Raw genomic sequence first — 115,343 nt, forward strand, 5'->3', positions numbered from 1 at the left:
CGGCCAAAACATTCACATCAGGACGGTGTTTTGATACCATGCGGGCAGTGTAACCTGAGTTTGTTGAAACAACAACTGCCTTGGCATTAACACTGCGTGCAATACGTGTGACAGCTGAAGCAACAGCTTCAGTTGAATCAGATTCATCGAAGACGATTTCTTCATGACGACCATTTTCACGTAATGATGTTTCAGCCTTTTCATCAATAGCAGCCATTGTGGCAACAGATTCAACTGGATAATCACCATTAGCTGATTCACCTGACAACATTGTTGCATCTGTACCATCAAAGACGGCATTGGCAACATCGGAAGCTTCGGCACGTGTTGGACGTGGGTTCTCTTCCATTGAGTCAAGCATCTGTGTTGCTGTAATAACTGGCAAACCAATCTTGTTCATCTTGCGAATCATGTCCTTTTGAACCAAAGGCACATTTTCAGCAGGAATTTCAACACCCATGTCACCACGTGGTACCATCAAGGCGTCTGAAACTTCAAGAATAGCATCTAAGTTGTCGATACCTTCTTGTGATTCAATCTTAGGAATAATTTGAACGTGTTCCATGTTCTTTTCTTTCAAAAGTTCACGAATTTCTAACACGTCTTCTGGCTTACGAACAAATGATGCTGCAATATAATTGATTTCGTGGTCTAAACCAAAACGAATATCATCAGCGTCTTTTTCTGTAATACCTGGTAAGTTAATTGATACACCTGGTGCGTTAACACCCTTACGTGATCCCAAGATACCATCGTTGTCAATGCGAACAACAAGTTCACGGTTGGCATCATCTTTTTCAAGAACAGTCGTACCAAGCAAACCATCGTCAAACAAAACTTGTCCATTGACATTAACGTCATCAAACAATCCGGCGTAAGTCACAGCAATCTTTTCTTTAGTACCCTCAATGTTATCATCCATTGAGATACGAAGTGTGTCACCTGTATGGAATTCAATCTTACCGTCGACTTGCTTTGTTGTACGGATTTCAGCACCCTTTGTGTCCAACAAAATACCTACTGTCTTACCAGTAATCTTTTCTGCCTCATGAACTGCGTTCATGCGACCCAAATGTTCCTCGTGATCTCCGTGTGAGAAGTTGAAACGGAATACGTTTGCGCCCGCCTCGATCAACTTAACGATTGTTTCGACATCAGATGATGACGGACCAAGTGTTGAGACGATTTTCGTCTTTTTCATGGTTAAATAGCTCCTTAGTTATCTTGGTTGTTGCTTGTGCAACTCTACCCAAACTCTATTTTATACATTATTATTTATTTATACAAGCCATAATCTTAACGACTTCTTCTGAATACAATATTGTCGTAGCCTAGTAATGGCGCTAGTTCACGAATGATAGCGGTTTCACTATTCATCCAAAACTTCGCGTCAATTTGCTGATTTTGATCACTTTTTTGCCAGTGAATGATGATAGGATTATCACCATGATGTTTTTTAAAAATCTCTATCACAGCGTGTCGGTTAGCCTCGTTATCGTGTTCTTCATCAAACCGCAAAAACCAGGTACCACTTTCAGCAGTCGGTATTTGCGGTGGTGCCGTTATCTGACGTGCAATAACTGACATTTTGCCGTTATAACTATCAGATTGACCAGTTATTTGAATCATGTTGCCTGTCTTCAACATGTCACTAATTTTGACAAATAGTTGATGAAAAATAGTCAGACTAATTGTTCCAGTAGTATCTGAGACAGTGACAAAGGCCATTGTTTCACCTTTTTTTGTACGTGTTTGTCTAACACTATCAATCATGACAATCATTTTCACTGGTTCTTTAGCCAGCGACACATCTGCAATTTGTTGAAAATCATTTTGTTTTATAATACTGGCAAAAGTGTCTAATGGATGACCTGATAAATTAACGCCGATAGTCTCTTTTTCATGCACTAATTTTTCAGTGAGCGTTATGTCGGCCATTTTCTTGATTTTAGTCTCACTCAAAATTAACTCACCGAAACTGGTAGCCTCAATTAAATCATCTAATGCAGTGACTAACTCAACACGATTATAACCAAAACTGTCAAGTGCACCAGCATAGACCATTTGCGTTAAAATATCCCGCTTTCGAAATTTTTCTGGGAGACGGCGAACGAGTGACTGTATCGACTCAAACGGACCATTATTTTTTCTTTCGTCAATGAGTGCTGCTACAAAATCTGTGCGTACACCCTTGATGCTGTGCAAACCCATTTGTAGAAAATCTTTATTGATAGTCCAAAAACGGTCTGATTGGTTGACATTAGGGGCCTTCACAACAATGCCACGTGCTTTTGCTTCTGTGACGTAAAGTCGAATTTTGTCAGGTGACCCTAGATTAGCGTTAAGTAATGCTGTAAAAAAAGCAATGGGATAATGTACTTTCATATACGCCAATTGAAATGACAATTTGCTATACGCTACAGCATGAGACCGATTAAAACCATAATTGGCAAATTCATCAATATATGCAAAAATCTGCTCCGCTTGTGATTGGTCATGGCCTTGACTAACCGCCCCGGAAATAAACTTACCGTGCATATCGGCCATTTGTGCTAATTTTTTCTTAGACATAGCACTACGCAAGACATCGGCTTCACCTAAAGTGAATCCGGCATATTTTTCTGCTACCAACATAACCTGTTCCTGATAAACAATAATACCAAAAGTAGGGGCTAAAATAGTTTTTAAGCTCGGGTCTAAGACGGTAACAGTTTCTTGACCGTGACGACGCTTAATAAAAGATTCAATATTACGACTTGGTCCTGGACGATAAAGCGCATTTACGGCAACAATATGTTCAAATGTAGCAGGTTGCAGTTGCTTCAAAACATGCTTAATACCTGATGATTCAAATTGAAAGACACCATTAGTATCACCTTTGGCATATAATGCCAACGTTGCTTTATCATCTAAAGGCACGTGGCCAATATCAAAGCGATCAGGTAAATATTGTTTTGCATAATACAAGGTCTGTGCCAAAATCGTTAAGTTTGACAAGCCCAAAATATCAATTTTTAGTAGTCCTAATGCCTCAACTGGGTTTTTCTCAAATTGTGTTAACAATCGTGATTCCGAGCCTGATTGTACGGGCAATGTATTCACAAGTGGCGAATCACTCAAAACCACACCTGCAGCATGTGTTGAATAATTTCGTGGTAAACCTTCTATCTTTTGTGCCGTTTTCAGCAATAAATCACCATTATCAATATCACCTAAAACGCGAGATAACGCATCAGAGTCTTTTAAAGCCTCCCCAATTGTTACCCTTCTTCCTTGCTTACCCTGTGGTACGGCATTACTAATGCGACTCATCATCGTTTGTGATACGCCAAAAACACGTGCGGTATCACGCAAAGCCTGTTTAGCAGCCAGTGTACCAAAAGTAATAATTTGCGCAAAATTACGCTGGCCGTATTTTTGATGAAGATATGCTAGAACATCTTCTCGCCGATTATCTGGCCAATCAATGTCAATATCCGGCATTTGCACACGCTCTGCATTCAAAAAGCGCTCAAACAAAAGACCAAATTTAACAGGATCAATATCGGTAATTCCTAATGAAAACGCTACAAGTGACCCAGCAGCAGAACCTCTGCCAGCACCCAATTGAATGTGATTTTGTTTTGCAAAATTAACAATATCCCACACAATCAAAAAGTAATCATTAAAACCTAGTTTATTAATAATTGCTAATTCGTTGTGTAAACGCTCTAAATACTGGCCGTGTTGCTGGCTTGTAATATGCATTTTAGCATTCAAGCCTGTCATAGCTAGATTTTTGAGATATTCAGCCGCATTGGCTGTTTCAGGTGGGAGCTGAAATGGTGGTAAAGCTGTTGTTTGCTTAAATGTTAATGACACATGGCTACGTGCAACAAGCTGTTCATTGTTTTTAAAAGCTAGCTTAAGCGCCTCATCATCTTGATAGCTTTGTCTTAATTGCTCAAAGTCTACTAAAACATGTGAGCCCGATTGTTGTGCTAAAGCCTTGATACCATCTAACTTAACATTAGCATCAATTGCTTTCAAAACTTGTGTTGTGAAGGCATCGTCAGCGTTTAAATAATCAACATCGTCTAAAGCTACCAATGACGCTTGATGTATTTGACTAAACTGTGCCAGTCGCGCCCGTATTTGTGGCGCAAGTTGCGGATGAATGCCAATATATAAATGTTGATCATCAATCTTATTCGATAGCTGATGCCAATAATTATCAACCTCTTGATACTCAGAGGCAATTAATTGTGATAACTCACTATCATGCGGTAAAATGACATGAATACCTTGCAAATGATCCACCAACAGGTCAAAAGTCATCGTCGTGTCCTGAGCTGTCATTTTGGCGGATGATAACCACATCAGATTTTGATAGCCAGTTTGGTTTTCTGCAATCAGTACCAGTGGAAATGTCGTTGATGTATTAACTAAGCCATTCACTTGAAGCGTGACACCAAAGAGTGGCTTAATCCCCATGTCTTTTGCTTTTTGATAAAACTCAACCGCCCCATACATGACATTAATGTCCGTTAAAGCAATAGCCCCATAATGGCGGTCTTTCGCAGTTCTAATAATTTGCGTTATTGTATTAGGATTTTTCAATAAGCTATATGCGCTTAAAATTTGTAAAGGTGCGTACATTAGGCCTCCGTTACTTGCCGTATTCTAATACGAAACTTTGTTCCCTTTAATTATACACGAAAACCTCTTAAAAAGGTTGCGCTTTTCACAAAAAGGCGTATGATAGTTTTGTAAAGAGGTGGAACACATGAAATTTATTACAGTTGCTGTCTGGTCAGCTATTTTCGGCGAAATTTTAGGCTACATCGTTTCCCAATTAACAGCAGGCACTTATTCATTTACAACCGTTGCCATTATCGCCATTGTTGTTGGCGAAATTGCACTTGTTGCGATACCTGCTATTTCTGGTTCAGCTGCCTCAAAAGAAACGTTAGCTGAAAAATAAAAAAGACGTGCGAGTTTGCACGTCTTTTTTATTTTTGCCAAGCTTGTAATAATTCATCTATTGTTAATTGACCGGGTGCGCTTGTTTGTTGATTATCTAATGTGGCAAATGTCATTTCTGAGCCATAGCGATAACCAACTACACGTGACTGCTGTCCAATCAGTCCCATGCTTATCGTAATTAATGGTTGTTGGACTGACGCCTCTTGCGTTGCATCAAGTAATAGTTGCACATCTGCTACCGTTTTTGGCATGACAGCCAACTTGATAATATCAGCGCCTGTACGACTCATATCGGTTATGAACTGATCAACTGCCCGTGTTTCATTGAAATCGTGATACGACAAGATAACGGGTGTGTTTGTTTCATGGGCAGCAGCAATAATTTTATCTCGCAACTCACTCGCAAGTGTATACTCAACATCAACAGCAGCAAAATGGTAACCTGAGTGCAATGCTGAAACCATGAAAGTAGTGTATTCAATCGGTGAAAGTTCGCCTTGTCCACCTTGCGCCTTTGTGCGATAAGTCAATATAATTGGAAAACTACCAATGGTGTTAAAGACGGACCCAGCCAATTCTTTAATAATTTGACTGTTCATGATTGGCCAGTTTGCGTTAAACTCTTCCTGAGCACGGTCCATCTCAGCCAGCTTTTTAGCTTCTGTCATTGCCGATACATTTTTCTGTGATAACTCTGCTTGTGCGCCCGCTTTGACTTGTTGCCACACCATGACTTGACTAAATTCATCAGCAATATAGTCAGCGCGCCATTCAACAATATCTGGATTTTTTTCTTGTAGCGCCCGAGCAAAGGGCGTTAACTTATCAGTTGGTCCCAATGTCAATGGTACGGCAATAATTGGCTTATCATCTAAGCTAGCTGGTAACTTCAATAATTCTCTTAATGTCATTTAATTTGATAAACGACCCATACCATCTGCGGCTGCAAACTTTGGCGTACTTGGTACTTAGGGTCTTCACTTTCTGGTAATTTTAGAAACTGTTCTTCCGATACTATTGTAAACCGATTCTGATCATTTATAAAGCCCGCCAAGGCAACTGGCTTACTTGGTGAAAAAACGACAGAAGGCCCCCAAGCATTATCTAAATCTTGCTCACGTAAGTAGCGCAAAAGCAAGCCTTCTGTGGCAGCATGGATAATTGCCACATTTCGCTTAAACTTTGTATTTTCAACCAAACTAAGTGTCAGTAATGGTAAAGCAAAAGTTGTCACTATAGCAAGGCGTTGCCATTCTGAATAATTAATATCAGCCCAATTGAGTTCCGGTAAACGATTAGATTTAAATGCCACAGGCACAATTAATTGATCACCGACATAATCGTCTAAATGTAAAAAAATTTCTTCAAAACTGTCATGGAGTATTATTTTTTGCGTCGTTACGAAATGCATTGCAGCACGTTGTGAATCAGTTCCTGTAGGGCCTAATGTGTGTAATTTCATCGTTTCAACTGCTTATTTTCCTTTGCAATAGCTGATGACGTCAAAATTGTCATTATCTGATCAATCATTTCATCTGTAATATCTTCAGATTGTTCAAAATCATATTTTAGTAACGTACGCATGTTACGCATTCTTTCCTTCTGTATGGTTGCCATACCAAATTGCGCTTTATAGTGAGCGACAGCTGTGACCACTTGCATCCGCCGCTCAATAATCTGAAAAATTTGACGATCGAACGCATCTATTTCTGAGCGTAATTGCAGTAGTGCCAACTCATCTTCATTAGTACTAAATAGCGCAATAATCTCTGCGGCAATTCTTTCCGGTGTTTTGCCAACAGTTTCAACTGTAAAATTAGCAATCATTTTGTATTTAGGATCACGTAACTGCCATAAATTAAAAAAATCAGCTGTTGATTTTTCTTGTAATAACGGCCGCTGGCCCTCTATTAATAATCGATTAATGGTACTCTCTAAATTACCGTGCAAGTAAATAACTGTTGCAGCAGATTGCTTCAGTATCTCTAAATTTTCCATGCGTTCAACCACACCGCCACCTGTTGCTACGATACCTTTAAATGTTTGTAAACTAGCTAATACCTCTGATTCAATCTGGCGGAAACCTGCTTCACCCCGTGACCGAAAGAGTTCAGGAATAGACTGTTGCACTATACGTTCAATTTCAGAATCAATATCTACAAACTGTGAGTGGTGTTGACGGGCAATCTCTTGGCCAACGGTTGTTTTTCCTGCTCCCATAAAGCCAACTAAAATGAGTGTTTCTGGTTCTTTAATCATCATTATTACCTCATAATTGTTGTCGTGCGTGTTGCGCTTGTGTGATGAGCTTTTCTAAACCAAGACTGTCATTTTGACGTAAAACTTGATTAAAGCGATGCAATTCATCAATCAAGTCCTGATTACTCGATAAAATAGCAGCTTTATTACTGAGTAATATATCACGCCAAACTTCTGGATTACTTGCTGCAATACGTGTTGTGTCTTTGAAACCACCGGCCACATAGGGACCAAAATCAGAAACTGAATGGAAATGTTGCATAACTGCATTCATTAAGGCAAATGAGACAATATGTGGCACATCACTAATCCATGACACCAATTCATCATGTTGCTGCGCATCTATTTCAATGAAGCGTGCCGCTATCGGTGCCAGAATACTCTGTAATTTGATAACCGTCTCTTTTGGCGCATGTTTTGTCACTAGAAAATATGGTACTTCACGATATAAATCACTATTTGCGGCGCTAACACCGCTATTCTGTGTCCCAGCCATTGCATGGCCACCAATGAAAGTCGCTGTTTTAGGGACAAACGCTTCAGCCAGTGACATAATTTCTGACTTAGTCGACCCCGTATCTGTAATAATAACATTGGGTTTAAGTGGTAACACTGCTAATTGTTTTAGTGTTTGCTTAATGACAGCAATCGGTGTCGCTAAAATAATAACTTCGGCGCGACTGACGACATCAGCTAAACTAGTGGCCGTCTCATCTACAATGTTGTTTGCCATCGCATATTGGCGTGATAACAGCTGATTATCAATCCCTATCACGTGATTATCAACACGCTGACTTAAAGCACTTGCTAATGACGCCCCCATCTCCCCGAGACCTTGAATCACAATAATCATAGCATAACCTCAGATAAATCTTCTAAAAAGCCAGGATAAGATACACTCATCGCATCTTCGCCAGTCAATATCACATCGCCTGTTGTAATCAGTGCAGCGATGGCATTCATCATTGCAATACGATGATCCCCACAGGAGTCGAGCAGCACAGCATCATTATCTGCAGTCAATGACTGACCACCATGAATAATCATACCGTCGGGTTTTTCTTCAATATTGGCTCCAAGCTTACTTAACTCTGAGATAACAGTCGCAATACGATCTGTCTCTTTGACACGTAACTCTTCTGCGCCAGAAATTATCGTATCGCCATCGGCTTGTGTCGCTGCTAGAGCAATAATTGGTAGTTCATCTACTGCACTGGGAATATCAGCAGCCGTAATATCAATACCATGCAAAGTTTGTGTTCTAACTGTCAAATCAGCTAAGGGTTCACCTTGCGTGTCTATCGGCGTCACTTCAATACTAGCGCCCATGCGCGTTAATATTTTTAAGATACCATCACGCGTCGGGTTAATACCAACACGATTAATGGTTAATTCAGAGTTTGGTGTAATTAAGGCAGCCACTAAGAAAAAGGCTGCACTGGAGATATCTGCCGGTACGTCAACCTGTTGGCCTTGAAGTTGTTGCTGTTTTTTTAGCGTGATAACACCGTTTTTAGATTCAAGTTGACCACCAAATTGTCGCAACATACGCTCAGTATGATCTCGTGATGCTATTTTTTCAATCACACGCGTTTCACCTTCAGCCTGAATACCCGCTAATAAAATAGCACTTTTAACTTGTGCTGAGGCTACTGGCATATCGTAAGTGATGCCACGCAGTGTTGCATTAGCCTGAATGACACCTGGTAAAGTCCCGTTGGCAGTTAAATCAATTTTGGCGCCCATCTCTGTTAAGGGTTTCATCACACGTGTCATTGGTCGCTGGCTTAATGATTCATCGCCAATGATTGACATATCAAAATTTTGTTTGCTCAGTAACCCCATGAGCAGCCGTGTGGATGTACCAGAGTTACCCATGTCAAGTGGCTTTTTAGGTGGTGTTAAACCGTCAAACCCTTGCCCTTGAATACGCACACTATTTTCATTTTGTTGAATAGTCACACCTAAATTACGAAAAACTGTCATCGTGTGTAACACATCATCTGAAGCTAAAAAATTAGTAATTACCGTTTGCCCTTTGGCAATAGCGCCAAACATTAACGCACGATGTGATATTGATTTGTCACCAGGCACAGTGACATGTCCATGTAACCCATGTGCTGAGGCAGGCGTGAGTCTAATCATGCTATTCCTCCTGAAATGATATCATTATTGTCTATTAAAATGCTTTGACCTCTTGACGGTAGGCAGCAACTTGCTCTTTCATACGATCGATGTTATCGGCATCAAATTTATCTAAAACCGCTTTGGCCAACTCAATAGCTACCATCGCTTCAGCAATAACAGCCGCAGCAGTCACAGCCGTTGTATCAGAACGTTCAATTGATGCCCGATGATCTTGATGTGTATCAATATCAACAGATTGCATTGGACGGTAGAGTGTCGGAATGGGCTTAACAACACCTCGTACAACGATGGCTTCACCTGTGGTCATCCCCCCTTCAAACCCACCTAAATTATCAGAGCCACGATAAAATCCCTTCTCAGGTCGCCAAAAAATTTCATCCATGACTTGGTCGCCATACTTTTCTGCATTATCAAAACCACCACCAAATTGCACCCCTTTAAAAGCATTAATGCCAACAATAGCCCGTGCAATTTTAGCGTCTAATTTATCGTCAGCTGAAATATAGGAACCTAAGCCTACAGGCACCCCTGTTGCCATTACTTGAACCTGACCGCCCACGGTATTGGCATCACGTTTAGTGCTATCAATTACATCTCGAATCGCTTTATCAGCAGCAGCATCTAATGCACGCGTCTCAAAGCTCTCAGTCACCTGACGTAATGCTTCTAAATCTTGATATTGTGTTAACGTTGATAAATCCGATTTAGCTGGGCCAACATTAACAACAAAGCCATGTACATCAACACCAATTTCGGCTAATAATTTTTTAGCCACAGCCCCAACTGCTACTCGCATTGTTGTTTCACGTGCAGATGATCTTTCTAAAACATTACGCAAATCATCATGGTGACGATATTTAATTCCACCAACTAAATCAGCGTGACCTGGACGGGGCCGTAAGACCTTACGAAGACTATTTTCTGATGTTTGTGGCTCGTTTGGTGCCATAATCTTTGACCAATTATTGTGGTCATCATTATGTACATTTAGGGTAATTGGCGAACCTAAAGTCTTTTGATGACGTATGCCAGTCAGAAAAGTGACTGTATCCGTTTCGATTTTTTGTCGTTCTCCTCGGCCATATCCTTTTTGTCGTCTAGCCAATTGCGCATTAACATCTTCCTGTGTGATGTGTAATCCGGCAGGAATACCTTCAATAACCGCAATTTCTTCTGGTCCGTGGCTTTCACCAGCAGTTGTATATCTCATGATGTTTTATCTAACAAATAAATATTGCTATCTGTTATTCCCTTCATTTTCATTAATAAAATCTGGCATGTCGACAATCGCTTTTTGCACAATCATCGGCTGACCTATATCTTTAAGTACAACTAAATTTAATCGCCCACCGCGATTTTTTTTATCGTTAACCATGTGTTTGAAAAAAGCTGGCGTGCCAATCAAATCAGATGTTGTTGGTAAATCAACTGTTTCAAGTCTGACACGCAAAGCCGCGGTTAATGAAGCCGGTGTCAGACCGTCACGTGTCATACGTGATGACATAGCAATCATACCAATAGCAACAGCTTCACCATGGCGTAATTCACCATGAGCCAATAATTCAATGGCATGACCAATAGTATGACCAAAGTTCAAAAATTGCCTTTGTCCTGCTTCTTTTTCATCAGCCATTACCACTTGTGCTTTATATGCAACCGCACGGGTCGATAATTCTTCCGCATTGTCACGTATGTCAGTCACACCATAAATACGGCCTGTTAAATCAAAGAAACTACCACCGGCTAACACCGATGTCTTGACAACTTCTGCATAACCTTCAACCAAATCGCGATCTGCTAGTGTATCAAGGTAGGTCGGATCGACAAGGACTAAATCAGGTTGATAAAAAGTACCTGCAATATTTTTCGTGTGCGACAAATTAATAGCCGTTTTGCCGCCGACAGATGAATCGACCTGTGCAGTAAGTGATGTCGCAATTTGTATCAAAGCAATACCGCGCATGTAAAGCGATGCCACAACACCACCTAAGTCACCAATGACACCACCACCTAAGGCAATTAAACCGTCATCACGCGTAAAACCTTTTTCGGCCATCTTGCCAATCAATTCACCTACTGTCTTCAAGGATTTAGAACTTTCCCCAGCTGGTACTTGTAATGGTAAAACCTCAAATCCAGACATCTCAAGTTGTTGTTGCACCACTGTTAAATAAAGTGGCCCAACATGACTATCTGTCAGTAACGCTATTCGTCTTGGTGTCCAGACAAGGCTAACTGCTTGCCCAATTTCTTGATGTAGACGGCGGTCTATTTTCACTTGATACTGTTTTTTTTCTAAGGACACTGTGATGACTGTCATGCGTCAAAATTCCCTTCGTTTTTTGTCTTTTATTCTTCTATCACCGCACGAATGCCATTAACTTTCTGACTCAGTTTGGCAAATTGATCAGGTGTTAACGCCTGTGCGCCATCAACGAATGCATGCACTGGATCATCGTGTATTTCTGTCATGAGTCCTTGCGCACCAGCAGCCACAGCGGCCAATGCTAGTGGTGTGACAAACTTTGCAACGCCAGCAGCATGTGATGCATCAGCAATAACCGGAAAATGAGTTAAACTTTGCAACACTGGTATGGCTGACACGTCGATAGTATTTCTAGTGTACTTGTTGTCATAAGTACGAATACCGCGCTCCATTAAAATAATTTGATTATTACCACCTGCTACAATGTATTCAGCAGCATTTAATAGGTCGTCTATTGTTGCTGACATGCCTCGTTTTAAGACCACTGGTTTGCGTTTTTGTCCAAGTGCTTTTAGTAAAGCAAAGTTTTGCATATTACGTGTGCCAACTTGGAAAATATCTGTGTATTCGGCAACTAAATCAACATCTTTGGTATCTAGTATTTCTGTTACCATATCCATTTCTAAAGCATCAGCTGCCGCACGATGAGCCTTTAATCCCGCTTCACCATTCCCCTGGAATGAATAAGGCGACGTTCTTGGCTTAAAAGCACCACCACGTAAAACAGTTGCACCGGCTGCTTTCACAGCTCTTCCCATCTCAAGCACGTGTGCTGCACTTTCAATGGCATCTGGTCCTGCCATGAATACAAAATGTTTACCACCAATCATACTGTGCTTCGTTTTAATGATGGTGTCTTCTGGATGAAAATCTCGTGATGATGCGATAGCTGTATGGTGATTGGTAATCACTTCTAAAATATCATTTTTTAAATCGTCTAACGTTGCTTCAGGTAAAATCTTAACACCAGCCAACGCCACCCGATTATGATGTACAAAAACAGGTTTGATGGGATTATTTGTGTCAAGTTTCTGTGCGATTCTATGAGCTGTATCATTGTCTTTAGTTACTAATATCATTATCTTTTCCTCTTACTGCATTTGCCATTAATTGACGGTCTGCCGGTTGATTAAACCAAAATTCGAAGCTTAGTGCGCCTTGGTTAATTAACATCGACAGGCCATTTTGTATTAAAAGTTGTTGTTTTTGTGCGGTCTTAAGCAGACCAGTTTGCTGATTGCGATAAATCATATCCACAACCAATGCATGTTGTGGTAATAGACTAATTTGATAGTCTGTAAGTAGTGTTCTGGCATCATTCATCCCAACGGTTGTGGCATTGATTAGCATGTCGGCATTGACTAACGCGTCAGTCAACGCCTGATTGTCAGCTAAATCTGATAACTGACCAATACCTTGGCTTAGGTAAGCAACTTGTGTCTCTCGTTGCGACCAATCAGTGTGTGAACGATTAAAAACTGCCAAATGACGTACACCATAATGCTGTGCTGTAGCAATAACCGATTTAGCAGCCCCACCGTTACCAAGTATGACAACATGTTCATGTGGTTGATGCGGATTAATACTTTGCCAAAAACCATCACCGTCTGTTGATGTACCTACCAAACGGCCATTAATGTTTTTAACTGTGTTAACAGCCTGTAATCGTTGCGCTAAAGGCGTCAATTCATCTAAAAATGGTACAATAGCTGATTTAAATGGCGTCGATACGTTAAAGCCACCCACATGCAAGGCACGCAAACCCAAAACTGCTGATTCTAAATCGCTGGGTATAATATCAAAACTATGATAATGACCGTTAATTTGTCGTGCTATCATCATCTCATTCTGCATGGTAGGTGATAACGAGTGTGCTGCTGGGTGAGCAATTAAGCCATATAAAGTCATGCGTTATTTCTCCAAATGTTGATTAATTTTAGCAACAATACAACTGGTGGTCATGCCGAATGTATCTAATAGTGTCTGTGGCTTGGCACTTAAGCCAAACTCATCAATACCGATGACTAGACCATTATCACCTGCTACGGCTTGCCATCCCAGCGTTGTGCCTGCCTCTATTATCACATTTTTCACACCATCTTTGGGTATGATTTCTGCTTTACTATCTGAACTTTGAGCTAAAAATCGAGTCATATTAGGCATAGAAATGACACGATTAGTTTGCTGTAGTTGTTGACTAACTGCCAAAGCTAATTGTACTTCAGACCCAGAAGCGATGATATTGACCTCAGGACTTTCATGTGCCACTATTTGTGTCGCTCCATGTTGAATGGCTAATTGTCCCGATAATTTATCGCCTTGTGTGCCAATCACACCGCGACTCAGAATCAATACTGTTGGTCGCTTTTTCGATGATAGAGCAAATTGCCAGGCGGAAGCAATTTCTTCTGCTGTACCAGGCCGCAAGACATCAACGCCTGGTATTAATCGCAACCCCATTAACTGTTCTATTGGTTGGTGTGTCGGGCCATCCTCACCTACGGTAAGACTATCATGCGTAAAAACGTAAATCACTGGTAACTTCTGTAAAGCACTTAAACGAATAGCTGCTTTCATATAATCCGAAAAAGCTAAGAATGTTGCTCCAAATATTTTTGTGTCACCGTGTAGTGCAATACCATTCATAATACTGCCCATACCAAATTCTCGGACACCAAAAGCAATGTTACGTTCCGTGCGATTATCAGGTGAAAATAAACCAGAACCAACTATCTCGGCTTGCGTGGAAGCGACTAAATCAGCCGATCCACCCCATATCTGGGGCATTTGTTTTGCAAACTGTTGTAAAACGCGACCCGCTATTTGTCGTCCAGGGCGTGACTTGATATGTTCTGATAGATTTGGTAATTCTAACGGAATCTCGGCCATCTGCTGCTTATAAGCTATCAACTCAGCTTTCCTAGGGACAGGCATCGTAGACAAGCGGTGTTTAATACGTGTACGTATTGAAGACAAGATCTCTTCATCTAATGTAAATCGTGTCATTTGCACATCAAGTACAGTTGATAAATCCTCTAACTGTTTGGCTGTTAAAGGTGTGCCATGTGCTCTGTGACTATTTTCAAATGGTCCATGAATGCCAATAATATTCTTAACAGCAATCAACGTTGGTTCGGGTGATAACTTGGCATTTTCAATCGCATCGTGAATCATGCTAATATCATTACCATCAGCAACATGGTGTATATCCCAGCCGTAACTTTCAAAACGTTGTAGTTGATTTGATGTATCCGAACGTGATTTCGAACCATCTAACGTGACGTCATTATCATCGTATAACACAATCAGTTTAGATAATTGTTGTTGACCTGCGAGACTAGCTACTTCATGACTAACCCCCTCCATTAAATCACCATCACCGACTAATGCGAATGTTAAATGATTAATAACGCTAGGAAATAATGCATGCTGTCGTGCCTCTGCCATGGCCATGCCAACAGCCATGCCTAACCCCTGCCCCAACGGCCCTGTCGTCGCTTCAACGCCAGGTGTTACCCCTTTTTCTGGATGACCGGGTGTTTTCGAATGCAAGGTACGAAATTGTGATAAATCAGATGGCTTAATATCAAAACCAGCAGCATATAGCGTAGCGTATAATAAAGCCGCGCCATGACCAGCAGACAAAACAAAGCGGTCGCGGTTGAGCATTCCCGGATCTTGCGGATTAATACGCATTTGATTAGCATATAATTCATATAATATGGGTGCAGCACCTAATGCAATACCAGGATGACCAGATCCAGCTTCGGTAATCATTTGATTTGCTAAAACACGTAAATGATTCACATGTTTCAAGTCAATCTCAGTCGTAGTTAATAATTCGCTCATACTATTCCTCCAAAAAAATCGTACTAGGTGCAGTTCACCTAGTACGATTTTCTAAATAGTCATCAATTGACAAATAAAAAGCCACTAAGTGATGCTCACCTAGTGACTCAGCCTCGAAAAGCTTCTGGTCGCTAAGTGCGTCGTATACCGACGCACTTAGCATGCGACGGTTCTACATAAACCAGAAGTAATAATAACGATTGCTTTTCAAGATTGATGTGTTCATAATTTTTCTCATTTCTATTAATGCTTATATCATATAATGATTAATTAGAATTGTCAACTAATATGTTAAAATAAAATGTGATTAAATCTCATTTAATATAATGCGTTATGGTCTTATAAACAGCTGCAACAACATAGACCCCGATTAAGCGATCAAGAAAGTCCGTCCCAACTTGAATAATAAAGACGGATAAGGCTTGATTGAAACCGAGACCATACAGTATTTGAACCAGTAAACTCGAACCTGAAGAAGTAATCCCATGAAATAGAATCACTGTAATAATTGTACTCACGATTGTCGCCGGTACAGAGATAATCAAGGCTAGCCACCAAATATTTTTTACATCCGTTGCCCGTACACGACGATAAATAAAACCAGAGACTAGCGCTGTTGTCATTTGACTTGGCATAAAATATATTGAAAATAAATCACCGGTTGTGCCGTTAATTAAAGCCGTTAACACACCAGTGATTAAGCCACCAACCGGACCAAAAAATGCACTGCCTAGTAAAGTGCCAATAGTGTCAAGATAAATTGGCAATTTTGTATATAAAGCCAAATGGCCTCCAACAATATTGATGACAATAAAAAGTGCGATTAAAGCTATTTTCTGTGCTGAAATATGCCTAGTCATGATAAGCACTCCAAATCAGTCGCAATGTTGTCTAACTCTTCCATAGCTCTTTCTAAGGAAACATTCAGTAAGCGAGCTATTATAAAGGCCATCGCTGCTCGCGCATCAATTGCTTGTAGAAGTATGGCATTTGGCTTTTTATGCCAAAAGTCAGCGATATCAACAATACTCTGACCCAATGCAATGCCACTCGTGACGACTGTCATGAAGGTTGTAAGCTGTCTTGATAATTTTGGATTTAGCGCATAAAAAACAACTAATGGGTCATTAATGACTGCGCCTAAAACATGTTCCTGCTGCCAATGAAAATCAAAATAAAATTGAATAATCTTTGTTACAAATTCTGATTTTTCTGGGTTAATGTATTGCATCATTTGCAATATATTAGGCGTCATCACTATTTTTCTTGTGACATCTAATGGCACTAATTCAATCATGATAGGACTGTTTTGTAAGACATAATCGGCTGCATCAGGATCGACCCAAAAATTATATTCTGCTACAGGCGATGTATTCCCATTTGTTTTATACGCCCCACCCATGATAATTAAACGTGACACATGTTGCCACAATGCCGGTTGTCGCTGTATAGATGCTGCAACATTTGTTAGCGGACCAAGTGCCATAAACCAAACATCTTGCGCCGATGCCAGCAATTGACTGTAGCCATCGACCTCGTTCAAATTATAGGTCGTAACGCCTTCAACTGACGATAAATCGCTTTCACCCAAACCATCCATACCGTGTGTGTCTTGCGCACTGACATACTCATGATGTTGTGGGTGTGTTGCCCCCGCAAATACTGGTATATCTAAACGCTTTGCTTCTTGTAACACTTTTAAAGCGTTTTGTACGCCAATTGTTACTGGCACATTACCCGCGACAATAGATATACCGATGACATCCAACTCTGGTGAATTGAGTGCCATAAGTAGTGCTAGGCTATCATCGATCCCTGGGTCGACATCAATGATTACTTTTTGTTTTTGCATTATCTCTCCTACCTTTCAAGGTTACTTGGTTTTTTATCCTAGGAAGTTTCCGAACTAGTCCAACACATTGTGTTGCTTTTGATAAATGCTTATTAAGCATAGCAGAAAAATGAGCAAAATAAAACCCAAAACGATTTTTCACCGTTTTGGGTTTTATTTAACGTGCACGATATAATATCGCTAAAGCACCGATACCAGTATGCGTTGAGATAATTGGACCAGTCGTCATCACTTCAATTTTTATTTCTGGCCAGATAGCATTTAAACGCTGCGCCATTTTTTCGGCGACTTCCGGTACACCCGCATGCGACACACCAATAGCTAACATTTCTGAGTAGTCCTGCATCTTAGCAATCACGCCGTCATTAAACTTAGCAATGGCTTTCATACCACGGCCCTTGGCTAAGACTTCTACAGAACCAGTAGTATCCACACCGGCACCAACTTTAATATTCAATAGATTACCAATGATACCAGATGCTTTGCTAAGGCGCCCACCGGCGACCATGTTATCTAACGAGGTGAAACTCAAGAAAGTATGTGACTCTTGACGGACTTGTTCTAGTTCAGTCAAAATATCAGACATTTTTGCCCCCGATTGCGCCATTTTAGCTGCTACAAGCACTTGAAAGGCTTGAGAACGATCCGCGTTTAACGTATCAAACGTAGTAATTTCAGCTGAAGTTAAAGCAGCCGCTTGCTCAGCAGCATGAACTGTCCCTGACAGACCAGAAGATAAATGAATACTTAAAATTTCTGCATCGGGATAATGTGTACGAATATCTTCGTATGCTGCTTGAAATTTACCAATAGATGGTTGCGATGTCTGCGGTAAATTTTGACTAACTGCCATTTGCTCCAAAAAAGCTTCACGCTGTAGTGTCACACCGTCCTCATAGACTACGCCATCAATTTGTACTGTCAATGGTACCACAGTAATTTCATACTTTTGAATTTCTTCTGGTGTTAAAGCAACGGCTGAATCCGTTACAATTCTAATATTAGACATAAGGCTCCTCAGTTCTGACGTTCATAGCGTTCAACAACGAAACTATAATCGTGTTTATCATCTTTGTCATGTGCTGTTGCACTGACTAGCTTAAATTGCGATAAGTCAATCGCATCAACAAAAGTATCACCGGCAATTGTCACGTCAATGCGCGTCACAATCAAATCAGTTGCGTAGGGCATGAACTCATGATATATTGCAGCGCCACCAGCAATGGAAATATCTCTAGTTTCTTTTTCAATATAATCTAGGACTTCATCAACAGAGTGCGCAATGATAACATCATCATACGGTGTTTTAAAATCTTTTTGATGTGTTAAAACTAAACTCGTCCGTCCTGGTAATGGGCGACCAATTGTATCCCAAGTCGTTCGCCCCATCACCATTAATGTATTCATAGTTTCTGCTTTAAACAACTTTAAATCATCAGGCAAATGCCAAGCGAGTTGACCGTTTTTACCGATTGCATGCGTGCTATCTTCTGCCCAGACCATTCTAATTTTTTTCATTATCTACCAATTCCTTTGCATATTCTAACAAACTATCTGGTCGATTACTGATGATACGCTGAATAACGGCATGCTCTAATTGTGTCAAAATGCGTCCCATTTGTGGTCCGGGAGTAACAATGTTGTTAGCCAGGAGGTCGCCCCCACTAATACACATATCGCGATTGTGTGTTATAGGTAGCGCATCAAATATTTGTTTGACACGCTGTTGTGTCGCCAACGGTGTACCAACAAGGGTTAACACTTCAAACAATAATGCCTGATAATCATAAATTGCGTACAGTTCAAAAACACTAACAGTTTGCACATGTTTAACAATAGGGACGATACTTAATACCGCACGCATATCTTCCCGACTAGTCTTCCAACTTCGCATAAATAACTGTAATTCATTTAGTCGAAGCGACAGCCGTGATAAAAAGTAAGGCCAGATGACTGTTCTTGCCTGTGGCTGATTGCGCTTGAGATCAGCTGTGATGGTCAACCAATCTTCTCTTTTAATGTGTCCGGGTAAATACCGGATTAAGTCAGCTTCAATAGCGACAGACAAACTATTTGAAGCATATTGCCCCATTAACAATTTTTCAAACTCGACGCGAATACGCTCAACCGCAATCTTTTCAAGATTGGGGCCTATTTGCTTCAAGGCTGCCTTAGTATGTGGCGCAATATCAAAACCAAGTTGTGCACTGAATCGCAACGCACGCATAATTCGCAGGGCATCCTCGTTAAAGCGCACCTCAGCATCTCCAACAGCTCGAATACGTTTTTGTGCCATATCAGTTAACCCATCAAATAAATCGATGATGTCACCATCTTTAGTCATTGCAATGGCATTGATTGTAAAATCACGTCTTTTTAAGTCTTCCGCTAAACTACGTACAAAAGTAACTTTGTCTGGTCGGCGAAAATCTGTATAAGTTGACTCCGTCCTAAAGGTCGTGATTTCGTAGCCATCACCATGATCCAAAATCATAACCGTGCCATGCTGAATACCCGTGTCAACTGTTTTAGTAAATAGGGCTTTTATTTCTTCGGGAAAAGCAGAAGTAGCAATATCCACATCATGAATTGGCTTATTTAATAACATATCACGCACAGCGCCACCCACAAAGTAAGCTTCAAATCCAGCTGATTCGATATGTTCCAAAATGGGTTGTGCTTGCATAAATTCTTGTGGCAACGTACTGATTTTCATGTTAAAGTCCTTGAATTTATTATACCAAAAATTACTGTATACAAAACAATAATCATTTATATCATGCGATATCTACTTAATTAATAAGCCAAATCTTCTAAACGCATTTGCATATCTAAATCATCAGGTACGAGGAATAGATAGCGCTGAAGTGCTTCAATCTCAGCTTCAGGTTGTCCTTGCTCATGATACCAATTAATTAAGTCCAACATGAAATCTGAATTTTCTTGAAATAACGGTGTAGCTTCTTGCCAATATTGCTTTGCCTTGCCATCATCGCCAATAGCCTGATAGATACGCGCCAAATACCAATTGAAACGCTCATCCTCTATTTCTTTATTCTCTTTTTCTAATAGTGATAACGCTTGCGCATACTGATGATGTTGTAAGTATAAGTCAGCCAACATAAACAGCGCCGTGGTATCACTCTCGTCAATTGACAATGCCTTTTGGTAATAAGCCTCCGCTGCGGTATCATCCCCACTTTTTTCTGCTGCATGACCAGCCAAATGGTAAAGTTTCGTGTTCGTTTCATCTTGAATTAAGCCAGCTTGATAAACGCGAAAAGCTTCCTCAGGTTGTTGTAATCGTTCATAACTCTGGCCCAATAATGGATATATTGACGTATATTTAGGGTCGCTATCCAAAATCGCATTAAATAACTTAATCGCTTCTTCTTCCCGATTTGTTTCTTGATACAGCACAGCAAGTTGAAATTGTGTATCCAAAGTCATTTGCTGTGGTTTAATCTGTTCCAAGTAACCAATCGCATTATCGTAATTACCAACAGCAGCATAGGCAACGCCTAAACGTGCAACAATATCTACCCGGCTAATTTCTCTCTCGCCTTGGAGTAGTAGCTTACGATATCTGGGGATGGCTTTTTGGTAAGCAAGGTTAGCATAATAAAATTCTGCCAAAGCAAATTGGATGATTATTTCTTCTGGTGCCAAATCTTCTGCTTGCAATAAGCTATATTCAGCCGATTCTGTCAGCCCTTCGGCTTGGTAAATGTCTGCCTTGACAAGCAAGGCTTGCAAATAAGCTGGCGAGTCTGGTTTGATTTGCGCTAAATAATTCTGTGCCTCATCCACTTCACCATCTTCAATAGCAATATCGGCTAGCGCCGTACGAATGTCATCTTCATCGGGATATTTTGCCAATAATTTTTTATATGCTCGCCTCGACTGGTTTAAAAAGCCAAGTGCATACAGTTCCTCAGCTAAACTGTAGATTAATTCATCACTATCCTGTCGCAACGATTTGGCAAACGCAGATTGCGCAGCATCCATTTGTCCTTGTGATAAGGCGTCCAACATTTCTTGGGCGTAATTGACTTCCATGACATACTCCTTGCTTGGTGACTCATTTTTTATGATTGATTTCTCGACATTCAGTCATCGCATACTTTTAATAACATTTAATTTTATCATATAAAGCGTCTAAACAACTAAAAAAGGCCATCTCTTAAGAGATGGCCTTGACGTCACTGCTTACTTTTTTAAATTATCAACGCTATCCTTAACGGCATCAACCGCCTCTTCTGCCTTATCTTTAACTGTTTCAGCAGCATCTGATAGCTTATCTTTGGCTTTGCCAAAAAATCCTTGCGCTTTACCTTCGGCTTCACGCGCCTTATCCCCGGTAACCTTGCCTTCTACTTCTTTTGCCTTACCAGCAACCTTGTCCTTAGCATTATCAAACTTTTCTTCGACTGACATATTGATGTTCTCCTTGAAATTTATTTGATGTTACATTTGTATTATATCATATTGTTGATGAGAAATGCTACAGAAAGGCATTATACAAATCTCATGAATGATAGAGAACTAAAAGTTATGCTTAAAATTCCTGGTAAACAGCAGGATCTTGGTTGTTCGTACGCCCATCTTTTTTAGTAAGACGATCAATTGCTAACATTTCTGCCGATTCAAGCTCAAAGTCAAATACATTTAAATTGCCAACTTGTCGAGTATAACTGACTGCTTTAGGAATCGGAATGACACCCTGTTGTGTTTCCCAGCGTAAAATAATTTGACCAACATTTTTATGATATTTTTCAGCAAGCTCTAACAATAGATTATCCTTTAAAAGTCGACTTGCTCGTCCCAAAGGACTCCAAGCTTGTGTCAGAATATTTTTTTCTGTATTGTACTGAATCATTTCTTTTTGATTGAAATACGGATGCAGCTCAATTTGATTAACTACTGGTAAAACGCCAGTCTCTCTCTGAAGGCGTTCAATATGTTCTGGCAAAAAATTACTAACACCAATGGATTTTACCAACCCAAATTTTTGCAGCTGGATGAGTGTTTGCCAAGCCGTTAAATAGTGGTCGTCGATTGGATTTGGCCAATGCAACAAATATAGATCAAAATAATCTAACCCCGTACGATATAGTGATTCTTGAACCAATGCTATAGTGGCCTGCTCATCTGCATAATACTTACCCGGTAACTTAGATTGAATAAATAGTTCATTTCTAGGCACCATTGACGCCTTAATACCACGACCAACTGTCCCTTCGTTTTGATAATTATAGGCCGTGTCGATTAGCCGATAACCCACTGTTAAAGCTGAGCTAATCGCCTGTGCCCCTGAAAAACCATTTAATTTATAGGTACCAAAACCAATACGTGGTATCTTAAAACCGTCGCTTAATGATACAACTGACATTATGTCGTCCTCCTATAATAATAATTTTTAACTTAAGACAATTCTAGACTTTTCTTTCTGAAATCGCAATGTCGAATAATTTCAGCGCATCAAAAAAGCCTAATCAGATCTGATTAGGCTTTTTATAATAATTAGTTTGTTTGACGTAGAAATGAAAAATATTCATAAACTGCCAAAATAACAAACAACGCTATGCCGAGGTAAACTGAACTTGAGATACTAATGACAGCAATAACCGTCAATCCAATCGCTGAAGTGGTAAAAATCAAAGAAAATTTTTGTAACTTTGTTAACTTCTGTGTGTCCCCTTGGAAAGAAATGCCAGTCAAAATTGTACCAACTAAAATCATTAAACCAAATAAAACATGTAATACAATCATAGTGTATCTCCCTTTAAATACATGATTAATCTTGAACGTGTGAAAAAATCAAGGCCTAGTCTATGTAAAATAAAAGAGCAAACCCATTAAGAGCTTACTCCAAGTATGCTTATTAGTTAAACACATAAAAATGTCTACTAATAAGAACATCTATAAACCGCTAGACGTGGAATAGTTTACTTAACAGCTTCCTTCAAAGCTTTACCAGGCTTGAATGCTGGTACCTTTGATGCAGGAATTTCGATTTCTGCGCCAGTTTGTGGGTTGCGACCCTTACGAGCAGCACGATCACGAACTTCGAAGTTACCAAAACCAATCAATTGTACTTTTTCGCCGTTCTTCAAAGCTTCTTCGATTGATGCAAATACTGCATCAACTGATGCCGTAGCATCTTTCTTTGTCAAACCTGTTGCCTTTGCAACTGAATCTACTAATTCTTGCTTGTTAGCCATGTTGTTTCTCCTAAGAGTATTTATTAACCGCTATACGGTTTTGAAGTGTTTTGAAATGTGCCGAAACATTATTTCATGTAATTAGAATAACATAAGAAACGCCCAATGTGTAGTGTTTACGCGGGTTTTCAGCGTTTCGTAATCTTTTTGTCACATAAAAAACATAGGTTCGAAAAGATGATGGGCACAACGTTTTTTAATTGCAACAATGCTGCTTACTTACGTGCACGTACAATCAGCTTTATTGGTGTGCCAGTAAAATCAAATGCTTCACGAATTTTGTTTTCTAAGAAGCGCTCGTATGAGAAGTGCATCAATTCAACATCATTAACAAATATAACAAATGTTGGTGGCTGAATGGCAACTTGCGTCGCGTAATACACTCGTAAACGGCGCCCATTGTCTGTAGGTGTTGGATTAACAGCAATGGCATCCATAATCACATCATTTAATGTTGACGACGAGATACGCTTACGATGATTATCGTCGACATCTTTAACCAACTGTGGAATACGATCTAAGCGCTGACCTGTTTTTGCTGAGACAAACATAATTGGCGCATAGTCCAAAAACTTAAACTCTGAACGAATCAAATTTTCGAATTCTTTCATCGTGTGACCGTCTTTTTCAATCGCATCCCACTTATTAACAATAATAATCATCGCACGACCTGCATCATGAGCAAAACCTGCCACGTGCTTGTCTTGTTCTCTGATGCCAGCTTCAGCATCTAGCACCATTAAAATCACATTACTATTGTCAATTGCTTTTAACGCGCGCATGACTGAATACTTTTCTGTATTCTCGTAAACTTTACCACGTTTACGCATACCGGCAGTGTCAACCATGATAAACTCATCGCCTTCTGCCGTCACAAAGCGCGAATCAATGGCATCACGTGTTGTCCCTTCAATATCAGAAACAATCACACGATCTTCACCAAGCATCGCATTAACAATAGATGATTTCCCGACATTCGGGCGACCAATAATACTAAAACGGATGGCTCCGTCATCTTCTTGTTCGGCTGCCTCATCAGGAAAATGCTTAACAACAGCATCAAGTAAATCTCCTAGACCCAGGCCATGTGATCCAGAAACAGGAAATAGATCACCCAAACCAAGTGAATAAAAATCATAAATATCCTGACGCATCTCAGGGTTATCTACTTTATTGACAGCTAAAATCACTGGTTTATCTGTCTTGTATAACATTTTTGCGACAACTTCGTCAGCTGCGGTTACACCTTCTCGACCAGATGCTACCATGACAATGACGTCAGCCTCATCAATGGCTAATTCAACTTGTGCTCTAATCTCAGCTAGAAATGGTTCATCTCCAAGCTCAATACCACCTGTATCAATCATTCTGAACTCATAGTTCAACCATTCTGCTGGCGCGTACAAGCGGTCTCGCGTTACGCCAGGTTTATCTTCAACAATCGCAATACGTTCACCGGCCATACGATTAAAAATCGTTGACTTGCCGACGTTTGGTCGACCAACAATAGCTACTACTGGTGCTGCCATGCTGACACCTCCTTTTTTCTTACCGTGGACTACCAAAAACTATCCACTCAACTTTTTTCAAAATAAAAGAACTGGCGAACCAGCTCTCTTACCTAGTCATATCTTACAACTTATCGCCGAAGATGTCACCCAATGTTGCAGCTGAATCATCTTGTTGCTTGTATGCAGCGATATCCGCACGTGATGCTGAACCATCATTGTTACGACGGTCTTCACGTTGTGGCTTTTCTTCCAAAGCTTTCATTGACAATGAAATACGTTCTTCGGCTGGCTTAATATCCAATACCTTAACTTGTACTTTGTCACCTGACTTCAAAACTTCTGAAGGGTTTTCAATACGCTTGTTTGAAATTTGTGATACATGGACAAGTCCTTCGATACCAGGCAAAATTTCAACAAAGGCACCAAAGTCTTTCACGCGCTTAACTGTACCTTCAAGAACTGATCCAGCAGCAATCTTATCAGCTGCTTCGTCCCAAGGTCCACGCTGTGTTGCCTTGATTGACAATGAAATACGACCCTTTTCAGTGTCCAAAGCCAAAATCTTGACGTTAACCTTGTCACCCTTTGTCAAAACATCGGCTGGGTTCTTGACACGATCATGTGAGATTTCTGATACGTGAACCAAACCATCTACACCACCCAAGTCAACGAAAGCACCGAAGTCTGTCAAGCGAGCAACAGTTCCTTCAACCACTTCACCAACTGACAACTTACTAAATACTTCAGCCAACTGAGCAGCACGTTCTTGCGCAGCAACAGCCTTACGTGACAAAATCAAACGTGCATTAGCAGCGTCAATTTCAATAACTTGTGCTTTAATATCTTTGTTCTTAAATTGGTTCAAATCAGAAACGAAGCGTTCTGCAACCATTGATGCTGGCACGAAACCGCGTACGCCGTTAACCATGACAATCAAGCCACCGCGAACTGCATTAACAACCTTTGCATCGACAGTGTCGCCTTCAGCAAAGTCCAAGTTTTCCCATGCTTTGCGTGCATCTAAACGCTTCTTTGACAACAAGTAAGCTACGCCTTCCTTGTCGCTAGTAACATTAGAAATAACAACAGCTTCAATGCTGTCTCCAATTTTCAATTCGTCTGCCAGGTTGATGTTACGATCGTCTGAGTACTCACGTGCTGGCACAACTCCTTCTTCACCGGTAGACAAACCAACAACCGCTTGGTTATCATTATCAATGGCTAAAAGTTCACCAGTGACAACATCTCCCACCTTAATTTGATCTGCTGCGCTTTCGAGAGCTGCTAAGAACTCGTTGTTTGTTTCACTCATGACGTCTAACGTCCTCCTACAATTTACACTATGGGTATAGTTTACCAGAATAATTGCCACTTGTATAGTAAAAAACAGCGTTTTCACGCTGTAACTTAGGGTTTCTGTTTTTTTTCAATAATCTTTGTAATCTCTGATACTACAGCTTGGATACTTTGTCCGGTAGTATCTACCAAAATCGCGTCTTTTGCCTGTATCAAAGGACTGATCGCTCGATGAGAGTCTTTGTAGTCTCGTGTTTCAATATCACTTTTTAGTGTTTCTAAATCAACTGTCATGCCCTTGGCTTTATTTTCTTTGTAACGTCGCTCTGCTCTTTCTAACACACTAGCTACCAAGAAAATTTTAACTTGAGCATTTGGTAACACCGTTGTCCCAATATCACGTCCATCCATAATGACATTTTGACTATTGGCTATGTCACGTTGGCGACGAACCAAGTCTGCTCGGACAGCTTTATAAGAAGCAATCAACGACACATTATTAGTGACTTCAGTCGAACGAATCGCCTCTGTCACTTCACTATCGTTCAGAAAAACACGCTGCGTTGGCACTCCGGGCTCAAAACGAATCACTGTTTTTGCAAGTAAATCAACAACACCTTGTTCATCTTCATAAGCCAGACCTGCCTGTTTAGCGGCTAAAGTCATGGTGCGGTACATGGCTCCGGTATCGACATAAACATACTTTAAATTTGTTGCTAATATTTTAGCAATTGTTGATTTTCCAGCCGACGCTGGCCCATCAATTGCAATCTGAAAATTGTGACTCATATCAACCTCTAAAATTAGTTATTTAACATTTAGTGTTCTGCCAGCATATTGTGTATAATTATTCACTGACAAACCAGGATTAAGCGCAATGACTTGATCCGTTGTCATGCCATGTGTCACGGCAAAATTATATAGTGTTTGGCTAGCGCCCAACACTGCTGAATTAGTTGTTGGCGTACTTGGTGCCGTCGGTGCACTGCTGGCAGCTACTTCACTTGAAGCCGCAGCTGGCGCTTCTGTGCTACTAGCCACTGTTTCCGATGAACTTGCTTGTTCTGAGGAACTTTGTGCTGATGTCTCAGATGATTGTTCAGATGAAGCTTTTTGAGACTGTGATGTCGACTTTTTACTAGTTGCTGTCGCTATCTGCTGTGGCGTTTTCTGGTGATCAAGTGCACCATAAATGGGCACACTTGATAAAATAGCAAATCCCAAAACAATCAAAAATATTTTAAAGCCCTTATGCTTATGGCTGCTTCTATCTGATTGGCGCGCAAATTCAGGCTCAACTTTTTGTTTTTTTGAACGTGCCATACGGCTCATGTTATTTGGGTCAAAATCGCTCATAATAAAACGACCTCCATTATAATAGGTTCACTTAAAAGTTTACCACATTGAGGTCGTCTCTGTTTATAACGTTTCATTAAGATATCACTTTACGTTGCATCGGTTTCAGAACCGAAAGCACAATAATACTTGTTAGCCCCCAAATAATGCCTTGTGCAATATTGAATGGTATCACCATGGCTATAAAATAACGTCCCAGGCCAATAATTCGCGCAATGTCAAAATGTGCAAACTGCGAATAAAGTGGCACAGCAACGAACCAATTCATCAACACAGCAGCAACAGTTAACCCAACTGTTGCTATGATTATTGCTAATAATTGGCGTGGGAATTGACGCGTTTCAAACATTGGCATGACCCAAAACATTAACAAGGTAAATACCATTACTGCTACTAAATTGACAGGCAACCCCAGATAGGTATTAATTCCCTCATTTGCCAAAATGAGCTTTAAGACTGTTCGCAGTATGACAACCCACATAGCGGCCGTGACATTAAGCCAATAACCAGCTAGTAAGACAGGCACAATGGAAAAATCAAGCTTTAAGAAATCCGCTCCCGGAATCAAGGGTACCTGCGGAAAAAGCATTAGACCAAATGAGATTGCGCTTAAAATAGCAATCAAGGTCAGATGCTGTGTACGTGTAAATGAAATAGACATATTCTTTGCCTCAAAAAAACTGCACAATTTGTCAGGGTATCACAAAAAGGCAGTCTTAACTTTCTTTTTTAACTTCTTTATACCCGACTTTACGGTCGGCTCTGGAATTTGACCAGATCAGCTGTTTGCACAGGTCGCGGGCTTACCATGTTCAACATGTCTCACCGCCGGTTGGGAATTACACCCGACCCTGAAGTAATATTTAATTTTACAACTGATATCATAACAAAATTACTGATTAAAAGCAATCTATTTATTTTCTACGATAATTTTTATAATCCTGTGCTTTGAGTCGTTTAACCTCAACACCAGTTAATTTACGATATTCACCGGACTGTAAGCCAATTAAATCAAAGAAAGCATATTGTTCACGCGTTAATTTATCCACTGGTAAGCCCACTTTTTGCAGCATATCTTTGACTTGATGATTACGTCCTTCATGAATAATAATACGTACCATACTAGTTTTTTTATCTTTGTCGACACGTTCAATCGTGACACGAGCTGGCGCTGTTTTTCGGCCTTTGATGATAACGCCTTGCTTCAAAGGCGCTAATTTTTCAACAGTCGCAATCCCAGACACCTTAGCAAGATAAATTTTGTCGACACGTGACTTTGGATGCATTAATTGGTTAGCAATAGTGCCATCGTTAGTCAGTAACAAGGCGCCAGTCGTATCATAGTCTAGTCGTCCAACAGGGTAAACACGTTGATCAATATCTTCTAGTAAGTCCAGAACTGTCTTACGACCCTTCTCGTCGCTAGTTGTGGTAACGACACCACGGGGTTTATTCAATAGGTAATAAACTAGCTTTTCACGTCCTTCAATCGGCGCACCATCTACTTCCACAGTGTCATGTATGCCAACTTTGACACCAAGTGTTGTGACAGTCTCACCATTGACTTTGACACGCCCCTCAGTAATCATTGTTTCAGCTCCTCTTCGTGAAGCTAGCCCCGCTTGGGCAACAACTTTTTGTAAACGCATTTCTTCTTCAGACATTTTTTTGCCCTTCTTTCATTTCTAAATTTTCTGATTCCAGTACGTTTGCAAATAATGTCCCACCATCATCAACATCTAACGTTTCAAAATCAGGTAACGGTGGCAACTCAGTTAACGACTTGAGACCAAAATAATCTAAAAACATCGCTGAAGTACCATACATAATTGGCCGTCCCGGTTCATCTTTTCGCCCAGTTTCAACAAGCAACTGGCGTAACATCAATTTTTGAAGCGTGCCCGCCGACTGTACACCACGAATTTGGTCAATTTCCACACGTGTCACAGGTTGTTTATAAGCTACGATAACTAATGTTTCAAGTTGTGCTTGGGAAAGTGTGGCATTGTCAGGTGCATCAAAAAAGTTTTTAACTATGCCCCCTAAGCTAGGCTTGGTGACCAATCGGTAAGCGCCATCAGTTTCTCTTACTTCTAGAGCGCTCATCGTGTCATTAGCATATTTATTAGCTAATTGTTCAATTAATGCAATCACTGCCGGCTTATCAAATTGTGTTATTTGGCATAACGCTTGACTAGTAATCCCTTCATCGCCAGCCACAAATAACAAGGCCTCTATTTGCGCTAAATTATTCATCATCACTTAATGTCTCAATTTCTAAAAAAATATCAGCTGATGCATCAGCTTGGTGAAACGAAATTTTAGTTTCCTTAGCCATTTCAAGTAAAGCCAAAAAAATCATAACCATTGCTTCCTTATCAGCCATATTCTCAAACAAGTCATCAAAGGCTATAATTGCGCCTCTGGGTTGTCCTTGTAGCTGTTGGGCAATATAATCAAATGCCATCGTTAACGTAAATTTTTCACTGACAACACGTCTACTAATTGGTTGTTGCTGCCTTTTTTTACGTAAAAGATGTTCAAAAGCAACTTGTAAATCTATCAGTTCAAGCCCTGGTGCGAGCGGCTTTATTGCCATTTGATTGAATTCCGGTGACAAGGCTGGTAAACGCGAAAATGATTGTTGGTTGGTATTTTCGCGTTCTCGCAAGGATTCACTTGCCACTTGAAATTGCTTGTACGTTAACAATTGCAACATTAGTGTCTCTTTAGGATCAAGAAAATCCATTTCAATATCGTCAACTTCAATTGTGTCATTTGGCAGTAAATCAGATGATTTAATTTGAACAAGCGTTGCTGCCATGACCAAATACTCACTAGCAACATCTAATTGCATGCTCTGTTGTTTTTGAATGAATGATAAATATTGTTCAGTTATCACAGCAATAGGCAGATCAAAAATATCTAATTCCGCTTTCTTAATAAGATGTAGCAGCAGATCTAATGGCCCCTCAAATTCACTTAATTTGATTGTTAAACGCTGAGTCACAATGTTCTTCTCCATTTATTAATCAACTTTTGATTATCCAAAGTACCCATTAAGAAAACATCTGGATTTTGTTTCTGAAACTCAGTGAGCATAGCAAAATAATGGCTCGCTGAACGTGCCTCCGGTGTCAATGCTAGATGACGAATGAGTACAATGTCTTTTTTTAAGAATTCTACACCCAAAACGCCTTGCGCTTGTTCTTCACCACGCCAAATATATAATCGTCTTGTATCACGGTCATTATACCAAGCGATTTCAGCGTTAAGATGTTGTAATTCTCTTAGACCTGGTAGTAATGATAAAATACCCATCACTGTTTTTTCATTGTCATTTCTTGCCTGCGTTAACATATATTCTCCTGTATCACTACTAGATGACCCTGTTTATGCGCGTGGGTGGTACTCATCGTATACTTCACTTAATCGCTTTTTTGAAATGTGAGTATATATTTGAGTTGTCGAAATGTCGGCATGGCCTAATAACTCTTGCACAATACGTAAATCAGCACCATTTTCAAGAATATGCGTTGCAAAAGAATGACGCAATGTATGCGGTGAAACATCTTTTGTAATGCCAGCTTCCAGTACCAATTTTTTAATAATCTTCCAAACACCTTGCCTTGTTAACTGACCACCACGATCATTAACAAATACGTAAGGTGACTCTTGTGCTTTTAACAGCGTTAAACGAGCACCAGCAAAGTATCGTTCTAACCAATCAACTGCCACTTCACCGATTGGTATAATCCGCTCTTTATCGCCCTTACCAAGCGTCTGAATGAGGCCTAATTGTATATGTAAATCACTCATTTTCAGATTAACTAGCTCACTCACACGCAAGCCTGTAGCGTACATCACCTCTAATAAGGTCCGATTTCGCATCCCCAAAGGTGTACTAGGTACTGGCACGCCTAAAAGTGTATCAATTTCTTCAAAACTTAAAACTGCGGGTAAATGTGCGGCTTTCTTAGGCGGCTTTACATGACTCATTGGATTATGCGTAATCATATTTTCCTGGGTGAGATAGCCAAAAAAACGACGTAAAGATGTGACCATTCGGATGACTGAACTGTTGGATTTACCGTTTGTTCGTAAGCGATTTAACCACGACAAAACAACGATATGATCAACTTCTCCCAATAGTAAATGCTCTTGAGATAAATACATACCGAATTGATTCAAATCCTGACGATAACTTGTAATGGTATTTTCGGATAGCCCACGTTCGATTCGAATGTAGTGTATATAATCCGAAATTGCATCTTCAATTTGTTGTGTCATCACTTTCAACTAACTGAATACCTTGATCCACTTGCGTAATTAAACGTGCTTTATATAAATGACCCAGTGCCCGTTTAAATTGACTTTTACTAAAGCCAAACTGCTTTTTAATCGCTTCAGGGGCACTTTTATCATTAAAAGGTAGAAAATGATCAGCACGACGTTGTAACTGTAGCAGTAAGAATTGCGCATCTTCATCCATTGTCTTATACGCTAATGGCTTAACAGATAGATTCAAGCTGCCATCTTCTCGAACGCCAATTACTCGCGCGTCAACAACTTGACCTAAGCGGGGTTCATCGTATCGTTGCGAAGGATGAATGAAGCCAAGATAGTACTCTTCTGTCACAATGAGTGTTCCCGCAATTTTGTTACGATAAACGGTTGCTTTCACCTTTTTAGATTTCATTTCTTCTGGTGCGCGTCGTGAAACGGCATCAAAAATCGATTGCTGTGCAATCTCGCCCCACAAACGTCCCTTACTATCAGATTTCATTGCCACCATCAGGCGGTCACCTTTTTGTGGCCACAATGTGGTTATCGTTGGTAAATCATCTAATGAAACAACCAAATCTTTATTAGGTAAACCGATAGCTACAAACACACCTAAGTCATGGCGCGTAGCGACAACTGTGCCCCAGCCATAACTGTCTTTTTGCACTGTGGGTATTTTTTTTGTAATCTGCAACTTATGATTTTCGTTTTCGTAAGCAAAACCCGTCACAAAACCACCTAATTTTAGCGGCTTTTCTAGTTCGAGTTTATCCACTTCGTATGTGTAACCGTCTACTTGGGCAAAAAAATAGGCGTCATTTTCATCTGTTACTTGGGCTTTGATTATTTCGCCAACTGTTGGGTTCGTCATTATTTTTTCCTCTGACGCGCAACTTCACGCGTTTTTCTTTAATACTTTAGTTTAACATGTATTGTTGACATTATGCTAAAAAATCGGCTGAGCCGATTTTACCTACATACTTATAAACGCTTATGCCAATGCCGCTTTGACCAAGTTAGCAACTAACTTGCCATCTGCCTTCCCCTTAACTTGGGGTGTAACAATCCCCATAACTTTTCCCATATCTTTGGGTGTTGTAGCACCTGTCTGCGTAATCGCTTCTTGAATAATGGCTTTCACTTCATCATCAGATAGCTGCTTTGGCAAGTACTTAGATAATACATCAAGTTCGCTACGAATACCTGCCGCTAAATCTTCACGATTACCTTTTTCAAATTCAGAAAGGGAGTCATGACGTTGCTTAACCTCACGTGACAAAACAGTTAATTCTTCATCCGTTGTCAAAGTGTGCCCTAAATTAATTTCCTCATTCATCACCGTTGATTTAACCATTCGAATGACAGATAAAGCCTCCTTGTCCTTATTCTTCATTGCTTGCTTCATATCAGCGTTTAGTGTTTCTAATAAGCTCATTATATTTCTTCTTTCTAGTTTGTATGCCTTTATTTTAACATAGAATACAAAAGAAAAACGCCACCTAAGTGACGTTTAGAACCAATTAACGGCCCTTCTTCTTGTTACGCTTTTGTGCTGCTTCAGACTTCAATTTACGAGCAACTGAAGGCTTAACATAGAATTCGCGCTTACGGTATTCTTGGAGAGTACCGTCCTTTGAAACACCGCGCTTAAAGCGACGCAATGCATCATCCAAAGATTCGTTCTTACGTACGATGACCTTTGCCATGTGATAACCCTCCTTTCTCGCATTTTATTTCGTTTTAACGACATGCTGTAAATACTTATTAATTTTATCAAAAATATCTTCTGGTGTCAATGACATTTTCAATCGATTGCGTTAGCCTTGGTGCCCCTTCAATCTATCGTGCATCTAAGGTAGATGTATGCTTTGTGTCAGACATTCGCCAATAAACAATTAAACTAATCGCAATAACCACTGTTACGTAAACAAAAAACAAAGATTCATGCTGAATTTTCTTTAAATATAAAGCAAGATATTCAACAGTTCCGCCAAATATGGCAACTGTTAATCCATAAGGTAAGCCAACACCCAATGCCCTAATTTCTGTTGGAAACATCTCTGCTTTGACAATAGCATTAATTGATGTGTAACCACTAACAATCACAAGCCCAGCTAACATCAAGCCAAAAGCAACCCAGCCATTTTTTGTGTGTGATAATGCAGTAAAAATAGGAATCGTGAAGAGCGTGCCGAGACCACCAAACCAGAATAATAAAGGTTTACGACCAATTTTATCTGATAACGCTCCGGCAATAGGCTGTATCATCATAAAGATAAATAATGCTGCAAAGTTAATCCAAGTGACCTCTTTTTTAGGCAATCCCACAGTGTTAATCATAAATTTTTGAAGATAAGTTGTATACGTATAAAACGCAATGGTTCCCCCCAATGTTAGACCAACAACTGTCAGCACAGCTTTAGGGTAGCGTAACAATGCCCGCAACTGCCCTTTATCATGGTTTTCTTGTGCGGTAAATTGATCTGATTCTTCCATACTAAGACGAAGAAATAACACAATAATAGCACCCAACGCACCAATTACAAAAGGTATACGCCAGCCCCACTGCAGCAAAGTGCTTTCAGATAAGGTCATTTGCAACACAATCTGAACCCCTAAGGCAATTAACTGTCCACTAATCAGAGTGACATATTGAAACGACGCATAAAAGCCGCGATGTCCTGGGCTAGCCATTTCTGACAAATAAGTCGCTGAGGTGCCATACTCACCACCCAAGGATAAACCTTGGAATAATCGCGCTAACACCAAAATAATTGGTGCGAGAATACCGATTCTGGCATAGCTAGGCGTAATAGCAATCACAAATGACCCAGCAGCCATAATCAAAACTGATAAGGTTAAAGCCGCTCGACGGCCATGTTGATCAGCATATTTACCTAGAATTAAACTGCCTAAAGGTCGCATCAAAAAACCAATGGCAAAGACTGCTGCCGTGCTCAATAGCTCTGCCGTTTTATCATGTGCTGGGAAAAACGATGGTGCAAAATAAACGGCAAATGAGGCATAAACATACCAATCAAACCATTCAATGAGATTACCCAAAGAACCCTTTAATACATTACTTATAATCTTCTTTTCAGTTCGCATAAGGCACACTCCTTTTAATCATTATAGCGCAATTTATTCGCTTATGAAAAGCAGAGTGTCATGCAAAGTGCAGCATAAACTGATTAAATTTGTGCACATTGGATAATAAGAGTAGAATAAGAAAAAACTAATGTGAGGTGAGAATATGAAATTAAATGAGATGCTCAATCACAAGGTCTTAGCCAATATCAGAGTTGTTGCTGGCTTTGACGGACTAACACGAGATGTTTCTCAGGTCGGCATGATTGATGCCCCAGACATTACGGACTTCTTATTTGACGGTCAATTATTGGTAACTTCTGGTTACCATTTTCAACAGCAACCATCGCTTTTACGAGACCTCATAATTGGTATGGCCAAAAATAACGCGAGTGGTATTGCGATTAAAAAAGGCCGTTATATGACAACGATACCACCCAATATTCTGAAGTTAGCTGATGAACTCAATATACCAATATTGTGGACACCTGCAAGTGATTTTTTGTCGCTTACTGTAAAACGTCTTACCGCCGTTATATTGGCAACACAAAACACCGAGCTCAAACAAATTATCTCAATTAATCAACAATTATCTGATCTAAACGCACAAAACATTACGTACCAACATTTACTAGACCAAAGTGCACATATTTTAGATACATCATTGGCCCTACTTAATGCTCACTTTACCGCACTGTACGCCAGCAGTGAATGGGTTGCGCAACGTGAATTTTTAACACACTTTTTACGCCATGACTCTAAAATTGATTATCTTAACTTAACTACACCTACACGTGTCACTTTTAACCACCACGCGATTGATATCTTACCCATTTTTTCAGCATTGAATGAAAATAAAGCTTTTGCTGCCTTTGTAGTGAACGAGGATGAACCTTCTAGCTTTCAAATTCTTAAACGACAACAAGTCATGAACACACTTGGCTTAGCTAATTCACGGACAGACTTATTAAACGAAACTGCATTTCGTAATCGTTCTGGGTTCTTTTTAAATGTGATGCAGGGTGGTCTTAACACTGAAGCCATTGACAATTATTTGTATGAAGCAAAAATCGATAGTAAACAGCATTTTCGTGTCGCAATTGTCGACTTTGCGGAAAAAGAAAAAATTATTGAATCTCATCAACTCGATATTCGTCAACAATTAACACGTTGGTTTATACAAGAATTTCATTGGCACGTTTTAACTTTCTCACATCGTCAACAACTTGTTTTACTCATGCATGAAACCATTGCACCGCAAGAATTTTTGACAGCTTTACGTCATTTTTTGTCTGCGCAGCAAACTTTGCATCACCCGCTACGAATAGGCTTTTCTAGAATATCTGAATCAATTCATAATTTAGCCGAGTTATACAGTCAAGCCAATCATGCATTAAAATTAACTTCTATACAACAGCCAATCATGCGCTTCCGTCCAAAAAGTGCCGAAGAATTGTTACATCTCCTCCCAGAGCAAGAATCGCAAACATTTATCGAGCAAACACTAGGCCCTATTCTTAGTAATTCTGAATTGCTTGATACCTTGAAGACATATATTTTTTTACACCAAAATGTCACTGCGGTTGCCAAAACCTTATTTGTGCACCGCAATACAATAACTTATCGACTTAAACGTGTTAGTGATATACTCGGGGTCGATTTAGAAATGCCCGATGTGCTGCTAGATATTAGATTGGCTTTGATGCTATTGTGATTGTGCAGATTAAACAAAAACAAATTAATAAATTGTTAACTTTAGACACTTCAAGAGACTATGTCATGTTAATATTGTTAAACAACACGATATCATATGCTTTATAACGGAGGGCTTTTTATGATTGAATATTCAGATTTAGCAATCAACGCAGACGGCACAAAACGTGGATTAAAAAAGAAACACGTGCAAATGATTGCCATAGGTGGCACAATTGGCACTGGCTTATTTCTTGGTGCAGGTAACTCAATCGCCAAGACAGGACCTTCAATTTTAATTGTTTATGCTATTTTAGGTCTATTTTTCTTTCTGATGATGCGTGGTATTGGCGAAATGTTGTATGCTGATCCTTCTCAACACACTTTCGTTGCCTTCATCAGTAAATACGTCAGTCCAGGTGCTGGCTACTTTGCGGGCTGGTCTTATTGGATTGGTCTGACATTCGTTGCCATGGCCGAGCTTACAGCTGTTTCAACTTATGTTAAATTCTGGTTTCCGACATGGCAAACATGGTTAATCCAAATTTTCTTTTTAGCTATTCTGACACTGGTGAATTTGGTTGCTGTTAAAGTTTTTGGAGAAACCGAATATTGGTTTGCCATGATTAAAATTATTGCTATTATCGCTATGATTGTTACTGGTCTCTTCCTAATTTTTACTGGATTTAAAGCCCCTGCGTCGGGTGGTAATACGGTCGCATCATTTAGCAATATTACGCATCATTTTTCATTATTTCCAAATGGCCCTGCTATGTTTTTCGCTGCTTTCCCAATGGTATTCTTTGCCTTTCAAGGAATGGAATTCGTTGGTATTACAACCGCAGAAACAGAAAACCCTCGCGGCGTGTTACCGCGTGCAATCAATACAATTATTTTACGTATTTTAATCTTCTATCTTGGTGCTATGACAATTATTATGTCCATTATTGACTGGCATGTTATTGCCAAAACACCTGAACAAAGTCCCTTTGTTATGGTCTTTCAATTGGCTGGTTTCAAGGCCGCCGCCGCTGTAATTAACTTTGTCGTATTGACCTCAGCTGCTTCTGCTTTAAATTCTGCTATCTATTCTGCGGGACGACACTTCTATCAATTAGCACAAGAATCGCATATTCCTGTGATGTCAAGATTTGAAAAAATTTCTAAACACGGTGTGCCTGCAAATGCAATTTTGCTGACTGCCACTTTAGTTTTATTGTCTCCAGTCATCAACGCCATTCCCCAAATCACATCATCATTTAGCTTCATTACCGCCGTCTCTTCAAACATGTATATTATTGTCTACGCAATGACGATGTATGCACACCGAAAATTCCGCGCATCATCTGACTACCTACCTAATGGTTTTACCATGCCCGCTTATTCATTAACGAGCCCGCTCACTTTATTATTCTTCGCTGCTATTTATGTGAGCCTCTTTTTCCAATCCGACTCACGAATGCCAGCCATCGGCGCAATTATTTTCACCTTGATTTTTGGTACATTAGCGCATAGAAAATTTGCTGGAAAATCGTAAGTAATCAAAAAGCAGAATCATCAGATTCTGCTTTTTTATAGCTCTGGCTCATAAAATCGACCAACTGTGTGTTCAATTTTCCATGTCGAAGAAAATGCTTTTTCATCAACAGATTTAATCGCCTCACGTAGTTCATAACGTTCTTGCTGGGTAATAACAGTAAGCAAAACATAACGCCCTTCACCCGTATAACCACCGCGCGCGTCGTTAATGATTGTGACACCACGCCGCATTTTATCGTAGATACCTTGGACCATTTGATCAGGTTTTGTTGTGATAATCATAACCTGCATTTGCTGTTGTCTAGTATAAAAAGCATCAATCATACGTGAACTGATAATCACACCAACAATGGAATACAAAGCGTACTTCCAACCATAAGTCAAACCAGCACCTATCATGATTAGCGCGTTCACACCAAGATTAACAGGTCCCATCTTGAAGCCAAACTTTTTCTTAACCAAAATGCCAATCACATCTAGTCCGCCAGTTCCCACACCATAACGTAATGCGGTACCAACGGCCATACCGTTTAAGGCGCCACCAAACATCGCGTTAATTAACGGGTCAGGCGTTAGTATACGCGTTGTATCAAATACTGGCATCAACGCCGCACTAAGCAACACGGCTAACGTTGTAAATGTCGCAAATCGCCAAGAAAGCTTCACCCATGCAATGACCAACATCGGTAGATTGACAAGTGCCAGTGCTAACGCAACAGGTACTCTGCCCCCTGATAAGGTCGACACTAACTGGGCAAATCCTGTAAATCCAGATGAATAAATATGACCCGGTCGCCAAAAATAATTCATAGCGAAGGCGACAATCACGCCATAAAAGATTGCACCGCCAAGTCGACCCGCATATTGGTTCTTCATAAAGTTGTGAAAAAATTTTTGCATTATTTTCGTACGTTCACGTACATCCCTCTTGTCTATATACTCACTATATCACAGGCAGAACTAAAGTCCTACCACAATTATTAGAAACTATTCAACGTCTGATACAAACAATCCCAAATCATTTAATTGTTTGTGGTCAACACGGGTTGGTGCTTGCGTCATGGGTTCTGTGGCACGAGAATTCTTTGGGAAGGCAATCACTTCACGAATATTTTCTTGGCCTGCCAATAACATGGCTAATCGGTCCAAACCAAGTGCAATACCGCCCATTGGTGGGAACCCAAACGTCATACCTTCAAGCAAAAACCCAAATGCTTCATGAGCAGCTTCCGGTGTAAATCCAAGTGCTTTGAGCATTTTTTCTTGTATATCCATGCGATGAATACGGATTGAACCAGAACCAAGTTCGTAACCATTTAATACTAAATCATAACTTTGTGCATGAGCTTGATGTGGATCCTCACCATCGTCAAGATAATGCAAATCTTCTTCATTTGGCATTGTAAATGGATGATGCGCAGCAATCCAACGATCAAAATCTTCAGAATATTCAAATAATGGCCAGTCTACAATCCAAGCAAATGCCCATGGATTTGTCATATCAATCAAATTCAAATCTTTAGCGGTTTGACGACGTAAGTAATCTAAGGTTGCCGCAACAATATCGTTTCGACCAGCACCAAATAGCAGTAAGTCGCCTGGCTTTGCACCGGTAACCTGTAATAATGCTGCATGATTAGGGAAAAACTTTGCAATAGGTCCTGAAATACCTTCATCGGTTACTTTAAGCCAGGCCAGGCCTTTAGCGCCAAAGCGTTCAATGTATTGCGCCATTTTGTCGATGTCTTTGCGAGAATAGTTTTCTGCGCCACCCGGTACAGCAATCGCTTTCACAACACCACCGGCTTCGACAGCTTTAGCAAACACACCAAATTCAGATGATTTGACAGTTTCTGAAACGTCTTTTAATTCATAAGCAATACGCAAATCTGGTTTATCTGTTCCAAAACGATCCATTGATTCTTGCCAAGTTAATGTTGGAATCTTTGTTGTATCTAAATCAAAATTAACGACATCAGACATCATAGCCTTAACCCATGCATTGACTAATTCACGAATTTCATCGGCTGACATAAATGATGTCTCGACATCCATTTGCGTAAATTCTGGTTGACGATCGCCACGTAAATCTTCATCACGGAAAGCACGGGCAATTTGGAAGTAACGATCGAAGCCAGAACCCATCAACAATTGTTTGAACAGCTGTGGTGATTGTGGCAAAGCGTAAAATGAACCAGGGAAAATACGTGATGGCACTAAATAATCACGTGCCCCTTCCGGGGTTGATTTGGCTAAAATAGGCGTTTCAATATTAATGAAGTCATTTTGATCCATGAAGTGCATGGCACTAGACATGATTTTTGAACGAATACGCAAATTCTTTTGCATTTCCGGACGACGTAAATCTAAATAACGATACTGTAACTTCAGCTCTTCATTAGCATTGACATTATCTTCAATATAAAATGGTGGTGTTTTTGACGTTGCTAAAATTTCTGCCTCAATGACATCAATTTCAATTTGACCTGAATGAATTTTGTTATTAATTTGACTTGCTTCACGCCGCACCACTTGACCTTTAACCGATATAACATACTCATTGCGCATATTCTCAGCGACTGCAAGCGCCTCAGCATGTGTCGCATTAAACGTCAATTGTACAATACCTTCACGATCACGTAAGTCAACGAAAATCAAATCGCCAAAATCACGACGTTTCTGAACCCAACCCGACAGGGTAACCGTTTGGTTAAGATATTTTTCGTCAACTAATCCAGCATATGTTGTTCTTTTCATTGTGCTTCATCTCCTTGTGAATCAATAATTGTTGGTAAATCGGTATATAAATCGGCTAATTTCACAGTCTGCTGCATGCCTGTTGCCATATTTTTAATATTAGCAACGTGATTTGCTAACTCAGTCTCTCCTACAGTCACCACATAACGACTATGGTGGCGATCGGCCGATTTGAATTGTGACTTGGCAGATCGTCCGAGATAATCACGTTCAGCAACATAGCCAAATGAACGAATGGCTTGTACAATCTGCGTTGCAACGACATTTGTTGATGTCCCAATATTGACAACATAAAAATCTAAACCATCATCTTTTACAGGTGCAACGCCCTGTGCTGCAAGCAAACTAATTAAGCGCTCAACGCCAATACCAAAGCCAACACCAGGTGTTTCTGGCCCACCAAATTCAGCTACCAAACCTGAATAACGACCACCGCCAGCAATTGTGGCTGCGCCTTTCAAGCTATCATCAACTGTCATAATCTCAAAAATCGTATCATTATAGTAATCTAGCCCGCGCACCATAGTCGAGTCAACTTCAAAAGTAATATCAAGTGCTGTCAGTAGTTCTTGAACCGTTTGCCAATGTTGACTCGAATCATCAGAAAGAAAATCTAGAATAGAAGGCGCATCTTCAACAAATACTTGATCACGCGGGTCTTTTGAGTCCAAAACACGTAATGGATTCTTTTCTAATCGTGCTTGTGAGTCTGGCGATAATTCATCAAAGTGTGGTTTCAAGTAAGCAATAAGTGCTTTTCGGTAAGCTTCTCGAGAAGCTTGGTCACCTAGTGTGTTAATTGCTACCTTTAAATTTTTTAAGCCTAATGTTTGAAAGAAGTCGACCGCCATGGCAATAATTTCAACATCTAGAGCAGGTGCCGTCGCACCAAATGCCTCGACACCAATTTGATGGAATTGACGAAAACGACCGGCTTGTGGTCGTTCATAACGAAACATTGGCCCAATGTAAAAGGCCTTGTAGGGCTTATCAAACTCTGGACCATACAGTTTATTTTCAACATAGGCGCGCACTACCCCTGCCGTGCCTTCAGGGCGTAAAGCGATGTGGCGATTGCCTTTATCATGAAAATCATACATTTCTTTAGTCACAACATCGGATGTATCTCCGGCTGACCGGGAAAAGACGTCAAAATTTTCAAATAATGGCGTTCTAATTTCTCTAAAGTTATAATCACCAAATAACAACCGCGCGATGCTTTCAATATGTTGCCATTGTGCCGTTTGTTCGGGTAACAAATCAGCCGTTCCTTTTGGTTTTTGAAAAGTTGGTTTTGCCATTTTTATTTAACTACTGTCATTGAAACACCTGTTTCAATGACAACAGATTCTCCTTTATTATCATTACAAGCCTAAAAAGCGCCCTTAGTAACATCTGTTACTAAGGGCGCTTTTGCACGGTACCACCTTGTATGTTAATGCTTACGCATTACTTAGACTGCTTATCGCGCAACCACGCACTGTCTTATACAACAGCGACCTCCAAGGTGTCACAAATCAAGTTGTTGTTTTGCTTCCATCGTCCGCAAAATTTCTATCTGTCCAAACTATGATTTTTCCAATTCATCGGCTTTAATATATGTTTCAATCATATATGTTCCCTATTAGAAAGTCAAGATTTTATCACAAATTATGCTTAGAATTGGTATACCTTTGCTTCATAAGGTCGTAACGTTTGACCTTCATCGTCATCATAGTTACCAATTAACAACCTAGCATCATCAGGCACACTATAGTTTCTTGTCAATACTTGATCAGTAAAATTGTTAATCACTAATAATTGCTCACCCTGACCAATCCGACGATAAGCATAAACGTCGTTGTCTTCAGGATCTAATAACTGGTATTTGCCTGTTGTCATGATTGGTAAATCATGCCGTAACTGAATTAATTTCTGATAATAGTAAAAGACTGATTTCGGATCTGCGAGCGCATCTGCCACATTAATTGTTTGATAATTATCGTTCAATTTAAGCCAAGGTTGTCCCGTTGTAAAGCCCGCATTATCGCTATTATTCCATTGCATTGGTGTACGAGCATTGTCGCGACCTTTAGCATGAACATAACGTAGCATCGTTTCTTCGTCTAACAAATTGTCTTTGTCAATCAAATATTTAAAGGCATTTTTAATTTCAATATCATCAAAATCTTCCCGTTTTAAGTTATAGGCATTCGTCATCCCAATTTCTTCACCTTGGTAAATGTACGGTGTGCCTTGCATGAAGTGCAATAGTGTCGCAACCATTTTAGCTGAAATGACACGATAAGCTGGTGTGTCATTTCCATAGCGACTAACAGCACGTGGTTGGTCATGGTTATCCCAGTAAAGTGAATTCCATGCTTTACCAGCAAGTTTATTTTGCCATTTAGAGAGATTTTCTTTCAATGCCGTTAGTGACACTTTTTGATCATACCACTTTCCTAAAGCAGGGTTAGGATTGTTATCAAGTCCCATATGTTCAAACTGAAAGACCATATTTAATTCTGATGTATCTTGGTTGGCATATTGAATAGCATTTTGTATGTCAACACCAGACGCTTCACCCACCGTCATCATGTCTGCACGGTTTAACACCTTGTCACGCATCTCTTTCAAATAGTCATGAACATGTGGCCCATTAGCAACAGCCTTATCGGCATTACCATACACCCCACCTGTCGGCACTTGACCATCCGGTAAACCGTCTGGCTTTGAAATCAATGAAATAACATCCATTCTGAAGCCATCAATACCCTTATCAACCCAAAAATTCATCATATCAAATACCGCTTGTCGTACTTCCGGATTAACCCAATTCAAATCGGGTTGTCCTTCCGCAAATAAGTGTAAGTAGTATTGACCAGTTGCGTCATCGTATTGCCAAGCTGGCCCTGAGAAAAATGATCCCCAGTTATTTGGTTCATGCCCCGCAACCGAGTCGCGCCAGATGTAAAAGTCACGTTTAGGGTTATCCTTCGACTTGCGACTTTCGATGAACCATTGATGCTGATTAGAAGTGTGATTAACAACTAGATCCATCAATATTTTAATATGCTTATCGTGTGCTTTTTGCAGTAGACGGTCAAAATCTGCCATATTGCCAAATTTTGCATTAATATCTTCATAATCTGAAATATCATAACCGTTATCCTCATCAGGTGAAGCATAAACCGGATTCAGCCAGATAACATCTGCACCAAGTTTTGCGATGTAATCCAGATGTTGCTCAACCCCTTTCAAATCACCAATACCATCCCCGTTTGCATCCTGAAAAGAGCGTGGATAAACTTGGTAAACAACGGCTTTTTGCCACCACTTAATATTTTCTGTCATTTTATTTCTCCTTTTTTGTCGTATACACTTGTGTTTTTTCTTCTTTCACAATCCAAATCAAACAACCACCAATAATCAGAAAGATGCCAGCAATCGCTAACATATGAGCCATAGATTTTCCAACTGCTGGGAAAATAACAAAACTAGCCACAGAGGCAACAATTTGCGGAATACAAATAAAGCAGTTAAACAAACCGAGATATACGCCATCATGCTTGCCATCTAAAGCATTGGTTAAGATTGTGAACGGAATTGAAATTAGAGCAATCCAGCCAATACCAATTAATACGAAACCGATAAGTGATGACGCATGTGTATGACCATAAGCCACCACCATGAAGCCAATACCACCAGCAATGAGGCTCAAAAAGTATGCCATCTTTCGCGTACGATTGTTCAACCTTTGGAATGCAATACCAACGATAATGGCAACAATTGAATAAACTGCCTGCAGTATACCAAACCAATTACCAGCGGCCTGATAACCTGCTGATGCTGGATCGCTAACCCCCCAGATATTCTCTGACAAGGCACCCGTTGAGTAAGTCCACATATAAGGAATACCGAACCAAACGAAAAATTCAACCAATCCTAACGTCCAAAAAACTTTTGGTGCATGTCTTAAAATATCCCCGAATGATTCTCGTACTTTATCGTTGGCTTGATAGCCATGACAATAAGCTAATGTTTCTGGATCATACTCTTTAACATTCATAATTGTAAAAATAGTTGATAATAGCAATATCGCTGCAGCAACATAAAATGATATTTTAACTGAATCAGGCACAACACCTCGTGCTGCCGTGTTAGCAACACCCATCGAAGTTAGAATAAAGGGAAATACAAACGCAATGACGCCGCCTAAACTTCCCCAAATATTTTGTAAGCTCCAAGCGCGATCTGTCTGCGCAGCGTTAACCATATCCGGAATAATCATTTTAAAAGGTTGCATTGATACATTAGCTGATAAGTCCATGAACAATACTGTCACTGCCCCAAACCACAAGGCGGTCATTGACCCATAACCAAAACCAAAGGACCCCGTATTTGGTAACAACAATAACACAATCAACGAAACTAAGCATCCCCCAATCAAATAGGGCATTCGTCTTCCTAGCTTTGGAATCCATGTTTTATCGGACAACAAACCAATCACTGGTTGAGTAATCATTCCTGCTAATGGCGGCAATATAAAGAAAAAACCTAGCTTTGTCGGGTCAGAACCCAACGTTTGGAAAATACGTCCCATGTTTCCTGTTTGAACTGAGAAAGCAACTTGCACACCCGCATACCCAAATGTCATCAAAAACAGCTGCATGCTGCTCAACATGGGTAGTTGGCCTCTTTTTTGAACCGTACTACGCAACATATTCTCTTCTCCTTCTTGAAGTGACTTTATTCGCTTGAATCAATTATTCAGGCCACTACTTCAGATTTTAAAATAAATATACCTTGGCTTCGTAAGGGCGCAAAGTATCGCCCAAATCATCATCATAATTACTTATCAACACAGTTGCAGAATCAGGTCGCTCATAGTGACGCTTTTGCATCTTTTCTGTAAAATTACTAATAACTAAGAGCTGTGCATCGTCGCTTATTCGACGGTAAGCATAAACTGAGTCATCCGCTATATCTAACACAACATATTTGCCAGTTGTTATAAGTGGCATTGTTTGCCTTAAGTGAATTAATTTTTGGTAATAATAGAAAAGTGATTGTTTATCTGACAATGCAGCTGACACATTGATTTCTGAATAATTGTTATTTACTGGTAACCAGGGCTTATCGTCGGTAAAACCAGCGTTTAACGTCTTATCCCATTGCATCGGTGTTCGCGCATTGTCACGTGATGAATGGTAAATATAGGACATCATTTTGTCAGGTGTCATGCGCTTTTGTTTTAACACCAAATCATCGTAAGCATTTCGCGTATCAATATCTTTGTATTGCGTAATACTTGGCCATTTGACATTCGTCATACCAATTTCTTCACCTTGGTAAATATAAGGGGTTCCTTGCATAAAATGTAGCGTTGTCGCTAACATTTTGGCTGATATCACACGATATTGGTCAGAGTCATTGCCAAATCGCGAAACAACTCTAGGGCGATCATGATTGTTCCAGTACAGACTATTCCAAGCTTTGCCATATAAATCATTTTGCCATTTTGACAAAATGCGCTTAAGCATCACTAAATTAAATCGCTCATCACTCCACTTCCCAAAACCTTCACGACTATTATCGACTTCGGTATGCTCAAATTGAAAAATCATCTGTAATTGATTAGCAGTCGTACCAGCATATTTAATTGCATCTTCTGTTGTGACACCGGGTGTTTCACCAACTGTTATAATGTCATATTTTGATAAAACTTCATGATTCATTTCCTGCAAATACGCATGAATTTTTGGCCCATTAGCTATAAAATTCATCGATGAGCTATGATTTTCTGTTGTAACATTTGGATCATCAACGAAATGCACTGGCTTCGATAGCAAGTTAATGACATCCATCCTAAAACCATCAACCCCCTGATTTAACCACCATGTCATCATGCTATAAATTTCGTGACGTAATGTTGGGTTTTCCCAGTTTAGGTCGGGCTGCTTTTTTGAAAATAGGTGAAGATAGTACTGTTGCGTCGTGTCATCAAATGCCCACGCTGAACCACCAAAATCTGATTGCCAATTGTTTGGTTCGTGACCATCGACCGGATCACGCCATATATAATATTGTCGATAAGGATTATCTTTACTTTGGCGACTAGCCTTAAACCAAGCATGTTCATCAGATGTATGATTAACAACTAGGTCCATCATGATTTTTAAACCTAGACGATGTGCAACTGAAAACATTTCTTGGACGTCTGCCATGGTGCCAAATTCTGGTAAAATACGACAGTAGTCGCTAATATCATAGCCATTATCGTCATTAGGGGATTCATAGATTGGACTTAACCAAATCACCTGAACGCCTAATGACTTCAGATAAGGTAGACGTGCGATAATGCCTGGTATATCACCGATACCGTCATGATTACTATCTTGAAAACTTCTTGGATAAATCTGGTAGACAACTGCTTGTTGCCACCACTGTTCACCTGTCATATTAATTTCCTTTAGCCTTGTATCGAACACTAACAATAATTTGCGTAAACGTTTACGCATTAAATTGTAACCGCTTTCATTATTCCTGTCAACCTTTTTAGTTTATAATATAAAATATGAAAGTAACCATAAAAGACATTGCTAATAAAGCTGGTATTTCGCCTGCTTCTGTCTCGCGTATTTTAACTAATCGCGGGCGTTTTAATGCTGATACGGCAGTGCGCGTTCGTGCCATTGCAACAGCTATGGGATATTTAAAAAATCAGTCTGCTGCTGATTTAGCACAAAAGCAGAGCCACGTGGTTGGTGTCTTAGTACCAACCGAACATACGAACTTTGCCGATGAAATTATTAAGGGTATGCAAGCCAAAGCGCATGAGTTAAATTATGAACTATTGGTCACCTTTATTGAAAGTGATGAAGTACGTCAACTACAGACAGTTCAGTCATTGCTATCCCGACAAGTGTTGGCAATTTTTATGTTAGCTATTGATCCTTCAAATGCCTTGCTGGAGATGTTAACGCGTAGCGATGTGCAGTTAATCAGTATTTCTAACCAATTAAATACAAAAATCCCATCAATCTCATCGGATAACTATGCTATGATGCATCAAGTTGTCGATTTTCTATATCAGAAGGGTCACCGTGACATCGCTCTTATTGGTTCTTCCGAGCCGGATCCTATCGTAGCGCGCTTGCGTCGGCAAGGTTTCATTGAAGCTTTGGCCAAACATAACCTGCCGTATCATCCCGAATTTATTTGGGGTGATAAAAACAACTACGAGACTGGTTTAGCAGCAATCAAACATTTTAAAACACCACTACCATTTACTGCTGCTATCGGTTCTGCAGATATTATCAGTGTCGGCTTACTGAACGGTGCCAAAGATGCTGGGATTGTTGTCCCAACTGATTTTTCTATTATTAGCGTTGATGGAACTGAATTAACCCAGCTGACACGACCACCACTTAATACTGTGCAACAAAATTTTCATTTAATGGGTAGTCTAGCAATTACCGCACTTGTCGAACAAACTTTATCGCCAAGCGCTGTCCTTTTTACTGAAACCAAATTAATAGCTGGTGGCACGGTTGAAAAAATCATAGCATCATAAAAAGCACAGAATTAACAAATATTACTGTACTTTTTATTTGATATCATATATTTTTCATATCATGTGCAATATTGGCAAGTGTCACACTTTCCGTCGACGGATAAATTAAATTTGCTGCCGATAAAACTGTTGCGTTACCAATACCAAGTGAGGTTTGTCCAGCAGCGTTAATCGCTGTAATACCAGCAGTGGCATCTTCTAAACCTATGACTTGTGTATTATCTAATGACATGATGTCTGCTGAACGTAAAAATATTTCTGGGTTTGGTTTACCATTTTTTAGGGCCGTTGGATCAACAATCCCATCAAAATAATCAGTTAGCTGTAGTTGTGACAAAATGAGTGGTGCATTTTTCGATGCCGAAGCAATAGCCATTTTATAGCCATTGTCATAGGCAGAATCAATAAATTTCAACATACCAGGCAAAATATCTTTTGGTGTTAGTGTCACAATTAGTTGCTGGTAATGTTGATTTTTTTTGTCAGCGAGCTCTTTTTTGGCGGCCATTGATAACGCTAGTAAACGATTACTAGCATCAAGAATTATCTGCAACGATGCCATGCGACTAACCCCTTTTAATGACTCTGCCAAAGATGTTGTCCAAGTTGTTCCGACTTCCTCAGCTATTTTTTGCCAAGCCAATGCATGAAATTTAGCAGTGTCAGCAATGACCCCATCTAAATCAAATGCGAAACCCTTAATATTTTCAAACTTCATATACGCTCTCCTTTAATTGCATATGTCACGTGATAAGCCTTTGTGACGTTAGCAAGTCATGTTTGCATTTCAATTGCTATGGCTACATGGTAGGGCCTATTTAGATGTCAAAAAAACATCCGCCCCTAATAAATTAATTGTTAAATTTTTGCCTGATATTAATGCCACTGTTGTTTCTTTTTGATTAACAGTGACTTCTAGTACGCGACCTCTAAATACTAGACGAAAACTATACTGTTGCCATTTTTCTGGTAAAAATGGTTTCAAATATAATTTATTTTCTCGCACTCTCATACCCGCAAAACCTTGCACAATAGCTAACCAAGAGCCTGTCATTGAGGTAATATGTAGACCATCAGCTGTGTCATTATTATAATTATCTAAATCAAGTCTAGCTGCACGTTCGTACATTTCAACAGCTTTCTCAGCCATTTGTAAGTCAGCCGCAAGAACTGAGTGAACCGAAGGCGACAATGACGATTCATGTACAGTCAAAGGTTCATAAAAATCAAAATTCTGCTGTTTTTCTTCAGTCGTAAAAGCATCAGGAAAATAAAACATCGCGTGCAATGTATCTGACTGTTTGATGTACGGTGATCGTAAAATACGATCCCAAGACCAATGTTGATTAATCGGGCGAATAGTTTGTGGCATGTCGGCAATAGGCGTTAAATCTTTGTCTAGGAAGGTATCATGTTGGACAAAAATATGCGTCTTCTTACCATGTAAATCAATATCTGCTTCAGGTAAATACATTTTATCGACAATGTCTTGCCAGTGCGCAAGCTCTTTTGATTCAATGTTTAATACTGCCTGTTGTGCTTTATCAATCTCATCATAGTGTGATACTGCATAGCTCAAAACCCATTTTGCCATCCAGTTTGTATAAAAATTATTATTGACATTATTTTCATATTCATTAGGCCCAGTTACACCATGAATCATATAGCAATCTCGACGTGTTACGTAATGTACACGGTCAGCCCAAAATCGCGCAATATTATAAAAGACTTGTGCGCCATAACCGTTAAACCACGAGTGGTCTCCAGTAATATTAGTATAATTGTAAATGCCATAAGCAATCGTTGCGTTACGGTGAATTTCTTCAAAAGTAATTTCCCATTCGTTATGTGATTCAATCCCATCAAACGTCACCATTGGATACAAAGCGCCCTTAAGTCCCTGCATCTTTGCGTTATGGAACGCCCCTTCTAATTGATTGAATCGATATTGCAATAGCGCCCGCGTTACAGCAGGATCAGCAACACCTAAATAAACCGGAATAGCAAAGGCTTCCGTATCCCAATAAGTTGCCCCACCATATTTTTCACCAGTAAAACCTTTGGGCCCAATGTTAAGACGTGGGTCATTACCATAATAAGTTGAGAATAGCTGGAACAAGTTAAAACGAATGCCTTGTTGAGCCGCATCGTCACCAACAATTTGAATATCAGCTTTAGCCCACCTTTGAGCCCATTCATCTTGGTGTGCTTGATACAATTCTTGATAAGTGGTGGACTGAATAGTTTCAGTTAAGTGCTGGCTTGCTGCAATCGTGGCTGTTAAATCATCATAATCGCGTGAAGTGGTCACAATCACGCGTTTTTCAAAGCTTGCTTGTCCTTTAGCTGGCACCTCAATATTGAAAGTATCTGTGACTGCTTTTTCTGTTTCGTGTGCTGCTTGTTGTGTGCCACCTTGAAAACTTTGACGTGCCACCACCGTAAATTGCGGCACCTTGAAAGGATTGGGCATTGTTTGTGTTGCCATAAATGCTGTCTGCTGTTCATGACCAGCAGCTAAAACTTGCCAAAACTGCTCATCATAATTGGCATCTTCGTTAGTAACATCCGCATCAATTGTTGCATCAAACCTCACACGATGCGCTACACCGTCTAGCGACATAAATTCATAATGACTGACCATGAGTTCCTTCATCGCAGCTGAAACCAATCGTGTAATTTTCACTTGGACGCCAAATACGGCAAATGTGCGATTCAAGACCCCTGTTTTCATATCGAGAGAAAGCTCAAAATCAGAAAAAGGATTACGCGCTAAATCAATTTGCTGGTCGTCAATATAAATATCAGCCTTAACAAAATTCAAAGCGTTGATGGCTTTACCAAAATATTCTGGATAACCATTTTTCCACCAGCCAACGCGTGTCTTATCCGGAAACCAAACACCACCAATATAAATGCCTTGATGCGTGTCGCCCGAGTAGGTTTCTTCAAACATACCGCGCATACCCATATATTCATTTCCTAAACTCGTCATTGATTCTTGTAACCGTTTATTTTCCGAGTTAAGCTCATGCGTTGTAATTAACCAAGGATCAATATCAAATATACGTTTCATTATTTCTACCCCTTTTATTTCTTACTAATAAATATCAAACTAATTAATGTTGTGCTGGGCTTCTTTAATAAAGCCAACACTTAGTGCGCCAAGTAGCATTAAACAACCTGACACCAAAATCATGGTTGGAAAATGTGACCCTAATGCTGGGAAAATTGCGAAACTGGCAACTGAGGCAACGATTTGTGGTAAACAAATCGATCCATTAAACAGACCCAAATAAGTGCCCATATGGTCTCCAGGTAATGCATTAGTGACCATAATGAATGGATACGCCATCATACCCGCCCATGATACACCAATTAATACAAACGAACCAATGAGGGCGTACTGCGAGTGAATAAAGAAAACCGAAACAAAGCCGATAGCACCTAAAAATAATGATAGTGCGTAGCCCAATTTATTTTTACCTGCAGGTATCTTAGACAACACTAATGACCACAATACCGCTGAGATAGCATAGACAGCCGATAAAATACCGAACCAGTTACCCCCATTTTGATAGCCGGAACTTGTTGGATTAATAGCGTTAAACACATTGTCAGCGACAGCTCCTGTGCCATAAGTCCATAAATATTGAAAAGCCATCCAACTAAAAAATTGTGTCACAGTGACCAGCCAGAATGTTTTGGGTGCACGTTTTAACAAAGTCAAGAAGTCAGATTGCCCGTCTTCTGGTTTATTTAATGCATAACCATGATACAATTCATAAGTTTTGTCATCGTACTCTTTCACATTAAACACTGCAATTAACGAAAAGATAACTAAGACAACCGCCCCAGCATAAAATGAAATCACCACAGACGGTGGTACTTCACCTTTTGGTGCCGTGTTAGCAACACCGATTATCGTGAGTAAAAAAGGGAAAATTGTAGCCAATACAGACCCCGTATTAGATAAAAAGCTTTGTATTGCATAAGCATATGATTTTTGTTCTTCATTGACCATATCTCCAACAACCATTTTAAATGGTTGCATGGCAACATTCGAACTCAAGTCCATAAACAAAATTGTAATGGCACCAAACCAGAGACCTGCAGTAGTTGAAAAACCAAAACTACCTGAGTTGGGCAATAAAAACATGACAATGACTGACACCAATGCGCCCACCAATAAATAAGGCATTCGTCGGCCAAAACGTTTGGTCCAAGTTCTATCTGAAAAATAACCCACAATAGGTTGGACAAAAAGACCAGCTAAAGGTGGCAAAATAAAGAAAAATCCAAGTTTTGTTGGATCTGCACCGAGTGTCTGAAAAATACGACCCATCTGCGAACTTTGCAGTGAAAAGGCCATTTGGACGCCAAGAAAACCAAAACTCAACATCCAAATTGTACGCAGTGGCAAATTTGGTAAACCCTTGCCGCGTTGTTGATTACGCATGATAAACTCCTTTATACTAAATTTTGTAAACGCTTACAAAATTTAGTATAAAGTCGTCTTGCAAAAAATGATATAGTGTTTTACATGTTAACGATAACATGTTTTTATACTTGACGCGTTGAATCTCTTTTTACTAACCGTGGCTGAATTAACTCCGTTTTTAATTCACTATGATGCAACTGGTTCAGCAAATTAGACACTAAAGTATTAGCCAACTGCCGAAATGGTTGCTTAATCGTGGTTAACTTAGGTGATGTGATTTGATCAATAAAGACACCATCAAATCCGACAACACCATAGTTTTCAGGTATCTGGCTTTGTGCTTTCAATGCTCTGACAACTCCTAACGCAATGCGGTCCGTAGCGCAAACAATGCCTGTATTTTTTGGTAGGTGCGCTATAATATTCTGGATTAACTTTTCTGCATCGTGCGAATGATTAGACACGTCATAAGTTCTGGAGACAAGATGATGTTTAGCCATTGTTTCCAAATACCCTTGTTCTCGCTCCCGTACAAAAGGGAGTGCCATTGTCATACCAATATAAATCACCTTTTTGTATCCTGCTTCAATGAGATGTGTTGTAGCTAAGCTTGTTCCCATACGATTATTCACATCAACGTAAGGTAAATCATACCATGTAGGCGCTTGCCCATAGAGCACCATTGGCACATTAATTGCTGATAGACGTTCAAGATCTGAATCACGCCAGCCACTAACAATCAGTCCATCAACGTGACTATTTGGTTCCAGTATGGTACTAATTTCTAGAGTATAGCCTTTTTGATTCAACACTTCAGCAATTTCTAATAATAATATGGCATAATTCGGTTCAACGGTAGCAATATCTTCTAATACAATAAATTGGATAACATAGTTTTGCTGATTAACTAATGCTTTAGCTATTCGATTTGGTTGATAGCCTACCGCCTTAATGGCTTGGTTAACCAAGTCACGTACTTCGTCAGACACGAGATTTGGGTGATTAATGACGCGACTGACTGTCATTTGGGAAACATGCGCTTGTCGCGCAACATCAGCTAAATTAACCATTTTATACTCCTACTGATTCATTGTTATTAGTGTTATTTTATCATGTTCACATCAATTTAATGGCAGTAACTCAGCAAATAACGTATACTAGATAAAGTAAATAAACAGGAGGATTGACAATGGGCCGTTATCAAATTGATTTTAAACAAAAACAAGCTAACGCTAAATACAAATCAACACAACAAACACAACTGACAAAAGCTGAAAAACTAGCTGAGATGAAAGAAAAATTTTTGAAAACAAAAAGCAAGTAACCCGTTAATACGGATTACTTGCTTTTTAATTAAAATCCTTGTGACTTAAGATAACTAATAAAGTCTTGCTTGGCGGCATTTGACTTGATGATATAGCCATTAATATCGTTATTAGAAAATGCACCATCGTCAATCCCTGCTTGCCTCATAGCCTGTCTTGCAGCCGCAACTGTCATGATTTGGCCAGCTTGACTTGATTGTTGCGCAATTTGCTTTTCTTCCGACTCATGTCCGGCACCATTAGGAACAACACTACTGCTTGCACTAGGTTGTGCATCAGTTGTCGTTGCTTGTGACGTTTGTTCCGTCTGAGACGTTGCGATACTTTTATCTGACGGTTCACTCGACATGGTGGTTTTAGATTGCGATTGTGATGTCGCCTTCTCTGTGACAGTTGTCGGCGTTTTTTTGTTACTATGTCCCCACACGACTAATCCACCAACGATAACAATCAAAACAATCACACCACTAATTATTTTTTTTAACATTCTTTGCCCCCTAATATTAATTATTAATCAAACGCATTGAGTACATACCTTGCTATACGCGTAATCATACTACTTGCATAATTCGGATCAGTTGCATAACCTGCTTGTTGCAAATGTGTTGCGGCATCACGATAATTTGTTGAATTTGATCTTAATGCTTGACGATAATTGGTAGCCATTTTATCGACATAATCATTTAAACCATCCGCTTGTGTCGTATATTTTTTAAATGCTGCCATCACATAATAGCTATCACCTTTTTTAACATGTATGGTTTTATTGGTAAAATCGACAACCGACATCTCCTGATGAGCGACTTCGCGTGTCTTCACATTATATACAGCACCATGCCAATCTGATGTGGCTTTGACACCAAACAAATTATTCGCCTGCGTTGCAAGTTCACTTTGGCCCCAAGCACTTTCAGTAATTGCTTGTGACAACACAACTGATGGCCACAAATTATTATTCCTTGCAACCGTTACAGCATCTGGCAACAAGTTGCTGAGCCATTGTTTCTGTGTTGCAGAAACCCCTGTTAATGATAACTGATTAATATTGATATCTTTTTGTCCAGTAGGTGTTTGACTAGCTGATAACGCCCGCAAATCAATCCAATACTTTTGACCGCTCCGCATTGTAATCTCGGCCCAACTACCATTCTTTGTATCGGCCGTTTGTGTGACAGTAACGGTCTGTTGATCATACTGTGGTGCCATACCAGCCGCATGCATGCTATTTAATGTCGCACGCCATGGTCCACCGATAAACAAACCATCATTACGGCCATTCTCATTAATGCGTGCCTGATAATTAACAGCCTTTTGATTACTCATAGCATCAAATGATTCTAGTGTCTTCAGTGCCCTGATATCAATCCAATACCTTTGGCCGCTTGTTAAGGTAATTTCAGCCCAACGACCATTCTTTGTGTCAGCTGTTTGTGTGACAGTGACACGTTGTTGATGGTATTGTGGTGCCATACCTGCTGCACGCATGCTACTAACAGTTGCACGCCATGGTCCGCCGATGAACAAACCATCATTTCGACCGTTTTCATTGATTTGTGCTGAATAGTTAACTGTTTTTTGGTTACTCATGGCATCAAAAGCATTTATGGACTTTAGCGCTTTAATGTCAATCCAATATTTCTGACCACTTGTTAATAGAATTTCAGCCCAACTACCGTTCTTTGTATCAGCAGTCTGAGTCACTGTCACTGTCTGATGATCATATTGCGGTGCCATACTTGCTGCACGCAAACTACTAATTGTTGCGCGCCATGGCCCGCCGACAAACAAGCCATCATTACGCCCATTTTCATTAATTTCCGCTGCGTAATTGACTACTTTCTGATTGCTCATGGCGTCCACAGCTTGTAACGCTCTACTGTCAATCCAGTACTTTTGACCAGTTGATAACATAATTTCAGACCAGCTACCATTCTTTGTGTCAGCAGTCTGAGTCACTGTCACATGCTGCTGATCGTATTGTGGCGCCATACCTGCTGCACGCATACTGTTGATAGTTGCACGCCATGGCCCGTCAATAAACAAGCCATCGTTACGACCGTTCTCGTTAACTTGTGCTGTGTAGTTCACTATTTTTTGATTACTTATCGTGTCGACAGCTTGCAATGCTTTTATGTCAACCCAGTACTTTTGACCATTGGTTAATACGATTTCAGCCCAGCTGCCATTCGTTGTATCAGCAGTTTGTGTAACTGTCACCCGTTGTTGATCATACTGTGGTGCCATACCTGCTGCACGCATACTGCTGTTTGTAGCACGCCATGGCCCACCAATAAACAAGCCGTCATTACGACCATTTTCATTAATTTGTGCTGAATAGTTCACTGTTTTTTGATTGCTCATCGTGTCAAATGAACTTTTGTTGTAATAATAAGCAACCAAATCACGGAATTGATTCATATCATATTTTTGATAAAAATACTTTTGCCCACGACCATTCCAGTAAGCCACAGGGTCAACGTGATCTGTCCCGCCCCATTTATACGAAATATTTTCATGACTAGCCAAATTACCATCTAAGTCTTTATTGGCAATTGACACTAACTTTGGCGCTCCCATACCATACCTAATCATTTGGTTAGCTGTCCAATTTGCCAGTGAGGCAATCTGTTGCGCAAATTCGCCTTTACTGTTCACTCGAATTTGCTCAATTTGGTCAGCATAGCGATTACCAAAAGGGCCAGCACCCCAGGCAATTTTAGAAGTATCCGCAATTGTTTTTAATTGACTGCCGTCAACAAAACTATGCACAAATGCACTGTCCTGATGGTTGACCATATAAGTAATTTCATTATCTATGGTACTAAATTCGACCCCGACATCGTGAATAATCACCATCTGTGGTTTGCCAAATTTAAAGTTCATATTAATCCCACCATTATTGGCAGGATTTTGCATCGTAATACGATAATTCACTTGTTCTCTTGCAGGTGTAATATTGTTTTTTAAAATATAGTCATTCACTGCACTTGAGGCAGAGACGCGCTCTATGCCAATAAAAAATGTCGTCGATAAAACTAACACAATCCATTTAGTCTTCTTCACAATGCCATTCTCCAATATTTATATTCATTACGATTATACTAAATATGTATTACACTTAAATGTCTAGGTTGTCACAATTTAAAAAGCCACCCATGATTATCATCGGTGACAAAACAATGCTTAATTAGTTAAAATACTTAAAACGCTCATCATCAGCAATAGTATCTTTATTTGATGGTACTGCCAAAATTTCCCCAAAAGGCATTTGCGCACGTAAACGCCACGCGTTAGGGATATTAAATGCTGCAGCAACTTGATCATCAATTAATGGATTGTAATGTTGTAACGAAGCACCCATACCATTCTCCGTCAATGCAAGCCATGTAGCATACTCTGCAATGGCGTGACCCTGCTCTGACCAATCATAAAAATTTTCAGCATACAATGGCACATTCTGTTCAAAAGACTTAACCACGCTCATATCTGTGTAAAAAAGCACAGTACCATAGGCAGATAAAAAGCTATTCTTAATTTTTTCTATTGACTTAGTATAAGCCGCTTGATCAGATACTTGCGTTTTTAAACTGTCGATTACAATTTGCCATAGTTTGTCATGTGAATTTCCAGTCAGTACCACTACTCTGACGGATTGATTGTTAAACGCTGTTGGAGAGGCCTTAACCGCTGTGGTTACAATATCAGATATTGTTTCTGGTGTCTGCGCAATATTTTTTCCGAGTGAGTAAATAGAGCGCCGTTGCTGTTGTAGTTGTTTAAATAACATATCATTGAATACACGTGCTTTTTTTAAGAGCGTGTATTTCCTCCTTTTGCAAATAGATACCTTATTATCATATCAGCTTACTAATAATAAGTAAATAAACACTAAATCACAATTTGATATGCCCATCTCAACTCACGCGATTGTCCATCATTAATGTAAACATGCCCCTTTAAATGAAAGCCATTACCAGTGATAACAGCCTGCATAGGGACATTATTTGGATGGGTATCTATTCTGAAATCACGACAATTTAATGCTATGAAATAAGTAAAAATACATGACATCAAACGTTGGGCTAGTTTTTGACCATGATAACGATTAGAAATAACAAAACGATGAATCGCAGCATAGTTAGTGGTTGAATTTAACCATTCGCCATTTTCAATCGCATCATAAATTGGGTCTTGCCCTTCGATCACCGCTGCATAACCAACAACTGAATTATCTAATAGCAAAACATAACCTTGTTGACGCGCTATATCATCACTAATCGTGTCTTTGTTGGGATATGTCCCTTGCCATTGATTTAAACCTTGAGCTTTTAAAAAAGCGCGACCTTGATTGATGATTTGCTCAATCACTGTGCAATCAGACTGCTGAGCTTCTCGCATGTATACTGCTGGCATTATTATTAAAATACTCGATTAATTTTTGATAGCATATCAAGTTAACCAAATATATCTCCTTTTTTCATGATTCATAGATAAAAACTAACAACTAAAGTAAGTTGAGTAGTCACATTTTACCATGTGCCTGATAAAAATACAGACTATTTCCTAATAATTCCTGCGTAACAAGTCAATCGCGCTACAGCCTCTTCTAACTTAGACATCGCAGCAGCATAACTGACTCTAATATATCCCGCACCACCGGGGCCAAATCCCGCCCCCGCAACAACTGCTAATTGTACTTTGTCTACCAAATCGTTAGCAAACGCCACGTCATCTTGTATAAAATCATCTGGTACTTTAGCAAAAACATAAAAAGCGCCATTGGGCACTATGCATTCGAACTCTAATTGCTTTAGTGCCTTGACTAAATAGTCACGTCGATGCTGATAATCTTGTTTCATTTTAGCAGTTGATACTAGGCTTTCTTGGCTACTAAAAGCCACTTTAGCTGCAGCCATCGCGGGATTAGAAGGTGTCATAATAATAAAACTGTGGACCTTATTGAATTCATTTATTAGTAGTGTTGGCCCTGCCAATACGCCAATGCGATAACCTGTCATGGCATACGCTTTAGAAACCCCATTAATGACAACAGTTTGTTCAGGTAGATAGCGAGCAATAGATTCATGCTGTCCATTATATGTTAATTCAGAATATATTTCATCTGAAATAATCAAAATATTAGTATCTTTTAATACACTAACTAGTGCCTTAATTTGTGTTTCAGAGTAAGTGATTCCTGTGGGATTGGATGGATTATTGATAATAATTGCTTTAATATGGTGATGCGTTGCTATTGTCTGCTTTAGCTTTTCTGGCGTTAACACAAAGTCGTCATCAGAAACATCTATGAGCACTGGTTGACCACCATTGATGCGCGTCATTTGTGCATAAATCGGGTAAGCCGGCGTAGGTATCAGTATCTCATCATTTTCATCTAAAATACTGGCTAAGACAACATACAGTGCTTCAGTCGCACCAATCGTAATTAATATATCTGTCGTTGCTCGATAGTTCAAATCATAGTGTCTTTTTAAAAATTGACTAGCTGCCTGTCTCAATGCCAAGGTACCAGCGGATACTGAATAATGTGAATCATCTGAACTAATCGCTGCAACGGCGGCTTGTTTTATGTGTTCCGGAACATTAAAATCCGGTTCGCCAATTGTTAATTTTAGAATGTTTGGGACATGATCGACCGCTTCACTAAATGTATGAATAGGACTAGGTGTGACTGTCTTTAATTGGGCAGAAAAAATATCTATCATCTTGGCTTCTTTTGACATAATGACACTCTCTTTCTAAAAATCATTAATCTGCTCACCATTCTAACAACAAATAATCGTACATAATGCTCAGTAATAGACAAAATAAAAAACAAACTTTATGCATGATGCATAAAACTTGTTTTTTATTTTGCACGCTTACCCCAATATTGGAAATAATCAACTCGCATAGCGCCATTATATAATTTACGACGTTTAGTTGCTTTTTCCCCGAATGAAGTTTCAAAATCCAAATCACTTGTAAGAATGTATTTACTCCAGCTCGGTAATTGACGATAGACGTCACCCATTTCTGTATAAAGTTCACGAGCGGCCTCTAACTCACCTAATCTTTCACCATAAGGTGGATTTGACACGAGCACACCATTCACTTTGTCCGTAGTCCAGTCCTTAGCAGCTAATTGTTTAAAGGTGATATCTTTTCCTAGACCAGCATGTTTAGCATTTTCGATGGCAATATTAACCATATTTTCATCGATATCAAAAGCTTCAATATCCAACTGTCGATCGTAATCTGCCTGTGCTTCAGCCTCATCGCGTACAATGTCAGATAATGACTTATCAAACCAATCCATTTGTTCAATGTCAAAATCACGAATTAAGCCAGGGGCAATATTGCGACCGATTAGTGCTGCTTCAATTGCAATCGTGCCTGATCCAGTTGTCGGATCAACAAAAGGCCGATCAGGATGCCAATTAGTAAGTAAGACGAGTGCAGCCGCAAAGTTTTCCTTTAATGGTGCACCGCCCTTGTTCACACGATAACCACGTTTGAACAAAGATGGTCCAGTGGTATCTAATGTCACCATAACATGATCTTTATCAATCATGACCTCTAATTGCGCAAAATAACCATTTTCTGGTAACCGCGTACGAATATGATAGGCCTCTTGTAATCGGTTAACAATCGCTTTTTTAGTAATGGCTTGCACATCAGGGACACTAAATAATTCTGATTTTTTTGAACGACCAGCGACCGGAAATTCAGAATCATAATTCAAAAAATCTTCCCAAGGTAATGCTTTAACACCTTCAAACAAGTCGTCAAAGGTTCTGGCATCAAACTCTCCGACAATGATTTTAATTCTATCCGCCGTGCGTAACCAGACATTTGCCGTCAAAATATCACGTGCAGTGCCCGTAAAACGCACACGATAATTTTCAACTTGGTTATCATAACCTAATCGATCTAATTCTTTTCCAACTAAAGACTCAAGCCCCGCTGCAGCAGTAGCCATAATTTGATATTTTTTTTCCATTATTTTTCCTTTATACTACTATGTAGTGATGTGATTAATAAAAATATGCTAGTCAGGCAGGAGATGCATGATGAAACTTAGTGATTTTCAAGACTTAACACAATTTATGTCTAATAAAAGTCTTATTTTTTGGCAAAATAACGATCAAATATTAGCGATAGGCGAGCTACAATATTTACCAGATTCCCCAAATATTTGCTTAGAAACTAGCAAAAAGGCCATGACATTGTCTCAATTAACCGCTAGGTTACAAGACATGGGACGTGAAACACAACTTTATTCGCCTAACTTAAAACCAATTTATGGCTTTCATTTGGACTTAGAAAAAGCTGTACCCAAAATTATTTTAAAATAAATTATCATATGTATAAGTGACCCCTCGCCTTTTTTGTTTAGCAATCTGTGCTTGCGCTGGCGTTTTAATTTGGTCTCGTTGCCAGTTAATCAGAATTGTTTCAATATATCTTAAACTCCGAGCATTATTCGCCACAGCCTCCTGTATCGCAAGCAACATCAAATCAGGCTCAAAATGATCTTGATCAAACCATTGCCCAATTGTTTGCATTTCCATAGGTGTTAATGGTCGACCGAATTCTGATTCAATTGTTTGAAAGATTTCACGTCGTGTCGACTTACCATCTGACATAATTGGTGTGGTACTAATCTTTTGACCTTGTACTAATTTTTCAATCATAGGCAGAAAATCATACGTTTCAACTTGCTTGGTCGCTGTTGAAATAACCATTAGGTCTCGCGCTATCAGGCTTTTCAACCGCGCAATCACAACGGTCTCTGTAATATGTAGCACTTGTGCTAAAATTTTAGGCGTTGCTTGATTGCCTTGCGCTTGAATACGCATCACCTGAAGATATAACGCGAGGTCATCATTATCCATCCCTATATCTTGATAATGTAGCAGCAAATCATTATTAATATTCGTTTGTCCTGCCTGAATATATTGTTGTAATCTTTTTTCTAACGCCATATCCTACCATCATATTCTATCTAAAACACTTGATAAAAACGTCCAAGTCTAACTTGGACGTTTTTTACTATAGTCAATTTTAACATTTTTTACCCAGTGGTAAAGGATAAAATTGATACTGCCACTTAAGGTCTCAGACGGTTTGTCATACGTGGGAATGGAATCGCTTCTCTAATGTGTTCCTCCCCTGTTACGAAAGTTACCATACGCTCTAGTCCTAATCCAAAACCAGAATGTGGTACAGAACCATATTTACGTAAATCAAGATACCATTCGTATTCATCCTGATTCAACCCTTCGGCCGCAATACGTTCCTTGAGGTAGTCATAATCCGTATCACGCTCAGAACCACCAATAATTTCACCATAACCTTCAGGTGCCAACAAATCAGCAGATATAACCACATCATCACGCGTTGCATGGCGCTTCATATAAAACGCTTTGATGGCCTTCGGAAAATTCACAATAAATACTGGTTTAGCAAAGTGATTAGCTAAGAAAGTTTCTTCAGGTGACCCAAAATCAACACCCCACGCAACATCAAAACCATTATCTTGGAGTAACTTAATAGCATCATCATAACTCACGCGTGGATAAGGCAACTCAGTATATGACCGTAACAAATCCTTATCTCGTTCTAATATATCAAGCTCCTGCTCGTTACGTTCTAATACCTTGGCAATCAAGAAGGCAATATACGCCTCTTGTATCTCCAAACTTTCTTCTTGATGCATAAATGCCATTTCGGGTTCAACCATCCAAAATTCAGTAAGATGGCGTCGTGTTTTTGATTTTTCAGCTCTAAAAGTAGGGCCGAAAGTAAAGACCTTTCCAAAGGCCATAGCCCCTGCTTCAGCGTACAATTGTCCTGTTTGTGACAAAAATGCTGGTTCCCCAAAATAGTCTGTTTCAAACAGCTCTGTTGTACCTTCTGGGGCAGAGCCAGTAAGCAATGGTGAATCAAGTTTAGTAAAGCCACGTTCATTGAAAAATTCGTAGGTCGCAGCAATCAATGTATTACGAATTTTCAAGGTCGCAAATGGTTTTAAATGTCTCAGATAAAGGTGACGTTCATCGAACAAAAACTCTGTCCCATGCTCTTTTGGTGTGATTGGGTAATCATGACTCTCGCCGATAATTTCCACATCAGAAATAGCAATTTCATAACCAAAAGATGACCGTTCATCTTCGTGAATTTCGCCGACAACATAAAGGCTTGTTTCTTGTTTCAAACTCTTGACAACGTCAAATACTGATTCGGGAACATCTGCTTTGGCTACGACGCCTTGAAAGAAAGCTGTACCGTCGCGCAATTGTAGGAAAGCTATTTTCCCAGAACCACGCTTTTGACGGAGCCATGCGCCGATTTTTACGGTTTGTCCGACATATTTCTTAGCATCAATGATTTGAATGGTAGGTATTTCTTGTGACATTTTGTTTCTGTATATCGCCCGCTAAATGCGAAATCAATATACTACTCCTATTTTAAAATTATTTATATTGTTGAAAAAAATTTGTCAATCTTTGAACCGCTTCGTTTAAGACTGCCTGATCTTTTGCGTAACCCATACGTAAATAACCCGGCATACTGAAGCCTTCGCCTGCAGGCAGTGCAACATGAGCCTCTTGTAACAATTTCATTGAAAGATCATTTGTATTATTCACACCAGCAGCCAACATTATGCTGTTATCGACTTTCGGAAAGAGATAAAAAGCGCCTTGCGGTTTAACAGCAACTTGAAGCCCTGGCACACTATTGAGTGCATCGAATGTTTTGTTCAAGCGCTGTTCAAATGCTAAACGCATCGTTTCCACGGTTGATTGGTCACCAAGTAAAGCTTCAATCGCTGCATACTGTGCCACAGCTGTTGGATTGGATGTCATGTGATCCAACAACTTATTCATTCCCTTAATGATTTCCGATGATGCTAAGGTCCAACCAATCCGCCAACCAGTCATAGCATAAGCCTTTGACACACCATCGACAATAATCATACGGCTATTTTCAAGGGACTGAATTTGCAGACCAGATGTGAAAGTTGTGCCATTATATACTAATTGTCCATAAATTTCATCCAAAATGACATAAGTCTCATGCGCTTCTGCCCATTCTAAAATCGCCATTATTTCGGCTTTAGAATACACTTGTCCTGTCGGATTATTAGGGGAATTAACAATGATTAACTTAATTTGCTCAGGAAAAGCGTCTAAGTCTTCGCGAGTTAATTTCAATTCTGGATTGTTTGGAATAATCGCATGAAGCTTCCCTGAAGCCAGCTTGATTTGTTCTACGTAACTCACCCATAGCGGCGCCGCTGAAACAACATTGTCTCCTGGATTTAGTAACACTTGCATCAAAGCAAATAGCGATAATTTTGCACCAGTGGTTACTGTGACGTTATCTATCAAAATATCAGCAGCATATCGCGTTTTTACCTGACTAACAATGGCAGACTTTAAAGCGTTCAAACCACTGGTTGGTGTATAAAAACTCGTTTGATGATTCTCAATGGCTTTAATAGCCGCTTGCGTGATATTATCAGGTGTTTGAAAATCAGATTCCCCCACACCTAAATTAATGACATCAATACCTTGAGCTTGCATATCCTTTGCCATACGGCTCATTGCCAAAGTTGCTGCAGGTTGTACTGCTTGTATACGCTTTGAAATCATTTTATCTCCCTTACAAACCATTAATTGTACGATAAGATTGACCGGTCTTAAAATCTAGTGTCACAAAATTCAAACTATTATTTTGTGAACGATAGCTCACTTCCCAAACCAATGCACCTTTGTAATCGCTAATATTAGCTGAATACACTTTTTTAGGCTGATACGTTTTTAAAATTAAACGACGTAATTGGTCATTGGATAAGCCAGCCGCCCTATCATAAGTTTTAACTTGTGACGACTGACCATGGACAATGGCTACTTTTTCATGACCAGAAGTTGTTGTCCCTATAACTGCGTAAGTTGTTCCTTTACGATAATCAACGCTGACCTGCTGCACGGTAGCAATATCAGAATGTGCTTTTACCAACTTCTGTAAACGGTCTTCATCCTGTCTTATAGGTGACAAAGCGATATAAAAATAGCCCAAAACTAATGCAGCGATGACGATACCGATACCAGCGATAATAAACCAAACACGCGCCCAGTGCACATGTCGCCGGCGTTGACGTTGGCGAATTCGAATATCGTCTCTAAATTGCATCATCTTATCTTTTCCTCCAACGCATAACTAGATTAATTATATCAAAAATCATTCAAAATATGGTCATACTGTGTTATCAAATTTTGTTTATGATTCAAATTAGATATAATTTTCAGTTGTGATTTGAATCGATGACGCTGCATGGCGTTCAATTGTGTGACCAATAACGCGGCAGGATGACGCTGCATTTCCGTCAAGACCAATGCCAAACGGGAAACCGGCTGCCAAACAGAGCGTTCTGGTACCACGACAATACGTGGCAACTCTTGATCACGGAGCCACATTGTGGTTAAAACTTTTGGCGTCAAAATAACGATATTGGGTTGTTCACTGTGACTTTGTCTCTGGATTTTTTCTAATGATCCTGTAATGCCCTCAGCTACCAGATTATAATCTGTTGTAATCACATGTCTTAACTTTTGATACCAATGATTCACACGTTCTATATCAGGTACAATGACCACAATTTCACCAATGTTTTTTTGTGTCATCGCCTGTAAATGAAGTATCGGTGATGTTTTACCAAGTTGAACTAAACTGATGGCTTGCGTATCATTATGAATAAAGTCACGCTCTACCGTCATATTTTCAGGTGTATCACGTAAAAATTCGCTAATTTTAGTATCCAAATACTCACTGATGACCAATAGTTTATGAATGTGGTTGATAAACATATTGTGATAGGCATACGTAATTGGTACACGATAGTGATAAATAATGGCTTTTTGATCGTTTACTAACGTTTCATCGATTTGATTTTCAATTACTGTTTGCTGTTGTAATCTTCTTACCTTAGCTAACTGTTGCTTCACACTTTGCCATTCACGCGGTAATGAACTGTGTCCACTAATTTGCAAGACTTCCGATAAGCGCGAGATAATAATCAATAGGCGTTCTATTCGTTTTAAATTTGTCACTGTGTGTTGCGATTGATAAATCTGACGAATAAGCTTTAAAGCCTCACCAACACTTTGTTTGATAAACAATCGTTGCTTGTGTGTTAAACCAACAATTTCCTGATTAACAATACTTTTTAAGCTATTTTGCAAGGCTTTAAGATCAATGCTAACATAATAAAACGCTTCTAAATCACTAACAAATTGGTTCGGCGTCTCCATCGTGACCACGGGCCATTTTTTTAGATGACGTGCTGTTAATAATGTATTGGCTTGGTTAAAGTATGTCTCAAAATTCATGATTAACACGTCCGAGGCATCAACAGTCGCTTGCGCACGCTTAAAAAACAGACCTGACGCGTCACTGCGTATTTCATCAATCAAGGGTATGTTACTGGCTCCAACTTGAATTTCATGTAATAAGCCAGTATTGGTTTGCGTCAGCCAAACTAATACTCGTGCTTTAAAAAATTGTACTTGTGCCGTATCTTCAGTACGTTGGCATAATTGATTAAAGATAGCAACATCAATGTAGTCTGAGGCATCATATAGCGTAGCAACTTGGACACGAATATCAAGTAGCTTAGCAATTTTTTGTACTAACTCGCGTTGCTGTATTTGTAAACTTTCATCATTAGTCAACAGCATTAAAGGCTTTGATGCAGCATTTAACAATAAGGGGACTAAATAACCCAATGTTTTACCGATTTTAGGCGCCGTTAACATGGTTAAAATGCCGTCCGCTCGTTTCGATATAAAAACATTTACCCGATTCATTAGCTCATTTTGAGCTTCCTTTGGTGTGAGCCAATGCCCAAACTGCGCAGCTTTGTCTTGGGCAGTCGTTGGGTATACCGGCAATTTTTGTGGGCCACTCTCAATAACTGGCGTTGGCTTTTTAACTGCCAATTGTGAAACAACTTCGATATCTGATCTTTTTGACTTTGCTTTAATAAGTTGCAAAAATGCCTGTGTTTGACGCAGTAATGGCCAATTACCATTTTGTAGCTGCTGTAATACTAATGTCGGTAGTTGCTCTGCACGTTGCCACAGACTTAGAAATAGTAATGCAGTAGCATGCGCATCTGCATTGGCACGGTGAGCATTATTTAAAGTAATATTGAGATAGGTTGTCAAATCCAGTAAACGATATCCCGGTGCAGTTGGCAATAAAATCTGTGCTAATTGCACCGTATCAATTGCAGCATTTGTTAACTCAGGAAAACCGGTACGTGCAAACTCATCATTGAGATAAGGATAATCAAAATTCACGTTATGGGCAATAATTACCGTATCTGTCAATAGATTTTGAATCACAGGCGCGATTTCTTCAAAATAAGGCGCATTTTTGACTTCTTTTTGAGAAATATGCGTTAACTGTTGGATATTACGATCAATTGGTTGTGCTGGGTTAACAAATGATTCAAAATGATCAATGATTCGACGGTTTTTAATAAAGGTCATCCCAATTTGGATGATTCTACCACCCTTCGCGACGCTTTGCCCTGTTGTTTCTAAATCAACAACCACAAATGTTTTGTTGGCGTTCATAAAAACACCTTTCTTTTATGTTATTTTCGAATAGCGCTGTTAACTTTCACCTAAACAAATCACCTAGATTAAACTTAACAACGCTATTCTTCTATCATTTTACACTATTTACTATCTTGCGGTACAATAGTGTAGGACAAATTGGAGAAAAAACATGATCAGTCAAATGATTGGTGTTGGTAAAGCCCATGCCAAAATAATTTTAGTTGGTGAGCATGCTGTTGTATATAACCAGCCCGCAATCGCCATCCCGTTAACAAATCTTACCGTCACAACAACCATTCAACCCGCTTTTGTTGGGCAAACAATTGAAAGCAATACGTTTCATGGTGGCCTTGATGAACTCGGCGCTAACGTCGAAGGCTTACGGCAATTAATTTTACGCTTAATTACACACTTTCAACTACAAAAAGCACCATTCACGATTGAAATCGATACAAATATCCCACAAGAACGAGGCTTTGGTGCTTCGGCTGCTTTTGCAACGTCTATTACAAAGGCTTTTTTTGACTTTGCTAATGCACCCTTATCTCCCGAGCAATTAAAATATTTTACGGACCTTGAAGAAAGCATTTCTCATGGTTCAGCTTCCGGACTTGATGCAGCAACTGTTAATTCAACAGATCCCATCTGGTTTGTTAAAAATGATTTACCAACCCCCTTCAAAATGTCATTAACAGGCACCCTCGTGGTTGCCGATACTGGTATTCATGGTCAAACCATGCATGCTGTCAATATTGTAAAAGGTAATCTAGACAGCGATTATGACTTAACCTGGCAAAAAATTGCCCATCTCGGCAAGATCGCTGAAAAAGTGCGTATCGACTTAGCTCAGAATCAGCCAGAGCATGCTGGTTTACTATTTACGGCTGCCCATCATGAGTTACAGTCATTAGGTATATCCCATCCAAAGCTAGATAATTTAGTTAATGCAGCAATTCATGCTGGTGCATTAGGCGCAAAACTGACGGGTGCAGGCATTGGTGGCGCAATGTTTGCTCTGGCTAAAAATAATGATGAAGCAATCACAATTGCCAATGCACTTACTAAATCTGGGGCACAAAATACATGGATTCAGCCATTATAAAAACATAAAAAAGGCACGACCTGTCGCTGTGCCTTTTTTATGTTTACTATTTCTTTGTACCACCAGCGTCACCATTAGCCCCCTCTTCAACACCAGGATTGTACCAGTTTACATGCGCATTTGTCGTCTGAATTTTTAAATTAAACTGATCAATGTACTTTTTAGGTGCATGTGACCATGTATATGTGTTTACTAGTTTTGCGTTTGTAATAATACGATACTTTACTGCAGGAAAGAGGCAACTGATAATTGTCAATTTTGGCGTTTGCGTAGCATTCAATATTTTAGTATCTGTTTCTTTCACCGTATCTTGCCCATCGATAACATACCGATATATCCCAAGGTTATTCGCCAACAAAACATCTGCCCCGTTAAGCCAACAAGACTTCTTCAACTGCCCATTTTCAAAATAAGGTTTATCGTGATTTGTCGACTCCTGTAGTCCACTAAATCCCGTGTGCCCGTCATTAAAATTATGCGCCGCTAAGCCATAGTTTCCTTGGCCCATAATTGGCAGTTTTTCACCTTGAGGATCATCTTGTGACCGATTAGCATAATTGGCACCTGCATTTAGTCCTGTATTTGAGTATGCGTCATTGTATATTGGGAGCAAAATACTTTGATTAGGTATAGAGACAAACCCTTGTTTTTTTAATTGATGATATTTTTGAGCCTCGCGCATCACCATTGCTTTAATCTCAGTAACTGAAGTCTTGTCTTGAGCAATTAGTCTATTAGTCTTGGCTCTGTTGTTTTTCCGAACTACATCACGTATTTGATCACTAACGTTTAAAACATTTTTTTGATATAAAAAAACCGCAAAACTAGAAAAAGATATAACTAAAAAGGCTGTAATGACTGCTACATACAGCGCATTTAATACGTGTTTAAGCCTTTGCTGTAATAACTTGATAAGAAAAACAAGTATTAGTGTGCAACCAAAAATCAGAAATAAATAATTGTAGTGACTTAAAATACTATCCATGTTCGTGTTTTCTTTTGCAAACAATGTTAGTTGTACCATTGACTCTATTGCTTTCTTTTTATAATAAATATTACCTGAGTAAAAACACCTGAACTAAAATAGCTATTAGCCCTGCTAATACACCAATAGCCATTAATGCAGAAAAAACTATCTGCATCTTATTAGCTGATTTTTTTTTAATATTATTGGTCGCGTGATGTCTTGCTTTTTCCAATCGCTCGTCGATTTTTTTTTGAATTAAATCATCTTTATTCATACTTTACCGTTCTTTGAACCTTACTTAACCTAGTATAGTTTTATAGGTGTCAATACTGCTCTGGTTACTATGCTGATGTTGTTTGTCTAACAACAAATGTGTATAGTCTTTATCATCTACACATTGTTTTATGGTCTCAATCATTTGTAAGACCTGATCATTTTTATAGACCATTTCCTTAGATATAAACTGTTGGTTATGAATAGTATTCTCAAAGGACAAAATCAATAGGTCGTTTAAAAATGCCTGACGAACGCCCGCCAGAATTTCTGAGCCATGATTAATATCTACATAGAAATCTGATAATTGAAGTAACCGGTCTACCTGTTCATAATTGACGTTTGGATAAAGTCTTACATTCCTATATTCTGACATTTTTGTTAACTTCGCGGACATTTCTGTTAACGCAGCAACGTAAAAATCAACTTGTGGTAATCCAATAACTAGCTGTTCCAGTTGCTCTATCTGATCAGAATTTGTTAAAACCAGCGCATTAGAATTTGCTGATGATACAGTTTTATGCTTAATTGGGTAAATTATACCTGCATATTCAAAAGCATCCGCCAAATCTGGATGCGTGTTGATTATCAACTTATATTGTGCTTCATCTTGAATAATTATCTTTTTAGTACGACCATCTTGTTCCAGTAAAGCAACCATATTTCCTGGTAATTCGCCATTTTCAGAAATCTTTTCTTGCCAGAATAAAATATCATCCCCTGGCTCACTCATATTATATGACACAAGAAAAGGTACTGACAACGAATTATAAATTATTCTATCAATTTTACCAACAAACTGCTTTAAAAAATAATTGATGAAAGTAATACGTGATTGAAATATAATCACTTTCTTTTGGATATTGAGAATAATATCTTTCGTCGTGTAATTTTCAACAATAACTTCTTGACCATCTTGATTATAATATGAGGTCATTGTTGGTTGAAAACCAAGGTTGTAGCTCGTTTGAGCATACCGCCACCCTTTTTTATTATAATAGTCAACACTTCGGATATTATTATTAGTATCTAACCACTCAACACGCTGAACAATACGTTGATTCAGCATAGTTGGCTCATAAATTATATTTGCTCGTTTTATATTTTCATCATAAATAGTCGCTTCGCTATTCGTGCCCCTCACTTCCCAGTAATCTGGTCGCAATACCTGATTAAAGTATAACGGTTTTCCCTCAGTTTCATACATTTCAGTAAAATAAGCAAATGGTGATGTCACATTATCAGGTAAAAAACCGTTTTCGTTCACTACAACAGTTAATTGATTATACCCAGCTGACATTAATGATTGATGTAAGTCTCGGCTGGCCTCTTGATAATTATCGAATAAATTAATCATTAATGACCTCTCTAATAGTATTTTCCCATTTTTCCTGTACCTCAGACGTTAAATACAACTCTGCAAGCTTGTATGATGCTTGTGAAAATTGCATTATCTTATCTTCATAAAACAATTTCATAATTCCCTCAGCCAAATAGGTAATCAAGTCCTTTGGCTTGAATTCTTCATCATATGGTACGAGATAACCATTTTCACCATCCATAATAAAGTTTTGATTCCCATAAGGCACATTAAAGCCTACAATAGGCAGCCCAGATCCGACAGCTTCCATCAACGTTAAACCAAAGCCTTCGCTTGTTGAAGCAGATATGTATGCCTCATACGTTTGATAAATGTCATCAAGCTTAGCATGCCCCATTAATTTAATATAGTTTTCCGCATGGTTGTCTGAGATTATTTTTGCAATTTTTGCTTCTTCGCCACCAGTCCCATAAATGCTAAATGTTAAATTAGGAATCTGCTTTTTTGCTTCGATAACTGCCCACACCAACAAATCAACATGTTTTTCTCCGGCCAACCTAGAGGCAGTGATTAAACTATCCTTTGTGCGATTTGAAGTTGGTTTTTTCAGCATCGATAAACTACCAACTGGTATATCAAATACGCGTGGTCTATCCAGCGTATACTGTTCAAACTGTCTCTTAAGGACAACCATTTGCGCACGCGTCGCTGTCACAAAAAAATCAACATGTCGTGCCTGATCAAATTGATACTCATAAAAATTATTCCACAAAATGTGATGACTATCAGTATAGTTTTTACTGTAGTGTTCCGCGTGCACAACCACCCCAATTTTAGCTGGTTTACTGTGCTTGATTACAGTGTTTCCAATATCTGTGGCGCGATCCAAAATGACAACATCTTCAGAAGATAACTTAAGACAGGTTAAAAAATAAGCAATAAATTCAGTTTTGCTATAAAACACCTGTTCCCTAAAACGATACATGATATTATCACCATCAATAATCTCTTCATAAGCAACAGAACCATCTAAGTTGAAAAATTTTCTTTGATAAAGGTAGGCACGGTTATCTCTTGGTGAATAGTATTCAGCAAACAGTCGCGTTGCAACAAAGAAATCTTTCCTAATCAAGTTTCCTCGTGAAACTAGCTCAACTCTCTCCACCGCTAAATCATTGTTTTTTGCTAGATATGCCGTGGCCATCATTTCTTGGTCATCAAAAAAATAACGAATGAGATGTTCTTGTCTTTCGACGCGAGTAATTGGATAACTAAATGTCTTTTCCAATTGTTCTGGCGAATATGTTGTTGGACTTACCGGTACATCTGTAAAATACTGATATAACCATATGACCTCATCATTACGAAAGCCAATGTTTTTAGTGAGATTGGCAATATTGTTATTTGAAATAAAATCTAGAAAAACAAATTTTGCTTGCTGATTAGTTCTTCTCAATACTTCTGCACGATACAATTGTGCATACTCAACACCACTACTGGCCCAACCAATGCCTAAATTTATGTTATATATCGTCATATTAACTCCTAACAATTATTTTGTGAATGCTGCATGCACTGTATCAATCAATAATTTTTTAGTAAAGTAACCGTTACGAATTATATAGCTCACTTGTTTAACATTAGTAGCCAAGTCAGCATATTCTTTTTCCGTCATATTTTGAACGATCTCGCTAGCTTCTGAGAGTGAATCCACAACAAAACCTAAGTGATTATCCTCTATAAATTTTTGCGTGGATATACCGCGATTCACAATAAGTGGTATACCTGCAGCCAAATATGTGCTCAATTTATAGGATAGATTATACGTTGAATATTCTCTTTCGTTTTGATTTTCAATTTGTTCACTCCAAACCAAACCAAATCCCTGAGATAATTGCAGCATCATTTCATCGTCAGGTATCCAACCCGAAAATTCAACGTTTTGTGCTGTCACTGGTTCATCAATATTCGAAAATACTCTTAATGGTGTTTGATAATGCCAGTCCTTCACAAAAGGAAATCTTGTTACAGCTCCCGCAAAATTGATTAGTTTGCTAAATTTCGGTTGTTTGTATTGAATGGCTGTTGTATGATCCCAGAGATTTTGAATCACTACCTTGGATACCGTTAAACCTTCTTTTCGTAGACGATTTAACATTTTTTCTGTTGGTACAATAATAACTTCTGATTTGTTGCAAAGTGCAATAAACTTACCCATTAAATAATAATTATTTTCAAACATTAACGGAATAACATCGTGAATAAAAATCGCAACTTTCACTTCCGAATACGACAATAATTTATTCACTAATAGGTCATCAAATTCAATTGAATTCCAACTTGGAAATTGTGCGACGACAAGATCATCAGCACCAACTCCTGCAATCATGCCATCTATTCTCTTGCGAACTTCGGAGTCAGTATCAGTATGAACCGGGTATGAATAGATGCCGATTTCGTTAAACCCTAATGTTTTAGCAACATCTGCCACCATGTTTTGTGCAATTAACGCTGTGCTTTGCGGTGCTTGACCATACAAATTCGTAATATGGGTTCTCATGATTTCTAAAACTTCTCCTTAATTAATTATGGAAATGATAGCAAGATTTCGCCATTCTTTCCGTGTGTTATTTCTGTCAACATCACATTTCGTAAAATTGTTTGATCTAAATGTTTTTTCATTTCATTGTATGAGAGTTTTGCTTCTTTTTGATACTCAAAAATAGGATTATGTTGTGAGAAGCGTCTATTCACTACAATAGTACGTAATTGTTGTAAGTGGTCCACCTGTTCAATCCAACAAACATCCAATGCCTTCAACATTGTTAGCCGTTGATATTCAACGACTTGAGAAGTTTCAGGCAGTAGCTTCGCTTTTTCCCGTAAAATACTTTGAACCAATAGCAACAACTCATGTCTAACGTCTTCTTTTTGCTTCAAACTTAAAATATTATCCGTATTCTTCAAATTATAATTAATGTTATCCAAAATAAATCGGCTCAAAGCTTGTTCGGTTAAATTGGGTGTTACATTTAGAAAGTCTGTGATAACCCGGTTGGTCATGCCCATAATTGTATCGTCCAGCAACTCGTGATTATTAATCAATCGTGCTCTTTCTTGATAAACAATATTTCTTTGAATACGCACGCTTTCATCAAACTGAAGTGTATTAAGTCGAGATAATCTTGCTTGGCTTTCTTCACTGAATTGGGCCCGGTCAATAATTTTTCTAAACCACATATGTTTCAATTCTTTAGGTTGGCTGATATTCACATCTGAACTATGCTTTCGTAAATAACGATGACTTTTCTCAGACCCACGTTGAATCACAATATCATCCTCAAGGCTAACAAAAAATTGGCTAAACCCTGGGTCTCCTTGACGTCCGGAGCGCCCTCTTAACTGCTGGTCTATTCTTTTACTTGTCATACGTTCAGTCCCAATGACGGCAAGACCACCCAGTTCAGCCACACCAGGACCTAGCTTAATATCCGTCCCTCGGCCTGCCATTACAGTTGCCACAGTAACCGATCCTAACTGGCCAGCTTCTGAAATAATTGCTGATTCCTTGGCAACGTTCCTAGCATTCAGCACACTATGTGCAATACCTTCTTTCAGAAGCATTTGAGAATATATTTCTGAGAGTTCAACTGATCCGGTTGTTAGCAAGACCGGCTGTTGGCGGTTATAACAGTGTTTAACCAGTGCTATAGATGCATATAGTTTTTCCGGTAACGTTGTATAAATTTTATCAGGATAATCTTTTCTGATAACTGGTTTATGTGTTGGTACAACGGTAACAGACATATTGTACGTTTCAATAAATTCTTCTTCATCATGTCGCCCAGTACCTGTCATGCCCGCTAATTTTTTAAACATTCTGAATAAATTTTGATAAGTGATTGATGCCATCGCGCGCATTTGTGGGGTAATGGGAACATGTTCCTTTGCCTCTATTGCTTGATGAAGGCCAGATTGTAATTTCGTGCCAGACATGATACGGCCATTTTTATCATCTAATAATTTGACCTGGTCATCATCAATAACATAATCTTCATTTTTTTCGAATAACATTTTTGCGTGTAATGCTAACTGAATATGCCGTATAACTAAGTAGTTTTCAGCTGAAAACAGAAACTTTTGTTCAAAAAATCGTTGTGCTGCTTCGATGCCATTACTGGTGAGCCACACATGTTTTTTCTCATCATCCATTTCAAAATCAACATCGGCATCTAAGGTCATGACAAACTTATTTGCGATTTCAAATAAGTTTGATTGCACACGTGGCGCACCAGAAATAATTAATGGCATTTGCGCTGAATCTAGCAAAATCGCATCAACTTCATCTAAGATAGCATAATTATATTGACGTAAAAATTGATCTTCTTTGTTGCTTGCAAGATTCTCTTGTAAATAATCAAAACCAACCGCATCATTTGTCGTGTACAACACATCAGCATGATACATTTGTGATTTTTCATATACACTAAATTCGTAGTCAGGATCTTCATTCACACCAACGGCCACTGACAAACCCAACCATTCATAGACTGAACGTAACTCACTATAATCTCTAATGGCAAGGTAACTGTTAGTTGTGATAACCATTGTGCCCTGACCCGTCAAAGCATTTAAATATACCGGTAAAGTGGCTGTTAATGTTTTGCCTTCCCCTGTCTTCATTTCAGCAATATTGCCTTGATGAAGTACAATGCCACCAATAACCTGAACGTCATATGGGAACTTCCCCAAAATTCGTTTATCTGCCTCTCGTATTGTAGCAAACGCTTCAGGTAGTAACTTATCTAGCGTTTCCCCATTTTTTAAGCGCTGCCTGAATAACTGGGTTTGGTTTTGTAATTTGGTGTCGCTCATCTCAGCAATTTTTGATTGCCATTTATTCACCTGCTTCAATATTTTATTTAATTGTCTGAGGCGTTGCTTATTCAGATTAGACACAGAGTCTCCTCTCAAGATTTTATGTAACTAATGACATTCTGTAACCGATTTGTGACGTCAATTGGTAAGTTAGGCAATAGACTTTTGTTCTGGTTGCGTTCATCGTAAATCACATATTGATTTTTTTCATGACTATCATTAACGGGTAATGTGCTTTCCGCATTAGCTGTCAGATATGCGGTGCTATATTGAAATTTATTGGCAAAATAAAGCGCCGCCTGATTTGAAATTGAACCATAACCAATAAGATTAATATGCCTAATTTCATATTGTTCGTTGAGCTGATAACACCAATCCATGAAAAGTTTAGCATCATTTTCATGGATATAACTTGTATCTGAAATTCGACTGGTCGTCAATTCCATCACATCATGTAATTCATTGACAATATTTTTTGGTACATAACGCATGCTTCCTGAGACCGGTTCATTAAATATAATATTTAATACAGTGGCATCTGGTGTCGTGTTTTTTATATGCGATAAATACAGACCATCTTGCGCACGCCAATTATCTTTGCTTTCGCTCTCTTCAGCGATTCTAATGTTATAGAAATCTAATGATCTCAGCCCTGCATTAATCAACGCCACTTCATACCAAAATGCCTGTTTTGGGTAGATGAAAGACTGTTCTTGTTTTTTGATAATAACTTGATCAATAACTGTATCATAACGATCATAAAACGTTACTTGAACAAACAATGTTTTTTTAGGTACAGCAAGTGCATCAATATATAAGCGGTAACTGTGGTCACGCCTCAAAATAGGTAATTGTACTGACATGCGCTGCGCTTGATAGTTTCCCTGTGATTGCCAAGCATGAATTTTTGCGCCACTGGGAAATAACTCATTTTCAAACAACACATGATTTGTATCTAAATAAGTAATTTTTGAACCATATAAATAAGTATTTCCCGCGTCATGTTGCCAATAAATAATTGTATTCTGATCCATGATTCAGTTACCCCCATCAAAAAACTGAGTTAATATTCGCTGAAATTGTGAGATGAACCACTGATTAACAGCGAACGAATCATCGTTATGTCGGCCATTAATGCCCTTACCAATGACAACGGCCCGACTCGTGCTTAATTCATCTAATATATCCGTATATGCCGTCTGATCGTAATCGTCATTTTTCATATACGCAATGGCAAATAACGTATTATCAAAATCCGCTTGATTAAAAATATGCCAAAAACGTTGATTCAATTGATTAACATGCTCTTGCGTCGTTCCGCCTGTCATTGACAATAACAAATCAAGTGAAGTACCAAATAAACCGGGCCGTACTATTTTTTCATTGCGTGCAATATTACCCAAATTGACTAATGGTTTACCGACAATTATTGCACGTGGTTGTATCTGGCTACCATAATATAGTGCCCCAAACGTTCCCATAGATAGACCAGACATGATCAGTTGATTAGTTGTATACCCTAGCTCATCTAATTTTTCATGGATCACATTGATAATACTATCTTCCAATTGCTTTGATCCAAGGTAAAATGAACCACCCTCTAAACGAGGATCCGAAATTAACAAGAAAGGATGACCAAGTTTCTTCATCATCCAAAATCCTTCAAATCCTTCTGCCGTACGATACCCTGAAAAATAAACATTTAGGGGCGGTTTCATGTTGCCAGGATGAAAATAAGAGAATATCTCTTGATTACATTCATCAACATGTCGTTGCCCACCCAAAATTAGTTGCCCGTAGTCTTTTCTCGACCGACGACTATGAATGTTGCCAACAGTTAATTCACCCTGTCCTTTTGCCTTTAAAGAAACAGCTAAATAATACTCACTATCATCATGTGTCTCTATCACAATTGGCTTCCGACTACTGCTTTCGTCAGTTACCCACTGGTTGATTATATTTGATGTGCCACCCTGAATTAAGTAAACGCATAATTGCGTCTGAATGGATGAATCCGCCTGATACTCTAGCCATATTTCTTGATTAAATTCAGCGCTCCCCATGATATTGTAACGCCAAGAAACAACGGGCTGAAAATTTTGACCAAAATCAGCAGATAACTCTAAACCAATGTTTCCAAGATACTGTACACTACCACTGAAATTAGGTGAAACTTGCAAATCACTTATCTTTAATTTATCACCATATTGGCCCTTAAAGAAGTATTTAGTAAGATCATATATGACGCTATCCTGATTAGTCATATCAATCGACTGGGCATATTTAGATTTTAGATAAGTTGCTAAATCAGGATTTGATGTTTCAATTTTAGCATCAAAAATAATTGCATAAGGTTCCGTTCTGTTCAATAACTGTTGATAGTCTTGCAATGTTATGTTGTCAACATCCGAGGTCAATAAGATAACATCAAACGTCTTGGGTGACTCTAAATCGTCTTCCTGGATAATCGTCTCAATATTATCACTAAATACCCAGTTTAGAATATTATTGAAGGGTTCGATTTTATCTTCCCAAGTGACTAATCCTACTTGTAAAACCGTCATCTTTTCTTTATGCATAATGATTACCTAACATTTCCTGCCATTGATTAACAATCGCACCACTATTATACTTTTCGATTTTTTTAACAGAATATATTAGGGCCTCATTCCAATTTTTTAATCCTTTTAGATAAAAGTCGAGTGCGTCGTTTAATGTGTTGTTTTCATCAATAACAAAGCCATTTTTTCGATTTTCAACATAATCTGAAATAGACATATTAATTTGTGGTATCCCTGCACTAATACCCGCAATTTGAATAAAAACATCCGGAAAAGGATTAAGATCGATAATCAATCGAATATGTTCGAAAAGTTTTATAATCTTATTTTCATCTGAAAACACATTGATACTTATCCGTTGATAAATGAATTTAGCTGAAACAGTATTTAAGTCGACATCATCCAGTGGTGCTTTATTGATACTGTTTTCGGCTGTATCGTCACTATTTTCTGTTAACCAACTTGTCATTGTTTCTTCAGTGACGTGAAAATATATTGATAGATATTGTCTGATGTAATTATCCCATTCATTTTTATTCTGATTATTTGTGGCAATAAAAAGCTTCACTGACACATTGTTTAACATATAATCTAAAATATCATTCATGCTATTTTTTTCGGATTCACTAAACTGAGATGCCTTAATCAAAACATCTAAATTTCGTGATTGTTGACTACGACCCAATTCAAAACGTGTGTCATATGGTGAAAGATGTGCTATTCTACCAACTGTCTCTTGCTTTGGATACTGATAAGCTACTAATTGTTTTGTGATTTGCGTCACTTTTTCTTGTGTATCCACAACCACTAAACTAACAAATTTTAATTCATCAAGGAAAGCAATCATATTCTCTGCATAAGGAAAGCGGTCTTTAAAAAGAGATAACACCACCTTATCAGGACGGCAATGAAGATGAAGAAGCAATTTATTGTGCCGCATATCCGCAGCAATAATAAGTGCATCGTTTTCTGATTTCTGTTGCCGATTGAAATAGTTATCCACGACTTCTGAGAGTAACTCATCCATATTAACATACACAGGTTGTTTAAAACGGTTAATCACTGCTGTATTAACCTCTATTTTGAATATTTCATTGCCAAAGTTCTGCCTAATTTGCCAAACACCGGCTGGACTTAAGTAATCTTGATACCGTGGTTGACCTTGTTCGAAATAAATTATACTTGACACAAATCCACGAACATCAATCATTATCCGCTTTGATATCTGTAACTTGTCATAAAAATCAATTGCTGTGATGTACCCACCGGTACCAAAAGAAATCTGTGCAAACAGCGTATTTTGACTCATAACATTGACATTAAATGGTGTATAGATGAATTCTGCATCCTTTGGCCACGAAAAGTCCGCTATATTTAACAACTTGTCGTTGACATGATTTGTCATTTGTATTTCATCAAACGCGGACCAGTAATCTATCTCAAATAACTCTTGTTGATGCAGCAAAAAAGGTAACTGAGGGGCGTAGTTAAGCATGACTATTTTAGGTATTTCCCCACTCGCGTAAAACATTTTAATTTGGTTCACTGTATCATCAAATAACAGCTCTGATTGGTTCTTATACCAAGATGGTACAAAGTAAAACATGCCTTTTCCCTCGCTTAAACTATATAACAGTATTAATCTAACAAACTATCATAGTTGTGTTTGTTTAATAATGCACGGATTTGATCGTTGATGTTGGTAACCATGCTAACTAGAATAATAACCGTCCCAGTGGCCAAAACCACTTGTGTAACATCGGGATTTCCTATACCAAGATACAATGGGAAGCCTGCTATCAGACAAATGTAAGCCGCCCCAATCATTGAAAAATTGAAAACAATTTGAGTCAGATATTCTTTTGTTTTTTTCCCAGGCGTAACATCTTCAATGTAATCGCCAGCTTGCTGTAAATCTTCACTAATTTGTTCAGGATCAATATTAATGAACGCAAATCCAACACATAAAATGACTAAAATCAAAATATAGACCGTAATACCCATTGGCTCTGAAATACTGAAATTTTTAATTAATAACGTCAAAATATCATTTTTAGGAAACCAATAATTCAACAATTGTAAAAGATACTGCGGTAATACAATTAACGTCATAGCATACATCAAAGGCATCCCGCCTGCTGGGTTAATCTGAATCGGCAAATAGGTCTTCGAACTAAAATCATTATCACTCAAAATATTTTTTATTGGCAGACGTAATTCTGCTCTCTGCATCGTGACTGATAAGCGAATTAACAGGATTACACCTAAAATAATAATTACTATTTTAATCATGTCTACCATCTCAATACCGGCACTAAAAGTTTCAATAACATATTGCGTCGCAATCGCCGGCCATCGAATCAACATACCTGCTAAAATTAAGACAACTGGGCCACCAATGCCTAATTGATCATTCATATTTGACAACCAAATTAAAAATACCGAACCAGTTGTCATAATCAATGTAACAATGACCGTGCTAGTTAATTTATTCTGTGCCCAAAAAATATTTGCGTTGACTACAGCAGTATTTGTGCTTATAGCTAATGCTTGTACCGTTGCAATGATGATAGCTATGACTATTTTAAATATATAAGCCCTTTCCGTTGGCAACTTTTTTAACTCTGTTTTTTTACCCAGTGTTAAAATACGCCACAATATCGCCGCTGACATCCACGGACCTAGCCCCAATGAAAATAAGGACAAAGTGCTCAAATCACCACCTGTTGCACCACTAACAAATTGAAACAAGTATGGATCACTGCTAAATGCCAATATCTGTTTGGTATCAACGCCTGGAATTAATATGTGCCGACCAAGAACAAATATAAATAAAATCAGCGCTGTATATATAACTTTTTTTACCACTAATACTGTATCACTTTTACTACTCAAAACAATTACCAACTATTTCTTCCCTAATTTAGGAAATTTTCTTTTTTAAATATAATACTATTGCACTAACCTCAATTAACCTGTGCTTGACACTATTCGACCAACCTTAAGCATAAAATTGATGTAATATATAGCAATTAACGCTCTTACAATTTTGAATTAACTATCAAACTTCATGACGTTTTTAATAATCTTTATGTACCATAAAGAATAATCTTTCGACATTCTTTATGTTTAGTTAATTAGTTTTTTCCTTTTTTCTTAGACTTTTTAATCCCAATAGGAATAGCTAACAATCCTAATCCAACTAATCCCGTTACTGATGCGACACTTTCACCAGTTTCTGGTAATATGCTGCTTTGCTTAACCTTATTAGGAATATTTGCAGTTGACTCTGATGCAGAAGAATTGGTTGAAGAAGAATCATCATCAGAAGTACTTGTTGATGTTGACTCTGAAGGCTTTACTATTGAAGCTGATTCTGAAGCACTTGTTGAGGCACTTTCTGAAGTACTTGTGGAAGCTGATTCTGAGGCACTTGTTGAAGCACCTTCTGAAGTACTTGTTGCAGCTGACTCTGAGGCACTCGTTGAAGCACCTTCTGAAGTACTTGTTGAAGCTGACTCTGAGGCACTCGTTGAAGCACTTTCTGAAGTACTTGTTGAAGCTGATTCTGAGGCACTCGTTGAAGCACTTTCTGAAGTACTTGTGGAAGCTGATTCAGACGCACTTGTCGAAGCTGATTCTGAGGCACTTGTTGAGGCACTTTCTGAAGTACTTATTGCAGCTGATTCAGACGCACTTGTGGAAGCACTTTCTGAAGTACTTGTGGAAGCTGATTCAGACGCACTTGTCGAAGCTGATTCTGAGGCACTCGTTGCAGCTGATTCTGAAACGCTTGTTGAGGCACTTTCTGAAGTACTTTCTGAAGCACTTTCTGAAGTACTTATTGCAGCTGATTCAGACGCACTTGTTGAAGCACTTTCTGAAGCTGATTCTGAGGCACTCGTTGAAGCACTTTCTGAAGTACTTGTGGAAGCTGATTCAGACGCACTTGTTGAAGCACTTTCTGAAGCACTTGTCGAAGCTGATTCTGAGGCACTCGTTGAAGCACTTTCTGAAGTACTTGTTGAAGCTGATTCTGAGGCACTCGTTGAGGCACTTTCTGAAGTACTTGTGGAAGCTGATTCTGAGGCACTTTCTGAAGCACTTTCTGAAGCACTTTCTGAAGCACTTTCTGAAGTACTTGTTGAAGCTGATTCTGAAACGCTTGTTGAGGCACTTTCTGAAGCACTTGTTGAAGCTGATTCTGAGGCACTCGTTGAAGCACTTTCTGAAGTACTTATTGCAGCTGATTCAGACGCACTCGTTGAGGCACTTTCTGAAGTACTTGTTGAAGCTGATTCAGACGCACTTGTCGAAGCTGATTCTGAGGCACTTGTTGAGGCACTTTCTGAAGTACTTATTGCAGCTGATTCAGACGCACTTGTTGAAGCACTTTCTGAAGTACTTGTGGAAGCTGATTCAGACGCACTTGTCGAAGCTGATTCTGAGGCACTCGTTGCAGCTGATTCTGAAACGCTTGTTGAGGCACTTTCTGAAGTACTTTCTGAAGCACTTTCTGAAGTACTTATTGCAGCTGATTCAGACGCACTTGTTGAAGCACTTTCTGAAGCTGATTCTGAGGCACTCGTTGAAGCACTTTCTGAAGTACTTGTGGAAGCTGATTCAGACGCACTTGTTGAAGCACTTTCTGAAGCACTTGTCGAAGCTGATTCTGAGGCACTCGTTGAAGCACTTTCTGAAGTACTTGTTGAAGCTGATTCTGAGGCACTCGTTGAGGCACTTTCTGAAGTACTTGTGGAAGCTGATTCTGAGGCACTTTCTGAAGCACTTTCTGAAGCACTTTCTGAAGCACTTTCTGAAGTACTTGTTGAAGCTGATTCTGAAACGCTTGTTGAGGCACTTTCTGAAGCACTTGTTGAAGCTGATTCTGAGGCACTCGTTGAAGCACTTTCTGAAGTACTTGTTGAGGCTGACTCTGAGGCACTCGTTGAAGCTGATTCTGAAACGCTTGTTGAGACTGACTCTGAGGCACTCGTTGAAGCTGATTCTGAAACGCTTGTTGAGGCACTTTCTGAAGCACTTTCTGAAGTACTTGTTGAAGCACTTTCTGAAGTACTTGTTGAGGCTGACTCTGAGGCACTTGTTGAGGCACTTTCTGAAGTACTTATTGAAGCTGATTCAGACGCACTCGTTGAGGCACTTTCTGAAGTACTTGTTGAAGCTGATTCTGAGGCACTTTCTGAAGCACTTTCTGAAGCACTTTCTGAAGCACTTTCTGAAGTACTTGTTGAAGCTGATTCTGAAACGCTTGTTGAGGCACTTTCTGAAGTACTTGTTGAAGCTGATTCTGAGGCACTCGTTGAAGCACTTTCTGAAGTACTTGTTGAGGCTGACTCTGAGGCACTTGTTGAGGCACTTGTTGAGGCACTTTCTGAAGTACTTGTTGAGGCTGACTCTGAGGCACTCGTTGAAGCTGATTCTGAAACGCTTGTTGAGGCACTTTCTGAAGCACTTGTTGAAGCTGATTCTGAGGCACTCGTTGAAGCACTTTCTGAAGTACTTGTTGAAGCTGATTCAGACGCACTTGTTGAAGCACTTTCTGAAGCACTTGTTGAAGCTGATTCTGAGGCACTCGTTGAAGCACTTTCTGAAGTACTTGTGGAAGCTGATTCAGACGCACTTGTCGAAGCTGATTCTGAGGCACTCGTTGAAGCACTTTCTGAAGTACTTGTGGAAGCTGATTCAGACGCACTTGTCGAAGCTGATTCTGAGGCACTCGTTGAAGCACTTTCTGAAGTATTTGTTGAGGCTGACTCTGAGGCACTTGTTGAGGCACTTTCTGAAGTACTTGTTGAGGCTGACTCTGAGGCACTCGTTGAAGCTGATTCTGAAACGCTTGTTGAGGCACTTTCTGAAGCACTTGTTGAAGCTGATTCTGAGGCACTCGTTGAAGCACTTTCTGAAGTACTTGTTGAAGCTGATTCAGACGCACTTGTTGAAGCACTTTCTGAAGCTGATTCTGAGGCACTCGTTGAAGCACTTTCTGAAGTACTTGTGGAAGCTGATTCAGACGCACTTGTGGAAGCACTTTCTGAAGCACTTGTCGAAGCTGATTCTGAGGCACTCGTTGAAGCACTTTCTGAAGTACTTGTTGAAGCTGATTCTGAGGCACTTGTCGAAGCTGATTCTGAGGCACTCGTTGAAGCACTTTCTGAAGTATTTGTTGAGGCTGACTCTGAGGCACTTGTTGAGGCACTTTCTGAAGTACTTGTTGAGGCTGACTCTGAGGCACTCGTTGAAGCTGATTCTGAAACGCTTGTTGAGGCACTTTCTGAAGCACTTGTTGAAGCTGATTCTGAGGCACTCGTTGAAGCACTTTCTGAAGTACTTGTTGAAGCTGATTCAGACGCACTTGTGGAAGCACTTTCTGAAGCTGATTCTGAGGCACTCGTTGAAGCACTTTCTGAAGTACTTGTGGAAGCTGATTCAGACGCACTTGTGGAAGCACTTTCTGAAGCACTTGTCGAAGCTGATTCTGAGGCACTCGTTGAAGCACTTTCTGAAGTACTTGTTGAAGCTGATTCTGAAACGCTTGTTGAGGCACTTTCTGAAGCACTTGTTGAAGCTGATTCTGAGGCACTCGTTGAAGCACTTTCTGAAGTACTTGTTGAAGCTGATTCAGACGCACTTGTTGAAGCACTTTCTGAAGCTGATTCTGAGGCACTCGTTGAAGCACTTTCTGAAGTACTTGTGGAAGCTGATTCAGACGCACTTGTGGAAGCACTTTCTGAAGCACTTGTCGAAGCTGATTCTGAGGCACTCGTTGAAGCACTTTCTGAAGTACTTGTTGAAGCTGATTCTGAGGCACTCGTTGAGGCACTTTCTGAAGTACTTGTGGAAGCTGATTCTGAGGCACTTTCTGAAGCACTTTCTGAAGCACTTTCTGAAGTACTTGTTGAAGCTGATTCTGAGGCACTCGTTGAAGCACTTTCTGAAGTACTTGTTGAAGCTGACTCTGAGGCACTCGTTGAAGCACTTTCTGAAGTACTTGTTGAGGCTGACTCTGAGGCACTTGTTGAAGCTGATTCTGAGGCACTCGTTGAAGCACTTTCTGAAGTACTTGTTGAGGCTGACTCTGAGGCACTTGTTGAGGCACTTGTTGAGGCACTTTCTGAAGTACTTGTTGAGGCTGACTCTGAGGCACTCGTTGAAGTTGATTCTGAAACGCTTGTTGAGGCACTTTCTGAAGCACTTGTTGAAGCTGATTCTGAGGCACTCGTTGAAGCACTTTCTGAAGTACTTGTTGAAGCTGATTCAGACGCACTTGTTGAAGCACTTTCTGAAGCACTTGTTGAAGCTGATTCTGAGGCACTCGTTGAAGCACTTTCTGAAGTACTTGTGGAAGCTGATTCAGACGCACTTGTCGAAGCTGATTCTGAGGCACTCGTTGAAGCACTTTCTGAAGTACTTGTGGAAGCTGATTCAGACGCACTTGTCGAAGCTGATTCTGAGGCACTCGTTGAAGCACTTTCTGAAGTATTTGTTGAGGCTGACTCTGAGGCACTTGTTGAGGCACTTTCTGAAGTACTTGTTGAGGCTGACTCTGAGGCACTCGTTGAAGCTGATTCTGAAACGCTTGTTGAGGCACTTTCTGAAGCACTTGTTGAAGCTGATTCTGAGGCACTCGTTGAAGCACTTTCTGAAGTACTTGTTGAAGCTGATTCAGACGCACTTGTTGAAGCACTTTCTGAAGCTGATTCTGAGGCACTCGTTGAAGCACTTTCTGAAGTACTTGTGGAAGCTGATTCAGACGCACTTGTGGAAGCACTTTCTGAAGCACTTGTCGAAGCTGATTCTGAGGCACTCGTTGAAGCACTTTCTGAAGTACTTGTTGAAGCTGATTCTGAGGCACTCGTTGAGGCACTTTCTGAAGTACTTGTTGAAGCTGATTCTGAGGCACTTTCTGAAGCACTTTCTGAAGCACTTTCTGAAGCACTTTCTGAAGTACTTGTTGAAGCTGATTCTGAGGCACTCGTTGAAGCACTTTCTGAAGTACTTGTTGAAGCTGACTCTGAGGCACTCGTTGAAGCACTTTCTGAAGTACTTGTTGAGGCTGACTCTGAGGCACTTGTTGAAGCTGATTCTGAGGCACTTTCTGAAGCACTTTCTGAAGTACTTTCTGAAGCACTTTCTGAAGTACTTGTTGAGGCTGACTCTGAGGCACTCGTTGAAGCTGATTCTGAAACGCTTGTTGAGGCTGACTCTGAGGCACTCGTTGAAGCTGATTCTGAAACGCTTGTTGAGGCACTTTCTGAAGTACTTATTGCAGCTGATTCAGACGCACTTGTGGAAGCACTTTCTGAAGCTGATTCTGAGGCACTCGTTGAAGCACTTTCTGAAGTACTTGTTGAAGCTGATTCTGAGGCACTCGTTGAAGCACTTTCTGAAGTACTTGTTGAGGCTGACTCTGAGGCACTTGTTGAGGCACTTTCTGAAGTACTTGTTGAGGCTGACTCTGAGGCACTCGTTGAAGCTGATTCTGAAACGCTTGTTGAGGCACTTTCTGAAGTACTTGTTGAGGCTGATTCTGAGGCACTCGTTGAAGCTGATGCTATTGTGCTAGTCGAGGTAGATTCAGAAATGCTGGCTGAGTTAGAGTCAAATAACACAGTTAGGTTTGCTTGGTTTGAACTTATCGTTTCTGTATGTCCATTAGAAGAAACAGTGATATTTACATAGTACTTATCACCATTGTTTGCCATTGTTGTTGGTAAAGTGGTGTACTGACCAATCGAAGATGTTCCTACAGTCGTATCTTGTCCATTCAGAGCAGACACTTTGTGCCACTCATATGTAACTGTTGCACCACTGGGAATATCAAGTCCTTTGACTTCATATGTAGCAGTTTGTTTTTCAACAACAGTTTGATCTTCCAAGCCTTTACCAACGGTTACACTAACAGACGAACTATATTGTGTACCATCAGCATTAGTTATAGTAGCCGTTATTTGAACAGTTCCGGTAGCAAACCCTGCTGATACTTGACCATACTTATCAACCGTAGCAATTGAGTTATCACTAGAGCTCCATGTAACTGTCCCCGTGGCGTTCGAGGGTGTCATTACTGCGTGAGCGTAAGTTGTATCTGTAGGTTTTGAACTATCTTCATGTACCCACAAGTAATTGTTATCAATCGTCGTTGTAATACTCGTTGCATTAACTTCATTTGCTTCAATATTTACTACTGCTACTTCAGACCAAACAGTGTTACGTGGAATCGAAAATATTCCACCAATTGGGTCAAAAATTCGTGCCCGAACTTGATAGTAATAGATACCGGGATTACCTTTACTTGATGAAAAATTCGCGTTATTGGTATTTTCTGTTCCCACAGCCTTCCATGCGTTAGTACTTGGATTGTACTCATACCACTGATACCTAATAATCCAAGCAAGTGAGACAGTCTCCCAAATATTACTGGTTGCCGAGGAACTTAAACTATATTGTTTATTAACAACTGTGTTTAGACTTTGAGGCTGCTTTGTAAACCCTGCTGTCCAATATACGAGAAACCAACTTGGACTCTCAGTGGGCGTTTGGTACTGTTGAGACGCAGCTCGCAACGAAACAAAGGAATCGCTTAATGTTCTTTGAAAATCTACAGAATTTACTGTAGATGTACTGACTAAATTATTTTTTGTGAAGTAACTAACAACATCGTGTTTATAATCGTCTAACGTATAATTACTTGTCTCAGACTTTGCAGAACTCGTCGACTCTGATGTTGATGTCGAATTGCTTTGGTTGCCTGTCAACTCTGATGTTGATGTTGAATTACTTTGATTGCCTGTTGACTCTGATGTTGATGTCGAATTACTTTGATTGCCTGTCAACTCTGATGTTGATGTTGAATTACTTTGATTGCCTGTTGACTCTGATGTTGATGTCGAATTACTTTGATTGCCTGTTGACTCTGATGTTGATGTCGAATTACTTTGGCTACCTGTTGACTCCGATGTCGAGTCACTTATACTTGTTGATTCACTCACACTTGTTGAAGCTGAGTCTGAAGCACTGGTTGAAGCTGAGTCTGAAGCACTGGTTGAGGTGCTCGTCGATTCGCTCACGCTTGTCGATAATGTGCCAGAAATCACTTGTTGCCCTCGATTAGCCAAAACATCTTGAGAAACAGTCTTCTCTACAGCTGTTTTCGTGTCCGCAAAGACTTCATGACTTGTTACAATTGATCCGCCTAATAAAGCTCCAAAACTCACTATGCCTTTAAGAACAGTGCTTTGCAATCGCATCCTTTCACTTGCTCTAGCAACAATATTGCTTTTATCAGCAACATTGCCCCATAGTTTCATTCTACTAAGACCTGAAAAAACCCAGTTCTTACCATCCTTATACATCTTAAAACGTGTTACCCTGCTTATCTCAGGACTTTGCCGTCTCTTCCTAGCCTTCATCTTCTACCTCCATATAATAGAAACCATTATAACAATGGCAATTATTATCCATTCAAGACGGAACTTCATGTTAAAAAAGGGTTATTCATATCAGAATAAACACTTTTGTCAGTCAAGTCTGAATATATACAAATGTGTTTGATTTACACTATAAAGATAGTAGTAGAAAGAGGATTTTTTAAGCATTATGCAAGAATTAGAAAAATTAGCAGAGTTACTTTATGCAAAAGTATTCATATTGAGTCACCAGACTAATCAATTTGTACCTTATATTGGTACTGTCTTCACAGACACGCAACGTTTCAAGAGTATAATCAAACAAACCACGTGTCCTACTGATGGTGTATATCACTCCGTCAGTTACGCTCAGGGATATTTCTTATCAATTAATGTTCCTAGTGATTCTGCTATCATTTTTTGGTTTGATTATGGCAACGTAGCGTCACAATTTAACGAGTTGATGATGCTCAGTACCTTGACAAACTTGAAATCTGTTTCACAAATTATATATTCTATGTATACTTCTCTAACAGCGCCGGATGATATTTTGCATCTTCATCATCTTGGTGGATCAAATATAAGTAAGAACCCTTCCGATAAGTTTGATTCTGCCGCTTACTTTAAAATTGAAACAAACATTATTAAGGCCATTGTTTATTCTCAACAAGACAAGCTAGTTGAGTCACTAAATGTTTTATCTGACATTCAACTATTTGATAAGACAGTTAAAAATAAAGATTATTTTAGATTGCAAAAGAATTATTTGTTGTCTTACCTCGCCGTTCTTAATCGGGCTATTATTCAATGGGGTTATCCCGCTTCTTTAGCGTTTAAAATGCATTATGAACTGATAAAAGAAATAGAGTCCATAAAACAAATTCCTAGCTTTTTCCAAGTACTGCAAGGCATCGCCTGGCACTATTTCCAAACAATCAAAAAATACCGAACTTCAACATTTTTGCCTCTCCCTGATAGAATTAAATCCTATGTCAATGAGCATATTGGAGAAAACATAACATTAAATGATATTTCGAGTGCATTATATGCATCGAAGAAAACACTTAACCCGGCATTTAAAAAGGCACATGGTATCACAATTACACAATTTATTAGGTCGCAAAAAATTATCGTTGCGAAGGAATTATTAATCAGTTGTGATTCTAGTATTGCTGATATCTCTGAATTACTATCATTTTCAACGCAAAGCTATTTTGTTAAAACCTTTAGAGAATTAACTGGGGTCACCCCAAAATATTTTCGCGAACACTATTTTTCCCAGCACCTTCATTTGTAACAAAAAATGAAGGTGCAAAATAAAAAAATCACCACACATAATGTGTGGTGATTTTTTAAACTAAAATTTTATTTATTTTTGCTATTTCATCTGTACTAAACGTCATGTGATCACTGAATGATAAATTATCAACCAAATGTTCAATATTACTGGCGCCGATCACGACGCTGGCAACACGTTGATCTTTGAGTAACCAAGCTAACGCCATTTGCGACAGCTTTTGCCCACGGGCTTGTGCAACTAAGTTTAGTGCATTTAGTTTCTCAATCAATTTATCCTTACCATTCTCAAATAAGAACTCATTTGTACGATGGATAGGATAATCAGCCGGAATAGCTTTCAGATATCGATCAGTTAAAAGCCCTTCAGCTAACGGACCATATGCAATCAAGCCCGCGTGATGCTTATCAAGGACTGACAATAAGCCATCTTCTTCTGCCGTGCGATTTAACATATTATAAGATACTTGATTACCAATAAATGGTGTGCCTAAATCATCGAATATTTTTGCAATTGCCTCTGTTTGTTCAGCTGTATAATTTGATACACCAACATAAAGTGCTTTACCTTGTCGTACGATTAAATCAAGTGCGCGTGCTGTTTCTTCCAACCTTGTGTTGGGATCCCAACGATGCGCGTAAAAGATATCCACATAATCCAACCCCATACGCTTTAGACTTAAGTCAAGTGCTGCAGTGAGTGTTTTTTTGCCAGAAAATTCGCCTAGCGGACCAGGCCACATGTGATATCCTGCCTTTGTCGTAATGACCAATTCATCGCGATATGGCTTCAAATCACTACGATAAACTTGTCCAAAAGTTTCTTCTGCCGTACCATTACTTGGTCCATAATTAGAGGCATTATCAAAACTAAATATACCGCTATCAAATGCCTTAAGAATTACTTTCTTAGAGTTTTCAAGTGGCATTTGGTCACCTAAATTCCGCCATAAACCAAATGACACGGCTGGTAAAATCAAACCCGAATCACTCACTCGACGGTAAGGTAATTTTTCATAACGCTGTTCATCTGCTGCATATACCATAATTAAATTCCTTTCAAAATATATTCTGCAATTTGTTGATGTTCTAAAATATTTGGGTGGACACGTTCATCTGTTGCGAGCCATTGTGAAGCGTCAAATAACGTAAACTGCGAAAAACGCTTGATTTCTTCTTGGAATACCGTTTTAAATGCCCCATTTAAAGGGACAAGTAAAATAATTCTAGCTGTATGAAAACGTTTGATCAGCTCAAGCAAATAGATACGTAACCCAAAAGCAAAACTGTCGGCCGTTGCATGGTAATTAAAATCATTTGTACCATAGTTCACAATAACTAAATCTGTTATAACGCGTCGTCGCGCAACATTTTCTGCTACGTGCCATAACGCTTCAATAGCTGTTGGCTGCTGAAAAGGCGCATGTGCGGTAAGCCCAGTGCCACCATAAGCAATACGACTCATTGGCTTGTTTAGTGCAGTAGCAACTAAATAGGGATAACTTAATTCCGGATGATGCCCATCAATTGCCATATCTTCGCCAGCAGAAATCGAATCACCGACAAATGTTATAAAAGGTTTATTTATTTCAATTGGCGTTATATCACCTTGATCCACGCTCATACCTAGCAGTATCACTTGCTCTGACCACAGTGTGAGACTATCACAGGCAATAGTGCGTAGCATGACGGTAATCGCAACATCTGTCATATTATCTGGTACAGCAAAAGATAAAGTTTCACCATCAACAGTGACATCTTGCCAAACTGTGTCACCAATTTTAACAGCAAAAGACAGACTGGGATAAGACCTTTGGAACGTACATTGTACCTTTTTGACATGATGCGCGTTAAATTGAATAGTGGCACCAAATTGCGTGGTTACAGCATGTTGGTCTACCATCCCCCATTCTGGTGATAATAGTGGCTTTATATCAACTGATTTCATAATTTCACATCCAAATTATCCGGACTTTTTAAAATATCTTCAATGCTTTCGCAAGCCGCCACTCGCTTTATCGCTTCAGCAAATGGTTCAGCAACAGAAATTTGCGTTAATTTGTTAAACTGCTTTGTCTCAGGTACTTCAATACTATTGGTTACCAACACCCGTTTAATAGCAGAATTTTTTAATTTAGAAACAGCATGATCAGATAAAACAGCATGCGGCGCGACAGCATATAGTTCCGTAACACCCGCAGCCACTAATGCCTGACTGGCAACCATCATACTTGAGCCAGTATCAATAATATCATCTAAGAGAATTGCTCTTTTTCCTTTGACGTTACCAGTAACACTGTCAGGCTTATTGTTAACCTTTTCCTCAGTACGATGATCCACTACAGCCCATTCGGCATGCAATAATTTCGCAAATTTGCGAGCACGGCTAACACTAGCATGATCTGGTGCCACAACGACAAGGTCATCACCTAATAACTGATTAGCATAAAAATAGTGCCCAAGTGCCGGCATTGAAATTAGGTGGTCAACAGGGATATCAAAAAATCCTTGAACTTGATCAGCGTGTAAATCCAGTGTGATAACCCGCTTAACACCCTGCGATTCTAACATATTAGCAATTAGCCGTGCAACAATCGGTTCGCGAGAGCGTGCTTTACGGTCTGAACGTGCGTAACCAAAGTATGGAATAACGACATTGATTGTTCGAGCAGAGGCGCGTCTTGCCGCGTCAATAAAAATCATCAATTTCATGAAGTTATCATTTACAGGCTCTGTAATACCCTGAATCACATAAACATCACGTCCGCGAACCGTTTGGTGAATACGTTCATAAATTTCATTATCCGCAAACTGTTTGACATCAATAGTGGACAACTCAATGTCTAAAATTTGGGCAATCTCTGTTGCTAATTGTGGATTACTTCCAAGACTAAATATTTGATATTCAGGGGGCGTCATATCATGCTCTCCATTTTTCTTTCTAATTTTATTATAACAGCATTTTTTAATTTAACATGAAATCATCTGGGGTGACCTCGTTCATACCAATCATTGGATCAATGGTTTGCGCCGAAATAATACCAGCTGTCAGTTGGTAAGTTAGAACGGCTTTCTCGGGCTCATCTTGCTTGATAATTGTTTTTTCAGAGGTTTTATTGTCGACAATTGATGCTTGTAAGCGCTGCTTTAAAGTAGTCGCACGTTGTGGCACCGGTGTTTTGGCTGCCCGATTGAAAGCTTGATAATCACCAACCAAAATTAATGCTTCTTTAGCTCGTGTGATTCCTGTGTACAATAGGTTCCTATTCAGCATAAGACCGAATTGAGAGGTCAGGACCATAATGACCAATTTAAATTCATTCCCTTGCGCTTTGTGAACTGTTGTCGCGTATGCCAAAGTAAGTTGACTGAGATCTTTTTTAGTATATGCTAACTCTTTACCATCAAAATCAACGACCAAACGGTCTTCATGATCTTCATTGCCCTTATCTTGTTTAGATTGAACAGCAATAATTGTGCCCATGTCACCATTGTAAACATCCCGCTCGCTATCGTTTTCCAACTGTAAAACTTTATCACCCTTACGAAAATAGGTGTGCCCAAATTGCAGTGACTTTTTCGTTGCCTTTTCTGGATTAAATAGTGCTTGTGCCATCGTATTTAATGTCAGCACACCAGCTGATGTTTTATAAATGGGTGTTAATATTTGTAGGTCATCTTGTGTATAGTTTTTCTTAATTGCAGCTTGTACTACTTGTTTAATCGCTGTTTCTGCTTGCTCTGGTGATACCATGAACGTGGAACGATCATGTTTATTCTCTAAGAAATCCTCAGGTAATCGGCCACTTTTAATATTTTGTGCTAATGCGGTAATACTACTACCACGGCCTTGTCGATAAATCGTTTCAAGCTCAATGTGTGGCAGAATACCACTGTTAACCAAATCAGCTAAGACATTGCCCGGCCCAACGGAAGGTAATTGATCTGAATCACCAACGATAATCAATTTCATACCACTAGGAATGGCTGCCAACAACTTAGCCGTTAACTCAATATCCAGCATTGAGGCTTCATCGATGATTAAGAGTCCACCGGAAATTGGATTTTCGTTATCAAATTCCGGCTCCCCCAAATCAGTAATTCCAAGTAAACGATGAATAGTTGTCGCATCATGTCCAGTCACTTCAGTCATCCGTTTAGCTGCTCGACCAGTTGGGGAGGCCATTTTAACGGCATATAACTTTAAAAAATCCTGAGCATTATCGGCAAATTTGGCATGGTGCTGTAGTATTTTTTGCCACGTCGCAACAATTGATTTAACAATAGTGGTTTTACCAGTTCCCGGGCCACCAGTTAATAAAAACACCTGCGCATTAAGCCCTGCTTTGACGGCCGCAATCTGTGTGTCATCTAATATTAATTGGCCTGGTGTGTCAAACCCTGAATCAACATCAGCTGCTGTTAGGTCAATCGGTGCTGGTGCATGGACCAAGCGTGTCAAATGCTGTGCAACCTGATTTTCAGCGACATAAAGGGTCGTTGCGTAAATTTTATCGTCGTCAACTGTTAAAACATGCTGTTCAATCAACATCGTTATCGCTGAATCAATAGCTGAGTCAATCCGATTTTCACGTAATAATTGATAACTTATTTGCCGGAGTTGTTCACGCGTGACGTATGTATGGCCATACTGAAAACTCACATTCATGATGGCCGCATATACTGCAGCCTGTAAACGTTTGGTATCTAATCTGTCGATACCCAATTGTTGACCGACTACATCAGCTACTTTAAATGATATACCATCAAATTCAAACACGAGACGATAAGGGTCGTGCAACAAAATATCTTGTGCCTCTTGACCGTATTGATCATATAAACGGCCAGTAATATCTGCTCCAATACCAAATTGATTACCAATTTGAAATAGTCGTTCTAACCCTAGATTTAATTGTAAATTACGTACTAACTTTTGTGCTGTCGCAGGCTTTACTAAGCCATCTAACACAGTGGCGTCATTTAAGATTAAATCTACAGCATTTAAGCCTAGATGTTCGACAATTTTTTCAGCTGTTTTTTGACCAATACCAGAAAATTGTCCACTAGCAAAGTATTTAATTAATCCATTTTCGTCTGGCGGCATTTCATGCTCATATCTCACCACCTTGAGTTGTTTACCATACTTTGGGTGTCGCACGATTGTGCCATAAAAAGCATACATACTGCCTTCCTGAACATCAGCAAATGTCCCAGTAGCAATAATTTCTGGTTCATCCCATTGGTTTAACGTTGCATTATCTATTTGAATAGACAAAATCTTGAAATAAGAGTCATTAGACGCAAAAATCACATGTTGTAACGTACCAGATACCTTATCTAATTGTTGTTCTTCCTGATAAACCATGCGTCGTCTTACTTCAGGTCTCCATTATCACTATATTGTCGTTGTATCGTTTTGTGCTTTATTAAGATAAGACGTATTATTCCAGTCAACAACTTTAAATGTTTGTCCGTCTTCGGTTGACAGTATTGTAGTCGATGTATTACTTAACCCACCTCTTTCACGAATAGCCATTCGTGGTGTCTGAATTAGCCCATTGATACCAAATGATAATGCCATACCATGAGAGATAATTAAAATATTATCATCCGGATACTTTTCTGCTAAATTTTTGATAAATCGAACAAATCGTTTCTCTGCTTTAGTGTAGCCTTCACCGTCAAATTCTTGTCCTTCAAATTCATCTAAATTTTCACGGTAATTATAGTATGCTGTTGCATATTTTTGTTTCACGTTTGCAACTAATTCGCCTTCCCATTGACCCAACCCAACTTCAGCAATATTAGATCGTAATGAGACATGCCCACGATATTTCATTGTTCGCAAAATGTTTTTTGCAGTTATTCGTGCCCGTCGTAATGGTGAGGCAAAGACATGCGCAAAAGAAACATCTTTTAAGTATTCGCCGACCTTAATCATGTCGTCATAGCTTGAGGGCAATAATTCAGAATCGCCATTGCCACCCTGAAAGCGCCGTTCAAGATTCCATTCAGTTTGACCATGTCGTACAAAGTAAAATTTCGTCATATTAAATCTTTTCCAGCACACCACGTGCTACTAATTCCGTCATAAAAAATTGATACAGTTGTACCATGTTAGTCGCCTGTGCATGCTTGAAAATATCAATACGTGCCAAATCACCAGCAGAGACAGTGCTTAATTTAAAGCCAGTTAACTCTTTATTGACAGTTACTTTTAATTGTATGGCATTTGCCAATGCTTTTTCCGGCTCTAAGGAGCGATGTAACACATAGGCACCGGCGTTATTAGTTATAAAGCCCAAATCACCCAATGTATATTTTTTAATATCTTGACTTATTTGATAAGTTGCATCTCCCGGTATCGATACTTGTTGCTTAAAAGCCATTTGTCTCGCCTTTCTACTTAAAAATACTAATTCCATTATAACAAAAAAGCACCCCTACTCGGACGCTTTTTACGATAACTATTTAGAATTTTTGGTTAAATTGTGACCCCTCAGGGTGATTGGGTACTTTAATTGTACCGTTGATGATTGCTTTTTGAGCTTTTTCTACTGCTGCTTTTTCTGAAGCTGATAACTCTGAATCAGTTAAATAGACACCATGTTCTTTTAAGCCATAGGCAATCGTCTTGCCACCAGGGAATTTTTTAGTTTTATTGTAATCAGTTGCTATATTTTTAACCCCATCGCCAACAGAAGTAATTGATGAAGCTAATGTTGAGGTTGCTGACTTACCATCTTTCGAAGTGTATGCCCCGTCAGATTTTTGATCGCGATCGACACCAATAATATAGAGACGGTCCTTTGAATCGGCGGTCAATTTAGTGTTTTCAGCTTTAGCTTCTGAAAATGCACCATTACCAACAAATCCAGCAGCAGCAAAAATTGTCTTGATACCAGATGCATACATTGTTGCAGCGATGGTCTTACCCTTTGCTGAATCTGTAAATGAGTTAGCATATTGTTTTTCAACTTTTAATGTGGGGTCAGTTGCTTTAACACCCGCCTCAAATCCAGCATCAAAGGCATCAATAATGTTTCCATGAATGCCACCAATAAAGCCAAGCGTCTTTTCGCCATTCTCCTTGGCTTTTGTTGCAGCAGCCACACCGGCTAGATACGATGATTGCTCAGAACGAAACATCACTGAAGCGACATTTGGCCGATTAGTCACGATATCATCAACTAACACAAAATTCTGTTTTGGATTAAGCTGAGCTGATTTTGTAATCGCTTGATTCAACGAATAACCGATACCATAAACAATATTATACTTTTTGTTTTTTGTCGCTAAATTGAAGTTTTGATCCAAATCAGAATGATCTGCCGTTGTAAAATAAGTTACTGGTGCATTCTGCCCTGACTTCATATTATTCGCCTTGGCGTAAGCTTTAGCGCCTTCCCAAGCTGACTGGTTAAATGAATGGTCGTCAACACCACCTGTATCTAATACAAGACCGAGCTTTGCACCTTTGTGTGTTTCTGCATCGGATTTTTTTTGACCCGTCGTAGCAGCATAAATACCGCCACCAACAATCACAACTGCAGCAGCACCAATAATAATTTTAGTTGATTGATTCATGGTGATTTTCTCCTTTATCGAGGTATAACATTGTATAGCACCAACCTCTTGTTAATAAGTACAAATCAATATTATAGGTCTTTTTAACTCTTACACAAGCCCAAATAAAGTCATTGACAATAACCTATTGATTATCACTTACCTTATCTTGTTGAACGACGAAACGTAACCCTTTAGGAAAGAAATTTTTAATTTGGCCGTCAACGTAGCGACCCCACCCAGCACCATTACCATTGGCTGTCATTAAAACCCAGCCTTTCTGAAGCTGCTTGCTAGGGCGAATAACATCGCCGTGAACATATTTTGCCCATTCTAATGTAGTCATCTCATAGTGCTGGACGAAGTCTTTCGCCGGCAAGGCCAAGGCCAAAGCATGTGCAGGTTCAAAACGATTCTTTTTGAATGTCCCTACCTCAAGTCCCAAGCGTAAAATTTTCAGATTGCTAATATCAGGCGAATCGATTGGCGCTAAGTACAAACGATCCCCAAATAATTGCCATTGGCGTCCTTGCAAATTAAAGTCAAGCATCGTGTCATGAAGGAAAGTAGTTAGTATTTCTTGTTGTGTGGCATTTAAAGTCACTGACTTCATGCGATTAACATTGTCTTGTTGCGCTTCTGGGTTAGCCTGTTTTGAGAGCTTAGCTACAAAATGCCCTTCGCCTTGCAAGTGATTGGGCCAAAGTCTAGCTGTCTGTTTAAGTATCTGTTGTGATTGTGTTTGGCTTTGATGATTTGTGCCATCAGTATAAGCTTTATCAGCCCATGCAGGCTCGCCATCATCAATTCGTGCCGATACAGGTTTATTAATGACTTCTAGGCTAAACTCAGGGTATGTTGATAACAACCAGGCAATCATTTGCTCATCTTCTTCCGGAGCAAATGTGCACGTTGAATAAACAATCTGACCACCCGGCTTTAACATTTTAACAGCTTCACTTAAAATATCTCGCTGTAAATCCGCTAATTCTTGAGGGAAATCTTTATGCCACTGCTGAATAGCTGCCTCATTTTTGTGAAACATTCCCTCGCCCGAACAAGGCGCATCTAATAATATTTTATCGAAATATTGGGGTAATTTAGCACTGAGTTCGGCAGGTGTTTGTGAACTGACAATACTGTTTTGGACGCCCATTCGTTCAATATTTTCACTCAATATTTTGGCTCGGTTCAAAAAAATTTCATTCGACCATAGTAAACCTTGTTGCTGCATAAAAGCTGCCAAATGTGTTGACTTACCACCTGGGGCAGCAGCTAAATCTAATACGCGTTCACCAGGTTTTGGATGAAGCACTTCGCCGACAAATTGAGCAGATGGTTCTTGCGAATAAACTACACCTGTAACATGATCCACTGCATGTCCTGACACCGTACCAAAATAACCCCATTCCCCATATGGCACGCGGCCATCATTTGGTGTGTCAAATGTTTTACTGTTCGCTTTTAATGGATTAATACGATAGCCTTTTACCACAGGTGCATTAAAGGACGCAAAAAAATCAGGCGCTGATTGCCCGAGTAATCGCGTGTATTTATCAATAAAATCTTGTGGTAAATTGGTCATTTAAAAGCCTCTACCTCATCACTTGTTGGAATAGAAGGAATAGCTCCTGCCCGAGTAACAGCTATTGCACTAGCAACACTTGCACGATGTATGGCATCATCTAAATTAGAAAAATCAGGTGCAATAACCGTTGCCAATGTGCCAATAAAAGTATCTCCAGCAGCTGTTGTATCTACCGCCTTAACTTTATTTGGTTTTGCCCACCAGCGTTTCTGACCATCTGCCACAAAAGACCCAGCATCACCTAAGGTGATGACACTGCGCGACACACCCTGAGACAATAGGTCATCACTCACGCGATTCAATACTGCTTCATCATTTTCAACAGTCAACCCTGATAATAGTTGGGCTTCTGTTTCATTTGGCAAAATAATATCTGTCACCGCCATGAGTTCTGGCGTCAAATCATAGACAGCAGGCGCTGGGTTGAGAATTGTCTGAACACCATTGGCCTTAGCAACTTTAAAAGCTGCAATGATGACATCCAACGGCACTTCGAACTGTGCAATGAGTGTGTCAGCATCAGCAATCATTGTTTTGTCTAAATCAGCTACAGTAAGCGCTTGATTGGCGCCACCGTGGATTAATATTGTGTTAGCCCCACTATCTTGTAACATAATATAAGCAGAGCCAGTAGGGACATCCCCATTGGTGGTGACAGCATCAACATTCACACCGTTGGTTAATAGCGTTGCACGCATAAACTGGCCATTAGCATCGTTGCCGACTGCACCTATAAACGATACTTCTGCGCCTTGACGCGCAGCAGCAACTGCCTGATTAGCGCCTTTACCACCAGGTGCAGTAGTGACATCTGTCAACGCCATTGTTTCCCCTTCTAACGGCATACGTGGCATTTTCATAATATTATCGACATTTAAGCTGCCGAGAACTACAATTTTTTTAGTCATGATCTCAGTATGTTGTGTCCTACAACACATTCCTCCGAAAGATTATTACCATTTAATCATAACATATTGACCCTAGTAAAAAACGCGTAATCAGGCGCTTTTTCTTAAACAAAGAGCCTATAGCTATGCCTGTAATTATTAAAAAAAAAAGCAAATGATTATTACTTATTGATAATAAGTAGTCTTCATTTGCTTTTTGGTAATCTTTTCGTTTTTTCTCGAAAAAAGCGATAAAATGTTAAAGTAATCACGAGTAAAAATATCGATAATGCTAATAATAGCGTTCGCATTGTTTGATCGTGATAGACCAAAATAGCTCGAATTAATGCTGTGACCCCAATATATAGAAAACTTTCCATACTAATATGCGCATCTTTAATAAAGTATTCTCGTATTAAACTCATAAACTCAAAAAACAAAAATACAGCCAAAGTTGACTCAGTGATTTCATTAAAGTCAGCGCGCATATCGTTCACGATTAGCAGTAAGTGTAATAAATGATAGATTGACCGCAACAAAAAGCCAAATATTACAACACCAATAACAATAATCACAACATTTAAAACATATTCAAAATAATTTGCAACCTTCTGATGCCATTCATGTTTCATAACAATCATATCCTATCGTTGTTTTATAGGTCATATTAAGTGTGCGACTGATTAAAAATCAAACAAACTAAGCTGATTTTCATCAGGCATACCATCAAGGACCGAATTCTGTGATAAATAATCAATAATAGTTTGCGAAACTTTGCCTCGCTTTTTCAAATCCTCTTTACTTAAAAACGGCTTTTCTTGTCGTGCCACAATAATCTGCTTTGCTACGTTTTCACCTAAACTGGGGACAGCTGAGAATGGTGGAATCAACGTATCACCGTCAATCACCCACTCACTTGCTTCCGACCGATACAAATCAACCATTGAGAATTGAATGCCACGTTCTAAAGCTTCATTAGCCATTTCTAACACGGTTAGCAAATTTTTATCGCCGACCGTCGCATCATTGCCCAAAGCACGCAACCGCTTTAAAGCCTCTTTAGTTGCATTTTTTCCACGGCTCATCGCCACAATATCAAATTGGTCGGCCCGCACAGAAAAATACGTAGCATAATATATTGTCGGGAAATAAACCTTAAAATAAGCAATACGAAGCGCCATCAAGACATATGCCGCCGCGTGTGCACGTGGGAACATATACTTAATTTTAAGCATTGATTGGATATACCACTCTGGAATTTTAGCCGCTCTTAATTGCGCCTGATATTCATCAGTAATGCCTTTACCTTTACGGACTTTTTCCATAACGTTAAAAGCATCCGCCGCTGGAAAGCCCCAGTTAATCAAATCGGTCATGATTTTGTCACGTGTTCCAATAACAGTACCGATCGTTGCAGTGCCATTTTCAATTAATTCGTTGGCGTTGCCTAACCAAACATCTGTGCCGTGCGATAGTCCAGAAATCTGTAGTAGCTCGGAATAAGTATGCGGCTGCGTTTCTTCCAACATACCACGGACGAAATTTGTGCCGAACTCTGGTAATCCTAATGTACCCGTTTTAGAAAATATTTGTTCAGGGTTAACCCCAAGCGCATCAGTCGACGTAAACAAGCTCAAAACGCCAGGGTCATTAACTGGTATGGATTGTGGATCAATACCAGACATATCTTTTAACGTACGAACCATGGTAGGATCATCATGACCCAAAATATCCATTTTCAACAGGTTATCATGAATAGCATGATAATCCATGTGTGTGGTCTGCCACAATGACTTTTGATCATCAGCTGGGTATTGTACTGGCGTAAAATCATACACATCATATTCACGCGGCACAATTAAAATACCGCCTGGATGTTGTCCTGTAGTCCGTTTTACCCCTGTAATACCTTGTGCTAATCGTTCTACCTCAGTACCACGATAATTTTTATCATGATCACGTTCAAAGCCTTTAACATACCCAAAAGCAGTTTTTTCTGCTACGGTAGCAATCGTTCCTGCACGGTAAACATTATGTTCACCAAACAATACTTTCATGTAATTATGTGCAATAGGTTGATAATCACCAGAAAAATTCAAATCAATATCGGGCACTTTATCACCCTTGAACCCCATAAAAGTTTCAAATGGAATGTTTTGACCGTCACCAATTAGCATCTCCCCAGGGTGATTCGGGTCAGGCTTATCAGGTAAATCATAACCAGATTCATATATTTTGGGATCAGCTAACTCAAAATAATCACCATGTGCACTACGGTAGTGCGGTGCAAAAGGATTAACTTCAGTTATTCCTGACATTGTAGCGACAAAAGAAGAACCAACTGACCCACGCGAGCCTACTAAGTAGCCATCCTTGTTCGATTTTTCAACTAATTTTTGTGCAATCATGTAGTGTGGCGCAAAGCCATTTCCAATAATCGCCTCTAATTCTTGATCAATTCGAGCCTGTATCACTTCTGGCAAAGGATCACCGTACCATCGTTTCGCATTTTCAAATGTGCGTCTAGTTAATTCGTCCCCAGCTGTCGGAATGTTTGGCGGATATGAACCACTTTTCAATGGCGTAATTGTTTCCAAGCAATTAGCAATTTTATGCGTGTTATCAATTACCAACTGACGGGCTAAAGTATCACCCATAAAAGCAAAATCGTCCAAAAGTTGTTGTGTTGTTCGAAAATAATTCTCTGGTAGTGCCGTACGATTTTGCGGATTACCGGGCTGCGTGCCAATTAAAATTTGACGATAAATCCGGTCTTCAGGATTTGTGTACTTAATATCACCAGTCACAACAACCGTTTTATCCAGCTCATCACCAATACTGACCATATCTTTTAATATTGATTGCAATTGTGACTCATTAGCAATCAAACCTGATTCTATCATTGTTGCATAATTTGCGGTGGGTTGAATTTCAATAAAATCATAATACTTTGCTTTTTGTAAAGCAGCTACACGGCCCTTTTCAATCAGTGTCATAATCACATCGCCGCTGGTGTCACCCGTACCAATCAATAAACCTTCACGCAACTGATTAAGCACGGATCTTGGAATACGTGGTACACGAGCAAAAAACTCAATGTTTGATCGTGACACTAATTTATAAAGATTTTTTAGACCAACTGTATTCTGAACTAATAATGTGGCATGGACTGGGCGGCCATGTTTCCAGGCGTCTCCCTCTGTCATATGATCATTGAGTTGTTCATGGTCTGTTAAAGCATAGGTCGTATTAGCTTCCTTAATTAGTCGCCAAGCAATGTGTCCCGTTGTTTCCGAATCAAAAATTGCTCGATGCGCCTGCTCTAAGTTGATATTAAAACGTTTTGCAATCGTTCCTAAACGGTACGACTTATAATCTGGGTAAAGCCAGCGTGTAAATGGTAAAGTATCAATAATCGGGTTACTGATATCGGGCTGATTGTAGCGACTATAAGCTGCATTCATAAATCCAATATCAAATGTAACATTATGGCCGACTAAAATAGCATCCCCAACCCACGCTCTAAAGCGTGATACTATACTTTCTTCGGTGTCTGCATTAGCCACCATGGCATCAGTAATGGAGGTCAACTCAGTTGTAAAATCAGACAACGGAAATCCCGGATTGATATATTCTGAAAACTTGTCAATCACATTGCCCATCTGCATTTTGACAGCTGATAATTCAATAATTTTGTCCGTAACAGCAGATAATCCGGTGGTTTCTAAATCAAATGCGACATAAATTGTTTTTTTTCCTAAAAGAGGAACTGGCGCAAGGTTAAAGGCAATTGGTTCGCCATCTTCGACAAGATTAGCTTCCATGCCATAAATCATTTTCAAATCATTTTTTTTACCGGCCGCAACAGCTTCTGGAAAGCCTTGAACGTTTGCCGTATCAACCACACCTAAGGCCTCTTGCCCCCAACTTTTTGCTAACTTTGCCAGCGCACCATAATCGGTCACTGCATCCATAGCAGACATTGCTGTGTGGACATGTAACTCAATGTGTTTAGTTTCACCTTGATACGACTCTGCACGATTAGCATGGTCTATCACCTGTAGATCATAAATATTAAGAACTAATTCACGAGCGTATGTATCCTCTTGCACATTACCAGATAAACGAACCCACATACCTGGCTTAATTTGATCAAAAACAGCTTCGTCATTCTCATTATTTGAGAATTTTTTTGCTGAAATCGAACTTGAATAATCAGTTATTTTAATCGTCATTAGTTTGCGTCCGGAACGTAATTCACGCACTTCATTAGCAAAAATAAATCCTTCAACAACCACACGATTTTCTTCAGAATCGATTGTTTCTAGTCGCGTAATATCCGCGTCAGTGGCAATTTTACGGCCAAGCGTGAGTGCAACACCTTCAGCTGTCGTTTTCGGCTTCGCCTGCTCGCTAGCACGAATCGCCTTTTGTAAGTCTTCTTGTGCTTTCGCATGATGCTGGGCAACACTATCTTCAATTTGTTGGGCTAGTGCTTCATCTTGCTGAGGTGTTAAAGTAATTTCAGAAAATCCAAAAGTTTGATATGCTGCAACGATTGAATCGATAACATCTTGATTGAGCGCTTTAAAGAGTGATTCGGCACCAACTGCAACGGTATACTGCGTCTCATCTAGTAATGCCAAGCTTGTATTACTAGCCAATTGTTGCGCTGTCGTATGATTTAATTTTGAATCTGATAAAGCCAGATGCCAGTACTGATTCATCTGTATTTCATTAATACTGCGGTCAGTTGTTGTAATATCTAACTTAATCTGAGCAATGTTTGTAAATGCCGTATGTAACTGTTGTCTAAATTGGACAAACACATTGGCTGGCAAAATAGCTGTTAATGCTATTTTAAACGTCCATAGTTTGTCTTGCTTAGACACAATCACTTGCGTTAAACGCCCGTTTATAAAGTAGGATTGTAAATCATCTGACAAACCTATCTGCGTCATCAAGTGCGTTAATTGTTCTTGTTGGGTTAATGCCATAAATCCCCTCACTATTCTCGAGTAAAAAAGCCGATTATATCGGCTAGTTTTACTTACTTGTCACCATTCAATAATACTGAAACAGAATCAACCACTTCACTGACACGCATTTCAATATTCGTGTTGCTTGCACGCACCTTAACTTCAACAACATCTTCACTAGCTTTTTTACCAACTGTAATACGAATAGGCAATCCAATCAAATCGGCATCAGCAAATTTAACCCCTGCACGCTCTTTACGATCATCAATAAGTACTTCAAGTCCTTGCTTTGTCAGCAATTCTTCAAGCTGACTGGCAACGCGTGCTTGTTCTTCATCTTTTGTATTAACTGGTACGATATGAACATCAAAAGGTGCGACACTGGCTGGCCAAACCAAACCGTCATCATCAGCTTTTTGCTCCACAATGGCGCTCAATAGTCGTGACACACCAATTCCATATGATCCCATAATCATATCCACCTGTCGGCCATTTTCGTCAAGCACTTGTGCGCCCATGGCCTTAGAATATCGTGTTCCGAGCTTAAATATATGCCCTATTTCAATTCCCTTAGTAAACACTAAATGACCATGACCGTCAACAGCGACATCACCTTCTCGTGCCGTTCTGAAATCACCGATATTTTCTTCGGTTAGTTGAACGTCACGTTGCCAATTAATATTAAGATAATGCTTACCATCTTCATTAGCACCAGCTGCAAAATTCACTAAATCAGCTGCCCGTTCGTCAACCAATAATCGAACATTCTCAGGTAATTTAACTGGTCCCAATGAGCCAAAACTGGCACCAATCAACGCTTTGACTTGTCCTTCTTCTGCTAGTTCTAACGTATCAGCCTGCAAGAAATTTTGAACCTTCACGTCATTAACTTCAAAATCGCCAGTTGTTACCACTGCGACCAATTCACCATCTGCCATAAACATAATGGTTTTGGCTAACTTTTCAGCCGGGACATCAAGTAATTGTGACAACTCTTCAATCGTTTTTTCATTGGGCGTATCAATTTTTTCAAGTGGCTCTGCTGAAAGAGTTGGCTTTTGACGCTCATAAAAATCTTTTGCCATTTCTAAATTAGCTGCATAATCAGTTGTATCGGAGTAAGCAATAATATCTTCTCCGGCTGCAGCGGGTGCAGAAAATTCTTTAGAATCTGAACCACCCATTGCTCCTGCATCACCAACAATGGCACGATAATTTAAACCAATACGATCAAAAACATTGGTATAAGCAGATTCCATATTACGAAAGGCTGTGTCTAATCCTGCTTGGTCAGCGCTAAAAGAATAAGCGTCTTTCATAATAAATTCACGTGTACGTAACAAACCAAAACGAGGTCTATTTTCATCACGGAATTTTGGTTGAATTTGATAAACCACCAAAGGTAACTTTTTATATGACTTGATATCGTCAGCCATTAATTGTGTAAAAGTTTCTTCGTGAGTTGGTCCTAAAATAAAGTCACGATCTTGACGATTCTTAAATTTATAAAGATTAGGGCCATAAGTTGTATAACGACCGGATTTTTGCCATAACTCAGCTGGTAAAATTTCTGGTACTAACATCTCATTAGCATCAATACGATCCATTTCTTCACGAATAATCTGCTCGATTTTATTAAGGACGCGCTTAGCCATAGGTAGGTATGAAAACGTGCCTGCTGATACTGGTCGGATAAATCCAGCCTTTAATAATAATTGATGACTCTTAACTTCGGCATCTGCCGGCACTTCTCGTAAAGTTGGCATTAATAGTTTCGACTGTTTCATGAGTATCCTCGATTTTCTTTTTTAATTATGTACGACGCGAAATGCGCCTGTTTTTTTGTTATAAAATAATAATTACTAATTTACCGCAGTAAATCGTTAATTGTTACGGCTACCATTAAAGCAATCATAAATATTGCACCAGCAATGGTTACGCCATTCTCAAATGATGCTGGTAATGGCCGACGGATAATCGCTTCAATTGCGTTTAAAACCAGTTTGCCACCATCTAGTGCTGGGATTGGAATCAAATTCATTATACCTAAATTAACTGATAACATGGCCATAAAAATCAAAATATTTAAGAAGCCTGTTTTGGCAACCGTTGATGTCTGTTTCGCAATTGACACTGGCCCACCAAGCTTATTTAAGCTAAAACCACCCGTAAACAAATGTGACAAAGCGTACCATACACGTTGTACAACGGCAATAGTTGATACTATACCGTACTTAACTCGTGCCCCAAAATCGGTATATGTTTTCGCAGTTATCCCAATGACTTTTTGCTGAGCATCTGAAGATTTTAAATCAATGGGTGTCATATGTAGCGTCTTTAATTCACCGTGCCGTTTGACAACAACTGTCAAATTCTGCTGCTTAGTAGCTGAACCAATGATTGTAGACATTTGAAACCATGTCTTCACTTTGTGCTTGTCAATACTGACAATATCATCATTTGCTCGCATACCAGCTCGATCAGCTGGCATATTTGACTGAACATTGCCAACAACTGTGTCATTTAAAGTGACACTTTGCTGTATAAATCCCAAACTAATGAAAATTCCCAACGCTAGTAAAAAGTTCATGACTGGTCCGGCAATATTAATTAACGCACGTTTATAAACAGCTGCGCTCTGAACCCATGTGTCTTGTGGGGCAATTTGCACAGCCACCCCACTTTTTTCAAAAATAATAGCATCGTGCGCAACATTAAATGTCCGTTTTTCAGTGCTATCCTGCAAAAATCCGGTTACTGTTAATTGATTGGTTAAATCAAAACTATCAACTTGAAAAGGTACTCCGGCAACCGCCTCATCAGCACGTGTATCAATTTTAATGACAACTTGATTGTCATTAAATTGCAGACGAATCCTTTGTCCAGCCTCCAAATCAGCTTCTTCATCCATACCTGCCATACGTACATAGCCACCGACTGGCAAAATACGTATGGTATACGTTGTATGATTGCGTCGCCAATTTAACAATTTTGGTCCCATACCAATGGCAAATTCACGCACAAGGACCCCAGATTTCTTAGCCACTATAAAATGCCCAAATTCGTGCACAGTGACTAAAACACCAAAAATAAAAATGAATGCAATAACTGCGGTTAAACTCATATGATTATCCTAACATGCCTAAAATAGACATCAGTGGCATAACAACTAGCATTGAATCAAAGCGGTCTAGTATACCACCATGACCTGGTAAGATATTTCCCGAATCTTTAACACCATAATGTCTTTTAAACCCTGATTCAATCAAATCACCAAGTTGTCCTGCAATAGAAAGCATAATTGTAAAGAATAACAACTCTAAATAATGGTATTCAGGAAGCCAATGACACAATGCAAAAAGTGTTGGCACAACAATAACAGCTACTACACTCCCACCAATCGAGCCTTCCCAGGTTTTGTTAGGGCTAATCTTGGGTGCTAATTTATTTTTCCCAATCGCACGACCCACCATATATGCCCCAGAATCAGTAATCCAAACGATCAACATACCAAACATCACTGTTGATAACCCTACCTTGTCGGCTTGATAGAAGTAGTGAAATCCTATCCCAACATACAGCATTGTGAGTACAAGTGCCCCAGCATCATCGAAATTAAAGCGATTTTTGACAAATATCGTATTTAAGACCATCAAAAATGCCAAAATGTAGAAAACAATGTGCGAACTTCTAATCAGCGGCACTGTCTGCCAAAAACTATTCGGTAAAATAATTGCAACCACACCAATAAAACTAATGATTGCTTCTGCAGATACTAAAAATCGGTGCTTCATACGTAAAATTTCACTAACACCAACGACACCCATAGCAATTGTCAATATTAACAAAGGCCAACTACCGATAATCAGTAGCGGTACAAAAATAATCAAAGCCACTACGGCTGTTATAACGCGTGTTCTCATTTATTAAGACTCACTTTCATACTTTTCAGTTACATTTAAGCCGCCAAAGCGACGATCACGTGCCGTAAAAGAAGCAATCGCTTCTACTAAGTCATCAGCAGTATAATCAGGCCATAACACATTGGTAAAATACAATTCGGCATAAGCTGATTGATAAGGCATAAAATTGCTTAAACGTAACTCACCTGAGGTACGAATCATCAAATCCGGCGCTGCCAATTCACCCAGAGTTCCTGTTTGTAATGAATCTGCAAATAATTTGGCGTCAATATCTTCAGGCTTGATAAGGCCTTCAGCCACCATGGTCGCAATTTTCTTAGCTGTTGACACAATTTCAATTTGCCCACCGTAATTCAAGGCAAAATTTAAAATCATACCAGTGCCACCAGCCGTTTGGGCAATAGCACGATTTACTGCGCGTTGTGTTTCCGCGGGTAGTTGTGCAATATTCCCCATAACATTGACACGGATGTTATTTTTAATCAAATCCGGTACGAATTCGTTAAAAAAATCAATCGGTAACTTCATCAAAAAACTGACCTCGTCATTAGGACGAGACCAATTCTCTGTTGAAAATGCATATAATGTCAGAACCTTAACGCCTAAGTCACTCGCAGCTGTAGCGATTTTTTTGACAGTATTCATGCCAATTTTATGGCCTGCAACACGTGGCATTAAGCGTTTTTTGGCCCACCTGCCATTACCATCCATTATAATGGCAATATGGTTTGGGATTTTGAGTTGTCCATCGACAACCACCGTATTATTTTTACTTTTAAAAAGCGCCAAGATTGGCCCCTCCTTCATATGCGTTTTTACGCAATGGTATCTACTTAATTTTACCAGATGTCTTGCGAACCTACAAAAAAAACGTGATAAGAATTTTCTTATCACGTGCATTAAAAAATTACTGAACCGTAACAGATTTTGCGAGGTTTCTTGGTCGATCAACATCTAAACCACGATCAAGCGTTGCGTAATAAGCAATGAGCTGTGCTGGAATAACCGTTAACAATGGCATTAATAGTTCATTAACTTCTGGCAAAACATAAGCATCACCAGCTTTAGCCAGCGCTTTACTTGAAATAATGACAGCATTGGCACCGCGAGCGGTCACTTGCGCAATTTCACCACGCACAAGGCCAGCTGTTTTTGTCTGTGTCAATAAAGCAAAGACGGGTGTTCCTTCTTCAATTAATGAGATGGTGCCATGCTTTAATTCTCCGGCGGCAAAACCTTCTGTTTGAACATATGATATTTCTTTTAGCTTTAATGCCGCTTCAACGGCAACAGCTGCATCTAAGCCACGGCCAATATAGAAAGCAGAACGACGGTCACGCAATGCTGATTCCGCAATCGTCTTAAAGGCCTCTTTTTGATCGATAATGACTTGCATTTCAACAGCAACCTTTGCCAACTCATGCTTCAAATCTAAGGTGCTATTTCCAGCGGCATGCGCCAAAATAGCTTCCACAATAATTTGAGCCGTATATGCTTTTGTTGATGCCACAGCGATTTCTGGTCCAGCAAGCAATGGTAGGGCGAAATCAGCTTCACGCGTCAAAGTTGAATTCATCACATTAGCGATAGTCAATGAACCAAAGCCTTGCTTAATGACATTATCTAATACTTCACGGGAATCTGCTGTTTCTCCAGATTGACTTAAGAAAATAAAGAAAGGCTTGTCGCTCAACAATGGCTGATCATAAGCAAATTCTGATGAGATATGAACCTCAGTTGGCTTACCAGTCCATTGCTCAAAGTAACGCTTGCCCACCAAACCAGCATGATAAGATGTGCCTGCTGCAACGATATATAATCGATCAGCTGACTGTATTGCTTCAATAATGGCCGGATCAATGTTTTGAATCTGATTATCATCATCAAAATAATGTTGTGATAATGTTCTGGCGACAATGGCTTGTTCATCAACCTCTTTCAACATGTAATATGGGTAAACCCCCTTATCTGTTTCTGAAGCATCGATATCAATATGGAAAGCTTCGCGCGTAATCTCTTGGCCGGCTGCATCAAATAAAGTTACTTTGGCTTTATCAATAATAGCAACTTCACCGTCCATCAATTCGATGAAATTTTGTGTCACATCCAACATTGCTGCTGCATCTGAAGTCACAACATTACCTGAGTCTGATACACCAATTAGCAATGGTGACTTTTTCTTAGCAGCATACATTAAGTTGGGTGTTTCACGATCCATTAACAAAAAGCCATAAGCTGAATTGTCATCCAACAAAGCAATCATCTTACGGAAAGCATCCAACGTTGACAATTGGTCTTCCTTTGAAAACTTATCAATCAATTGTACCGCGATTTCGGTATCAGTTTCTGAATGCAGTATCACCCCTTGCAAATAAGTGTCACGTAATTCATCATAATTTTCAATAACACCATTGTGTACCAGATAAAAACGGCCATCTTCTGACATGTGAGGATGCGCATTTTCAACTGATACACCACCGTGTGTCGCCCAGCGCGTATGTGCAATACCTGCTGTCCCAGCAATACCTTTGCCTTTTGTTGCAGCTTCTAATTTTGACACGCGGCCTTTTTCACGAATTAAAAAGTCCCCCGCTGCACCATTACTAACATAAACACCAGCTGAATCATAACCGCGATATTCAAGCTTTTCTAATCCCTTTAATAGGCTAGGCAAAACTTGATTGATACCAGTATATCCAACAATTCCACACATAAATAAATTCCTCTTTTTCAAATTGGTTAAGATTAAATATCAAACTAACACCCACTATTCTAAAGCAATAAAAAGGTTTTGTCAACGAAATCAAATAATTGGTATACCTCTAAAATAAGTAGATAACAGCGTATTCGGCACGCAATTTATGGTAAACTGTTAGAAACTGAAAGAGGGATTTATTGTGGCAAAAACAGTATCATGGCATATTATTAATGCTAAAATTTTAGATGTATTTAATTTAACTTTTGAAACCAGCGAACTATGGATTGATCATGATAAAATTGTCTATCGCGGTCGTCGTTCAGATTTACAAGCTCAGCATACGTTTGATGCGCAAGGACAGTATATTGTTCCCGGGTTAATTGATGCCCATATGCACATCGAAAGTTCTTTGCTGGCCCCAAGTGAATTCAGCAAATTAGTTGTGCCACATGGTATTACACGCGTCATTGCTGATCCACATGAAATAGCTAGTGTTGCTGGCGTATCAGGTATACAATATATGCTTGAAGAAGCTAGACAATCACAACTCCATATCCATTATATGTTACCTTCATCTGTGCCAGCAACACCTTTTGAACACGCTGGCGCAACACTTCATGCGGATGCATTAAAGCCTTTTTACAGTGTTCCAGAAGTAAATGGTCTTGCAGAAGTCATGGATTTTCCGGCAGTTTTCAATGAAGATGAAGATATGCACCAAAAAATCAGCGATGCACAAGCAGCTGGGAAACATGTTGACGGACATGCTTCTGGACTTTCACGAGAACAACTAGCCATTTATCGTAAGTATGGCATTGATACTGACCATGAAAGCGAAAATGCGCAACAAGCACGCGATCGTTTAAATGCTGGCTTTTCAGTATTTGTTCGTGAAGGAACGGTAGAACGCGATGAATCCGCCATTTTACCGGCAATTAGCGTAGCAAACCAAGCGCACTTTTCCTTCGCAACAGATGACAAAACCGCTAATGATATTCAACATGAAGGTGCCATTGATTTTAATGTAAAACTCGCCATCCAATCTGGCATGAGCCCGGCTATGGCTTTTACAATTGCAAGTTATAACGCCGCTACTGCTCATCGGCTAGACAACGTTGGGGCACTCACAGATGGTTATGTTGCTGATCTTGTTATTATTGATTCATTAGACGATTTCAATATCAAAAAAGTGATGATTAGTGGCCAATGGTATGTTGAACCGGAAACCACAGTCTTACCGCTAGCCAATCAATCGCTCAATTTCACACTCACTGTAGATGACCTCAAGCTGCCAATCAACGATAAAAAGCCTGCCCATGTTATCGAAATTATGCCACACCATATTACAACTACCCATTTAGTTGAAGATGTACCAAGCCAAGAAGGCTTGTTTGTCGCCGATAAAACTTATGCTAAAATCGTGGTTGCTGAACGTTATCATAATCTCGGTCATGGTGTTGGTATCATTAAGGGATTCCAAATGACAGATGGCGCTATTGCTTCGACAATAGCCCATGATTCGCATAATATTATTATCGCTGGTACAAATGATGAAGATATGCTTTTGGCAGCAAACAAATTACGTGAAATTGGTGGTGGTGAAGTTGTTGTCAACAACGGACAAATAACCACATTGCCCTTAGCAATTGGTGGTTTGATGTCTGAACAATCGTATACAACTGTTATTCAAGAAAACAACACTCTGCAAGCTGCTTTTTCAAAGATAAGTCATCTTAATTTTGATCCGTTCTTAACTTTGTCTTTCATGGCTTTACCCGTCATCCCTAGCCTAAAAATAACTGATCAAGGGCTATTTGATTTCAATACATTTTCATTTATCAACATTCAGGACTAATTATGCAAACATTAAGTATTTCCCCACAAAACCTCCTAACAATTCTTATCGGGCAACAAACGATTCTCCCTCATGCGCCTAGTGGTCAATTTTTACTGGCAACTCATAAACATGCACAACTAAATTTACCATCTGAGATGGCTGGTTGTATTGTATACATTGATGATCAATCACAGGCAACACTAGTTGCATTGGTTCACCCTTTTCATGTTGCGCAGCACGACAGTATTTTCGACACTGATGACAGACTCATTCATCGGGAACCTTATAATTGGTTTGGACCGCAAGCTCTAGTGATTGAAAAAAAGTTAAATGATTTTTCTAAAACATATGATGGTCCTTTGACTGAGGACGGTGCCATTCCTCGCAATTACATTCCGGATAACATTGCGCAACCAGCACTATTATCAGACGAATACTGGAATAGCTATTTACCATTTGTAAACGACCCGACTGGTTCATTTGCGCAACAAGTACAACCATTATTTAAGCACAATCAAAATAGTTAATATAAAAAAGCCTAACTTTTATCGTTAGGCTTTTTATTAATTAATATCTTGCTGATGTTCTGTCCCAGAACTACCATCACTGATATTCACACGTCTTGGACGCGAGCCATCTGACGGACCAATATAACCGCCAGATTCTAAGTCATCAATTAAACGTGCTGCGCGATTATAACCAATCCTAAAACGACGCTGCAACAAAGATGTTGAAGCTTTCTGCTGTTCAATCACAAATTGTAGCGCTTCTTGGAATAGCTCGTCTTCACTGTTTCCTTGATTTGTACCATCAGTCGATTCTTGTGCAATATCTTCGTCGGTAACGGTCATCGCTTCAGAATATTGAACAGTCTGTTGAGATTTAACAAAGTCAACAACATTCGTAACATCTGTATTACTAATAAAAGCACCTTGTATTCTTTGGCTCGGCTTGCCAGGTGGGGCAAAAATCATATCCCCTTTACCAAGTAACTTTTCAG

Annotated in this window: 96 protein-coding genes, 1 pseudogene and 1 riboswitch (2 of these 98 running past the window's edge); of the genes and pseudogenes, 11 read left to right on the top strand and 86 right to left on the bottom strand. The window is 39.4% G+C overall.

Translation table 11 applies throughout. The features are described from left to right. On the bottom strand, positions 1-1,201 hold the 5' portion of the coding sequence (gene pyk, locus FAZ25_RS08365; RefSeq protein WP_004899803.1) for a pyruvate kinase. Its footprint begins 221 nt before the window's first position; the window shows 1,201 of its 1,422 coding nt (coding positions 1-1,201); it begins with the start codon at positions 1,199-1,201; its stop codon lies beyond the left edge, outside the window. Between the two features lie 95 nt (positions 1,202-1,296). Beyond that, positions 1,297-4,638: a DNA polymerase III subunit alpha gene (locus tag FAZ25_RS08370; protein WP_192269450.1), complete on the bottom strand. Its 3,342-nt coding sequence runs from the start codon at positions 4,636-4,638 to the stop codon at positions 1,297-1,299. A 127-nt stretch (positions 4,639-4,765) separates the two neighbouring features. Here FAZ25_RS08370 and FAZ25_RS08375 point away from each other — a divergent pair, with 127 nt between their 5' ends. Continuing rightward, a complete protein-coding gene (locus tag FAZ25_RS08375; RefSeq protein ID WP_004899807.1) occupies positions 4,766-4,963 on the top strand; it encodes a YjzD family protein in 198 nt (65 codons plus the stop codon). Between the two features lie 28 nt (positions 4,964-4,991). Here FAZ25_RS08375 and FAZ25_RS08380 read toward each other — a convergent pair whose 3' ends face one another. The 34 genes from FAZ25_RS08380 to FAZ25_RS08545 form a co-directional block, all read right to left on the bottom strand. Beyond that, on the bottom strand, positions 4,992-5,876 hold the full coding sequence (locus FAZ25_RS08380; protein WP_004904052.1) for a type I 3-dehydroquinate dehydratase: 885 nt from the start codon (positions 5,874-5,876) through the stop codon (positions 4,992-4,994). Further along, positions 5,873-6,427: a hypothetical protein gene (locus FAZ25_RS08385; protein ID WP_192269452.1), complete on the bottom strand. Its 555-nt coding sequence runs from the start codon at positions 6,425-6,427 to the stop codon at positions 5,873-5,875. Before FAZ25_RS08385 ends, FAZ25_RS08380 begins: the two co-directional genes overlap by 4 nt. After that, the gene (locus tag FAZ25_RS08390; RefSeq protein ID WP_192269840.1) at positions 6,424-7,224 is read right to left on the bottom strand and encodes a shikimate kinase; all 801 of its coding nucleotides are present in this window, start codon (positions 7,222-7,224) and stop codon (positions 6,424-6,426) included. Before FAZ25_RS08390 ends, FAZ25_RS08385 begins: the two co-directional genes overlap by 4 nt. 10 nt (positions 7,225-7,234) lie before the next feature. After that, entirely contained in the window at positions 7,235-8,077 is an 843-nt protein-coding gene (locus tag FAZ25_RS08395; RefSeq protein ID WP_192269454.1) for a prephenate dehydrogenase/arogenate dehydrogenase family protein, read from the bottom strand. After that, positions 8,074-9,369 (bottom strand): 3-phosphoshikimate 1-carboxyvinyltransferase, encoded by a 1,296-nt coding sequence (gene aroA / locus FAZ25_RS08400; protein WP_100665501.1) that lies wholly within the window; start codon positions 9,367-9,369, stop codon positions 8,074-8,076. Before aroA ends, FAZ25_RS08395 begins: the two co-directional genes overlap by 4 nt. A 34-nt stretch (positions 9,370-9,403) precedes the next feature. Next, positions 9,404-10,582 (bottom strand): chorismate synthase, encoded by a 1,179-nt coding sequence (gene aroC, locus FAZ25_RS08405; protein WP_004899822.1) that lies wholly within the window; start codon positions 10,580-10,582, stop codon positions 9,404-9,406. A gap of 27 nt (positions 10,583-10,609) precedes the next feature. Then, on the bottom strand, positions 10,610-11,692 hold the full coding sequence (gene aroB / locus FAZ25_RS08410) for a 3-dehydroquinate synthase (RefSeq protein WP_192269457.1): 1,083 nt from the start codon (positions 11,690-11,692) through the stop codon (positions 10,610-10,612). A gap of 29 nt (positions 11,693-11,721) precedes the next feature. Further along, a complete protein-coding gene (gene aroF, locus FAZ25_RS08415) occupies positions 11,722-12,717 on the bottom strand; it encodes a 3-deoxy-7-phosphoheptulonate synthase (RefSeq protein WP_004899831.1) in 996 nt (331 codons plus the stop codon). Then, positions 12,701-13,546, bottom strand: a complete 846-nt coding sequence (locus FAZ25_RS08420) for a shikimate dehydrogenase (RefSeq protein ID WP_192269463.1) — start codon at positions 13,544-13,546, stop codon at positions 12,701-12,703. The genes aroF and FAZ25_RS08420 overlap by 17 nt, the downstream gene beginning before the upstream one ends. Positions 13,547-13,549: 3 nt before the next feature. Further along, positions 13,550-15,487, bottom strand: a complete 1,938-nt coding sequence (locus FAZ25_RS08425; protein ID WP_192269467.1) for a transketolase — start codon at positions 15,485-15,487, stop codon at positions 13,550-13,552. Positions 15,488-15,801: 314 nt separating this feature from the next. Then, entirely contained in the window at positions 15,802-16,347 is a 546-nt protein-coding gene (locus FAZ25_RS08430) for an ECF transporter S component (protein WP_004899844.1), read from the bottom strand. Beyond that, positions 16,344-17,339 carry a nucleoside hydrolase gene (locus tag FAZ25_RS08435; protein WP_192269470.1) on the bottom strand — a complete coding sequence of 332 codons (996 nt, stop codon included), beginning with the start codon at positions 17,337-17,339 and terminating at the stop codon, positions 16,344-16,346. The genes FAZ25_RS08430 and FAZ25_RS08435 overlap by 4 nt, the downstream gene beginning before the upstream one ends. Positions 17,340-17,496: 157 nt before the next feature. Then, a complete protein-coding gene (locus tag FAZ25_RS08440; RefSeq protein ID WP_004899849.1) occupies positions 17,497-18,348 on the bottom strand; it encodes a DegV family protein in 852 nt (283 codons plus the stop codon). Between the two features lie 8 nt (positions 18,349-18,356). Then, on the bottom strand, positions 18,357-18,857 hold the full coding sequence (locus FAZ25_RS08445; RefSeq protein ID WP_192269473.1) for a dihydrofolate reductase: 501 nt from the start codon (positions 18,855-18,857) through the stop codon (positions 18,357-18,359). Beyond that, entirely contained in the window at positions 18,844-20,055 is a 1,212-nt protein-coding gene (locus FAZ25_RS08450) for a CCA tRNA nucleotidyltransferase (protein WP_004899852.1), read from the bottom strand. The genes FAZ25_RS08445 and FAZ25_RS08450 overlap by 14 nt, the downstream gene beginning before the upstream one ends. An 80-nt stretch (positions 20,056-20,135) precedes the next feature. Continuing rightward, the gene (locus FAZ25_RS08455; RefSeq protein WP_192269475.1) at positions 20,136-21,398 is read right to left on the bottom strand and encodes a tetratricopeptide repeat protein; all 1,263 of its coding nucleotides are present in this window, start codon (positions 21,396-21,398) and stop codon (positions 20,136-20,138) included. Positions 21,399-21,548: 150 nt separating this feature from the next. After that, positions 21,549-21,776 carry a CsbD family protein gene (locus FAZ25_RS08460; protein ID WP_004899857.1) on the bottom strand — a complete coding sequence of 76 codons (228 nt, stop codon included), beginning with the start codon at positions 21,774-21,776 and terminating at the stop codon, positions 21,549-21,551. Positions 21,777-21,897: 121 nt separating this feature from the next. Further along, positions 21,898-22,731, bottom strand: coding sequence for an aldo/keto reductase (locus FAZ25_RS08465; protein ID WP_149334316.1), 834 nt, complete (start codon positions 22,729-22,731; stop codon positions 21,898-21,900). 131 nt (positions 22,732-22,862) lie between these two features. After that, entirely contained in the window at positions 22,863-23,111 is a 249-nt protein-coding gene (locus tag FAZ25_RS08470; protein ID WP_004899862.1) for a hypothetical protein, read from the bottom strand. A gap of 176 nt (positions 23,112-23,287) precedes the next feature. Further along, positions 23,288-23,563, bottom strand: coding sequence for an HU family DNA-binding protein (locus tag FAZ25_RS08475; RefSeq protein ID WP_004899865.1), 276 nt, complete (start codon positions 23,561-23,563; stop codon positions 23,288-23,290). Between the two features lie 215 nt (positions 23,564-23,778). After that, positions 23,779-25,092 carry a ribosome biogenesis GTPase Der gene (gene der, locus FAZ25_RS08480; protein WP_004899868.1) on the bottom strand — a complete coding sequence of 438 codons (1,314 nt, stop codon included), beginning with the start codon at positions 25,090-25,092 and terminating at the stop codon, positions 23,779-23,781. A 103-nt stretch (positions 25,093-25,195) separates the two neighbouring features. After that, positions 25,196-26,386 (bottom strand): 30S ribosomal protein S1, encoded by a 1,191-nt coding sequence (gene rpsA / locus FAZ25_RS08485; RefSeq protein ID WP_004899870.1) that lies wholly within the window; start codon positions 26,384-26,386, stop codon positions 25,196-25,198. Between the two features lie 95 nt (positions 26,387-26,481). Continuing rightward, positions 26,482-27,159, bottom strand: coding sequence for a (d)CMP kinase (cmk, locus tag FAZ25_RS08490; protein ID WP_004899873.1), 678 nt, complete (start codon positions 27,157-27,159; stop codon positions 26,482-26,484). Positions 27,160-27,177: 18 nt separating this feature from the next. Further along, entirely contained in the window at positions 27,178-27,726 is a 549-nt protein-coding gene (locus FAZ25_RS08495; protein WP_192269477.1) for a brain acid soluble 1 family protein, read from the bottom strand. 76 nt (positions 27,727-27,802) lie between these two features. After that, the gene (locus tag FAZ25_RS08500; protein WP_004907199.1) at positions 27,803-28,387 is read right to left on the bottom strand and encodes an ECF transporter S component; all 585 of its coding nucleotides are present in this window, start codon (positions 28,385-28,387) and stop codon (positions 27,803-27,805) included. Between the two features lie 66 nt (positions 28,388-28,453). Next, positions 28,454-28,589: riboswitch (FMN riboswitch) on the bottom strand. A gap of 51 nt (positions 28,590-28,640) precedes the next feature. Continuing rightward, on the bottom strand, positions 28,641-29,390 hold the full coding sequence (locus FAZ25_RS08505; protein ID WP_004899882.1) for a pseudouridine synthase: 750 nt from the start codon (positions 29,388-29,390) through the stop codon (positions 28,641-28,643). Continuing rightward, positions 29,383-29,982 carry an SMC-Scp complex subunit ScpB gene (gene scpB, locus FAZ25_RS08510; protein WP_040176882.1) on the bottom strand — a complete coding sequence of 200 codons (600 nt, stop codon included), beginning with the start codon at positions 29,980-29,982 and terminating at the stop codon, positions 29,383-29,385. Before scpB ends, FAZ25_RS08505 begins: the two co-directional genes overlap by 8 nt. Further along, positions 29,975-30,751 (bottom strand): ScpA family protein, encoded by a 777-nt coding sequence (locus FAZ25_RS08515; protein WP_040190108.1) that lies wholly within the window; start codon positions 30,749-30,751, stop codon positions 29,975-29,977. Before FAZ25_RS08515 ends, scpB begins: the two co-directional genes overlap by 8 nt. After that, a complete protein-coding gene (locus FAZ25_RS08520; protein WP_004904068.1) occupies positions 30,733-31,086 on the bottom strand; it encodes a hypothetical protein in 354 nt (117 codons plus the stop codon). Before FAZ25_RS08520 ends, FAZ25_RS08515 begins: the two co-directional genes overlap by 19 nt. Positions 31,087-31,119: 33 nt before the next feature. Continuing rightward, positions 31,120-32,016, bottom strand: a complete 897-nt coding sequence (xerD, locus tag FAZ25_RS08525) for a site-specific tyrosine recombinase XerD (RefSeq protein ID WP_004899891.1) — start codon at positions 32,014-32,016, stop codon at positions 31,120-31,122. Continuing rightward, positions 32,000-32,881, bottom strand: a complete 882-nt coding sequence (locus tag FAZ25_RS08530) for a S1 RNA-binding domain-containing protein (RefSeq protein ID WP_004899892.1) — start codon at positions 32,879-32,881, stop codon at positions 32,000-32,002. The genes xerD and FAZ25_RS08530 overlap by 17 nt, the downstream gene beginning before the upstream one ends. A 120-nt stretch (positions 32,882-33,001) precedes the next feature. After that, positions 33,002-33,445, bottom strand: coding sequence for a GatB/YqeY domain-containing protein (locus FAZ25_RS08535; RefSeq protein ID WP_004899894.1), 444 nt, complete (start codon positions 33,443-33,445; stop codon positions 33,002-33,004). An 85-nt stretch (positions 33,446-33,530) separates the two neighbouring features. Next, positions 33,531-33,716, bottom strand: coding sequence for a 30S ribosomal protein S21 (rpsU, locus tag FAZ25_RS08540; protein WP_004899901.1), 186 nt, complete (start codon positions 33,714-33,716; stop codon positions 33,531-33,533). A gap of 133 nt (positions 33,717-33,849) precedes the next feature. Further along, the gene (locus FAZ25_RS08545; protein WP_192269480.1) at positions 33,850-35,118 is read right to left on the bottom strand and encodes an MFS transporter; all 1,269 of its coding nucleotides are present in this window, start codon (positions 35,116-35,118) and stop codon (positions 33,850-33,852) included. A gap of 145 nt (positions 35,119-35,263) precedes the next feature. Between FAZ25_RS08545 and FAZ25_RS08550 the strand changes: the two genes are divergently transcribed. Continuing rightward, positions 35,264-36,811, top strand: coding sequence for a PucR family transcriptional regulator ligand-binding domain-containing protein (locus FAZ25_RS08550; protein ID WP_004899907.1), 1,548 nt, complete (start codon positions 35,264-35,266; stop codon positions 36,809-36,811). Positions 36,812-36,931: 120 nt separating this feature from the next. Continuing rightward, a complete protein-coding gene (locus FAZ25_RS08555; protein WP_139987959.1) occupies positions 36,932-38,326 on the top strand; it encodes an amino acid permease in 1,395 nt (464 codons plus the stop codon). Between the two features lie 35 nt (positions 38,327-38,361). On the opposite strand, the gene FAZ25_RS08560 is transcribed toward FAZ25_RS08555, so the two are convergent. The 6 genes from FAZ25_RS08560 to FAZ25_RS08585 all read right to left on the bottom strand — a co-directional run bounded on the left by FAZ25_RS08560 (position 38,362) and on the right by FAZ25_RS08585 (position 47,525). Next, positions 38,362-39,228, bottom strand: coding sequence for a YitT family protein (locus tag FAZ25_RS08560; RefSeq protein WP_004904072.1), 867 nt, complete (start codon positions 39,226-39,228; stop codon positions 38,362-38,364). A gap of 87 nt (positions 39,229-39,315) precedes the next feature. After that, positions 39,316-41,085: an aspartate--tRNA ligase gene (gene aspS / locus FAZ25_RS08565; RefSeq protein WP_004904073.1), complete on the bottom strand. Its 1,770-nt coding sequence runs from the start codon at positions 41,083-41,085 to the stop codon at positions 39,316-39,318. Continuing rightward, positions 41,082-42,386 (bottom strand): histidine--tRNA ligase, encoded by a 1,305-nt coding sequence (hisS, locus tag FAZ25_RS08570; RefSeq protein WP_004904074.1) that lies wholly within the window; start codon positions 42,384-42,386, stop codon positions 41,082-41,084. The genes aspS and hisS overlap by 4 nt, the downstream gene beginning before the upstream one ends. Positions 42,387-42,741: 355 nt before the next feature. After that, positions 42,742-44,418 carry an alpha-glucosidase gene (locus tag FAZ25_RS08575; RefSeq protein WP_192269482.1) on the bottom strand — a complete coding sequence of 559 codons (1,677 nt, stop codon included), beginning with the start codon at positions 44,416-44,418 and terminating at the stop codon, positions 42,742-42,744. Between the two features lies 1 nt (position 44,419). Then, positions 44,420-45,787: an MFS transporter gene (locus tag FAZ25_RS08580; protein WP_004907216.1), complete on the bottom strand. Its 1,368-nt coding sequence runs from the start codon at positions 45,785-45,787 to the stop codon at positions 44,420-44,422. 67 nt (positions 45,788-45,854) lie between these two features. Further along, on the bottom strand, positions 45,855-47,525 hold the full coding sequence (locus FAZ25_RS08585; protein ID WP_192269485.1) for an alpha-glucosidase: 1,671 nt from the start codon (positions 47,523-47,525) through the stop codon (positions 45,855-45,857). 116 nt (positions 47,526-47,641) lie between these two features. Between FAZ25_RS08585 and FAZ25_RS08590 the strand changes: the two genes are divergently transcribed. Further along, a complete protein-coding gene (locus FAZ25_RS08590; protein ID WP_040176810.1) occupies positions 47,642-48,640 on the top strand; it encodes a LacI family DNA-binding transcriptional regulator in 999 nt (332 codons plus the stop codon). A 43-nt stretch (positions 48,641-48,683) separates the two neighbouring features. On the opposite strand, the gene pgmB is transcribed toward FAZ25_RS08590, so the two are convergent. From pgmB to FAZ25_RS08610, 4 genes are all read right to left on the bottom strand, one after another. Next, positions 48,684-49,358 carry a beta-phosphoglucomutase gene (gene pgmB / locus FAZ25_RS08595; protein ID WP_004904082.1) on the bottom strand — a complete coding sequence of 225 codons (675 nt, stop codon included), beginning with the start codon at positions 49,356-49,358 and terminating at the stop codon, positions 48,684-48,686. A gap of 96 nt (positions 49,359-49,454) precedes the next feature. Next, positions 49,455-51,716 carry a glycoside hydrolase family 65 protein gene (locus FAZ25_RS08600; protein ID WP_192269488.1) on the bottom strand — a complete coding sequence of 754 codons (2,262 nt, stop codon included), beginning with the start codon at positions 51,714-51,716 and terminating at the stop codon, positions 49,455-49,457. Between the two features lie 39 nt (positions 51,717-51,755). Further along, entirely contained in the window at positions 51,756-53,099 is a 1,344-nt protein-coding gene (locus FAZ25_RS08605) for an SLC45 family MFS transporter (protein ID WP_004904086.1), read from the bottom strand. A 104-nt stretch (positions 53,100-53,203) separates the two neighbouring features. Beyond that, positions 53,204-54,151: a LacI family DNA-binding transcriptional regulator gene (locus FAZ25_RS08610; protein WP_004907226.1), complete on the bottom strand. Its 948-nt coding sequence runs from the start codon at positions 54,149-54,151 to the stop codon at positions 53,204-53,206. 119 nt (positions 54,152-54,270) lie between these two features. Here FAZ25_RS08610 and FAZ25_RS09695 point away from each other — a divergent pair, with 119 nt between their 5' ends. Continuing rightward, entirely contained in the window at positions 54,271-54,405 is a 135-nt protein-coding gene (locus tag FAZ25_RS09695; RefSeq protein WP_004899940.1) for a hypothetical protein, read from the top strand. A gap of 29 nt (positions 54,406-54,434) precedes the next feature. Here FAZ25_RS09695 and FAZ25_RS08615 read toward each other — a convergent pair whose 3' ends face one another. From FAZ25_RS08615 to FAZ25_RS08640, 6 genes are all read right to left on the bottom strand, one after another. Beyond that, a complete protein-coding gene (locus tag FAZ25_RS08615; RefSeq protein WP_012305112.1) occupies positions 54,435-54,893 on the bottom strand; it encodes a hypothetical protein in 459 nt (152 codons plus the stop codon). Positions 54,894-54,916: 23 nt separating this feature from the next. Beyond that, complete coding sequence (locus tag FAZ25_RS08620; RefSeq protein ID WP_004907233.1) at positions 54,917-57,469, bottom strand: GW dipeptide domain-containing protein; 2,553 nt, start codon at positions 57,467-57,469, stop codon at positions 54,917-54,919. A 124-nt stretch (positions 57,470-57,593) separates the two neighbouring features. After that, a complete protein-coding gene (locus FAZ25_RS08625; protein WP_004907235.1) occupies positions 57,594-58,193 on the bottom strand; it encodes a nitroreductase family protein in 600 nt (199 codons plus the stop codon). Between the two features lie 101 nt (positions 58,194-58,294). Then, entirely contained in the window at positions 58,295-58,819 is a 525-nt protein-coding gene (locus FAZ25_RS08630; protein ID WP_004899947.1) for a GNAT family N-acetyltransferase, read from the bottom strand. A 143-nt stretch (positions 58,820-58,962) separates the two neighbouring features. Next, on the bottom strand, positions 58,963-60,150 hold the full coding sequence (locus FAZ25_RS08635) for an aminotransferase class I/II-fold pyridoxal phosphate-dependent enzyme (RefSeq protein ID WP_192269491.1): 1,188 nt from the start codon (positions 60,148-60,150) through the stop codon (positions 58,963-58,965). A 125-nt stretch (positions 60,151-60,275) separates the two neighbouring features. Further along, positions 60,276-61,409: a class I SAM-dependent RNA methyltransferase gene (locus tag FAZ25_RS08640; protein ID WP_004899951.1), complete on the bottom strand. Its 1,134-nt coding sequence runs from the start codon at positions 61,407-61,409 to the stop codon at positions 60,276-60,278. Positions 61,410-61,476: 67 nt separating this feature from the next. Here FAZ25_RS08640 and FAZ25_RS08645 point away from each other — a divergent pair, with 67 nt between their 5' ends. Continuing rightward, positions 61,477-61,764, top strand: a complete 288-nt coding sequence (locus FAZ25_RS08645; protein WP_012305111.1) for a hypothetical protein — start codon at positions 61,477-61,479, stop codon at positions 61,762-61,764. On the opposite strand, the gene FAZ25_RS08650 is transcribed toward FAZ25_RS08645, so the two are convergent. The 5 genes from FAZ25_RS08650 to FAZ25_RS08670 all read right to left on the bottom strand — a co-directional run bounded on the left by FAZ25_RS08650 (position 61,756) and on the right by FAZ25_RS08670 (position 68,055). After that, a complete protein-coding gene (locus tag FAZ25_RS08650; RefSeq protein WP_004907238.1) occupies positions 61,756-62,394 on the bottom strand; it encodes a DnaD domain-containing protein in 639 nt (212 codons plus the stop codon). The genes FAZ25_RS08645 and FAZ25_RS08650 overlap by 9 nt on opposite strands. 125 nt (positions 62,395-62,519) lie before the next feature. Continuing rightward, complete coding sequence (asnS, locus tag FAZ25_RS08655; RefSeq protein WP_004899955.1) at positions 62,520-63,827, bottom strand: asparagine--tRNA ligase; 1,308 nt, start codon at positions 63,825-63,827, stop codon at positions 62,520-62,522. Positions 63,828-63,885: 58 nt separating this feature from the next. After that, the gene (locus tag FAZ25_RS08660; RefSeq protein WP_004904107.1) at positions 63,886-65,067 is read right to left on the bottom strand and encodes a pyridoxal phosphate-dependent aminotransferase; all 1,182 of its coding nucleotides are present in this window, start codon (positions 65,065-65,067) and stop codon (positions 63,886-63,888) included. A 10-nt stretch (positions 65,068-65,077) separates the two neighbouring features. Next, entirely contained in the window at positions 65,078-65,611 is a 534-nt protein-coding gene (locus FAZ25_RS08665) for a hypothetical protein (protein ID WP_004904109.1), read from the bottom strand. Positions 65,612-65,649: 38 nt separating this feature from the next. After that, positions 65,650-68,055 (bottom strand): exonuclease domain-containing protein, encoded by a 2,406-nt coding sequence (locus tag FAZ25_RS08670; RefSeq protein ID WP_192269494.1) that lies wholly within the window; start codon positions 68,053-68,055, stop codon positions 65,650-65,652. A 154-nt stretch (positions 68,056-68,209) separates the two neighbouring features. On the opposite strand from FAZ25_RS08670, the gene mvk reads away from it, so the two are divergent. Next, positions 68,210-69,142 (top strand): mevalonate kinase, encoded by a 933-nt coding sequence (gene mvk, locus FAZ25_RS08675; protein WP_004904113.1) that lies wholly within the window; start codon positions 68,210-68,212, stop codon positions 69,140-69,142. A gap of 46 nt (positions 69,143-69,188) precedes the next feature. On the opposite strand, the gene FAZ25_RS08680 is transcribed toward mvk, so the two are convergent. The 11 genes from FAZ25_RS08680 to FAZ25_RS08730 form a co-directional block, all read right to left on the bottom strand. Further along, positions 69,189-70,166, bottom strand: coding sequence for a class A sortase (locus FAZ25_RS08680; RefSeq protein ID WP_192269496.1), 978 nt, complete (start codon positions 70,164-70,166; stop codon positions 69,189-69,191). A gap of 31 nt (positions 70,167-70,197) precedes the next feature. Continuing rightward, positions 70,198-70,383, bottom strand: a complete 186-nt coding sequence (locus FAZ25_RS08685) for a hypothetical protein (RefSeq protein WP_192269499.1) — start codon at positions 70,381-70,383, stop codon at positions 70,198-70,200. A 24-nt stretch (positions 70,384-70,407) separates the two neighbouring features. Beyond that, positions 70,408-71,739, bottom strand: a complete 1,332-nt coding sequence (gene gtfB, locus FAZ25_RS08690) for an accessory Sec system glycosylation chaperone GtfB (RefSeq protein WP_192269501.1) — start codon at positions 71,737-71,739, stop codon at positions 70,408-70,410. After that, positions 71,732-73,240, bottom strand: a complete 1,509-nt coding sequence (gtfA, locus tag FAZ25_RS08695; protein WP_192269504.1) for an accessory Sec system glycosyltransferase GtfA — start codon at positions 73,238-73,240, stop codon at positions 71,732-71,734. The genes gtfB and gtfA overlap by 8 nt, the downstream gene beginning before the upstream one ends. Positions 73,241-73,255: 15 nt before the next feature. Further along, entirely contained in the window at positions 73,256-74,263 is a 1,008-nt protein-coding gene (locus FAZ25_RS08700) for a sugar transferase (RefSeq protein ID WP_192269507.1), read from the bottom strand. A gap of 26 nt (positions 74,264-74,289) precedes the next feature. After that, positions 74,290-76,662 (bottom strand): accessory Sec system translocase SecA2, encoded by a 2,373-nt coding sequence (secA2, locus tag FAZ25_RS08705; protein WP_371812504.1) that lies wholly within the window; start codon positions 76,660-76,662, stop codon positions 74,290-74,292. A gap of 11 nt (positions 76,663-76,673) precedes the next feature. Next, positions 76,674-77,615, bottom strand: a complete 942-nt coding sequence (asp3, locus tag FAZ25_RS08710; RefSeq protein ID WP_192269509.1) for an accessory Sec system protein Asp3 — start codon at positions 77,613-77,615, stop codon at positions 76,674-76,676. Between the two features lie 3 nt (positions 77,616-77,618). After that, a complete protein-coding gene (gene asp2 / locus FAZ25_RS08715) occupies positions 77,619-79,160 on the bottom strand; it encodes an accessory Sec system protein Asp2 (protein ID WP_192269511.1) in 1,542 nt (513 codons plus the stop codon). Then, a complete protein-coding gene (asp1, locus tag FAZ25_RS08720; protein ID WP_192269514.1) occupies positions 79,153-80,748 on the bottom strand; it encodes an accessory Sec system protein Asp1 in 1,596 nt (531 codons plus the stop codon). The genes asp2 and asp1 overlap by 8 nt, the downstream gene beginning before the upstream one ends. 32 nt (positions 80,749-80,780) lie before the next feature. Further along, a complete protein-coding gene (gene secY2, locus FAZ25_RS08725) occupies positions 80,781-82,037 on the bottom strand; it encodes an accessory Sec system protein translocase subunit SecY2 (protein ID WP_243236215.1) in 1,257 nt (418 codons plus the stop codon). A 242-nt stretch (positions 82,038-82,279) separates the two neighbouring features. Then, a complete protein-coding gene (locus FAZ25_RS08730) occupies positions 82,280-87,427 on the bottom strand; it encodes an LPXTG cell wall anchor domain-containing protein (RefSeq protein WP_371812533.1) in 5,148 nt (1,715 codons plus the stop codon). Between the two features lie 1,636 nt (positions 87,428-89,063). On the opposite strand from FAZ25_RS08730, the gene FAZ25_RS09725 reads away from it, so the two are divergent. Continuing rightward, positions 89,064-89,288 carry a hypothetical protein gene (locus FAZ25_RS09725; RefSeq protein ID WP_371812505.1) on the top strand — a complete coding sequence of 75 codons (225 nt, stop codon included), beginning with the start codon at positions 89,064-89,066 and terminating at the stop codon, positions 89,286-89,288. Between the two features lie 182 nt (positions 89,289-89,470). On the opposite strand, the pseudogene FAZ25_RS09730 reads toward FAZ25_RS09725, so the two are convergent. Beyond that, positions 89,471-89,572 (bottom strand): annotated as a pseudogene (locus FAZ25_RS09730) (KxYKxGKxW signal peptide domain-containing protein); the annotation flags it as partial. Positions 89,573-89,759: 187 nt separating this feature from the next. On the opposite strand from FAZ25_RS09730, the gene FAZ25_RS08735 reads away from it, so the two are divergent. Next, positions 89,760-90,866, top strand: a complete 1,107-nt coding sequence (locus tag FAZ25_RS08735; protein WP_192269516.1) for a helix-turn-helix transcriptional regulator — start codon at positions 89,760-89,762, stop codon at positions 90,864-90,866. Between the two features lie 55 nt (positions 90,867-90,921). Here FAZ25_RS08735 and FAZ25_RS08740 read toward each other — a convergent pair whose 3' ends face one another. From FAZ25_RS08740 to glmS, 16 genes are all read right to left on the bottom strand, one after another. Continuing rightward, complete coding sequence (locus tag FAZ25_RS08740; RefSeq protein ID WP_192269518.1) at positions 90,922-91,911, bottom strand: aldo/keto reductase; 990 nt, start codon at positions 91,909-91,911, stop codon at positions 90,922-90,924. 2 nt (positions 91,912-91,913) lie between these two features. Next, positions 91,914-92,813, bottom strand: a complete 900-nt coding sequence (locus tag FAZ25_RS08745) for an SGNH/GDSL hydrolase family protein (RefSeq protein WP_192269521.1) — start codon at positions 92,811-92,813, stop codon at positions 91,914-91,916. Next, on the bottom strand, positions 92,810-93,784 hold the full coding sequence (locus FAZ25_RS08750) for a ribose-phosphate pyrophosphokinase (protein WP_192269524.1): 975 nt from the start codon (positions 93,782-93,784) through the stop codon (positions 92,810-92,812). The genes FAZ25_RS08745 and FAZ25_RS08750 overlap by 4 nt, the downstream gene beginning before the upstream one ends. 46 nt (positions 93,785-93,830) lie before the next feature. Then, positions 93,831-96,230, bottom strand: a complete 2,400-nt coding sequence (locus FAZ25_RS08755) for an ATP-dependent RecD-like DNA helicase (RefSeq protein WP_192269527.1) — start codon at positions 96,228-96,230, stop codon at positions 93,831-93,833. Between the two features lie 30 nt (positions 96,231-96,260). Continuing rightward, entirely contained in the window at positions 96,261-96,914 is a 654-nt protein-coding gene (locus FAZ25_RS08760; protein WP_192269530.1) for a histidine phosphatase family protein, read from the bottom strand. 1 nt (position 96,915) lies between these two features. Then, a complete protein-coding gene (locus tag FAZ25_RS08765; RefSeq protein WP_004903455.1) occupies positions 96,916-97,254 on the bottom strand; it encodes a DUF1831 domain-containing protein in 339 nt (112 codons plus the stop codon). Positions 97,255-97,336: 82 nt separating this feature from the next. Continuing rightward, positions 97,337-98,452 carry a BMP family protein gene (locus tag FAZ25_RS08770; RefSeq protein WP_004903457.1) on the bottom strand — a complete coding sequence of 372 codons (1,116 nt, stop codon included), beginning with the start codon at positions 98,450-98,452 and terminating at the stop codon, positions 97,337-97,339. A gap of 124 nt (positions 98,453-98,576) precedes the next feature. Further along, a complete protein-coding gene (locus FAZ25_RS08775; RefSeq protein WP_192269533.1) occupies positions 98,577-100,016 on the bottom strand; it encodes an RsmB/NOP family class I SAM-dependent RNA methyltransferase in 1,440 nt (479 codons plus the stop codon). Beyond that, positions 100,013-100,927 (bottom strand): ribokinase, encoded by a 915-nt coding sequence (gene rbsK / locus FAZ25_RS08780; protein ID WP_004903462.1) that lies wholly within the window; start codon positions 100,925-100,927, stop codon positions 100,013-100,015. Before rbsK ends, FAZ25_RS08775 begins: the two co-directional genes overlap by 4 nt. Before the next feature lie 185 nt (positions 100,928-101,112). Continuing rightward, the gene (locus FAZ25_RS08785; protein WP_192269536.1) at positions 101,113-101,538 is read right to left on the bottom strand and encodes a phosphate-starvation-inducible PsiE family protein; all 426 of its coding nucleotides are present in this window, start codon (positions 101,536-101,538) and stop codon (positions 101,113-101,115) included. 51 nt (positions 101,539-101,589) lie between these two features. Beyond that, entirely contained in the window at positions 101,590-105,903 is a 4,314-nt protein-coding gene (locus tag FAZ25_RS08790) for a PolC-type DNA polymerase III (RefSeq protein ID WP_192269539.1), read from the bottom strand. 53 nt (positions 105,904-105,956) lie between these two features. Continuing rightward, positions 105,957-107,672, bottom strand: a complete 1,716-nt coding sequence (locus FAZ25_RS08795; RefSeq protein WP_004904131.1) for a proline--tRNA ligase — start codon at positions 107,670-107,672, stop codon at positions 105,957-105,959. 80 nt (positions 107,673-107,752) lie between these two features. Next, positions 107,753-109,009 carry an RIP metalloprotease RseP gene (gene rseP, locus FAZ25_RS08800; RefSeq protein ID WP_192269542.1) on the bottom strand — a complete coding sequence of 419 codons (1,257 nt, stop codon included), beginning with the start codon at positions 109,007-109,009 and terminating at the stop codon, positions 107,753-107,755. Positions 109,010-109,013: 4 nt separating this feature from the next. Beyond that, complete coding sequence (locus FAZ25_RS08805) at positions 109,014-109,808, bottom strand: phosphatidate cytidylyltransferase (protein WP_192269545.1); 795 nt, start codon at positions 109,806-109,808, stop codon at positions 109,014-109,016. Positions 109,809-109,811: 3 nt separating this feature from the next. Further along, a complete protein-coding gene (locus FAZ25_RS08810) occupies positions 109,812-110,597 on the bottom strand; it encodes an isoprenyl transferase (RefSeq protein WP_004903475.1) in 786 nt (261 codons plus the stop codon). Positions 110,598-110,715: 118 nt separating this feature from the next. Beyond that, positions 110,716-112,521: a glutamine--fructose-6-phosphate transaminase (isomerizing) gene (glmS, locus tag FAZ25_RS08815; protein WP_192269548.1), complete on the bottom strand. Its 1,806-nt coding sequence runs from the start codon at positions 112,519-112,521 to the stop codon at positions 110,716-110,718. A gap of 184 nt (positions 112,522-112,705) precedes the next feature. Here glmS and ade point away from each other — a divergent pair, with 184 nt between their 5' ends. Together ade and FAZ25_RS08825 are read left to right on the top strand one after the other, a co-directional pair. Next, positions 112,706-114,361 carry an adenine deaminase gene (ade, locus tag FAZ25_RS08820; RefSeq protein WP_004904139.1) on the top strand — a complete coding sequence of 552 codons (1,656 nt, stop codon included), beginning with the start codon at positions 112,706-112,708 and terminating at the stop codon, positions 114,359-114,361. A gap of 2 nt (positions 114,362-114,363) precedes the next feature. Then, positions 114,364-114,870, top strand: coding sequence for a hypothetical protein (locus FAZ25_RS08825; RefSeq protein WP_004903480.1), 507 nt, complete (start codon positions 114,364-114,366; stop codon positions 114,868-114,870). A gap of 36 nt (positions 114,871-114,906) precedes the next feature. Here the strand turns inward: FAZ25_RS08825 and FAZ25_RS08830 are convergent, their stop codons facing one another. Beyond that, positions 114,907-115,343, bottom strand: the 3' portion of a protein-coding gene (locus FAZ25_RS08830; protein WP_192269551.1) for a DNA translocase FtsK. Its footprint extends 1,975 nt past the window's final position; the window shows 437 of its 2,412 coding nt (coding positions 1,976-2,412); the start codon falls outside the window, past its right edge — the gene reads right to left on this strand; the stop codon is at positions 114,907-114,909.

This window comes from Leuconostoc sp. LN180020, assembly GCF_014844115.1.
Taxonomy (GTDB): Bacteria; Bacillota; Bacilli; order Lactobacillales; family Lactobacillaceae; genus Leuconostoc; species Leuconostoc citreum.

Excerpts from the sequence above, each read along its gene's own strand:
- FAZ25_RS08575 (WP_192269482.1), bottom strand. The coding sequence starts at position 44,418 with ATGACAGAAAATATTAAGTGGTGGCAAAAAGCCGTTGTTTACCAAGTT.
- FAZ25_RS08785 (WP_192269536.1), bottom strand. The coding sequence starts at position 101,538 with ATGAAACATGAATGGCATCAGAAGGTTGCAAATTATTTTGAATATGTT.
- FAZ25_RS08385 (WP_192269452.1), bottom strand. The coding sequence starts at position 6,427 with ATGAAATTACACACATTAGGCCCTACAGGAACTGATTCACAACGTGCT.
- FAZ25_RS08630 (WP_004899947.1), bottom strand. The coding sequence starts at position 58,819 with ATGCCAGCAGTATACATGCGAGAAGCTCAGCAGTCTGATTGCACAGTG.
- FAZ25_RS08375 (WP_004899807.1), top strand. The coding sequence starts at position 4,766 with ATGAAATTTATTACAGTTGCTGTCTGGTCAGCTATTTTCGGCGAAATT.
- FAZ25_RS08745 (WP_192269521.1), bottom strand. The coding sequence starts at position 92,813 with ATGAAATCAGTTGATATAAAGCCACTATTATCACCAGAATGGGGGATG.
- FAZ25_RS08585 (WP_192269485.1), bottom strand. The coding sequence starts at position 47,525 with ATGACAGGTGAACAGTGGTGGCAACAAGCAGTTGTCTACCAGATTTAT.
- FAZ25_RS08670 (WP_192269494.1), bottom strand. The coding sequence starts at position 68,055 with ATGAACGCCAACAAAACATTTGTGGTTGTTGATTTAGAAACAACAGGG.
- FAZ25_RS08735 (WP_192269516.1), top strand. The coding sequence starts at position 89,760 with ATGCAAGAATTAGAAAAATTAGCAGAGTTACTTTATGCAAAAGTATTC.
- aroF (WP_004899831.1), bottom strand. The coding sequence starts at position 12,717 with ATGATATTAGTAACTAAAGACAATGATACAGCTCATAGAATCGCACAG.
- FAZ25_RS08610 (WP_004907226.1), bottom strand. The coding sequence starts at position 54,151 with ATGGTTAATTTAGCTGATGTTGCGCGACAAGCGCATGTTTCCCAAATG.
- FAZ25_RS08425 (WP_192269467.1), bottom strand. The coding sequence starts at position 15,487 with ATGAGCGAATTATTAACTACGACTGAGATTGACTTGAAACATGTGAAT.
- aroC (WP_004899822.1), bottom strand. The coding sequence starts at position 10,582 with ATGAGATATACAACTGCTGGTGAAAGCCACGGACCAGAAGAAATTGCG.
- FAZ25_RS08370 (WP_192269450.1), bottom strand. The coding sequence starts at position 4,638 with ATGTACGCACCTTTACAAATTTTAAGCGCATATAGCTTATTGAAAAAT.
- FAZ25_RS08390 (WP_192269840.1), bottom strand. The coding sequence starts at position 7,224 with ATGATTAAAGAACCAGAAACACTCATTTTAGTTGGCTTTATGGGAGCA.
- FAZ25_RS08550 (WP_004899907.1), top strand. The coding sequence starts at position 35,264 with ATGAAATTAAATGAGATGCTCAATCACAAGGTCTTAGCCAATATCAGA.
- asp3 (WP_192269509.1), bottom strand. The coding sequence starts at position 77,615 with ATGGATCAGAATACAATTATTTATTGGCAACATGACGCGGGAAATACT.
- FAZ25_RS09695 (WP_004899940.1), top strand. The coding sequence starts at position 54,271 with ATGGGCCGTTATCAAATTGATTTTAAACAAAAACAAGCTAACGCTAAA.
- FAZ25_RS08475 (WP_004899865.1), bottom strand. The coding sequence starts at position 23,563 with ATGGCTAACAAGCAAGAATTAGTAGATTCAGTTGCAAAGGCAACAGGT.
- FAZ25_RS08635 (WP_192269491.1), bottom strand. The coding sequence starts at position 60,150 with ATGTCAAAAGAAGCCAAGATGATAGATATTTTTTCTGCCCAATTAAAG.
- FAZ25_RS08755 (WP_192269527.1), bottom strand. The coding sequence starts at position 96,230 with ATGGTTTATCAGGAAGAACAACAATTAGATAAGGTATCTGGTACGTTA.
- FAZ25_RS08515 (WP_040190108.1), bottom strand. The coding sequence starts at position 30,751 with ATGGAGAAGAACATTGTGACTCAGCGTTTAACAATCAAATTAAGTGAA.
- asp1 (WP_192269514.1), bottom strand. The coding sequence starts at position 80,748 with ATGTTTTACTTTGTACCATCTTGGTATAAGAACCAATCAGAGCTGTTA.
- FAZ25_RS08680 (WP_192269496.1), bottom strand. The coding sequence starts at position 70,166 with ATGGTACAACTAACATTGTTTGCAAAAGAAAACACGAACATGGATAGT.
- FAZ25_RS08435 (WP_192269470.1), bottom strand. The coding sequence starts at position 17,339 with ATGCAAAAACAAAAAGTAATCATTGATGTCGACCCAGGGATCGATGAT.
- FAZ25_RS08790 (WP_192269539.1), bottom strand. The coding sequence starts at position 105,903 with ATGGCATTAACCCAACAAGAACAATTAACGCACTTGATGACGCAGATA.
- FAZ25_RS08760 (WP_192269530.1), bottom strand. The coding sequence starts at position 96,914 with ATGACGAAATTTTACTTTGTACGACATGGTCAAACTGAATGGAATCTT.
- FAZ25_RS08455 (WP_192269475.1), bottom strand. The coding sequence starts at position 21,398 with ATGGAAGTCAATTACGCCCAAGAAATGTTGGACGCCTTATCACAAGGA.
- FAZ25_RS08795 (WP_004904131.1), bottom strand. The coding sequence starts at position 107,672 with ATGAAACAGTCGAAACTATTAATGCCAACTTTACGAGAAGTGCCGGCA.
- FAZ25_RS08495 (WP_192269477.1), bottom strand. The coding sequence starts at position 27,726 with ATGAGCGATTTTGACCCAAATAACATGAGCCGTATGGCACGTTCAAAA.
- FAZ25_RS08650 (WP_004907238.1), bottom strand. The coding sequence starts at position 62,394 with ATGGCGTTAGAAAAAAGATTACAACAATATATTCAGGCAGGACAAACG.
- glmS (WP_192269548.1), bottom strand. The coding sequence starts at position 112,521 with ATGTGTGGAATTGTTGGATATACTGGTATCAATCAAGTTTTGCCTAGC.
- FAZ25_RS08825 (WP_004903480.1), top strand. The coding sequence starts at position 114,364 with ATGCAAACATTAAGTATTTCCCCACAAAACCTCCTAACAATTCTTATC.
- FAZ25_RS08805 (WP_192269545.1), bottom strand. The coding sequence starts at position 109,808 with ATGAGAACACGCGTTATAACAGCCGTAGTGGCTTTGATTATTTTTGTA.
- FAZ25_RS08615 (WP_012305112.1), bottom strand. The coding sequence starts at position 54,893 with ATGTTAAAAAAAATAATTAGTGGTGTGATTGTTTTGATTGTTATCGTT.
- hisS (WP_004904074.1), bottom strand. The coding sequence starts at position 42,386 with ATGGCAAAACCAACTTTTCAAAAACCAAAAGGAACGGCTGATTTGTTA.
- aroB (WP_192269457.1), bottom strand. The coding sequence starts at position 11,692 with ATGACAGTCATCACAGTGTCCTTAGAAAAAAAACAGTATCAAGTGAAA.
- scpB (WP_040176882.1), bottom strand. The coding sequence starts at position 29,982 with ATGAATAATTTAGCGCAAATAGAGGCCTTGTTATTTGTGGCTGGCGAT.
- FAZ25_RS08560 (WP_004904072.1), bottom strand. The coding sequence starts at position 39,228 with ATGCAAAAATTTTTTCACAACTTTATGAAGAACCAATATGCGGGTCGA.
- FAZ25_RS08775 (WP_192269533.1), bottom strand. The coding sequence starts at position 100,016 with ATGACCAATTTACCACAAGATTTTATTGATAAATACACGCGATTACTC.
- gtfB (WP_192269501.1), bottom strand. The coding sequence starts at position 71,739 with ATGATTAATTTATTCGATAATTATCAAGAGGCCAGCCGAGACTTACAT.
- FAZ25_RS08440 (WP_004899849.1), bottom strand. The coding sequence starts at position 18,348 with ATGTCTAATATTAGAATTGTAACGGATTCAGCCGTTGCTTTAACACCA.
- FAZ25_RS08460 (WP_004899857.1), bottom strand. The coding sequence starts at position 21,776 with ATGTCAGTCGAAGAAAAGTTTGATAATGCTAAGGACAAGGTTGCTGGT.
- FAZ25_RS08465 (WP_149334316.1), bottom strand. The coding sequence starts at position 22,731 with ATGTCAGTTGTATCATTAAGCGACGGTTTTAAGATACCACGTATTGGT.
- FAZ25_RS08505 (WP_004899882.1), bottom strand. The coding sequence starts at position 29,390 with ATGTCTGAAGAAGAAATGCGTTTACAAAAAGTTGTTGCCCAAGCGGGG.
- FAZ25_RS08420 (WP_192269463.1), bottom strand. The coding sequence starts at position 13,546 with ATGACTTTATATGGCTTAATTGCTCACCCAGCAGCACACTCGTTATCA.
- pgmB (WP_004904082.1), bottom strand. The coding sequence starts at position 49,358 with ATGAAGTTTGAAAATATTAAGGGTTTCGCATTTGATTTAGATGGGGTC.
- FAZ25_RS08645 (WP_012305111.1), top strand. The coding sequence starts at position 61,477 with ATGATGAAACTTAGTGATTTTCAAGACTTAACACAATTTATGTCTAAT.
- FAZ25_RS08580 (WP_004907216.1), bottom strand. The coding sequence starts at position 45,787 with ATGTTGCGTAGTACGGTTCAAAAAAGAGGCCAACTACCCATGTTGAGC.
- FAZ25_RS08660 (WP_004904107.1), bottom strand. The coding sequence starts at position 65,067 with ATGATTTCAAAGCGTATACAAGCAGTACAACCTGCAGCAACTTTGGCA.
- gtfA (WP_192269504.1), bottom strand. The coding sequence starts at position 73,240 with ATGACGATATATAACATAAATTTAGGCATTGGTTGGGCCAGTAGTGGT.
- FAZ25_RS08600 (WP_192269488.1), bottom strand. The coding sequence starts at position 51,716 with ATGAAACGTATATTTGATATTGATCCTTGGTTAATTACAACGCATGAG.
- FAZ25_RS08500 (WP_004907199.1), bottom strand. The coding sequence starts at position 28,387 with ATGTCTATTTCATTTACACGTACACAGCATCTGACCTTGATTGCTATT.
- FAZ25_RS08700 (WP_192269507.1), bottom strand. The coding sequence starts at position 74,263 with ATGAGAACCCATATTACGAATTTGTATGGTCAAGCACCGCAAAGCACA.
- FAZ25_RS08380 (WP_004904052.1), bottom strand. The coding sequence starts at position 5,876 with ATGACATTAAGAGAATTATTGAAGTTACCAGCTAGCTTAGATGATAAG.
- rpsA (WP_004899870.1), bottom strand. The coding sequence starts at position 26,386 with ATGAGTGAAACAAACAACGAGTTCTTAGCAGCTCTCGAAAGCGCAGCA.
- FAZ25_RS08450 (WP_004899852.1), bottom strand. The coding sequence starts at position 20,055 with ATGAAAATCAGTACGTTGCCACAAGAATTTATGCAAGCACAACCCATT.
- FAZ25_RS08665 (WP_004904109.1), bottom strand. The coding sequence starts at position 65,611 with ATGATGCAATTTAGAGACGATATTCGAATTCGCCAACGTCAACGCCGG.
- cmk (WP_004899873.1), bottom strand. The coding sequence starts at position 27,159 with ATGAGTCACAATTTTCAGATTGCAATTGATGGGCCAGCGTCGGCTGGA.
- FAZ25_RS08740 (WP_192269518.1), bottom strand. The coding sequence starts at position 91,911 with ATGGTATATGCAGCAGATGAACAGCGTTATGAAAAATTACCTTACCGT.
- asnS (WP_004899955.1), bottom strand. The coding sequence starts at position 63,827 with ATGTCACAAGAAATACCTACCATTCAAATCATTGATGCTAAGAAATAT.
- FAZ25_RS08430 (WP_004899844.1), bottom strand. The coding sequence starts at position 16,347 with ATGACTAGGCATATTTCAGCACAGAAAATAGCTTTAATCGCACTTTTT.
- aspS (WP_004904073.1), bottom strand. The coding sequence starts at position 41,085 with ATGAAAAGAACAACATATGCTGGATTAGTTGACGAAAAATATCTTAAC.
- rseP (WP_192269542.1), bottom strand. The coding sequence starts at position 109,009 with ATGAGTTTAACCGCAGTTATTGCATTCATTTTTATTTTTGGTGTTTTA.
- FAZ25_RS08590 (WP_040176810.1), top strand. The coding sequence starts at position 47,642 with ATGAAAGTAACCATAAAAGACATTGCTAATAAAGCTGGTATTTCGCCT.
- aroA (WP_100665501.1), bottom strand. The coding sequence starts at position 9,369 with ATGATTAGACTCACGCCTGCCTCAGCACATGGGTTACATGGACATGTC.
- FAZ25_RS08395 (WP_192269454.1), bottom strand. The coding sequence starts at position 8,077 with ATGATTATTGTGATTCAAGGTCTCGGGGAGATGGGGGCGTCATTAGCA.
- der (WP_004899868.1), bottom strand. The coding sequence starts at position 25,092 with ATGGCAGCACCAGTAGTAGCTATTGTTGGTCGACCAAACGTCGGCAAG.
- FAZ25_RS08445 (WP_192269473.1), bottom strand. The coding sequence starts at position 18,857 with ATGAAAAAAATTAGAATGGTCTGGGCAGAAGATAGCACGCATGCAATC.
- FAZ25_RS08535 (WP_004899894.1), bottom strand. The coding sequence starts at position 33,445 with ATGAGCTTATTAGAAACACTAAACGCTGATATGAAGCAAGCAATGAAG.
- FAZ25_RS08770 (WP_004903457.1), bottom strand. The coding sequence starts at position 98,452 with ATGAATCAATCAACTAAAATTATTATTGGTGCTGCTGCAGTTGTGATT.
- asp2 (WP_192269511.1), bottom strand. The coding sequence starts at position 79,160 with ATGCATAAAGAAAAGATGACGGTTTTACAAGTAGGATTAGTCACTTGG.
- FAZ25_RS08545 (WP_192269480.1), bottom strand. The coding sequence starts at position 35,118 with ATGCGAACTGAAAAGAAGATTATAAGTAATGTATTAAAGGGTTCTTTG.
- FAZ25_RS08520 (WP_004904068.1), bottom strand. The coding sequence starts at position 31,086 with ATGTTAACGCAGGCAAGAAATGACAATGAAAAAACAGTGATGGGTATT.
- FAZ25_RS08605 (WP_004904086.1), bottom strand. The coding sequence starts at position 53,099 with ATGCGTAATCAACAACGCGGCAAGGGTTTACCAAATTTGCCACTGCGT.
- FAZ25_RS08470 (WP_004899862.1), bottom strand. The coding sequence starts at position 23,111 with ATGATTGTATTACATGTTTTATTTGGTTTAATGATTTTAGTTGGTACA.
- mvk (WP_004904113.1), top strand. The coding sequence starts at position 68,210 with ATGATCAGTCAAATGATTGGTGTTGGTAAAGCCCATGCCAAAATAATT.
- rpsU (WP_004899901.1), bottom strand. The coding sequence starts at position 33,716 with ATGGCAAAGGTCATCGTACGTAAGAACGAATCTTTGGATGATGCATTG.
- FAZ25_RS08530 (WP_004899892.1), bottom strand. The coding sequence starts at position 32,881 with ATGACGAACCCAACAGTTGGCGAAATAATCAAAGCCCAAGTAACAGAT.
- FAZ25_RS08685 (WP_192269499.1), bottom strand. The coding sequence starts at position 70,383 with ATGAATAAAGATGATTTAATTCAAAAAAAAATCGACGAGCGATTGGAA.
- FAZ25_RS08555 (WP_139987959.1), top strand. The coding sequence starts at position 36,932 with ATGATTGAATATTCAGATTTAGCAATCAACGCAGACGGCACAAAACGT.
- xerD (WP_004899891.1), bottom strand. The coding sequence starts at position 32,016 with ATGACACAACAAATTGAAGATGCAATTTCGGATTATATACACTACATT.
- rbsK (WP_004903462.1), bottom strand. The coding sequence starts at position 100,927 with ATGACTAAAAAAATTGTAGTTCTCGGCAGCTTAAATGTCGATAATATT.
- FAZ25_RS08750 (WP_192269524.1), bottom strand. The coding sequence starts at position 93,784 with ATGACGCCCCCTGAATATCAAATATTTAGTCTTGGAAGTAATCCACAA.
- FAZ25_RS08625 (WP_004907235.1), bottom strand. The coding sequence starts at position 58,193 with ATGTTATTTAAACAACTACAACAGCAACGGCGCTCTATTTACTCACTC.
- FAZ25_RS08765 (WP_004903455.1), bottom strand. The coding sequence starts at position 97,254 with ATGGCTTTTAAGCAACAAGTATCGATACCGGGAGATGCAACTTATCAA.
- FAZ25_RS08640 (WP_004899951.1), bottom strand. The coding sequence starts at position 61,409 with ATGGAAAAAAAATATCAAATTATGGCTACTGCTGCAGCGGGGCTTGAG.